Below are 115,343 nucleotides of genomic sequence, written 5' to 3'. Positions count from 1 at the left end.
ACTGCATGTCGATACATTTTTACAGCAGTGTCAAACTTCCATTTCAATGTTGAACGATCCAACATTTGATCAATGGGTGGAAGAAACGAAGGTAACGAAATCATTATGCCACCAAGACTATGCTGCAGGAAACCTTGCAATAGGCAGTGATGGAAACCTCTATGTGTATGATATGGACTCTCTAACAGTTGACCTCCCTATTCGTGATATGAGAAAAATTTTAAACAAGGTGATGAAGAAAGAAACAGCTTGGGATTTGGAACGCATGATCAAGATGATGAAGGCGTATCAAGAGGTTCATCCATTAACGAAAGAGCAGTATCATATCCTTGCTGCAGATATTTTATTTCCGCATTTATTTTATGGACAAGTCACGAAATACTACGATAAAAGAGAAGCGAAATGGACGCTTCAAAAGCATATTTCCCGAATCAAGGACATGGCTGCTACAGAAATAAGTAAAGAAAAAGTTGTCCAAGACTTTCTAACACGATTAGACGAGGTGGTTCAGAATGGATGAGGCGATGAAAAATCTTAATTTAGGAAAGCACTTGATGGCGGTGCATTATCCTTCTCTTGAAGTATTCGATATAGAGGTTATTCAAGACGAACCGATTAAAACGATTTGGAAAGCAGAGACATCGATAGGGACTGTTTGTTTAAAACGGATTAGGAAGTCCATCCCCATTGTGAAATTCACAACTGCAGCGCAAGACTATCTTTATGCTAAAGGCGCCCTCGTTGCGGGTATTATTCCAACGAAGGAAAATGAGCTCTTTTTTGTTCACGAAGGGTATGGCCTAGTGTTATACGAATGGATTGACGGAAGTGACTTGGAAATGGAAGAAGTCGAGGAGCATGCTTTTGCGGGATTACAGGGGCTAGCTCAATTTCATAAAGATACAGTAGGGTTTGTACCGCCTTCCGATTGTCAAACATCCAACCGAATGGGGGTCTGGCCTCATCACTATAACAAAATGCTTGAAGAAATGAAACAATGGAAAATTGAAGCGGAAAAGAAGACAACCCCTTTTGAACAAGCATATGTCAAGCTGGCGGACGAAATGATTCAGCTGGCCGAACAGGCTACTCAGATGTTTCAAAATTCATGTTATTTTGAATGGGTTGATGAAATTGGGGAATATGGTTATATGTGTCATCAAGATTATGGAAAAGGAAATGCCCTTCAAACGGAAAAAGGAGTGTACGTTTTAGATCTTGATAATGTAACGTATGATATTCCATTGCGAGATGTACGCAAACTAATTACGAAACGCATGGAGGAAATTGGGGCTTGGGATGTATCTGAATTAGAACGTTTGGTGAACTCCTATGAATCTATTTTTCCGTTAACGGAAGAGCAAAGAAAGATTCTCTATATTGATATGTTGTATCCTCATCAATTTTACGGTTGTGTAAAAAATCCTTTCAAAAAAGGTAAAGAAGGCGAAGAAAAGAAAATACTAAAAAATTACCGACTTGAAATGGAAAAACTTCCTGCTTTGCGCCAAGTATTGAACATAAATTAATGAACGAGGTGATGATAATGAGGTTAGAAGAAGAGTTTGTAGGCAGACGTTTGCAATATGCAGAATTATTAAAAAGGGTAGCAGCCCAGCTAGAAGAAGATAGCTTTTCAGTGAGAGGCAAAAAAATCGATTTTCCGGATGATGATATGGAGTATAAGATTAGCCATAAATCAGCATTCGGTGAAAATAAGCTCACGATTTCTATTGAATGGATTGATGAGCCAGTTTAAAAGATTTAAATGATTCAAAAGAAAAACAGACCCGAGAGTAAACATCTCAGGTCTGTTTTTCTTTCAATATATTCTCTTTGGCTAGTTGTACGGATATATACCCCATCCTCCCTTAATTATTAGCCGTGTTACATAACAAAGCTTAATTATTTAATAAACTATATCCACGTTTTATTTTACATAAAACTACAAAATTGGATATATACTTTAAATTTATTTGAAAATTCGATATATTTATAAAAGGAAGAAACTAAAATATCTGCAAAAATATTGATATATAAGGGTTTTTAAGGTAATAAATCTTCCAAAAAAAATAATTTATTATAATTTTTAGAAAAAATGGTGACAAACACGGAAAGTGTGTTATATAATACAAACAAGGGAAAGAAAAACTGTATTATAACATGAGGGGAGCTCCGAAGGGATGTGAGGAAGCGATATGGTTACCAAAGTAGAGAGTCTAGAAATTAATGGGGAGATAAAACCTGGTTTTGAGGAAATTCTTACACCAGAAGCTCTACAATTCATTGCAAAAATTGAACGGTATTTTGGTCCAAGAAGAAAAGAACTTTTAGAAAGACGCATGAAAGTTCAGGAAGAAATCAATCAAGGTAAAGTACCTCAATTTCTAGAAGAAACCAAACATATCCGTGAAGATAACTGGACGATTGATCCACTGCCGAAAGATCTTCAAGATCGCCGTGTAGAAATCACTGGACCAGTTGAGCGGAAGATGATAATCGATGCTTTGAACTCAGGTGCTAATCTTTTTATAGCTGATTTTGAAGATGCGAATTCGCCTACATGGTCGAATTGCATTGAAGGCCAAATCAATTTACGAGATGCAGTTCGTCGAACGATCACCTTCAAAAATTCAGATAAAAAGTTATATAAACTAAACGAAAAAACAGCTGTCTTAACAGTAAGACCTAGAGGATGGCATTTAGAAGAGAAGCATGTGCTTTTAAATGGCCAACCGATTTCAGCCAGCCTTTTCGATTTTGGACTCTATTTCTTTCACAATGCAAAAGCATTGATGGAAAAAGGGACAGCACCATACTTTTATCTTCCCAAATTGGAGAATCATCTTGAAGCGAGACTATGGAATGATGTGTTCGTTTATGCACAAAATGATTTAAAAATCCCACAAAGTACAATTAAAGCAACTGTACTAATCGAAACAATTTTAGCCGCTTTTGAAATGGATGAGATTCTATATGAATTGAAAGAACATTCAGCTGGCTTGAATAGTGGGCGATGGGATTACATATTCAGCTTCTTGAAAAAATTCCGTCACTATAATCATGGTATTTTCCCGGATAGGGCACAAGTTACGATGACAGTACCGAATATGAGAGCATATTCCTTGCTCGTAATCCAAACGTGTCACAACCGAAATGCTCCGGCAATCGGTGAAATGGCTGCACAAATTCCAGTGAAAGGTGATGTCGAAAAGAACGATAAAGCTTTTGCTATAGTGCGTGCAGACAAAGAGCGTGAAGCGAGAGATGGGTATGATGGAACATGGGTAGCTCACCCTGGCATGGTCAGTATTGTAAAAGAAGTATTTGACTTGCTTGTTCAAAAGCCCAACCAAATCTATCGTAAACGTGAGGATATACAAATAAAAGCAGAGGACTTATTGGAAGTCCCAACAGGAACGATCACTGAAAGCGGTTTACGTACTAACATTAATGTTGGCATTCAATATATTGCTTCTTGGTTATGCGGTCGAGGAGCGGTTCCTATTCACGATTTAATGGAAGATGCCGCGACAGCAGAAATTTCAAGAGCGCAAGTATGGCAATGGATTCATCATCCAAAGGGAATTCTTGAGGATGGTCGAAACATTACAAGTGAGCTATTCAAATCGATCCAACAAGAAGAGTTAGAAAACATTCAAGCGGAAGTAGGGGAAGAAGCATTCGCAACAGGGAGATTCATCGAAGCCGCCAAGCTGTTTGAAGAATTGAGTTTAGCTGATGACTTTGCCGATTTTTTAACGAATCCGGCATATGAACATCTTTCATAATAGTTAAATAGTTTCATAATTTTATATAAAAATTAGGAGGAATTTAATCATGAGAGAAGAAAGAGCAAAACAATTACAACAAAGCTGGGAAAACGATGCAAGATGGAAAGGGATTACTCGTCCTTATTCTGCTGAAGATGTTATCAAATTAAGAGGATCAATCGATATTGAACATACATTAGCTCGTCGCGGTTCAGAAAAATTATGGAACCTTCTTCATACAGAAGATTACATTAACGCACTTGGTGCACTTACAGGTAACCAAGCAATGCAACAAGTAAAAGCTGGTTTAAAAGCAATCTACTTAAGTGGTTGGCAAGTGGCTGCGGATGCAAACATTGCAGGTCAAATGTACCCTGACCAAAGCTTGTACCCAGCAAACTCTGTACCACAAGTAGTAAAACGTATTAACCAAACATTACAACGTGCTGACCAAATCTCTTACTCTGAAGGAAACACAGACATCGATTGGTTCGCACCAATTGTTGCCGATGCAGAAGCTGGTTTCGGTGGAGCACTTAACGTATTCGAATTAATGAAAGGTATGATTGAAGCAGGTGCTTCAGGCGTTCACTTCGAAGATCAACTTTCTTCTGAGAAAAAATGTGGTCACTTAGGTGGGAAAGTTCTTCTACCAACTCAAACAGCTGTACGTAACTTAGTCTCTGCTCGTTTAGCTGCGGACGTAATGGGTACACCAACACTCTTAATCGCACGTACAGATGCTGACGCTGCAGATTTAATCACAGATAATATTGATCCAGTTGATGCACCATTTATCACTGGTGAGCGTACACCAGAAGGATTCTACCGTACAAAAGCTGGTCTTGATCAAGCGATTGCTCGTGGTCTTGCTTATGCACCATATGCTGACCTTATCTGGTGTGAAACGTCTGAGCCGAACCTTGAAGAAGCTCGTCGCTTTGCCGAGGCAATTCATGAGAAATTCCCTGGTAAACTACTTGCTTACAACTGTTCACCATCATTCAACTGGAAAGCTAAACTTAGCGATGAAGAAATTGCTAGCTACCAAAAAGAAATTGGTAAGTTAGGATATAAATTCCAATTCGTTACACTTGCTGGTTTCCACTCATTAAATCACAGCATGTTCAATCTTGCTTTAGGTTACAAAGAGCGCGGAATGGCTGCTTACTCAGAGCTTCAACAAGCTGAATTCGCAAGTGAAAAAGACGGTTACACAGCAACTCGTCACCAACGTGAAGTTGGAACTGGTTACTTTGATGAAGTAGCACAAGTTGTATCTGGTGGAACGTCTTCTACAACAGCACTTGCTGGTTCAACAGAGGCGGAACAATTTCAAACATCTAATAAATAATTATGAATGGTAATCTTGCCTACTAATTATAGTAGTGAAAAATGAAATACTGTGTCGTGTCTATTACCTTACTCACAAAGGAATAACATGTATTGAAGTAAGGGAGTAACTCTACTTTAGAGTGAACCCCTTACTCTTTTTTTGGTCCGATAATAAATGCCCAAATTTCAGTAAACACGTTGGCCCGCTGCAGGGTGTTAATTATCACAAGGATGATTGGACCGATAATTAATCCCAAAAAGCCAATTAATTTATACCCAATAAATAGAGAAATAAGTGTAGCTAATGGATCAATACCGATGCTTGAAGAAAGAACTTTCGGTTCAATGAGTTGCCGTTGCACAACGACGATGATATACAGGACAGCAAGTCCAATGGCAAAACTAACATCTTCAGTCATTAATTCATAAATCATCCAAGGAATAAAGATAGTCCCCGTTCCTAAATAGGGAATAATGTCAATGAAACCGCAAATTAAGGCGATTGTAATAGAATAGTTTACTCGCATAATTAATAACCCAATTAAAATGGTAATCGTTGTTAAAGAAATCAATGTGCATTGAGCGCGGATAAAGCCAAATAAAGCTCGTTTCAGATCATGGACCACTCTTTTTGCACGAGAAGACACTTTATAAGGCAGAAATTTAGCCGTTAATCCTCCAAGGCGATGCCAATCTTTACTAATGAAAAAAGTAGCCATTAAGGAAAAAATAAGTGCTGTTATTGTATTTGGAAACCACCCAAGAATAGCGGGTATATTTTTTAAAATAAATTGAATAAATTCGCTGACGGCTGTAGTAATAGATTGTCCAATCTGTTGAACATTTTTCATGATTGTATCCTGCTGGGCAACATCTAGTCTGTTAAACAAGGTGGCGGTTTCATTATAAAAAGGAATAATGGTTTGGGCGATGAAGTTTTCGATGAATGTAACAAAGGTTTCAATATGTGTTGGAAGTACACTTGCTAAATAAGTCGTACCAGAGACAATTTCAATAATAAGTAATGTAAGAAGTCCAGCTAAGGCAGAAAAGATAAGCAAAAGAGAGAGTAATACAGCAAGGCTTCTTGGCAATCGTGCCTTTTTCTCAAGAAGGGTAACGAGCGGATTCATAAAGAAGGCCAATATGACGGCGATGATGAATGGGTATGTATAAGTTGATAAATAAAAAAGAGCAGTACAGCCTAAACTAATTAATGCAATGACGAAGAAACATCGAATAAAACGATAAAGATAGACGGAATTCAAAGCTTCTCCCCCTTATAAAATATTTGTATTATATAATTGTAACGATAGGAAGAGGAATTGGAAAGTTTTAACTAAGAAAGTGAGTAGATTTTTCATTTGCTTCATCTAAGAAATCTTTGAAAAATATACTTGTTTTGTTATGTTGAAATAATAAATAATAAGGGTAGCAAGGAGAGAGTGAATGGGTTCGATTGTGTTTTTACTGTTGCTTGGAATCATTGGCTGGCTTGGCAAGAATACATCGCTAATGGTTGCAGCAGGCTTTTTGTTATTGATGAAATTGCTTATGCTTGACACAAAAATATTCCCTTATTTAGAGGGAAAGGGGATTAATCTGGGGGTTACAATCATCACGATTGCCGTATTAGTTCCAATTGCAAGCGGTGCGATTGGCTTTAAGGAATTAGGGGAAGCAATTAAGTCTCCTTATGCTTGGATTGCTCTTATATCTGGAGTCGCTGTTGCTTTAATCGCTAAAAACGGATTAACGTTATTACAGCATGATCCGCATATTACGGCGGCGCTTGTTTTAGGTACAATTCTGGCTGTTGCTTTATTCAAAGGTGTGGCAGTGGGTCCGCTAATAGGAGCTGGAATCGCTTATATATGCATGAAATTGTTCGATTTTATGAACTAATAAAAAATAATGGGGATACTTTAGGAGTATACGGAATTATTGATTTGACTGGCTTTAAACAACGATTTATGAAGCGGGAAAGGAAGAATATAAGTGAGTTTTTCTAATAAAATAATAATTTTTTCACAATTTAAGTGCTTTTCATTCCCAAAAAAGTGATTATTGTTTATAATAAACATGTAACTGCTGAAAAATGATAAATAAGCGTCCGAATCATTTTAATGGGTGCGAAGATTACTTGTAAGCGTTTCAGGCAGTTATTGACTAAGCGCTCGCTAGGAAAAGTAAAACGCATATTTGATTTTTAGAAAACGGTAAGCGAACGATAGGTAGAATACATAGCATAGTCTATCTTTAATGTGAACGCTTTCATGAAGGAAGCGCGGTTTTTTCTAAAAATATATATGATTAGTTATAATACCTAGTTCTTGGAGGCGCTATATTTATACGCAATAAGTAATGGGCATAGGGGAATATTTTTTAAAAAGGAGAGATTTTATATGACAGCAACAAAAGGTCTAGAAGGTATTGTAGCAGCAACTTCATCTGTTAGTTCAATTATCGACGACACATTAACTTACGTAGGTTATAACATTGATGATTTAGCAGAAAACGCAACGTTTGAAGAAGTAATCTACTTATTATGGCATAAAAAATTACCAAATAAAGCTCAATTAGAAGAGTTAACACAACAAATTGCTGATAACGCAGAAGTTCCAGCAGAAGTTCTTAACCACTTCAAATCATACCCAATCGATAAAGTTCACCCAATGGGAGCTCTTCGTACGGCAATCTCTTTACTTGCACTTTATGATGAAGAAGCTGATGTAATGAGCGACGAAGCTAACTATCGTAAAGCAATCCGCATTCAAGCGAAAATCCCAACAGTTGTAACTGCATTCTCACGTGTTCGTAAAGGTTTAGATCCAGTTGCTCCACGTTCTGATTTAAGCTTTGCTGCGAACTTCTTATACATGCTTAGTGGAGAAGAGCCATCTGCAATCGCAGAAGAAGCATTCAACAAAGCATTAGTTTTACATGCTGACCATGAATTAAACGCTTCTACATTCACTGCACGTGTATGTGTAGCTACACTTTCTGATATCTATTCTGGTATCACATCTGCTATTGGAGCTCTTAAAGGACCTCTACACGGTGGAGCAAACGAGCAAGTTATGAAAATGCTTACAGAAATCGGTTCTGTTGAAAACGTTGAGCCTTATATTAACGCAAAATTAGCAAATAAAGAAAAAATCATGGGCTTTGGACACCGTGTATACCGTAAAGGTGACCCACGTGCGCCACACCTTAAAGTAATGTCACAAAAATTAACTGAGCTTACTGGTCAACCAGAATACTACGAAATGTCTGTTAAAATTCATGAATTAGTAACTGGTCAGAAAAATCTACCACCAAACGTAGATTTCTATTCTGCATCTGTATACCACAGCTTAGGTATCGAGCATGACCTATTTACACCAATTTTTGCTGTAAGCCGTACGTCTGGTTGGATTGCTCACATCTTTGAGCAATATGCAAACAACCGCTTAATTCGTCCACGTGCAGAGTACAATGGACCAGGTATGCAAAAATACGTACCAGTTGATGAACGATAAAATTTTTTAATAAAATAAAATTTTTTAAAAAATTTGTTTAATATTTCGACTGATTTGTAGTAAATTAATACATGTGAGTAAAAAAAGGTTAGCTGGCTCGCCAATTTGGAAAGAGCCACTAACCTTTGAATTTGAACCGGAGGTATAGACATGACACAAGGACAAAAAATCACAGTTACAAACGGAGCACTTAACGTACCAAACAACCCAGTAGTACCATTTATCGAAGGTGACGGAATCGGTCCTGATATTTGGGCAGCAGCTGTACGCGTTTTAGACGCAGCAGTAGAAAAAGCATACAATGGCGAAAAGAAAATCGAATGGAAAGAAGTTCTTGCTGGGGAAAAAGCATTCAACCAAACTGGCGAATGGCTTCCACAAGAAACTCTTGATGTAATCAACGAGTATCTAATCGCTATTAAAGGACCTCTTACAACTCCAATTGGTGGCGGAATTCGTTCATTGAACGTTGCATTACGTCAACAATTAGATTTATTCGTATGTCTACGTCCTGTACGTTACTTTGACGGTGTACCTTCACCAGTTAAACGTCCTGAAGACACTGATATGGTTATCTTCCGTGAAAACACAGAAGACATCTATGCTGGTATCGAGTATGCAAATGGTTCTGACGAAGCGAAAAAATTAATCAACTTCTTACAAAACGAATTCGGCGTAAACAAAATTCGTTTCCCAGAAACTTCTGGTATCGGTATTAAACCAATTTCTGAAGAAGGTACAAAACGTCTTGTTCGTGCCGCTCTTAACTATGCAATCAAAGAAGGCCGTAAATCTTTAACTTTAGTTCATAAAGGTAACATCATGAAATTCACAGAAGGCGCATTCAAAAACTACGGTTATGAAGTAGCTGAAACTGAATTCGCTGATCAAGTATTCACTTGGAACCAATATGACAAAATTAAAGAAGCTGAAGGTACAGAAGCTGCAAACAAAGCGCAAGCTGCTGCTGAAGCTGAAGGCAAAATCATCGTAAAAGATTCTATCGCTGATATCTTCTTACAACAAATTTTAACTCGTCCAAAAGAGTTTGATGTAGTAGCTACAATGAACCTTAACGGTGACTACATCTCTGATGCACTAGCTGCACAAGTTGGTGGTATTGGTATCGCTCCAGGAGCTAACATCAACTACGAAACTGGACACGCTATTTTCGAAGCTACTCACGGAACAGCTCCAAAATACGCTGGTCTTGATAAAGTTAACCCATCTTCAGTTCTTCTTTCAGGTGTACTTTTACTTGAACACCTTGGTTGGAATGAAGCAGCGAAAAGCATTACAGCTTCAGTAGAAAAAACAATTGCTTCTAAAGTTGTAACATATGACTTCGCTCGTCTAATGGAAGGCGCTACAGAAGTTAAATGCTCTGAGTTCGCTGACGAATTAATCAAAAATCTTTAATTCTTATTCAGATACATTTTATGAAAAAGCAGCTTATTTATAGCTGCTTTTTTCATTGTATAATCATATATATGGCATTGCTTTATCTGGGAAAATTTTGTATTATTACATATTGAAGGAGGAGAAAAATATGTCTCGTAAAAAAGTCTCAGTTATCGGTGGCGGATTTACTGGTGCTACAACTGCATTTTTATTAGCTCAAAAAGAGCTTGGCGATGTTGTACTAGTGGATATCCCACAAGCTGAAAACCCAACAAAAGGTAAAGCTCTTGATATGTTAGAAGCTAGCCCAGTTCAAGGTTTTGATGCTAAAATCACTGGTACTTCTAACTATGCGGATACTGCTGATTCTGACGTAGTTATCATCACTGCTGGTATCGCTCGTAAACCAGGTATGAGCCGTGACGATTTAGTTCAAACAAACCAAAAAGTGATGAAAGCTGTAACTCAAGAAATCGTCAAATATTCTCCAAATTCTACAATTATCGTATTAACAAACCCAGTTGATGCTATGACTTACACAGTATACAAAGAGTCTGGTTTCCCTAAAAACCGCGTAATCGGACAATCTGGTGTACTTGATACAGCTCGTTTCCGCACATTCGTAGCAGAAGAATTAAACCTATCTGTTAAAGATATCACTGGTTTCGTTCTTGGTGGACATGGAGATACGATGGTACCATTAACTCGTTATTCTTTCGCTGGCGGAATTCCATTAGAAAAATTAATCCCAGCTGACCGTTTAGAAGCAATCGTTGCTCGTACTCGTACTGGTGGTGGAGAAATTGTTGAACTTCTTGGAAACGGATCTGCATACTATGCACCAGCTGCATCGCTGGTAGAAATGACTGAAGCTGTACTTAAAGATCAGCGTCGTGTCCTTCCTTCAATCGCTTACCTTGAAGGTGAATACGGTTATGAAGGTATTTATCTTGGTGTACCAACAATCCTTGGTGCTGGTGGTATCGAACAAATCATCGAGCTTGACTTAACAGCTGATGAAAAAGCAGCACTTGATAAATCTGCTGAAGCAGTAAAAGTTGTAATGAGTGTATTAATATAAGTTTTTTATAATAGAGAAAAAAGGCAATGGATCAAAGTAAGTAGTTCGGATATTGTGGAGAAACAATCAAAATAGCATAGTAAATCGAGTATAAAACCGCAAAAGTTTTCTACTCGATTTTTTTATTGATACATAAGGGTTTATTACGTTTTAACAAGTAAAATAACATTACAATTAGCATTGCTTTTAACAATGTGACAATGGTTGTTGTCACACTTCCATTTCGGTTGTGATTTAGGCTGTTAATTAAGTGTTAAAAGAAAAAAACCAAAAATACAGGTAATTTATGTTAAATTATAAAGAGAATTGATAATAGTATGTTACTTATTTAAGAAAATGGCAGGATTGAGTTTATTTATATATTCTTAGGGGTGATGGTATGGATAATCCTTATAAAATAGCCATTATTGGTGGCACTGGTAAAGTAGGACGTTATATAGCTTCAGAAGCGTTAAAAAATGGCTATCAAGTACGTATGCTTGTTCGAAATCCAAAAAAATTAAAATGTAGCGATGATAATATTGAGGTTGTGACAGGTGATGTAGAAAATATTGATACAATAGTACAACTACTCGAAGGATGTAAAGTCGTTATAAATTGCTTTGGTCAACCTATGAGAGATACACCTATGTATAGCAGAGTTACAAGAGATATACTTAAAGTAATGAAAGAAAAGGGTATCAGGAGATATATTGGAGTTACAGGAGCTTCTCTCAACATCATAGGAGATAAAAAAAGTCCTTTAAATAAGATTGGAGCAAAGATGTTTGAAGTGTTCTTTTCCAAAATGATGAAAGATAAAAAAGAAGAGCTGGATATTCTTTTGGAAAATAAATACCTTGATTGGACACTAATAAGACTTCCTTTTGTAAAAGAGGGTGTTGAAATAAGAGTAGTTAAAGAAAGTCTTACCGATATGCCTGGAACAATGATTTCAAATAAAGAAATAGCAAGTTTTATAATTAGCCAGATTGATAACAAAGAGTATATTCATAAAACGCCTTTTATTGCGATTTAAATATAGAATTATCCTTATGCAACAATAGGGGCTTTAACGCCATAACCTCATTATAAAAAAGAAAGCTCAGGGCATAAAAAAAACTCTGAGCTTTTTGTATGCTATTTACTACGTGAATTAATTTGCGAATTCAACTGTTATTTCTTTTGTTATTTAAAGTTTTCTCCACAAAAACTGAACTACTTAGGCTCAAAGTCATTGCCTTTTTCTATGCTCAAAGAGAATTCAAACGTCTTATGCTTTCGTTCTAGGTCCATTTTCTTTTCTCTTCCATAATTAATATGTGTATAATAAAATGAGAATGAAGGTCATAGGAACAGAATGGATTGTAGGAGGAGAAAATGGCTAAGAGAATTCTTGTTGTGGATGATGAAAAATCAATTGTTACTTTACTTAAATATAATCTAGAGCAAGCGGGTTTCTCCGTAATAACAGCTTTTGATGGGGAAGAAGGACTTCAAACAGTGGTCGAACAGAAACCGGATCTTGTTGTATTAGATTTAATGCTTCCAAAATTGGATGGAATTGAAGTATGTAAGCAACTTCGTCAGTTAAAAGTCAATGTTCCCATTCTAATGCTAACAGCTAAGGATGATGAATTTGATAAAGTGCTTGGACTAGAGCTTGGAGCAGATGATTATTTAACAAAACCTTTTAGTCCGCGGGAAGTGGTGGCACGTATTAAAGCGATTCTCCGACGTGCTCAGCAGCAAGCCCCAATTGCGGAACAAGGGACACAAGAAGATGAGCAACCATCGTTGATTATTGGTGAATTAAAAGTTTATCCAGATCGATACGAAGCTTCATTTAATGATGAGCTACTTGAATTGACACCAAAGGAATTTGAACTGCTCGTATATTTATCAAGAAATAAAGGCAGAGTATTGACAAGAGATCAGTTATTAAGTGCTGTTTGGAATTACGATTTTGTTGGAGATTCGCGTATTGTAGATGTGCATATTAGTCACCTTCGTGAAAAAATCGAAAAGGATACGAGGAAGCCTTTATATATTAAAACAATTCGAGGACATGGATATAAATTAGAGGAGCCTAAACAGGAATAATGACGTATCGTAAAAAGCTTTTTTTTGCGTTAATTACCTTAATCATTGTTGTTTTAATTGCTCTTGGCGTACTGTTAGGGAATTTATTTAAAAATTCTTATGTACAAGCATTTAATGAGCAAATTCAAAAGGAAACAACATTTATCGCGCATTATATTCAAGAACATGGCGGGATTCATTCTTTTTTAGACCGGAATGATACAGTCGATTTAAAGCCGCTTATTGATTCAAATGTTACGATTTTGACCGATGAAGGGGATGTGTTATACGATTCGAATGAAGAGAAAATTGAGCATCCGGATCGCCATGCCAAGGTACTGCAACAAATTATAAAAGCGCAAGGACAAGAAGGCTATGAAGTGCCTGAAGGAAAAGCGGACTTTCATTATTATTGGCAAGTGATTAAGACCGATGATGAAATAGAAGGGTATATCGTACATAGTAGTGAAATTTCCATCATTGAACAAATGAATCAACAAATGTGGCAAATATTAACGATTAGTTTAGGGGCCGCACTTATCATTATTTTGATGCTTGGAAGTATGATTACGAAACGATATGCAAGACCGATTGAAGCAGCAACGATGACAGCTATTGAACTTGCTCAAGGAAATTATCGAGCACGAACGAGTGAGACTTATTCGGCAGAAACGAAAATGCTTATCACGTCCCTAAATATTTTGGCGAAAAATCTTGAAGAAGCACAAATTTCTAGAGAGATGCATCAAGATCGACTAGAAACGTTGATTGAAAACATTGGAAGCGGCGTTATTTTTATTGATAGTAAAAGCTATATTACGCTTATTAATCGTGAATATAAACATTTATTTAATGTCGATCCTATGCACTTTATGTTTCGTTCCTATTATGAAGTCATTGAATTTGAGGAAATTATTTCGATTATAGAAGAAATCTTTCGAACAGAACAAATTATTAAGCGTCAAATGAAGCTGCCGCTCGAATCAGAGCCAAGGCATTTTGAAGTGTATGGTGCTCCAATTATTGGTAATCACGATGAGTGGAATGGGATTTTGCTTATCTTCCATGATATTACTGAATTGAAGCGCTTAGAGCAAATTCGAAAGGATTTTGTAGCCAATGTATCACATGAGTTAAAAACGCCGATTACATCAATTAAAGGGTTTTCTGAAACGCTTCTTGATGGAGCTCTTCATGATGAGGAGACATTGCGCAGCTTCTTAACCATTATTTTAGAAGAAAGTGATCGTCTGCAAGTGCTTATTCAAGAATTACTGAATCTTTCGAAAATGGAGCAGCAAGTATTTGTTTTGAATCGTCAAGATGTTGATTTAATCCCGGTGTTAACAGACATTTCCACGATGTTATCAACAAGATTAGAAGAGAAGCAGCTCACATTAGACATCGTTGGTCCGGATCAAGCGTTCATTGAAGGTGATCTATCACGTATTAAACAAGTATTTATCAACTTAATGAGTAATGCTGTTAATTATACGTTAACTGGTGGAGCTATAAAGGTTTGTGTGAAAGAAGAGAAAGATACAGTCATTGTTGAGATTCAAGATAATGGAATTGGTATCGAATCAAAAGAGCTTCCACGAATTTTTGAACGCTTTTATCGAGTAGATAAAGCAAGAAGTCGAGACTCTGGAGGTACAGGTTTAGGGTTGGCTATTGTGAAGCATATACTAGAAGTGCATCATGGAAAAGTAACGGTTGAAAGTACAGTTGGTGTTGGTACAACATTTACCGTGACGTTATATAAAAAACTGCATGCATAGCAACGTTTGAAGGGTGAAGGCTACTAGGTCTTCACTTTTTTTATGGCTACGCTAAATAATGGAGGAGAGTGGATAAAACTACGCCCTAAGTATCATCTTTTTTGCAGAGTCCTATCCAATGATTGTTATTAAAAATTGGATAAGATAGATTCATTTTTAATATTTTATGAAACTTTATCCATTTCCGGGCGTACATACAGTATATATAGAGAAAAAAAGGAGGGGTTACTATCGCTAGTTTAAAAAGAATATATACGATGACAGGGTTAGCGTTGCTGATTGTAATTCTTGGAATAGTAGGTATATCTACTTGGTATACGGTAGATGAATCTGATCAAGCTGTGATTTTAACATTTGGAAAAGTAGAACAGACCGTAGCCGAACCAGGATTGCATTTTAAACTGCCGTGGCCGATTCAATCGGTGGAAAAGCTGTCAAAGGAGACATTTAGTTTACAATTTGGGTATAAACAGGAAGGCGGGAAAATTTCTGAGTATCCAAATGAAACAAAGATGATTACAGGTGATGAAAATATTGTGCTGGCGGACCTTGTTGTCCAATGGAAAATTACTGATCCACCGAAGTATTTATTCAATGCGAATGACCCTGAAGAAATCTTGTATAATACGACTTCTGCTGCCCTACGAAGCATTATTGGAAGCACAAAAATTGATGATGCCTTAACGTCAGGAAAAGCAGAGATTGAGGCTGATGTGCGTGAATTATTATCGCAATTAATGGGAAAATATGATGTTGGTATTTCTGTTTTAGCTGTGAAGCTTCAAGATGTAGAATTACCGAATGATGATGTTAGAAGTGCTTTTACCGCTGTAACGGATGCACGTGAAACGATGAATACGAAAATTAACGAAGCGAGCAAATACGAGAATAAACGTATGAATGAAGCAGAGGGAGAAAAAGCAGCAATCCTTTCAGCTGCAGAAGGAGATAAAACGAAACGAATAGAAACGGCACGTGGAGATGTTGCAGTTTTTGATAAATTGTATGCCGAATATAAAAGTAATCAGGAAATCACTCGTTCTCGTTTAATTCTTGAAACGCTGGAACAAGTGCTGCCGAATGCTGAAATTTATATTATGAATGATGATGGAAACACGATGAAATACTTACCATTACGTGCGCTGGATTCCAAAGCTGCTGCGACAAAGGAACAGACAGAGGGAGAAACGAAAGAGCAAAAATCAACGAAGGAAGGGGGAGCAGAATAATGAGCCCAAAGATTGTTGATTTAGAAGGTAAACGAAAAGATCATCTTCAGTGGCGCGGCTATGTGAAAGCTGGTATCTTCTTTATTATTTTAATTGCTTTACTTCTGATTTTGCTAACGAATGTGTATATTGTAAAAGAAGGGGAATACAAAGTAGTACGCCAATTTGGAGAAGTCGTCCGCATTGATAAGAGCCCTGGCTTAAAATTTAAAATCCCTTTTATTCAAAGTGTGACAACTTTACCAAAATATCAAATGAATTATGATGTATCTGAAGCTGAAATTAATACAAAAGATAAAAAACGAATGCTCATTGATAACTATGCAGTATGGCGTATTGATGATCCAAAGAAGATGATTACGAATGCTAGAACATTTGAAAATGCGGAAGCAAGGATGGAAGAGTTTATTTATTCTGTTGTTCGCTCTGAGCTTGGTCAATTGAATTATGATGAAATTATTAATGATGAAAAATCTTCAAGAGGAAGTTTGAATGATCGAGTAACAGAAAAAGTGAATGAATTGCTTACCCAAGATAATTATGGAATTCTTGTGACAGATGTTCGTATAAAACGAACGGACTTACCTGCTGAAAATGAAGAGTCTGTGTTTAAGAGAATGATTTCTGAACGAGAATCGAAGGCTCAAGAATATTTATCAAAAGGTGATGCGCAGAAGAATCGAATTATTGCAGATACTGATCGCAAAGTGAAAGAGCTGTTATCCACAGCAGAAGCGGATGCAGAAGTGATTCGAGCGGAGGGAGAAGGAGAAGCTGCTAAGATTTACAATAAATCGTTCTCCAAAGATCCAGAGTTTTATCAATTATATAGAACGCTAGATTCGTATAAAGAAACAATTGGCGAACAGACCGTCATTGTGTTGCCATCTGACTCTCCTTATGCAAGATTGTTGATGGGGAATATGAAGTAAACTATAATAGCCGTCATTTTTCTTTCTCCTTCTTCTCATGGTAGAATAGAGGAAGAAAATGAACGGTTTTATTTAGGAAAAGGGGCGGAACTCCGCATGAGTATGAGGGAGCCCATTATGTTGCGAAATACGTAATGTAGTTTAGGGATGTTAAGCGTGCGTGCTGCGTTCGCGCCGCCTTTGTTTTCTCCTTTATTTTGTATAAGGATGTAGGTGGAGTGGAAACTCTGTTGATTTGTAAGGGCGGAACTCCGCATGAGTATGGGGGGCCTATTATTTTTCGAAATACGTAATGTAGTTTAGGGATGCTGAGAGTGGGCGCTGCGTTCACGCCGCCTTTGTGTTTTGCCTTTTAGTCCCTGGATATAGGAGGAAGAATTGTTTGGATAAAAAGTTAGTATTAATAGATGGAAATAGTATTGCGTACCGGGCTTTTTTTGCTCTCCCCCTTTTGAATAATGACAAAGGGGTATATACGAATGCTGTATACGGCTTTACAATGATGCTGAATCGTATTATTGAGGAAGAGAAGCCGACACATATGCTCGTTGCGTTTGATGCTGGAAAAACAACGTTTCGACATGCGACGTATCAAGAGTATAAAGGAGGCCGCCAAAAAACACCGAATGAATTGTCAGAGCAGTTTCCGTTTATTCGTGAGCTGCTAGATTGTTTTGGAATTAAACGTTATGAGTTAGAAAATTATGAGGCGGATGATATTATTGGAACGCTCTCACAACAAGCAGAACAAGAAGACTTCGAAGTGAAAGTGATTTCAGGAGATAAAGATTTAACACAATTAACGTCTGATAAGACAACCGTTTCGATTACGAAAAAAGGAATTACTGATATCGAAGAATATACGCCGGCGCATGTGCAGGAAAAATACGGGCTTGTGCCCATTCAAATTACTGATTTAAAGGGGCTTATGGGAGATGCTTCAGATAATATTCCCGGCATCCCTGGCGTAGGGGAGAAAACAGCATTAAAGCTGCTGCATCAATTTGAAACAGTGGAAAAGCTTGTTGAATCGGTGGAAGAAGTAAGCGGCCAAAAGCTGAAAGAAAAGATTAATGAGTATAGGGAGTTAGCGTTATTAAGTAAGAAGTTAGCGACGATTTTGCGTACGGCTCCTATTGAAGTAGCCTTAGGTGAAACAGCTTATAATGGGATGGATTACGATAAAGTAATCGCTTTTTATAAAGAGTTAGGTTTTCAAACTTTGCTTGATAAGCTAGATGAGGAAAATGGACAAGACATTGAACAAGAAGAGATTGACGTACAGATAGTTGATGACATTACGGCGGATTTATTTACTGATGAAAATGGCTTATATATTGAAATGTTAGAAGATAATTATCATCATGGAGACATCATTGGAGTTGCGCTAAGCAATGAGCACGGGCATTTTTATTTTAGAGGTGAAAGTGCACTCAGCTCAGCGGCTTTCAAACAATGGGCTGAAGATGAAACGAAGTACAAAACGATATACGATGCGAAAAAAGCTATTGTGGCTCTTCGTCATCGCGGCATTGAATTAAAGGGAATTGACTTTGATGTATTTCTAGCTTCCTATATTTTAAATCCAGCAGAATCGGTTGAAGATGTTGCGGCGATTGTAAAAGTGCAGCAGCAACCACCGCTTGTGAGCGATGAGGTGTTTTATGGAAAAGGGGCGAAGCGTACCGTTCCTGAAGAAGCAAAACTAAGTGAACATCTCGCTCGTAAGGCGAAAGCGCTGTTAGCTTTAAAGGATTCTATGCTTACAAAATTAGAAGAGCATGAACAAGATCGTTTATTTACGGATTTAGAGTTACCGTTGTCCAATATTTTAGCTGATATGGAATGGCAAGGTGTAAAGGTCGATATTGAACGTTTGCAATCGATGGGGCAAGAATTATCTGTACGTTTACGGGCAATCGAAGCGAAAATTTTTGATTTAGCGGGCGAAGCTTTTAATATTAATTCTCCAAAGCAACTTGGTATTATTTTATTTGAAAAGTTAGGCTTGCCTGTTATGAAAAAAACAAAAACAGGCTACTCAACGTCAGCAGAAGTGCTAGAAAAATTAGAAGATAAGCATGAGATTGTAAAGGAAATTCTCCATTATCGTCAGCTTGGCAAGCTTCACTCAACCTATATCGAAGGATTGCTTAAAGTGGTCAATCCGAAAACAGCGAAAGTACATACTCGTTTTAATCAAGCGCTAACACAAACCGGGCGATTAAGTTCTACTGATCCGAACCTCCAAAACATTCCGATTCGCTTAGAAGAAGGACGAAAAATTCGCCAAGCTTTCATTGCTTCCGAACAAGATTGGTTGATTTTTGCGGCGGATTATTCACAAATTGAGCTTCGGGTACTAGCGCATATTGCGAATGATCCAGGCTTAGTTGAAGCGTTTCAGGCGGGGATGGACATTCATACGAAAACGGCAATGGATGTGTTCCATGTATCGGCTGATGAAGTGACATCGAATATGCGTCGTCAAGCGAAGGCTGTAAATTTTGGTATTGTATATGGAATTAGTGATTACGGATTATCTCAAAATCTAGGGATTACTAGGAAAGAAGCGAGTGAGTTTATCGCGAAGTACTTTAAGAGTTTCCCTGGTGTTCAAGATTATATGGATGCGAGTATTCAGGAAGCGCGTCAAAAGGGCTATAGTACGACGCTGTTGCATAGACGACGCTATATTCCGGAAATTACGAGCAGTAACTTTAATATAAGAAGCTTTGCGGAGAGAACAGCAATGAATACACCAATTCAAGGGAGTGCCGCAGATATTATTAAGCTTGCGATGATTAACATGAGTGAGCGTTTAAAGCGAGAAGGTTTGAAAGCACGGATGCTGCTTCAAGTACATGATGAGCTGATTTTTGAAGTTCCACCAGAGGAAATTGACATATTGAAGCAAATTGTACCTGAAGAAATGGAAAATGCTTTTTGCTTAAATGTACCGTTAAAAGTGGACTATAATTTTGGAGCAACGTGGTTCGATGCAAAATAAATGAAGATAGGTGAACATCATGCCAGAACTTCCAGAGGTAGAAACAGTCAGAAGAACGTTGGAACAATTAGTGTTAGGAAAAGAAATTCAAGAAGTATCCGTTTTATGGCCGAAGATTATTAAAAAACCAGAGCCGGTTGAACAATTTTGCGATGCACTTGTTGGACAAACGATTCGTGAAATCGGACGCCGTGGAAAGTTTTTAATTTTTACATTAGATGATTATTCAATGGTCTCGCATTTACGAATGGAAGGGAAATATGGAGTGTATCCGAAACAGGAGCCATATGATAAACATACCCATGTCATTTTTTCCTTTACAGATGGCAGCGAGCTTAGGTATCGTGATGTTCGTAAATTTGGAACGATGCATTTATTTAAAAAAGGAGAAGAGTTTGAGCAAGAACCGCTTTTGAATCTAGGTCCAGAGCCGTTATTAGCAGATTTTACGGTCGAGTACCTACGTCGAGCATTACGGAAAACCAATCGAAAAATTAAACCAGTTTTACTGGATCAACATATTGTTGTTGGTATTGGGAATATTTACGTCGATGAGTCGCTCTTCCGTTCTGGTATCCATCCTGAGCGGGTCGCTTCATCACTTACGGATGCCGAAATTACAAAGCTTTATCAAGAAATTATCGCGACATTATCGGAGGCTGTTGAAAAGGGAGGCAGTACGATTCGTTCTTATATCAATTCACAAGGACAAATCGGTATGTTTCAATTAGAGCTATTTGTTTATGGCCGAAAAGGAGAGAATTGCAAGAGATGTGGCGCACCGCTTGAGAAACTAGTTGTCGGTGGGCGTGGTACACATATTTGTCCATCGTGTCAGGTGCGTCCGTCATAAAGAAGGAAAACGAGTCTACTTCGCTTTTCTTTACACATCGGATAGGCTCTTTCCATATACTGTTTTAGCAACAGAATTGGAGGGAGTCATCATCGATGTGGTTACAGCTTATTATTCTTTCTATCGCATTAAGTATTGATGGGTTCGGAGTGGGAGTCACATTAGGAATGCGCGGTGTGAAAATCCCATTTCGATCGATTATTGTTATTTCGATTTGTTCGGGTATTAGTCTCGGTGTAGCCATGCTGATTGGTGAGTTCATTAGTCAGCTTGTCTCTCCTAGTGCGGCTGAAAAAACAGGTGGTGCTATTTTAATTTTGCTAGGCATTTGGCTTGTTTATCAGTTTTTTAAAAAGGAAAAAGAAATAATAGAAAGTCATTCTAAAGAAAAGATTATTTTTAACTTTGAAATTAAATCGCTTGGTGTCGTAATTAATATTTTACAAAAACCGACGGATGCCGATTTTGATAAATCAGGTACGATTAATGGCGTCGAAGCTCTCGTTCTCGGTGTGGCTCTTTCATTAGATGCTTTTGGTGCGGGAATTGGCGCGGCTATGATTGGTATTTCACCGCTAGTGCTTGCTTTTGCAATTGGAGTCATGAGCTCCATCTTTATTTGGAGTGGGCTTCAAAGCGGCAAATTACTATCAAAAAGCACGCTTGTGCAAAATTTATCTTTTCTTCCAGGGGCATTACTCATTATTATCGGAATATTAAAATTGTAGAATAAATTATAAAGGAGAAGGATATGGATCGAGTTATTGGAATTACCGGGGGCATTGCAAGTGGTAAAAGCAGTGTAAGTACGTATATTAGAGAGTTAGGTTTTGTTGTTGTCGATGCCGATGTGGCAGCTCGTGAAGTAGTCGAGCCTGGTGAAGAAGCTTATCATGACATAGTTAAAGCGTTTGGCGAGGACATTTTGCTGTCGGACGGGGGAATTGATCGTGCCAAATTAGGTACGCTTATTTTTCATGATGAAGATAAAAGACTGCGTTTAAATAGCATTGTCCATCCTGCTGTGAGAAAGAGAATGAAGGAGCAGACAGAAAAAGCTTTTCAAGATGGAGCGGAAACGGTCTTTATGGATATTCCTCTTTTATTTGAAAGCAAGCTGACGTATATGGTGGAAAAGTCTCTGCTCATTTATGTGGATGAAGAGGTACAGCTTCAAAGGTTAATGAAACGCAATGATTTATCGGAAAGTGAAGCACTCGCTCGCATTCATTCCCAGATGCCGTTAGTTGAGAAGAAAGCGTTGGCAGATGCTGTTGTTGATAATAATGGAGAATTAGAAGAAACGAAGCAACAAGTGCTTGCTATCCTAAAGCAGTGGGATATACGATAAAGTATAACGTTTGCTGGCAAGGAAGTTCTTTATCCTTTGTTGCGGGTTTGCTAAACTAATCAAATGGAGTAAAAAGTGAATGAATTTGATTAAAAAGAAGAAACTAACAATGTTTCTTCTTTTTTGATGAATAAATTTAATTTATTATAACATTTTTATAGCACTTTTTGACACAAATATGTTATACTAATTGTATATGAGGTTATAAAAAGTATAACATTAATTTCGGGAGGGTCCAAACAAAATGAATGCAAGAGTAGCGATTAACGGATTTGGGAGAATTGGTAGAATGGTTTTCCGTAAAGCCATATTAGATGAAGGTTTGGACATTGTAGCGATCAATGCCAGTTATCCTGCTGAAACTTTAGCGCATTTACTTAAATACGACACTACACATGGTAAATTCGATGGAGAGATTGTACCAGAAGAAGATGCACTTGTTGTAAATGGACGTCGTGTTCAATTAATAAATAATCGTGATCCAAAGCAATTGCCTTGGAAAGAACTAAACATAGATATTGTAGTTGAAGCAACAGGAAAATTCAATCATCGTGATAAAGCAGCTGCACATCTAGATGCAGGGGCAAAACGAGTTATTTTATCAGCACCTGGTACGAATGAAGATATTACAATTGTTATGGGTGTAAACGAAGAGCAACTAGACATTGATAAACACTTTGTTATTTCAAATGCTTCTTGTACAACAAACTGTTTAGGTCCTGTAGCAAAAGTATTAAATGAAAAATTTGGTATCGATAATGGTTTAATGACAACTGTTCATTCTTATACAAATGACCAAAATAATATCGATAACCCACATAAAGATTTAAGACGTGCCCGTGCTTGTGCAGGAAGCATCATTCCTACAACAACAGGCGCTGCGAAAGCTTTATCTTTAGTATTACCTGAATTAAAAGGAAAACTACATGGTATGGCGTTACGTGTTCCAACACCAAACGTTTCTTTAGTAGACCTTGTTGTAGATTTAAATCGTGATGTAACGGCAGATGAAATTAATGAAGCGTTTAAAGAAGCTTCTCAAAGCGAATTCAAAGGAATTATTGAATACACAACAGAACCGCTTGTATCGGTTGACTTCACAACAAATCCACACTCAGCTATTATCGATGGCTTGTCTACAATGGTTATTAGTGATCGAAAAGTGAAAGTACTTGCTTGGTATGATAACGAGTGGGGCTATTCAAATCGTGTTGTTGATCTTGTTAAATTAGTAGCAGCTAAATTAGAGGAAACTTCCCAAGTACATGCTGGTTAAGGCTTAAGCATGGAGTTTTATGGACCTACTGCAAAATAGCAGTAGGTTTTTTATATTGTTAGCGCTGTTAAATAATATTGTCAAAAATCCGCAATGTTATTTTGCTTGAAATTAACAATAATAATAAATTATTTCTGTTATGTTGAAAATTAAAAGTCGGTTGCAAAAGAAAATCAAACATATACTATGAGTCGTGAGCTTTTTCATAAAAGGCTTACCTAACGACTGCTTAAAGGGTTAGGACCTCTTTGGACTAACTTTCCCCGGTAGTTATTAATGTTCAATTTATAAAATTCCTAAATCTGTTTAAGGGGGAAGCTTAAACATGGAAACAATGGGTAGACATGTTATTTCCGAACTTTGGGGTTGTGACTTTGACAAATTGAATAATATTGAGTTTATTGAAAGAACATTCGTTAATGCCGCTTTAAAATCAGGTGCAGAGATACGTGAGGTAGCTTTTCATAAATTTGCTCCTCAAGGAGTAAGTGGAGTTGTTATTATTTCTGAATCACACTTAACGATTCACAGCTTTCCAGAACACGGATATGCAAGCATCGATGTATACACATGTGGAGATTTAGATCCAAATATTGCGGCAGATTATATTGCTGAAGCATTAAATGCCGAAACGCGTGAAAAGATAGAATTACCACGCGGGATGGGCCCAGTGCACATAAAGGCAACTAAAATAGGTGTATTATAAGGTTTGAACATACAGAGGTGCTGTAGAGCATCTCTTTTTTATAGCTCGGTATGTGTCGTTATTGATTCTAGCCTCGCACAACTGAGCCCTCAACTGTGTGATAAACAATATGGTGTACGAAAGTCTTTTTATGGAGACTCCCCGTTGATTTTGCTTGTACTCTTAGCTTCTTTTAGTTAAGATAATAATAAAAATGGAGTTCTCTCACTGTATATGATGTAGAGAGTAGTACATAAACGGAGCTGATAATAATGAGGTGCCCGTCATGTCAATACAATGGAACAAGAGTGCTCGATTCACGACCTGTGGATGATAGCAGATCCATTAGAAGGCGTCGCGAATGTGAGTCTTGCGGTTTTCGATTTACGACATTTGAAAAAGTAGAGGAAATACCGTTAATTGTCGTTAAAAAAGAAGGTACACGGGAAGAATTCAGTCGTGACAAAATTCTTCGCGGCTTAATTAGAGCTTGTGAAAAGCGTCCAGTCCCATTAAAAGGCTTAGAAGAAATTACGAATTATGTTGAAAAAGAATTGCGTAATAATGGAATTTCTGAAGTAAAAAGCGATCATATTGGTGAAATGGTCATGGATAAGCTAGCGGATGTGGATGAGGTAGCTTACGTGCGATTTGCGTCCGTATACCGTCAATTCAAAGATATTAACGTTTTTATTGATGAATTGAAGGAATTATTAAATAAAGAACGAAAGTAGAGCTAAAGATAAACCTTTGGCTCTTTTTTCGCTCATCTTGTAAAATGTAATGAATACAAAGGAATTCTTTGAAAGGTTTGAATGAAGATGTCGATGCATTGGCAAGAACTGCTTCCCGCAGATCAATATAGGGTATCTTCAGCGGGAATGCTGCACAATTATGATCGGAATGTACTTACTCGCCTTTATCAACCACTTATTGGTCCCATTTGTTTGAGCCTTTATATGAGTTTATGGAGTGAGCTTGAAGAGAATCGACTTTGGGCAGAGCCAACAACTCATTATTCACTTATGAATACGATGGGGCTAAACTTGAGTGACATTTATGAAGCTAGACTCCAGCTCGAAGGAATCGGATTGCTGAGTGTTTATAAGAAGAAAAATGGTGAAACAAAGGAGTTTGTATACGAGTTACATCCACCGCTATCGCCACAGCAATTTTTTACGGACGGTATGTTAAATATTTATTTGTTCAAAAAGATTGGGAAAGGTGCATATAACCGATTGAAGAAGTTCTTTTCGGATGATGTATTGCCTGTGCGAGAGTATGAGAATGTAACAAAAACTTTTGCTGAAGTTTTTGCTTCGGATCATTCTTTATATGTAAGTGATGAGGCAGAAGGTGCGAAAGAGCCGTTGGTTCGTCAACAGTTTATTGATCGACAAGAGGGAACTCTTCCGACAGGGTTTGAGCATCAATTTGATTTTGATTTATTAATGGCAGGTTTGAAATCATCGTTAGTGCCAAGAAAAGCACTAACGCCCCGTATTAAAACAACGATTGCCAAGCTTGCTTTTCTATATGACATTAATCCACTTGAAATGCAGAAGTTAGTGCTTGGAGCCATATCCATTGATGATGAGATTGAGGAAGAACACTTACGTAAATCAGCGCGTGATTGGTATCAAATTGAACGGCATGCTGATATGCCCTCGCTCGTTAGTCGTGTACAGCCAGTCATTTATCGCACTCAAATGGATTCGCCAAGGAATCAAGAGGAGGAGCATATTCAGCGTTTAGAAACAGTCTCCCCGTTGCAACGGCTTAAGCAACTATCGAATGGTGCTGAAATTGTAGAAGCTGATTTAAAAATTGTTGAAGATATTATGCTCAACCAAAATTTAAATCCTGGTGTGGTGAATGTGTTAATTGAATACGTAATGTTGAAAGCAGAAAAGAAATTCACAAAGAATTATGTTGAAAAGATTGCTGGTCATTGGACGCGCATGAATGTTGTCACTGTTAAAGAAGCGATGGAGTTAGCGAGAAAAGAGCATCGTAAATATCAAGGTTGGGCAGATAGCAACAAATCAAGCGCAAAAGGCAGTCGTCAAAAAGCAACGCGTACGGAAATGGTTCCGGCCTGGTTAAATAAAACAGAAGAGAAGCAGACTGAACAAAAGAAAGCGGCAACCGTTTCTGATGAACAGAAAAAAGCGATATGGGAGCAAGTGAAAAAGTTAAATGCAGGAGGTGATCACGCTGATGCAAAAGATTAATTCAGCCTTAAACAAATTGACGAATGGTACAAAGTTTCAGCAGCGTTATGAAGCTTTAAAGCAAGAAGTGATGGAAGATGAACACATTCATGATTTTTTACATGAAAATCGATCCATTATTACAAAAGAAATGTTAGAAAAAAGTGTCGGGAAACTGTATGAATTTTCGACACAAAGCAAGAAATGTGATAAGTGTCCAAGTTTAGATGGTTGTGTGAATATGATGCAAGGATATTATCCAAAGCTTGTGATTCAAGGGAATGCTCTGGATCTTCATTATGAAGTCTGTCCACGGAAAGTAGTAGAAGATGACAAACGAAAACGCGAGAAGTTAATTCGCAGCCTATATGTACCGCGCGATATTCTCGCGGCCAATATTGCCGACTTTTTAGAAAAGGACGTATCGGATGAACGATACGCAATAGTAGGTAAGGTAATGAGTTTTATCAATGATTATATACCAGGTCAAAAGCAAAAAGCACTTTATATTCACGGGAAATTTGGTGTTGGAAAAACCTATTTACTAGGAGCGATAGCGAATCAATTAGCCGAGAAACAAATATCATCGTTAATTGTATATTTTCCCGACTTTTTGCGCGAGCTTAAAGGCTCGATTGGAGATAATACAGTGAATGAAAAGATTGAAATGGTAAAGACGGCTCCTGTACTAATGATTGATGATATAGGCGCTGAATCAATGACGAGCTGGGGTCGAGATGAAGTGCTTGGGCCAATATTGCAATTTAGAATGCTTGAGAATTTGCCGACTTTCTTTACCTCGAATTTTAACTTTGATCAGTTAAAAAATCATTTAACTTTTTCTCAGCGAGGGGAGCGGGAAGAAGTGAAAGCGGCGCGAGTAATGGAACGTCTTCAATATCTGGCAGAACCGATTGAGCTAGAAGGTAAAAATCGAAGACTGTGAGTGGTGACCTGACCTAGTTTCAGGTCACTTTTTCTATTTGATTGGCTATTCTACTTCTAAACAAGTCCTAACCTCCATATATATAAGCATAAAATGTGCGGGTTAGGGGGGACAAAGATTGGTTCTTATTTCATTTCAAAATAATAATGAGGCATTAAAACTATTACAGTTTGTCTCTGCCCATTCTCTAGGGGGAGAGCTGCAACAATATATGATATGTACGCCGGAACAAGGTTTAAAATTAGACTTGGAAGAACGGCCGATTGAAAAGTGGCTAGCGATGCTTACAGATGTTTTTCATAGTTTCCTAGTAGAAGAGAAGCTCCAATCAGTACTTGAACAGGTTATCATTCAAAAGTTTCTATATCGTGAGCGAGATGAAATTGATGGGATTCTACAAATTGCGTCTTCAATTTTTGAAGGAGAGAGAAACACGGCTAGAAAGCCTTTGTTCGGGGAAGAAAAGCAAATCATTAAGGACGGTTTGCAAACGATCTTAACAAGGAAACTGTCCTTTTCGTTTGATTCTTTTATAACCTTTCGTTTAAAGTCCTTTCATCAATCTTTAGAAAAATATGCGATGCTCGCAATTGATGAGTATAAACTTGAACAAGATTATCAGAGCTTTATTGCTACATTGCGGGATTTCTTGCATAAACGTACTCCCAAAATGCCCTATCTTCACCTCGTTTATCAAGACGCTTTTTATTTTTATGATGCTTCTTATCGAAAGCTTGAACGGCTTGAAATTAATGAGTTAGTCGATCGCCATTTGTTGGCGAATAGTTCGATTTATATTGAATCCGTGACGCTCGCTCCGCTTTTATCCATCGCTCCAGAGCGGCTTTATATTTATACGGATGATATGGAACAAGGGCTGATTCAAACGGTAAAGCGAATTTTTGAAGAACGTTCGGTTGTATTGCCGTTGAATGCTTTTTGTATGTATAATGATTAAGAAAAAATCACTTGCATTTCCGAGTAGTACGGATTATAATTTGCTACATACTACTTCAATTAAGTTTTTTAAAAGTTATGATGAGGACATGGGTATTCTAACCCCGATTTTTAGAGAGGGAGGCCTTGGCTGTAAGCTTCCTATTCGGCTAGAACACTTACCACCTTTGAACTTCGGCTCGGAAAGCTATTGTAGCGATTATGAGTTGACGGAAAGCTGCCGTTACCAAGCTTCGAGTGTCATTTTGTCTATTGGCAAAATGAAACGAGGGTGGAACCGCGGGTTATAATTTTGTTTACTAAGCTCGTCCCTGTTTTAGACAGGGGCGGGCTTTTTATATTGTCCAAATACCTTTCCGAAGGGAATAAGACAAATTGAGCACACTACTATAACGTAGTGAAAATGTAGAAGGAGTGAAACTGTATGTCTGAATTAGTAAAAATCTCTTTTCCTGATGGCGCAGTGAAGGAGTTTAATAAAGGCACAACAACAGAAGAGATTGCAGCATCTATTAGTCCTGGTTTAAAAAAGAAATCGATTGCTGGTAAATTTAATGGGGAATTATACGATTTAAAACGTCCTATCTTAGTGGATGGAACAATTGAAATTGTGACACAAGATACAATCGATGCCCTAGAAATTATGCGTCATAGTACAGCTCATTTAATGGCCCAAGCGATTAAACGTTTATATAAAAATGCAAAGTTTGGTGTTGGCCCAGTTATTGAAGGCGGTTTCTACTATGATATCGACCTTGAAGAATCATTAACACCAGAAGACTTACCATTAATTGAAAAAGAAATGAAAAAAATCGTCAACGAAAACTTAGAAATTAATCGTATTGAAGTAAGCCGTGACAAAGCAATTTCTCGTTTTACAGAAATTGGCGACAATTATAAATTAGAGTTAATTGAAGCAATTCCGGCCGATCAACAAGTAACAATTTATGAACAAGGAGAGTTTTTCGACCTTTGTCGCGGGGTTCATGTTCCGTCGACAGGAAAAATTAAAGAATTTAAGCTGTTAAGCATTGCTGGTGCCTACTGGAGAGGCGACAGCAAAAATAAAATGCTGCAACGTATTTATGGAACAGCTTTCTTTAAAAAAGAAGAGTTAGCAGAGCACTTACGCTTGCTTGAGGAAGCAAAAGAGCGTGACCATCGTAAAATCGGAAAAGAATTAAACCTATTTATGAGTTCACAAAAAGTAGGTCAAGGTCTTCCGTTATGGCTTCCAAAAGGGGCAACAATTCGCCGTACAATCGAACGTTATATTGTCGATAAAGAACAGCGTCTAGGTTATGATCACGTGTATACACCAGTTATGGGTAGTGTGGAATTATACAAAACATCTGGTCACTGGGATCATTATCAAGATGGTATGTTCCCTGTGATGGAAATGGATAACGAGCAACTTGTTCTTCGTCCAATGAACTGCCCGCACCATATGATGATTTTCAAAAATGGAATTCATAGTTATCGTCAGCTTCCAGTTCGTATTGCTGAGCTTGGTACAATGCACCGTTATGAAATGTCAGGCGCATTATCGGGCTTGCAGCGTGTGCGTGGAATGACATTAAATGATGCGCATATTTTCGTTCGTCCAGATCAAATTAAAGACGAATTTAAACGCGTAGTCAATTTAATTCTAGAAGTATATAAAGACTTTGATATTAAGGATTATTCATTCCGTCTTTCTTACCGCGACCCAGCAGATACTGAGAAATACTACGATGATGATGCAATGTGGGAAAAAGCACAAGGTATGTTAAAAGAAGCGATGGATGAGCTTGAGCTTGACTACTTTGAAGCTGACGGAGAAGCGGCATTCTACGGTCCAAAACTCGATGTTCAGGTTCGTACTGCACTTGGAAAAGATGAAACATTATCAACTGTTCAATTAGATTTCTTATTACCGGAACGCTTTGACTTAGGTTATGTTGGTGAAGATGGAAAACAGCATCGTCCGGTCGTTATTCACCGTGGTGTAGTATCAACAATGGAACGTTTCGTAGCATTCTTAATTGAAGAATATAAAGGGGCATTCCCAACTTGGTTAGCACCGGTTCAAGCGCAAGTTATTCCAGTTTCACCTGCTGTTCATCTTGATTATGCAAAAGAAGTTCAAGAAAAATTACAAGCAGCTGGCCTTCGCGTTGATTTAGACACTCGTGATGAGAAAATCGGTTACAAAATTCGTGAAGCACAAATGCAAAAAATTCCTTATATGCTCGTTGTTGGAGACAATGAAGTGAAAGAAGGAAGCGTAAATGTTCGTAAATATGGCGAACAAAAATCAGAAACTATTTCGTTTGAAGAATTTTCAGCGCTTATTCAAGCAGAAGTGAATCGTTAATGCAGGAGAAAGGCACAGCAGATGTGCCTTTCTTTTTTTAGCTCTGTTAATGAATATTGTGGATTTATAAAATTTTTGGCTTATTAGTGTTAAATTTCCATTTTTGGGATACTACTGTCCGTTAAGTGTGGGATAAACGACAAGATAATTGAAACAAATCGTTTTATGCTCTAATATGAAGAGAGAATCTTTTGATAAATGGGGTTGTTGCTATGCAAGAAGGGCAAAAAAAGAAATTTATCTTTTTGTTTGGACCGGCTTTTTTAGCTATTGTTATTTTATTAATACTTGATAATTATCGCCAATATGCGATTGTTCCTGTTTTGCTTTTTTGGATTCTCTTTTTTTCGTGGGACGCGTTTGATAAAAGAAAGAAAGAGAAAGAGGATTCAAAATAACTTTCAAAAAATATGTATTGTCAAACGTAAGGAAATTTGATAAGATAATTTTTGTTGAGAATAACCATTTATGTATTTGACAAATCATCTGTGTTTATGATATATTCTCTAAGGTAAATTGAATACGAAATTGAGGAAAGAAGAGGCACCCGCTTCTCACCTGGTTGACGCTTTGTAGTAGTTAACAGGTCATGATTTGATTATTTGGAATTTCTAAATGAGTCTATCTGTGTGGGTGCATTCTGTACCCGCACTTTTTTATTGATTGAGCATAAATGCAAGTGCAAATCATGTAAGCGAGTTGTGAGCGTTGCCGTTTTATCTCTACGTTCGTATTCGCTAAATAACCTTGGAGGTGGCTAACTATTAGTAAAGACGCGATGGTGAACGAAGGCATCCGTGCCCGCGAAGTTCGTCTTATTGACCAAAATGGAGAGCAACTTGGAATTAAAACGAAATTTGAAGCATTGGAAATTGCCGCTCGTGTGAATCTTGATCTAGTTTTAGTTGCTGCAAATGCAAAGCCTCCTGTAGCCCGTATTATGGACTACGGAAAACACCGCTTCGAGCAGCAAAAGAAAGACAAAGAAGCGCGTAAAAATCAAAAAGTGATCAATTTAAAAGAGGTTCGTCTGAGCCCAACAATTGAAGAGCATGACTTTAACACGAAGCTTCGTAATGCTATCAAATTCCTTGAAAAAGGGGATAAAGTAAAAGCTTCTATCCGCTTTAAAGGACGTGCAATCACACATAAAGAAATCGGACAACGCGTATTAGATCGATTTTCTGAAGCGTGTAAAGAAGTGGCTACGATTGAAACACATCCAAAAATGGATGGGCGCAGCATGTTCTTAGTACTAGCACCGAAAAACGAAAAGTAATTGTAATGAGGAGGAATACCTTATGCCTAAAATGAAAACTCACCGCGGATCTGCTAAACGTTTCAAAAAAACTGGATCCGGCAAACTTAAGCGTTCAAAAGCTTATACAAGCCATTTATTTGCTAACAAATCTACTAAAGCGAAACGTAAACTTCGCAAAGCAGGTCTTGTAAGCACTGGTGACTTCAAACGTATTCGTCATATGTTAGACAACATTAAATAAGTTCGATTTATCGAGTCAAATAGGAGGGAAATAACATGCCACGTGTAAAAGGCGGTACTGTTACTCGCAAACGTCGTAAAAAAGTTATAAAATTAGCTAAAGGTTACTATGGTTCTAAACATACTTTATATAAAGTAGCTAACCAACAAGTGATGAAGTCAGGAAACTATGCTTTCCGTGACCGTCGTCAGAAAAAACGTGATTTCCGTAAATTATGGATCACTCGTATCAATGCTGCAGCTCGCATCAACGGTCTTTCTTACAGCCGTTTAATGCACGGTTTAAAGCTTGCTGGTATCGAAGTAAACCGCAAAATGCTTGCTGACCTTGCTATTGCTGATGCACAAGCATTCGCTCAATTAGCAGACGCTGCAAAAGCACAATTAAACAAATAATTTTTTATAAGTCATTCTCTGTAACAGAGAATGGCTTTTTTCATATTTTAAAAGGGGGAGAAGCTTTTGTTTACTATGGTGTACATGATCTTTATTAATATTCTTGCGTTTACAATAATGGGGATAGATAAGAAAAAAGCACGCAATGGGGAATATCGTATTAGTGAAAGAACGTTATGGATAGTAGCTGTTATCGGTGGAGGAACGGGCGCTTATCTAGGTATGAAGCAGTTTCGTCACAAGACAAAGCATGCTTCGTTTAAATGGGGGTTTCCTGTTTTAATGGTGATTCAGCTGGGCTTGCTTGTAACGTATGGAATAGATTAAGTCATACGTAGGCTATAACTTGTATATGCTTGTAAGAACAGCAGCGTGATAGACGGAGGGAGAACATGGATGAGAAATTGGCGATTGTCTTAAGTTATATTCAGTCTGGTAGTGTGTTTATGCCTTTTGTGTTTATTGCTTTTCATGTGCTCCGGCAACTTCTATTCATCCCTGTTATTGTCGTGTGTATTTCAGGTGGTATTTTATTCGGCCCTGTTTTAGGTACAATATATTCTATTATTGGATTAACATTGTCAAACCTTTGCTTTTATTTTATTATTGGAAAATTCCCGAAAACTAGAGATAAGCTGTTGCTTTTAAAAGATAAGCTGTTCGGCAATCACAAGCTGAACAGCTCTCAAATTGCTATACTAAGATTGCTTCCTTTTATTCATTATTATCTTCTCTCATTTTGTTTGATGGAATCGAATAAAGGCATTAAACATTACCTCTACCTATCGTTTTTAACGAACATTCCACTTGCTTTTGTCTACACGGTGTTTGGCCACTCTATAGCTAATTTTAGTTCAACATCTCTTATCATTATGTTAGTAGCGATTACGTTTCTTATATATCTAGTACGAGAAAGGCGAAATGTCGTCCCTTGGAGGGAGTTTTTTCGATATAAGGATAAAGGCTGAAGATTTTGAGGCAAATGGGTAAGACTCTTCATTTTTGATAATCCGTGACGTACCTTTTTCATAATCATAGGCATAGCAAAAAGGCTGCCTAAAAAGTTTAGGGCAGCCTCTTTGTTTTGTTTTATGCTCGATCAAAAAGAGAGTTTCCAGCAATGCCTGGTTTCGTCATTTCGAATGGATTTAAAATTAAGTCTAGTTCTTCTTCTGTTAGTACGTCATACTGCAAGCAAAGCTCCCGAATTGGTTTTCCTGTTAGAATCGCTTCACGAGCAATCCGTGATACGACTTCATAGCCTAGATGTGGATTAACTGCGGTAATAATACCAACGCTATTGTCCACATATTCTTTCATACGTGTTTCGTTTGCTTCAATGGCTGATAAACAGTGATCGGTAAAGGTTCTGAAACCATTATTCATAATACTAATTGATTGTAATAAATTGAATACGAGAACAGGTTCCATAACGTTTAATTCTAACTGTCCTGCTTCTGATGCAAGAGAAATTGTATGGTCGTTCCCGATTACTTGAAACGCAATTTGGTTAATCACTTCGGCCATAACCGGATTCACTTTACCAGGCATAATGGAAGAACCAGGTTGACGTGCAGGTAAGCTAATTTCACCAAGTCCTGCGCGTGGACCGGATGCCATTAAACGTAAATCATTTGCTATTTTGGACATGTTTGTCATACAAATTTTTAGTGCTGCTGATACTTCTGTATAACAATCGGTGTTTTGCGTTCCATCAACGAGATGCTCGGCATGAATAAGTGGCAATCCGCTAATATCAGCTAAATACTTTACAACGTTTTCTATATAGCGAGGGTCTGCATTTAAACCTGTTCCGACAGCAGTTGCCCCCATATTTACTTCATATAAGTTCTCACGTGTTTGACTAATTCGTTTAATATCTCGTGCTATTACGCGGCTATATGCTTCAAATTCCTGTCCCAAACGAATCGGAACAGCATCTTGCAGATGAGTGCGGCCCATTTTAATGATATGATCAAACTCTTGTGCTTTTTTCTTAAATACGACATGCATATCATTCATTGTTTCTAGTAATTTATTTAATAGATTGAGTGTTGCAATATGAATGGCAGTAGGAAATGCATCATTTGTCGATTGTGACATATTTACATGGCTATTCGGACTTAATTCACCGTATTCACCTTTATTATTTCCCATTAGTTCTAGTGCACGGTTGGCAATCACTTCATTGGCATTCATATTTATGGAAGTACCAGCGCCGCCTTGAATAGGATCAACGATAAAGTATTCGTGCCATTTTCCAGATAGGATTTCATCTGCAACTTGAACGATTACATTACCGATGCCTTCGTAAAGGCGCTTTGTATCCATATTCGCCATCGCTGCCGCTTTTTTAACGATTGCTAGTGCATGAATCAATTCTTCATGAATTTTATATCCTGTAATCGGAAAATTCTCCACTGCTCGCAGTGTTTGAATACCATAGTAAACATCCGCAGGAATTTCTTTTTCACCTAGAAAGTCTTTTTCAATTCGATATTTTGTTTTTAACATCGTAGTCCCTAACTTCCTTATATAATTTTTAGATCAATTTAATATCATTTATAGATTGATCTTCTCTATCATAAATGTTTTTATGAAAAATTGCACTAGAAAAGTTTACAATTTTACAATTTTCATAGTTAGTTAAAGAAGAGAACGGGGGGAGATGTAACTTGGTCTTTGTCATTGTTCTTTTAGCTCTACTTTTTCCGTATCATCACGTTTGGGAATCACTTTATTATCGCGGACTTAGCTTCTCATGAATCCATGACCGTTCGAAATACTAAAAGAATTAACCGTTGCCCTTGCCCCTTTTTCATAGCAAACACCCCCCCTGCTTCTTTCATGAATGAAGCAGGGGGGTGTTTCTGTAAAACAATGAATGATTGTAATAAAGTGAAACTTCCATTAGAGGAGGCTTCTTATTTAATGATAAATGTTTGAATTCTTTAAAAGAGGTTATCCAAATATTCAGGACATCCTCTTTTTAATCCCTATTCAAAAATTCCTTTACAGGGCTTTTCCAGTCAATGGAAGAGGCGGGGTATTGTTTTTTTATAGCAGCTTCGATTTTTAAGAAGTCGTCCCGCTTTAGCCCTTTTAGATCGGCTGTATTTTTTGGCCAAATAAAAATGGACACGACTTCAAAGGAACGCTCCGTCGTTCCGAGGTATTTTTCGCCCTCAAATAAGACTCCGTTATATGTTAATAAGAAATTTTTACGAATATTTTTTGGGTCATCGAGAAAATAGAACTTTCCTTGTTCATGGGCTAATTCCAGTTTTCTTCGCGAACTTAACATATATTTAATCGCCGTATATAGTAAAAAGACAATAACTACTAATAAAATAAGACGGAATAATAAGGCCATACAATATCCCCCTTTTTCATAACGTTTCAGTTATATACTATGTACGAACGAATTTTTTAAAAGTTTCACATATTTGCTATAATTTAAGCGATAAAGGTAGAAAGTAGTGATGAGATGAATATTTCCAAATTAATGGACATGCAAGCGGTGCTTGATCAGCATATTGAACGGAAGCATGGGTTAGAAACAGAAGACCTTGTGGAACGAAAAATTTTGGCCCTTTTAGTGGAGTTAGGTGAACTTGCCAATGAAACGCGCTGTTTTAAATTTTGGAGTCTAAGGGGACCTTCTGAGCGAGAAACAATTCTCGGTGAATATGTTGATGGAATTCATTTTCTGCTGTCGCTCGCAAATGGGCTGAGTTTTAAACCGACAGTGCCAGAAATGTTTACATTGGAACAGCGTAATCTGACAGAGCAATTTATTTTATTGTATCGAGAGATTAGTCTGTTTCAGCAACAAGTAACGTTCGAGTCGTTCCAAACGGTATTTACCGAATATATCCGACTAGGGCATATGCTTGGTTTTTCAGCAATCGATGTAGAACAAGCTTATATAACAAAGAATGAAGTGAATCACGAACGGCAGCAGCAGGGCTATTAATTGTCGTGAAGAAATGATTTCTGTATAATTATGGTTACGAAAAGGAGTGATACATAATGACTAAGTTGGATGAAACATTAACGATGCTTAAAGATTTAACCGATGCAAGAGGGATTGCCGGTAATGAATCAGAAGTAAGACAAGTGATGAAACGATATATTGCACCTTACGCCGATGAAATAACGAATGATGGCTTGGGAAGTTTAATCGCCAAAAAAACAGGTGATGCAAATGGACCAAAGATTGTGGTTACAGGACATCTGGATGAAGTAGGATTTATGATTACGCAAATTGACAGTAAAGGCTTTTTGAAATTTCAGCCAGTAGGTGGTTGGTGGAATCAAGTCATGCTGGCACAGCGCGTAACGATTGTGACAAGAAAAGGCGATGTGACAGGTGTAATTGGTTCAAAACCACCTCATATTTTATCACCTGAAGCTCGAAAGAAACCAGTTGAAATTAAGGATATGTTTATTGATATTGGTGCATCCAGCAAAGAAGAAGCGGCAGAATGGGGAGTACGGCCAGGTGATATGGTTGTACCGTATTTCGAATTTACCGTGATGAACAATGAGAAAATGCTGCTGGCCAAGGCTTGGGATAACCGCATTGGCTGTGCCATTGCTATCGATGTGCTCAAACAGTTGAAAGATCAACAGCATCCAAATGTTGTATACGGAATCGGAGCTGTTCAAGAAGAGGTAGGCTTACGCGGTTCGAAAACATCAACATTCCAAGTGCAGCCGGATATAGGCTTTGCTGTTGATGTCGGCATTGCAGGTGACACACCGGGAGTTTCTGAAAAAGAAGCAATGAGCAAAATGGGCGATGGACCGCAAATCGTTTTATATGATGCATCAATGGTTTCACATAAAGGTTTACGTGATTTAGTAACAGATACAGCGGATGAACTAAACATTCCTTATCAATTTGAATCCATTCCAGGTGGTGGGACAGATGCTGGCTCAATTCATGTAACAGCAAAAGGGGTGCCGGCACTTTCAATTGGTATCGCGACACGCTATATCCATTCTCATGCGGCAATGCTTCATCGCGATGATTATGAAAATGCCGTGAAATTAGTCGTGGAAGTGATTAAACGACTCGATCGTGAAACAGTGGACCGGATTACGTACGAGTGAGGTAGATTTTGCAGGTCGTGGAGTCAAACTGGCCGATAAACTTGAGTTTTTATAAAAAAATAACAGCCGATTTGGCTGTTATTTTTTTAACCCATTTTCTAATGCACGAAGCATCTCTTCTTTTTCATTTTGTGAGGAATTTTGCCAAATAACTTCAAACAGTACACCAAGTCCAGGAAGCATTTTTTCCTCGCCATTTGAAATCGCATCGACAATTGTATCTTCAAGCTGCTCTTGTGTATTGCCCGTTACATTGCTGATAATGGCATTACGTAAATTTAAGTTCATAATTATTTCCTCCTATGTCATATAATGCTGAACAACGATAGCATGCCCTTATTTGGGATACATTATGTATGGAAATTGCGTTATAGCTTTTCTAAACGAAAAAACCCACCAAGGGCTTTAGCCCGCCTTTAGGTGTGGGATAATAGTGAGGTCGGTCGGAGATTCTACTCAATAAATTGATGATAACTATTCATTGCTATATAATATATATATAGTAAGGAGGTGGGAAGCGTGTATTTAACACAAAGCAATCAAATTCGAGGACTTTCAAAAGAACAATTTCAACAAATGAGAGAAATGTGTTACTATGCAAAGAATCTGTATAACGTCGGACTATATAACATTCGTCAACATTACTTTGTGGAAAAAACATTCTTGAAATATGAATCAAACTACCATGTTGCTAAAATAAATGAAAACTACAAATTACTCCAAGCGGGTGTTTCTCAACAAATTTTAAAAGTAGTAGACCGTTCTTTTAAGAGTTTTTTTAACTTAATTAATAAAGCAAAGAAAGGAGACTATCGTTTTCAAGATATTAAGATGCCTGGCTATTTGAAAAAGGATGGATTGTTTAATCTCATCTTTTCAACAAATGCTATTAATATTAAAGATGGCTTCTTTCGTGTAGCTGTTTCGAATGCTTACAAGAAATTGCATCCTGAACATAAAGACATACTAATCCCTTTTCCTTCTAGGTTAGAGGGCAAAAAGATTAAAGAAGTTCGGATTGTTCCTCGTAACAACGGACAGTTTTTTCATATTCAATACGTATATGAACAACCCTGTGAAACAGTAGAATTAGATTTTAATAAATCCTTAGCCATTGATATTGGACTAAACAATCTTGCTTCTTGTGTGGATACAAACGGGGCATCCTTTTTAATGGATGGGAAAAAACTTAAATCAATTAACCGTTTGTATAACAAAGAAAAGGCTAGATTGCAGTCTATAGCTATGAAACAGGGGTCAAAATACACTAAGCAAATTGATTCATTGACACTAAAACGAAACAATCAAGTGAATGACTATATCAAAAAAAGTGCAAGAATCATCATTAATCATTGTCTTGAAAATCAAATAGGAAATCTAGTCATTGGCTATAATGCAAATTTCACACGAAACATTAATATTGGGAAAAAGAATAACCAACAGTTTACACAAATTCCATTTGGAAACCTAAGAGAACAGCTTTCTAATCTCTGTGAGCAGTACGGCATCTTCTACAAAGAACAAGAAGAATCCTATACAAGTAAGGCTTCATTCTTTGATAATGATGAACTGCCAAAATGGAATCCAGCAAATGAAACGGAACACACTTTTAGTGGAAAACGTATCAAGCGTGGTTTGTACCGTACATCTACTGGATATGAATTTAATGCCGATATTAACGGTGCGTTAAATATCTTGCGTAAAAGTAACTTGCTGGATTGTACAATCCTACAAGCTAGAGGGAGCTTGGCTCGCCCATCAAGAATAAGGGTTAAATAACCACACTTCTTGTAAAGAATTCCACTCGTTTCACCGCAAGGTGTAGAGCTTGCCCCTTTAGGGGTGGGAGAAGTCAAAATAGGAAAATCAGTGAAATTAAAGGAGCGTTACACGTTGAAATATATTGAATCTGTTAAAAATCCAAAGGTAAAAACATGGAAGAAGCTGTCGACGAAAAAAGAGCGTGATAAATCAGGTCACTATTTAATAGAAGGTTTTCATCTTATTGAGGAAGCATTAAAGGAACAAATTGTTTTAGAGGTTATTGTTAATCAAGATATGGAAATGCCAGCTCAGTTTAAAATAGAACAAACAGACGTTGTATATGTGAAAGAAGATGTGATGAAAGCGATTTGTGATACGGAAACACCACAAGGTATTGCGGCAGTCTGTGAACAACAAACAGTCCATTTTGATGATATTCCATCAGGAAAACTATTATTGTTAGATGCAGTGCAAGACCCAGGCAATTTAGGGACGATGATTCGTACAGCAGATGCAGCGGGAATCGATGCTGTCATTTTAGGAGAAGGCTGTGCCGATGTATATAACCCAAAAGTCGTTCGAGCGACACAAGGAAGCTTATTTCATTTACCTGTGATGAAGGCTAATCTGTCCCAGTTTATTGACCAGCTTCATATGCCTGTGTATGGAACGGCTTTAGAAGGCGGTGTGCCATTTGAACAAGTTGAGAAATCTGAAACCTTTGCCTTACTTGTCGGAAACGAAGGGCAAGGAGTTTCAAAAGAATTGTTAGCGAAAACGACGAAGAACTTGTATATTCCGATTTACGGGAAAAGTGAATCGTTGAATGTTGGGATTGCAGCAGGGATTTTGATGTACTACTTGCGAAAATGAGTTTAAATATACTATAATGAAACAGAATTTCATAAGTAAAGACGATGACGGAGACTAGTAGCTTAAGACATCCATTTTAAGGGAGAAAATGCCGAGACTGAAAGCATTTTTAATGGCGCTGCTTAAAGGAATTCACCTCTTGAGTCGACATTGGGAAGATCCATTGATCCGAAAAATGTTCCGGTGAAGAGCCGTTATTTTTAATGAAGTGAGTGTGGGTGTTTTATATCCATGCTAATAAGGGTGGTACCGCGATACATAAACCTCGTCCCTTTTATGGGATGGGGTTTTTTTGTGTTTATTTATGTTGACAAATAAAGGAGGAATAGATGATGCAGGAACGTTTACAAGAACTGCAAGAAGAAGCGTTGCAAAAAGTGTCAGCCGCATCAAACTTAAAGGAATTAAATGATATTCGTGTGGCTTACTTAGGAAAAAAAGGACCGATTACAGAAGTATTGCGTGGCATGGGTAATTTGTCTGCTGAAGAGCGTCCAAAAATGGGAGCACTTGTGAATGTTGTTCGTGAAGCCATTACTTCAGCAATCGAAGAAAAACAAGCGGTGCTTGAAGCAGAGGCAGTCAATGCTCAATTAGCAGCGGAAACGATTGATATTACGTTACCAGCTCGCCCTGTGAACAAAGGGAATCATCATCCATTAACGCGCATTGTCGAAGAGATTGAAGACGTATTTATCGGAATGGGATATACGGTGGCGGAAGGTCCAGAAGTAGAGAGTGATTATTACAACTTTGAAGCTTTAAACTTGCCGAAAAGCCATCCAGCACGTGATATGCAAGATTCTTTCTATATTACAGATGAAATTTTAGTTCGTACACATACGTCTCCTGTTCAGGCAAGAACGATGGAGAAGCATAAAGGTCAAGGCCCTGTTAAAATTATTTGTCCGGGTAAAGTGTATCGTCGTGATAATGATGATGCGACACATTCTCATCAATTTATGCAAATTGAAGGATTAGTCGTTGATGAAAATATTTCAATGAGTGATTTGAAAGGAACGCTTGAAGTATTTTTGAAAAAAGTATTTGGCCAAGAGCGTGAAATTCGTTTGCGTCCAAGTTTCTTCCCATTCACAGAGCCTTCTGTAGAAGTGGATATTTCTTGTAAAATCTGCAGTGGTAAAGGCTGTAACGTATGTAAGCAAACAGGCTGGATTGAAGTATTAGGCGGTGGAATCGTTCATCCGAACGTACTTGAAATGGCTGGATTTGATTCAAAGAAATACTCAGGATTTGCCTTTGGAATCGGTGTTGAGCGAATTGCGATGTTAAAATACGGTGTGGATGATATTCGCCATTTCTACACAAATGATATGCGTTTCTTAAAGCAATTCCACCATCACGAAGCGTAAAAATTTCTCTGATTTGGCCGGAATCTCACTAATTTTGCTTATAATCTATCCAAATTAGCGATTAATCTCGCCAAATCAATCCATTAAAAGGAGGACCAACGATGTTTGTTTCATATAAATGGCTTCAAGAATATGTAGATCTTTCTGGCATCAGTGCAGCAGAGCTTGCGGATAAAATTACGAAAAGTGGCATTGAGGTTGAAGGAGTAGAAAAGAAAAGTGAAGGCTTAAAAGGGGTTGTTATCGGTCACGTTTTAGAGCGTGAACAACATCCAAATGCCGATAAATTAAATAAATGTTTAGTCGATATCGGGGCGGAAGAGCCTGTCCAAATTATTTGTGGAGCTCCAAACGTTGATAAAGGCCAAAAAGTAGCCGTGGCAACAGTGGGCGCTGTTCTACCAGGTAACTTCAAAATTAAAAAAGCAAAACTTCGCGGAGAAGAATCACACGGAATGATTTGTTCGCTTCAAGAGCTTGGAATTGAATCTAAAATTGTGGCGAAAGAGTATGCTGTTGGGATTTTCAATTTCCCACAAGATGCACAAGTTGGTGAAGATGCATTAGAAGCACTTGGCTTAGACGATGAAATTTTAGAACTAAGCTTAACACCAAACCGTTCAGATGCGTTAAGTATGTTAGGTGTTGCTTACGAAGTTGCTGCTATTCTTGGACGTGATGTGAAATGGCCAACGATTGAAAAAGAAGAAGCTTCTGAAAAAGCATCCGATTATATTTCTGTAAAAGTGGAAGCAACAGAAGATAATCCATTATATATTGCAAAAGTTGTGAAGGATGTAAAAATTGGACCATCTCCATTATGGATGCAAACAAGCTTAATGGCAGCTGGTATTCGTCCGCATAATAACGTTGTGGATATTACAAACTTCGTATTATTAGAATATGGTCAACCGCTTCATGCGTTCGACTACGACCGTCTTGGATCAAAAGAGCTTGTCATTCGTCGTGCGAAGGATGCTGAAAAAATTACAACACTTGATGAAGCAGAACGTACATTAACTCCTGACCATCTTGTCATTACAAACGGTACAGAGCCTGTCGCTATTGCTGGTGTAATGGGTGGAGCGAATTCAGAAGTGAAAAATGATACAACGACAGTCATCATTGAAGCAGCTTATTTTAAAGGCAGCACGGTTCGTAAAGCATCGAAAGATCACGGCTTACGCAGTGAAGCAAGCGCTCGTTTTGAAAAAGGAGTAGATCCAGCTCGCGTTCGTGAAGCAGGAGAGCGTGCAGCACAATTAATGGCGGAATACGCTGGTGGAACGATTCTTGAAGGCAGTGTTGAATACAATGATATGAAGGTTGAACCGGCTGTAATCTCGATTACGCTTAATAAAATTAATGGCTTACTAGGAACAAGCATGAGTGTATCTGAAGTACAAGATATTTTCACTCGCCTGCAATTTGATGTAGCGGTAGAAGGAGAAAACTTCACGGTAACGATTCCAACTCGTCGCGGCGATATTACAATCGAAGCCGATTTAGTAGAAGAAGCAGCTCGCTTGTATGGATACGATAATATTCCGTCTACGCTGCCAACTGGCACGACAACGCCTGGTGCGTTATCAGATTATCAACAAAAACGTCGTAAAGCGCGTCGTACATTAGAAGGCGTTGGCCTTTTCCAAGCGATTACGTATTCGTTAACAAGCACGGAAAAAGCTGCTCAATTCGCTTTAGAAGCACGCGAATCGATTCGTCTAGCAATGCCGATGAGTGAAGAACGCAGCCAATTACGTTTAAGCATTGTACCTCAATTATTAGAAGTCGTGAAATACAATAATGCTCGTCAAATGGATTCAGTTGCGTTATATGAAATTGGTTCTGTTTTCTTAAAACAAGATGGCGAACAGCTTCCGGAAGAAAGAGAACATGTAGCTGCTGCTATCACAGGTTTATGGGAATCCCACTTATGGCAAGGTGAAAAGAAGCCAGTTGATTTCTTTGTCGCAAAAGGAATTTTAGAGGCTTTATTCGATACGTTAGGTGTAGCAAGCCAAATCGAATATCGTCAAGCAGAAGTGAAAAATCTTCATCCAGGACGTACAGCGGAAGTGCTATTAAATGGTGAAGTAATTGGTTTTATCGGTCAAGTGCATCCAACTGTTCAAAAAGAATTGGATATTAAAGAAACCTATGTTTTTGAATTATCATTTAAAGCATTGGCAGAAGCAAAGGTTGCTCCAATCGCTTATGAAACGATCCCGCGTTTCCCATCGATTACACGTGATATCGCACTTGTTGTGGACTCAACGACAAAAGCAGGCGATATTCAAAGCATCATCGTTGAAGCAGGCGGTTCTTTATTAAAAGAGGTGCAAGTATTTGATTTATACGAAGGCGATAAAATGGAAGAAGGCAAAAAATCCATTGCATACTCGTTAAAATACTTCGATCCAGAACGTACATTAACAGATGAAGACATTACAAAAGCTCATGATAAAGTACTTGCGGCGGTAAAAGACCAAGCAGGGGCGGAGTTGCGCGGATAACCTATTAGATTTGGCTGGTAAACAGTCAAATGTACAGGTAAAGACACCCACCATTTTCTGAAATGGTGGGTGTCTTATCGTTAATATTTCTTTTTATACAAATTCTTCGCTTTTTCCGTATTGGCAAAATGAACTTTTGTAAATTCATGCAATGCCTCTGTTCCTTTTTCATAAATTAAACGAGCAGCTGCTTCATCGACTTTAGAACCAGCACCTTTTGGAATGGTAAAGCCTGCTTTTTCACTAAGCTGTTCGAAGCGTCGAATAAAAGCATAGCGAGCTAGAATGGAGGCCGCGGCCACGCTTAGGTGAACGCCTTCTGCTTTTGTGCTTAAATAGGTAGCATCTGCTTGAAATAGTTCTTGTCCTTTTAAATAATTGAAGAATACACCGGGTTCGGCAAACTGGTCGATTAAGACAGCATCAGGCTTTTCAGGCTCAATTTTTGTTAATACATGTTTAATGGCTTGATTATGTAACAGTGCCTTGATTTTACCTTGTGACATGCCTTTTGCTTGAAGTGTATTATATTTTGGATTGTCGCAAGTTAACAGGCTGAATGGGACAACATCTTTAATTAACTTAGCAATCTCGATAATTTGCGGGTCTTTTAAATTTTTGGAATCTTGAACGCCGAGCTCTTTTAACAGAGGTAGCTGTTCTTTCTTTGCATAAACCGCCACAACGGTCATTGGACCAAAGTAATCACCGGTACCAACTTCATCGGAGCCGACGACAGATAGGGTGCCGATGTTAGCCGGTGGCGAATAACGATGTGTTTTTACAGATGGTGTTTTTTTGGCTGATGGGGCTGTGTGAGCGTTTTCTTTCCATTTCGCCGCTTCTTTTTCGGCATTTGCTCCTTGGAATAATACTTTTCCTGATTTATAGGCGGTGATGGCACAATGGGCCGGTCGTGCGCTAAATAAGCTGCCTGGCGGTAATGTATTAACAAGGGAATCTTTATAATGCTCTTTCATTTTGGATATTTGTGATGCATGAACGATTAGGACAACATGGGACATCAAAATCGTCTCCTTTTATTTTATTTTTACAAAATTAGCCATAAATTGACAAGCCTCTCTCTTTCATGACGAAAAATATCATGATATGATAGGGAGTACAGGATTGTTTAGATTGGAGGCATCATTTTGTCAGACGATACACGAAATAGAGTTACAGTAGATATATATGGTCAACCATATACGATCGTCGGTGCCGAAAGCGCAAGTCATATTCGCCAAGTAGCTTCGATGGTTGACGAGAAAATGAGAGAAATTAGTGTGAAAAATCCGAGCCTGGATACGAGTAAACTAGCAGTGCTGACGGCGGTCAATACGATACATGATTACCTCAAAATCCAAGAACAATTGCACCAGCTTCAACTGAAATTACAGAAAGAAAAGGACTGAGTTTATGTTTGATTTGGCAATCTTAGCTATCCTTCTCATCGGATTGTTAATTGGTTTAAGGCGCGGCTTTATATTACAAATCATCCACTTGACCGGCTTTATTGTCGCGTTTATTGTGGCCTATGTATATTATGATGAACTGGCTCCAAAACTGAATTTATGGGTTCCGTTCCCGGCGATGGGCGATTCAAGCACATTAAAGATGTTTTTTGATACAGTCGGTTTAGATACTGCTTATTATAATGCAATTGCTTTTGCTATTATTTTCTTTATTACGAAAATTGTATGGCATATGATTGGGGCGATGCTTGATTTTATTGCACACTTGCCTATTTTAAAACAGCTGAATCGCTGGGGTGGCGGTATATTAGGATTTATGGAAGTCTATTTAATCTTGTTTATTATATTATATATTGTAGCTCTTTTGCCAATGGATGCGGTTCAAGAACCGTTAAATGGCTCATTTCTAGCAGAAGCTATTGTGAGAGATACACCGTTTTTATCTAATCAAGTAGAGAAGCTTTGGTTTTATAATGTACCTTCTTAAGGGTCTGCCTTTCCTTAACGAAATGATAGATTGCTATCTTTTGTGGGGGAAGAGACCCTTTTTAACGTATTAAGAATGCTTGTGCTTTAAAGAAAGAAACGGTATCTTTAAAGAAAACTTGATTCATTAATTTTTTGGCAGGTGAAAAAAATGTCTATTAATAAAAAAGATCTTATTAAATTATTGGAAACGATTGCGATATATATGGAGTTAAAAGGGGATAACCCATTCAAGGTGTCAGCGTTCCGTAAAGCAGCAGCAGCACTTGAAGCAGATGATCGCAGCTTGTCAGCGATTGATGATTTTACAGCGCTTAGTGGGATTGGTAAGGGGACAGCGGCTGTCATTGATGAATTTATCCAAGAAGGCAAATCGACGGTTTTAGAAGAGTTACAAGAGGAGGTGCCAAAAGGGTTAATTCCTCTTTTAAAGCTTCAAGGTCTTGGCGGGAAAAAAATTGCTAAGCTACATAAAGAGCTTCATATCCGTGATATTAACGATTTGAAGTTAGCCTGTGAAGAAGGGAAAGTAAGTGCACTAACGGGTTTTGGCAAAAAAACAGAAGAGAAAATTCTTGCGGCAATTGATGAAGCGGGGGCACGGCCAGAACGATTGCCATTATCATTTATGCTGCCTATTGCCGAGGGAATTGAACGAGCGTTAGCAAATATGAAAGCGGTTATTCGTTCGTCACGGGCAGGAAGTATTCGTCGTATGCGTGAAACGATTAAAGATTTAGATTTTATTCTATCTACTGATGAGCCGGAAATTGTGAAAGAACAGCTTTTAGCATTGCCGCGTATTAAGCAGGTTATTGCCGCGGGTGATACGAAAGTGTCGGTTGTTTTGGATGGTGAATACGATGTATCTGTTGATTTTCGTATTGTAAAAGATGTTGAATTTATTACAACGCTGCATCATTTTACTGGTTCAAAGGATCATAATGTGCGTATGCGTCAGCTTGCGAAAGATCGTGGAGAGAAAATTAGTGAATATGGTGTAGAGAATATAGAAACAGGTGATGTGCTTACATTTGAAACAGAGGAACAATTTTATCAGCATTTCGGCCTGCCGTTTATTTCTCCAGAATTACGGGAGGATGGGACGGAAGTAGATCAATATGACGGACATGAGCCGTTGATTTCACTTGCTGATATTCAAGGTGACCTTCATATGCATACGACATGGAGCGATGGTGCGTATTCAATTGAAGAAATGATTGAAGCTTGCCGTGCCAAAGGCTATCGATATATGGCGATTACTGATCATTCGCAGTATTTAAAGGTAGCTAATGGCTTAACAGCTGAGCGTTTGCGTGAGCAAAAGAAAATCATTCATGAATTAAATGAACAGTATGACGATATGACGATTTTATCAGGCATTGAAATGGATATTTTACCAGATGGAACGCTCGATTTCGATGATGAACTATTAGCGGAGATGGACCTTGTTATTGCTTCAATTCACTCAAGCTTCTCACAACCGCGTGAAGTCATTATGGAGCGTTTGAAAACAGCACTTCATAACCCGCATGTGGATATTATTGCTCACCCGACAGGAAGAATTATTGACAAACGAGCAGGCTATGATGTAGATATTGAAATGCTTATCGAATGGGCACGTGAAACGAATACTGCATTAGAGTTAAATGCAAACCCGCATCGCCTTGATTTAGCAGCACCCTATTTACGAAAAGCCCAAGAAGCGGGTGTACCGATTATCATTAATACGGATGCGCATAATATCGACATGCTTGAACATATGGAAATTGGTGTTTCTGCGGCGAAAAAAGGCTGGCTGAAAAAATCGTCTGTCTTAAATGCTAAGAGTGCTGATGAATTACTTACATTTTTAAATAGAAATAACTAACCTGACAAGGAGGCTTTTTTATCTCCATGCATCAAAAAGCATTGAACACATTAGAATTTACAAAAATTAAAGAACAATTAGTTTCCCATTGTACGTCGTCAATTGGGAAAGACAAGGCAGTACAATTAGCTCCATCTACTGATTTTGATGAAGTTGTTAGATGGCAGGAAGAAACGGATGAAAGTGCAAAAGTGCTCCGTTTGAAAGGAAATGTTCCTTTAGGAGGAATTTTCGATATTCGTCCACATGCAAAGCGGGCACAAATTGGCGGAATGTTATCACCGATTGAACTGATGGAGATTGCAAGTACGATTCGAGCAGGGCGCGTATTAAACCGCTTTTTTGAAGAGATGGCCGAGCAAGAAATTGAGACGGTGCTGTTAACGGAATATATTGAATCACTTCACCCATTGATTGATTTACAACAGGCGATTACGTATGCCATTAGTGAGCATGGCGAGGTGCTTGATTCAGCTAGTGAGCAATTGCGTACGCTTCGCAATCAGCTGCGAACAAATGAAAGCCGCGTACGGGAAAAGTTAGAAAGTATGATTCGTTCTTCCAATGCTTCTAAAATGTTATCGGATGCTATTGTGACGATTCGAAATGATCGCTTTGTTATTCCAGTTAAACAAGAATATCGCAGTCATTATGGTGGCATTATTCATGACCAATCTTCTTCAGGTCAAACATTATTTATTGAACCGCAGGCAATTGTACAGCTGAATAATGCTTTGCAAGAAACAAGAGTGAAAGAGCAGTTAGAAATTGAACGTATTTTAACGGAGCTGTCTGTGAAGGTCGGTGAGTATACGTCTGAATTATTACATAATGTAGCGGTACTGGCTCAGCTCGATTTTGTATTTGCAAAAGCCCGTTATGCGAAAGTGATTAATGGTTCTAAACCACAGCTGAATCAAGAAGGTCGAGTGAAACTATTTAAAGCGAAGCACCCGCTTATTCCGGCTGATGTCGTGGTGGCAAACGATATTTTCTTAGGAGAAGAGTTTACAACAATCGTGATTACCGGTCCGAATACAGGCGGGAAGACCGTCACGTTAAAAACGATTGGACTTTGTACGTTGATGGCGCAAGCTGGATTACAGATTCCAGCTCTTGATGGTTCAGAAGTGGCTGTTTTTTCAGCAGTATATGCTGATATTGGCGATGAACAGTCAATTGAGCAAAGCTTAAGTACATTTTCTTCTCATATGGTCAATATTGTTGAAATTTTGGAGCATGTGGATCATGAAAGTTTAGTTTTATTTGATGAGCTTGGGGCAGGAACTGACCCGCAAGAAGGAGCAGCTTTAGCGATTTCTATTTTAGATGAAGTGTATAAGCGGGGTGCCCGAGTTATTGCGACGACTCATTATCCAGAATTAAAGGCCTATGGTTATGACCGTGAGGGTGTAATTAATGCGAGCGTTGAATTTGATGTGGAGTCATTAAGACCAACGTATAAGCTATTGATTGGTGTACCTGGTCGAAGTAATGCATTTGAAATTTCAAAACGTCTTGGCTTAAACGAGAAAGTCATTAATCATGCGCGAAGTCATATTGGTGAGGAGACGAATCAAGTTGAAACGATGATTGCCTCATTAGAAGCAAGTCGTCGTCAGGCAGAGGAAGAAGAGAAAGAAGCGGCGGATTATTTAAAGCAATCGGAAAAACTGCATCGAGACTTGCAGCAACAAATTGCGGAATATTACAATGAACGCGACAAGCTGATGGAGAAAGCATCAACGGAAGCAGCCGCTATTGTTGAAAATGCAAAAAAAGAAGCAGAAAAGATTATTAGAGATTTACGCAAGCTTCGTTTGGAGAAGCGAGCAGATGTCAAGGAGCATGAATTAATCGATGCAAAGAAACGATTAGAAGAGGCTGCACCTGAGCTGAAAAAATCACCGAAAATGGCAGTATCATCGCAAAAACGGGCATGGCAGCCTGGCGATGAAGTGAAAGTGACAAGCTTCGGGCAAAAAGGCTATTTAATTGAAAAAGCATCGTCTGATGAATGGCATGTACAAATGGGTATTATGAAGATGAAAGTAAAAGAAGCAGACCTTGAATTTATTAAGTCAGCTCAAAAAGAAAAACAAACGAAGCCGCTTACGACAATTAAGGGGAAAGACTACCATGTTAGTCTTGAGCTGGATCTTCGTGGAGAGCGCTATGAAAATGCACTTTCAAGGGTTGAAAAATATATTGATGATGCACTTTTAGCGAGCTATCCAAGAGTGTCCGTCATCCATGGAAAAGGCACGGGAGCTCTGAGACAAGGCGTTCAAGAATATTTGAAAAATCATCGCTCGGTTAAACGGATTCGCTTTGGAGAAGCAGGCGAAGGCGGCAATGGTGTTACGATTGTAGAATTTAAATAAACGGAAACAGACTTAAGAACTTGGTCAGTTACCATGTAGGAGTAGTGGGATATGGATGAGATTTGGGGAAATGAATATGTGTACATTGCTGCTCGCTATAGTGTCGTGATTTTATGCATCATTGTCTTTTTAACCGTTTTTGAGCTTGTAACGAAGTATAAAAATTGGGAAGAAATTAAGCGTGGAAATCTATCTGTGGCTATGGCCACAGGAGGGAAAATTTTAGGGATTTCCAACGTGTTTCGCCAATCCATTTTACAAAATGATTCCTTATTGACGATGATTGGTTGGGGAGTCTATGGTTTTGTTTTTCTTGTAATTGGTTATTTTATTTTTGAATTTATGACACCAGCGTTTAAAATAGATGAAGAAATCCAAAAAGATAATCGGGCGGTTGGCTTTCTATCGATGATGATTTCAATTGGTTTATCTTTTGTCATCGGCTCTGGAATTTCCTGATGCCTCTTGCGAAAGGAAGAAAGCTGTGGAGAAACTAGCGAAAATATTATTAGTTTGCTGTGGACTTTTTATTTTATTAGGTGTTGTTTATTTATTTATGAAAGTGTAAAGGAATACGGATAAAGAAAGGAGAGGTGCATATCATAGTGCCCTCTCTTTTCTTATGATTTCACATGCAATGAGCTAAAACTTAATAGCGTTATTTAAAAATTGTTTTGGACGCTGACCACTCCTAGGACTAAAGTCGCTGAGGTTCTTTCTCACCAATATCCCACTTACCACCTTCCATAAGAAGAGGCAGAGGCGAGACTTGGGTGAGCAACACTTGAGAGAAAAACAGTCTTTCAAGAGGGCAAGGTCGGTGTCAGCGCACCGTAATGGGATTTCTTTTCTCAAAATCTCCAATTGTAAGTAAATGGTAATTGTATTATAATAGAAATGATTAGTAAACTTGGATTAAGGGAGGGGTTAAATGAGCAATAAACCATGGCAACAGATGTATCCAGAGGGGATACCGACGACGTTGATTTATGATGATAAGCCTGTGCAGACATATTTAAAGGAATCTGCTGTGAAACATCCTTATAAAGCATCTATTCATTTTATGGGTAGAGAGCTTACATTTAAGGAAGTGTATGAATCTTCTTTAAAGTTTGCTGCTTATTTGAAAGAATTAGGTCTTGAAAAAGGTGATCGTGTTGCTATTTTATTGCCCAACTGTCCACAGGCTGTTATTTCGTATTTCGGTATTTTGATGGCTGAAGGCGTTGTTGTACAGACTAATCCCACATATACAGAACGAGAGTTAGAGTATCAAATGAAAGATGCAGAAGCGAAAATAATTGTCACGATGGATATTTTGTTTCCGCGTGTTGCAAAGATTGCCCCGAAAACGAATATCCAACATATTATTGTAACCGCTATCAAAGACTACCTTCCTTTTCCAAAAAACCTTATATATCCTTCTATTCAAAAGAAACAATACGGTATCGTTGTAAAAGTAGAGCATGCTGGCAATCATCATTTATTTAAAGAAGTGATGAAGCAGGATGTACCAGAAGAAATATCTAGTTCATGCGATATCGACCATGATGTAGCCCTATTACAATATACAGGGGGGACAACAGGATTTCCAAAGGGAGTTATGCTGACTCATAAAAACTTAATCGCAAATACGAAGATGTGTCAAGCTTGGTTATATAAAAGCAGACCAGGTCAGGAAAAGGTGCTTGGTATTTTGCCGTTTTTTCATGTATATGGCATGACAACTGTATTGCTGCTGTCCGTTTTGGATGGCAATATGATGCTTCTTTTACCGAAATTTGATGTAGAAACGGTGTTAAAAACGATTCATAAGCACAAACCGACAATATTTCCTGGAGCACCGACTATTTATATTGGAATTTTGAATCACCCTGATTTGAAGAAGTATGACCTTTCTTCTATTAAAGCCTGCCTAAGTGGTTCCGCTCCTCTACCTCTAGAAGTACAGGAACAATTTGAACGGGTCACAGGCGGAAAATTAGTAGAAGGATATGGGCTTTCTGAAACGTCTCCTGTCACACATGCTAACTTTATTTGGGATGAACCGCGTGTAAAGGGGAGCATTGGAGTCCCTTGGCCGGATACGGAAGCCGCGATTTTATCGTTAGAAACAGGCGAACCATTAGGGCCGAATGAAATAGGGGAGATTGGTATTAAAGGTCCCCAAGTGATGAAAGGGTATTGGAATCGCCCAGAGGATACGGAAAATACATTCAAAAACGGCTGGCTTTTAACAGGAGATTTAGGCTATATGGACGAACAAGGCTTTTTCTACGTTGTGGAACGTAAAAAAGATACCATTATCGCAGGCGGTTTTAATATTTATCCGAGAGAGATTGAAGAGGTTCTATATGAACATGAAGCGGTGCAGGAAGTAATAGTCGTTGGAATTCCTGATCCATATCGTGGTGAAACGGTCAAAGCTTATGTCGTTTTGAAATCTGGTCATACAGTCACGGAACAGGAGCTTAATGAGTTTGCTAGAAAGCATTTAGCCGCCTATAAAGTTCCGCGCTTATATGAGTTTAGAGAAGAGCTGCCCAAAACAACGATTGGGAAGATTTTACGTCGAGTGCTCATAGAAGAAGAGAAAAAGAAATGGGCTGAAGATGAAAAGAAAGCATAATCGTATTATGCGGAGCGATAATTTTTGGCTCCGTAACTATAATTAGGTTGTACAAGTTATCCTATAAATGGGTTTATTTTGTAAAATTGTTATTGACAGTAATAAAATACCACTTTATTATAGAAACATGAATGATTATTCATTCATGTTTCTGAAAGGAGACAACTAGTGAAAAGTAGTAGGCCAAAGTATATGCAAATTATTGATGCAGCCGTTATTGTTATTGCTCAAAATGGTTACCATCAAGCTCAAGTATCAAAGATTGCTAAGCAAGCGGGAGTAGCAGATGGGACAATCTATCTTTACTTTAAAAATAAAGAAGATATTTTGATTTCATTATTCCGGGAAAAAATGGGTTACTTTGTTGAACAGATTCAAGAAGGTATTAAAGAAAAATCCAGCGCAGTGGATAAATTGTTTGTCTTGATTCAAAAACATTTTCAAATCCTTTCAGAAGACCCGAACTTAGCCATCGTGACTCAATTAGAATTAAGGCAATCTAATAAAGAATTGCGTCATAGGATTAATGATGTGTTAAAAGGATATTTAAGCCTTGTGGATCGAATCGTTATCGAGGGAAAAGAAACGGGAGAATTCAGGTCTACCCTTAATGTCAAGCTCATGAAAAATATGATTTTTGGCACAATGGATGAAGTAGCAACAACTTGGGTGATGAATGACCAAAAATATTCACTAACAGATCTTGTCCCAGAAGTTCATCGATTATTAACAAATGGTTGTAGTTCTAGTAATTAACGATGTTTAGATAAGAGTGACGATATCGTCGCTCTCAACTAAACTCGATAATGAAGCTCATTTTCCGAATGGAAAAGAAGAGTGAATACATATCAAGTGCTTATTGATGACTTGAGAATTCAGCAACCAAGATGGAGGAGAAGAAATGGAGTACTTAAAGCTTGCAGTTGAGGACCATGTTGCTTTTATTACGATTAATAGAGCACCTGCAAATGCACTTTCTACAGGAATGATTAAGGAGATATCCGAAGCCTTAGATGAAATCAGTCAGAATGAAGAAGTGAGAGTTATCTTGCTCCACGGTGAAGGAAGATTCTTTTCAGCAGGAGCAGATATTAAGGAAATTACTGAAATTGAAAATGGTTCCGCATTCTCTGCCTTAGCTGAGAATGGACAAGCAGTATTAGAAAAAATCGAAAAATTCCCAAAGCCGGTCATTGCTGCTATTCACGGAGCTGCATTAGGCGGTGGTCTTGAATTAGCGATGTCTTGTCATATTCGCTTAGTAACAGAACAAGCAAAGCTTGGTTTACCAGAACTGCAATTAGGTTTAATCCCAGGTTTTGCAGGTACACAACGACTTCCACGTTATGTAGGTACAGCCAAAGCTGCGGAAATGTTATTTACAAGTGAACCGATTACAGGAGTTGAAGCTGTCCAATATGGTCTAGCGAACCGAGCTTACTCCGATGAAGAATTACTTCCAAAAGCGAAAGAACTAGCTTTTAAAGTAGCGAAGAAAAGCCCTCTTGCTCTAAAAGCTATTATTGAACAATTAAACTATTTAAAGCATGACTCTTATTACAAAGGTGTGGCAAATGAAGTAGCACAATTTGGAACAATTTTCGAGTCAAACGATGCAAAAGAAGGAATTAGTGCATTCATTGAAAAAAGAGAACCGCTTTTTACGGGTAAATAAGTAAAAAAACGTAAAAAAATATATTTTTTTCTAAAATATTAAAGGAATTTGTTGGATTTTGAAGAATACTTACTATATATGGATTTTGACTTTTCAGAATCTTAGGAATTTAAAACACTCAGGAGGGATTATCGTGAACATTTATGTATTACTGAAAAGAACATTTGATACAGAAGAAAAAATTACGCTTTCTAACGGCAAAATCAATGAAGAGGGCGCTGAATTTATTATTAACCCTTATGATGAGTATGCTGTGGAAGAAGCGATTCAAGTACGAGACGCTCAAGGCGGCGAAGTAACGGTTGTTTCTGTCGGCAACGAAGAAGCTGAAAAACAACTGCGTACGGCTTTAGCAATGGGTGCCGATAAAGCAGTGTTAATTAATATTGAAGATGACGTAGAAAATGTAGATCAATTTACAACAGCGAAAGTATTGGCTCAATACTTAAAAGATCAAGAAGTAGATCTTATTATAGCAGGAAATGTAGCGATTGATGGCGGTTCTGGTCAAGTGGGACCACGTGTTGCAGAACTTCTTAATATTCCTTATGTAACAACGATTACAGATTTAAATATTGCAGGTACAACAGTAAGTGTTACGCGTGATGTAGAAGGGGATTCAGAAACAATTGAAACGACTCTTCCATTGTTAGTAACAGCACAACAAGGTCTAAATGAGCCACGTTATCCTTCTTTACCAGGAATCATGAAAGCGAAGAAAAAGCCGCTTGAAGAATTAGAATTAGATGATTTAGATTTAGAAGAAGATGATGTGGAAGCGAAAACAAAAACAATCGAAATCTTTTTACCACCTACAAAAGAAGCAGGAAAAGTACTAAGTGGTGACATTTCTGCACAAGTTGGTGAACTTGTTCAATTATTACGCAGTGAAGCAAAAGTCATCTAATTATTAGAGATTTTGAAATAAACAGACGAGTGAATAGATAAAAAAGAGCGCAGGAGGTTTTTATAATGGCTAGCAAGTTTCTTGTATTAGGAGAAGTTCGAGACGGTTCACTAAGAAATGTATCATTTGAAGCAATTGGTGCCGCAAAAGTTGCTGCAGACGGCGGAGAAGTAGTTGGTGTGTTAATTGGAGAAAGCGTTCAAGCTTTAGGAGTGGAGTTAATTCAGTATGGTGCAGACCGAGTGGTCGTTGTAGAAGATGCTAAACTAGCTCAATATACTTCTGATGGTTTCTCACAGGCTTTGCTTGCTGTGATTGAAGCAGAAAATCCAGATGGTTTAATTATTGGACATACTTCATTAGGAAAAGATTTAGCACCAAAAATAGCTGGAAAATTAGAAGCAGGCTTAATCTCAGATGTTACAGCTCTTGAAGTAGCAGGCGGAAACACTGTGTTTACTCGCCCGATTTATTCTGGTAAAGCATTTGAGAAGAAAATTGTCACAGGCGGTTTAGTTTTTGCAACGATTCGTCCAAATAACATTGAACCATTACAAAAAGATGAGTCTCGTTCAGGGGATGTTGTTACACTGTCTGCGAATATTACAGACTTACGTACAATTATTAAAGATGTTGTTCGAAAAGCAAGTGAAGGTGTAGATCTTTCAGAAGCAAAAGTTATCATTTCTGGTGGTCGTGGTGTGAAAAGTGCAGAAGGCTTTGAACCATTAAAAGAACTTGCAGAAGTTCTTGGTGCAGCAGTTGGGGCTTCTCGTGGTGCTTGTGATGCAGATTATTGTGATTACTCTTTACAAATTGGACAAACTGGAAAAGTTGTTACACCGGATTTATATATCGCATGTGGGATTTCCGGAGCTATCCAACATTTAGCAGGAATGTCTAACTCAAAAGTAATCGTTGCTATTAATAAAGATCCAGAAGCAAACATCTTCAATGTTGCTGACTACGGTATTGTTGGTGACCTATTTGAAGTCGTTCCACTTTTAACAGAAGAATTTAAGAAGTTAAAAGTAAACGCTTAAATTATAGAAATACAAAAGGTATTCATCGGCTCGTCTGATGAATATCTTTTTGTGTACATATACATAGATAGTTTTGGGGAAATTAGCGATGAAGCAAATTAATAGCACGAACGTAATCATCAATGGTATACTGTTTTTGATTATTTGAGTAAATATGAGGAGGATTTTATAAATGGCTATTGTAAATGCAACTGATCAAACTTTTGCAACTGAAACAAACGAAGGTGTTGTTCTAGTTGATTTTTGGGCTCCGTGGTGCGGACCTTGTAAAATGATTGCTCCTGTTCTTGAAGAGCTTGATAGTGAAATCGCTGGTAAAGCGAAAATCGTTAAAGTGGATGTTGATGAAAACCAAGAAACAGCTGGTAAATTTGGTGTTATGAGTATTCCAACATTAATCGTTCTTAAAGACGGTGAGGCTGTCGATAAAGTAGTTGGTTTCCAACCAAAAGAAGCTTTAGCTGAACTTCTTGCTAAACACGCTTAATGATTGCAAAGAAATCTTCGAGTCTGAGACTTGGAGATTTTTTTTTGCTTTAAGAAAGTTTAATCGTTTTTAAGGATTAAACTATTAAGAAAAGACACTAACTTTCGCTATTACAGGTGATAAGTTTTGTTTTTAGTCTCTCACAATGTAGATGTTATTTTTTAAGATAGGAGTATTTCCTGTATAGTAATAACAAGAAGAAATAATAAGGCGGGGGAGTTCATGAATCAGCAAATCAAGAATAAATTAGCCCTTCTTCCAGATCAACCTGGCTGTTATTTAATGAAGGACCGTCAAGGGACAGTTATTTATGTCGGGAAAGCAAAAGTTCTTAAAAATCGTGTGCGTTCTTATTTTACAGGCTCACATGATGGGAAAACGTTACGACTTGTAAATGAAATTGAAGACTTTGAATACATTGTCACATCCTCCAACATTGAAGCTCTTATTTTAGAGTTGAACTTAATCAAACAATACGATCCAAAATATAATATTATGTTGAAGGATGATAAAACGTATCCATTTATTAAGCTTACAGCAGAGAAGCATCCTCGCCTTCTTATTACAAGGAAAGTGAAAAAAGACAAAGGGAAATATTTTGGTCCGTATCCCAATGTGACTGCTGCTACTGAAACGAAAAAACTGCTTGATCGAATCTATCCGCTTCGTAAATGCGATACGCTGCCGAATCGGGTATGCCTTTATTATCATTTAGGTCAGTGTCTTGCTCCTTGTGTGAAGGAGGTAGAGCAAGCACAATATACGCAAATTGTAGATGAAATCAATCGTTTCTTAAATGGCGGACATGTCGAAATAAAGAAGGCGTTAACAGAGAGCATGCATGCCGCTGCTGAAGAATTAGATTTTGAGCGAGCAAAGGAGTTACGTGACCAAATTGCTCATATTGATGTTACGATGGAAAAGCAAAAGATGATGACGAATGATTTTACAGATCGCGATATTTTTGGGTTTGCCTATGATAAGGGTTGGATGTGTGTGCAGGTGTTTTTTGTACGTCAGGGGAAATTAATTGAACGTGATGTTTCGCTTTTTCCAGCTTATAATGAACCAGAGGAAGAACTGCTTACCTTTTTAGGCCGTTTTTATGAAATGGATCATCACTTAAAGCCGAAGGAAATTTTGATTCCAGAGACAGTTGAGGCAGACCTAGCGGAACGTCTTCTCAATGTGAAAATTATTCAACCAAAACGTGGTCAGAAAAAGGACATGCTTGATTTAGCGAATAAAAATGCTAAATTAGCACTACACGAAAAATTCTCTCTTCTTGAACGAGATGAGGAACGATCCATAAAGGCTGTCGAGAATTTAGGAAAGCAGTTAGGAATTTATACACCTCATCGTATTGAAGCGTTTGATAACTCCAATATTCAAGGAACAAATCCTGTATCTGCACTAGTTGTATTTATAGATGGGAAGCCAGTAAAAAAAGAATACCGCAAATATAAAATTAAAACGGTGCAAGGGCCGGATGATTATGAATCGATGCGGGAAGTTGTACGCAGAAGATATTCACGTGTGTTAAAAGAAGGGCTGCCACTACCGGATTTAATCATTATTGACGGGGGAAAAGGACATGTTGAAGCGGTTAGGGATATTTTGGAGAATGAATTAGGCCTCGATATACCGTTAGCTGGTCTAGTAAAGGATGAGAAGCATCGTACATCTGAATTGATGATAGGGAATCCGCTTGAAATTATTCCACTTGACCGACAGAGTCAGGAGTTTTATTTATTGCAGCGAATTCAAGATGAAGTGCATCGATTTGCGATAACCTTCCATAGGCAACTTCGTGGGAAAAATGCGATTCATTCACAGCTTGACGATATTTCAGGAGTTGGTGAGAAGAGGCGTAAGCAATTGCTTAAATCATTCGGTTCGCTAAAAAAAATAAAAGAAGCCTCTATTGAAGAGCTTGTTCAAGCAGGTATGCCCGAAAAAGTAGCAGAGGCCATCTTCCAAAAATTTCAGAAATGAACTTGATTCACTTTCTCCTCTATGCTATACTCAAGAAGAATTTTGAACATGACAATTAAAGAGTGCTGATAGAGGTGCGAGATTCAAGAGTAGAAACCTAGAGAAGTATGAGCTTCTGTGAAAGGTTTTGAAAGGGGAAATCGCCGAAGGAAAACAAAACTCATACTTTGTTTTTCTGGTTTGACATTGAATAAATGGCAGACTGTCAGGAAGAATTTCCTGGAGAGCTATCTCACTGTATTTGCCGTATTTATAGTATTTTTCGCGGACAAAGCAATGAGATATATCTCGTTGCTTTTTTTGTGCTTGTACATATCAAATTCAGTTTAGTGTAAACAACAGAGAGGATGAATGAATATGCCAATTATTGTACAGAAGTTTGGCGGTACATCCGTCGGAAATGTCACAAAAATTAAAAATGTGGCAAGACGGGTCATGGAAGAAGTAGAGAGAGGGAACGATGTCGTTGTCGTCGTGTCAGCGATGGGCAAAACAACGGATGAATTGGTAACAATGGCAAAGGAAATTACAGATAATCCAAGTAAGCGTGAAATGGATATGCTGCTGTCAACAGGTGAGCAGGTTACGATTTCTTTACTAACAATGGCCTTACTTGAGCAAGGTCAGCAAACGATTTCATTTACAGGGTGGCAAGCAGGAATCCAAACGGAAGCAGTCCATGGCAATGCACGCATTTTACAAATTGATACAAAACGTATGGAAGCGGAATTACAAGCAGGGAAAGTGGTTGTCGTTGCTGGATTCCAAGGGGTAGATGAGGAAGGGAACATTACGACATTAGGGCGCGGAGGTTCAGATACAACAGCTGTTGCACTAGCTGCAGCACTGAAAGCGCAACGCTGTGACATTTATACGGACGTAACCGGCGTATTTACGACGGACCCACGCTATATTAAAGAGGCGAGAAAGCTCTTATCGATTTCATATGATGAAATGTTAGAACTTGCAAATTTAGGAGCTGGCGTACTTCACCCACGTGCGGTAGAGTTTGCCAAAAATTACCACATTCCACTAGAAGTACGTTCTAGTATGGAGAAAGAATCAGGGACGATTATTGAGGAGGAAGCAACAATGGAAGAAAATTTAATTGTAAGAGGTATTGCTTTTGAAGATAAAATTACACGTGTGACGGTGTTTGGTTTACCGCGTACACTTAGCACTTTATCAACCATTTTTACAACGCTTGCAAAGCATCATATTAACGTAGATATCATTATTCAAACAATGACATCTGAAGAGACAACAAATCTTTCGTTTTCAATTAAAAGTGAGGCTCTTCAAGAAGCTCTTCAAGTATTGGAAAGTAATAAACCGAACCTTGAGTTTGAAAGAATCGAAACAGAAGATGGCTTAGCGAAAGTATCAATCGTTGGTTCAGGTATGGTCTCAAACCCTGGAGTCGCAGCTGAAATGTTTGAAGTGATGGCGAACACGGGAATCCAGGTGAAAATGGTTAGTACATCAGAAATTAAAGTGTCAACCGTTATCAATGAAAAGGAAATGGTTAAAGCGGTAGAAGCTCTGCATGTTGCCTTCAACTTAGGTGCCCATTCAAAAACGTTAGCTTAATTAAAGAGGTGTAAAACAGACTTACTTTATCGTAAGTCTGTTTTACAGCACGATTAAAGTGGATCTTTTGGATCCCATTGAACCGTGAAAATGACTCTTTTTGCGCGTTTTTTAATTTCAGCAACTGCTTCACTGCTGCATTTTTTTTGAAGGGCGCTCTGCTCAGCGAGGAATCCAGTTTCTAGTTGGAAATGGCAGTCCGAATAGAGCTCTAGGCGGCGATTGATAATTTCTCCGGTTAAGGTGAGTTCCATTTCATTTTTTGTTTCTTTTTCGATGATTAAATCACCCCAGCCAGCACTTTGAAAAAATGCAACCACTTCACCCATACTACTCAAAGGGAACTTTCTAGCTAACTGTTTCCCAGTCCAATAAAGGATTTGGTAGGAGTCTTGTCCGAGGATATTATCTAAGACAATTTCTCGAATGAGTTCATAGCCAAAAGTAGGAATTTGAAGTTCGTTTATTACAGAGTCTTCTAAAGTTTCTGCGAGATTTTTTTTCATTGTGAATCGCCTCTTTCTGTAAATCTATTATAAACAATTTTCATTTTGATGCTGTACTATTTTTTAAAATATTTTCGGAAATTATTGGAAAATATTAACATACTATTTCATGATATAGATACCTATAATAATAATTTTTGTAAAAATTTAGATAATTTAGAATTTACCTTGGTAGATTATCATGAATTTCTATCGTGAAAAAAAGAAATCTTGTATCCGTTTTCTTGACGCACATACAAGTGAGGAGTAAAATAGTGGTGTCACATAATTGTAAAAAAGTATAGGGAAAATTCTATGCTTGCATTTGTGCGAGGATAAAAGGTAGCCACCAATTTATCTGAGCATGATTTTTCACAAATTAAGGGGGGGCACTTAGTGGCAAAAAATCGTGAGTTTGGAAATCGTAGGCTTCATTCACTTCTTGGGGTAATTCCAATCGGGTTATTCCTCATCTTCCATCTATCAGTGAACTTTATGGCAACAAAAGGAGAGGAAACTTTCAATACTGCGGCTCATGCAATTGAATATGTGCCAATGTTGATAGTGGTAGAATGGGTTGTCATCTATCTACCATTAATTTTTCATGCTGTTTATGGAATCTATATTGCTTTTACAGCTAAAAACAATTTAGGAAGATTCGGGTTCTTCCGTAACTGGATGTTCATGTTACAACGTGTAACTGGAATTATCACTTTAATTTTCCTTGTTTGGCACATTTGGGCAACTCGAATTCAAAAGGCTTTAGGAGCAGAAGTTAACTTTGACATGATGGCTGAAATCTTCTCTAGTCCATTTATGATTGCATTCTACATTGTGGGGGTTATCTCAGCGATTTTCCACTTTGCTAATGGATTATGGTCATTTGCAGTTAGTTGGGGATTAACAATTACACCTAAATCACAAAAAATCATGACTTATGTTACATTAGTAGTATTTGTTGCACTTTCTTACATTGGTGTTAGCGCAATTTTCGCTTTTGTATGATAAGCGAATGAATTAAGAGCAAGAGGATTATAAGGATAATGGAAATAAGGGAGTGACAAGATTGGGTAAAGGTAAAATAGCTATCGTCGGTGGCGGACTAGCAGGTTTAATGGCTGCGATTAAAGCGGCAGAGATGGGGAAACAGGTTGAGTTATTCTCACTAGTTCCTGTAAAACGCTCTCACTCTGTATGTGCCCAAGGCGGTATTAATGGAGCAGTTAATACAAAAGGTGAAGGGGATTCTCCATGGATCCACTTTGATGATACAGTATACGGTGGGGACTTTTTAGCGAACCAACCACCAGTAAAAGCGATGTGTGAAGCAGCACCAGGAATTATCAATATGTTTGACCGTATGGGCGTTATGTTTAACCGTACACCAGAAGGTTTACTTGACTTCCGTCGTTTTGGTGGAACACAACATAGCCGTACAGCATTTGCTGGCGCAACAACTGGTCAACAATTACTTTATGCGATGGACGAGCAAGTACGTCGTTATGAAGTAGAAGGTCTTGTAACGAAATATGAAGGTTGGGAGTTCCTTGGAGCTGTAATCGATGAACAACAAACAGCACGCGGAGTTGTTGCTCAAAACTTAGCTTCTATGGAAATCAAAGCATTCCCTGCTGACGCTGTTATTATGGCGAGCGGTGGACCAGGAATTATCTTTGGTAAATCTACAAACTCCATGATCAACACAGGTTCAGCAGCATCTATCGTATATCAACAAGGTGTTAACTATGCGAACGGTGAGTTCATTCAAATTCACCCAACAGCGATTCCTGGTGATGACAAACTTCGCCTAATGAGTGAATCTGCTCGTGGTGAAGGTGGACGAGTATGGACATATAAAGACGGAAAACCTTGGTACTTCTTAGAAGAAAGATACCCAGCATACGGAAACTTAGTACCTCGTGATATCGCGACTCGTGAAATCTTCGACGTATGTGTAAACGATAAGCTAGGTATCAATGGGGAAAACATGGTTTACCTTGATCTTTCACATAAAGATCCTAAAGAACTTGATATTAAACTTGGTGGTATCATTGAAATTTACGAGAAATTCATGGGTGAAGATCCACGTAAACTTCCAATGAAAATTTTCCCTGCGGTTCACTATTCAATGGGTGGATTATGGGTAGATTATGACCAAATGACAAATATCAAAGGTCTATTTGCTGCTGGTGAGTGTGATTACTCTCAACACGGTGCGAACCGTCTAGGAGCTAACTCTCTTCTATCCGCTATCTATGGTGGATCTGTAGCTGGACCAAATGCAGCTAAATATGTCGAAGGTTTAGAGAAAACAACGGACGCACTTCCTTCTTCATTGTTTGACGGCTATGTAAAACAAGAGCAAGAGAAATGGAATAACGTCATGTCATTAGACGGTGCAGAAAATGCTTATGTTCTTCATAAAGAGCTTGGAGAATGGATGACGAATAACATGACGGTTGTTCGTTACAATGATAAATTGAAAGAAACAGATAACAAAATTCTTGAGTTGATGGAACGCTATAAAAACATCAACATTAACGATACTGCTAAATGGAGCAACCAAGGTGCTGCATTTACTAGACAATTACAAAACATGTTGCAATTAGCTCGTGTTATGACAATTGGTGCCTTAAACCGTAACGAAAGCCGTGGAGCGCACTACAAACCAGAGTTCCCAGAGCGTGATGATGAGAACTTCATGAAAACAACAATGGCTACGTTCAAAGGTCTAGATCAAGCGCCAGCATTCCATTATGAAGATATCGATGTGTCGCTAGTTCCACCTCGTAAACGCGACTACACAACTACACATTAAGAAGGGAGAGAACACCAAATGTCTGAAACTAAAACTGTACGTTTTATCATCACTCGTCAAGATACACCAGATTCAGCTCCTTATGATGAGGAATTTGAATTACCGTATCGTCCTAATATGAACGTAATTTCAGCATTAATGGAAATTCGTCGTAATCCTGTAACAAAAAGCGGTAAACAAACAACTCCAATTGCTTGGGATATGAACTGTTTGGAAGAAGTATGTGGAGCTTGTTCAATGGTTATCAATGGAAAACCAAGACAATCATGTACAGCACTTGTTGATCAATTAGAACAACCTGTTCGTCTTGCACCAATGCGTACTTTCCCAGTTGTTCGTGACCTTCAAGTTGACCGTAGCCGCATGTTCGACAACTTGAAAAAAGTAAAAGCTTGGATTCCAATCGATGGAACGTACAATCTTGGACCAGGTCCTCGTATGCCAGAGCGTAAACGTCAATGGGCTTACGAATTATCTAAATGTATGACTTGTGGTGTATGTCTAGAAGCATGTCCAAATGTGAACGACAGCTCAAACTTTATTGGACCACAACCATTATCACAAGTTCGTTTATTCAACGCTCATCCAACTGGTGCGATGAACAGAGCAGAACGTTTAAATGCAATCATGACAGATGGAGGACTTGCTAACTGCGGTAACTCACAAAACTGCGTACAGTCTTGTCCAAAAGGTATTCCATTAACAACTTCGATTGCAGCTCTTAACCGTGATACTGCAATTCAATCATTCCGTAACTTCTTCGGAAGCGATCAAGTTTAATCAATCGTATGAAAAGAACCTGTATCTTATGATATAGGTTCTTTTTTTTGCGTATTTTCATGCTAGCTCTATGGTGGCAAGGTGAGTGAGGCTGTTTAATGAAATTTAGGTATATTATGTAAAAATCTTTCAATTATATACACTTTGCTTTAAAATGAATGAATAACCATTCATTGAATAAGAGGAGGCAGCATTTTGAGTAGAATCTCATATATTGAAAATTTTGAACAGTGGCAAACTAGTTTTTCCTTTAAGCAAGAGGTAAAGGTTCGTTTTTCGGAAACAGATATGTTCGGTCATCTAAATAATACGATTACATTCACATATTTTGAGGAAGCAAGAATGGAATACTTTAAGCATTTAGGCTTAATGCAAAAATGGTTAGAGGCAAACGATGATGCCATCATTGTTGTGGCTGATTTGCAATGTGATTATCTTCAACAAGTGTTTTTTGATGAACACTTATATGTGCACGTTAAGGCAGCCAAAATCGGTACGTCGTCTGTGGATCTTCATTATATGATTACAAGAGAAGACGGCTCAGTTTGCTATACGGGCAGGGGAGCAATTGTTCAAATTTCGAAAGCTACTGGGAGATCCCTTCCTTGGAGTGAAGAAGTGAAAGCGATATTAGGACAATTTCAAGAAGTAGAGTGAGAATAGTCATATGTAAAATCTCCTAGGAAAAGAATTCTAGGAGATTTTTTTGATTGGATAGTCCTGGTTCGTTGTTGCTGTTTCTGAGAGATGCTTGAAAATTGTTTGAAGTTGTTCCGTTCTTTACTTACAATAAAATATCGTAGGTATTTTAGTATAAGTAAAGAAAAATGTGCTGATATGAAATTTCCAGTATGATGCTAGACTATTATTCTTTTAATAATAAACGAATAGAGACAGGAGAATTTGCATTATCGGATGAAGCATTTGATTTGCATTAGTAATGCTGGAAATGTAGAAGCAGTTAGAAGCATGAGTGTATTTAGGGAAGAGGGAGAGAGCAGTTTTAACCAATTTCTTAATGACTTAGACGATAATCAATGGTTGCTTTATAATATTTCGTATTTTTATATACCGACACTTGATGTCAATACTCTGTTAGAGAATATTGTCTTATTGCTGACATCTTCCAAAGGAATATGGAGTATTATCTTCAATTTTTGGATGCTGTAGCTGATGTTACAAAATCAGCATGATAAGAAGGCTATGCTAATCAATAACGTTATTTAACAGAACCAATAAGAAAAAGGGAGGGAGTATAGTGCCTGAAATAGCATACATAAAGGTTATAAGGAAAAAAGGATTCTACGCAATGTTCCGCAATTTTCAAATACTGTTAAATGGTGAAGTAGCAGGAGAAATAGCTCGTGATCGAGAGGTAGTGTTTGAAGTACCGCCGGGCATCTATACAATTCAAAATAAAATAGATTGGTTAATCACTGATGCTCTAGAGCTAGAAGTAAAAGCTGGTGAAACAGCAACTTTTCAAGTATCAGGGAAGGCGAAGGGTGGATTGAATCAGGAAATATTTATTCAACGGGAAGCGAATGATTGAAATAGAAGGGTGAGTAGCCTTTCAGCATAACTCAAAGATGTACGTGAACATGGTCTTACACAAATGAGCCTAACGTCATTTTGTTATCCACAATTTTAAAAAGGTTAAAAAAGAAAATTTAAATTATATAAGCAAAAGAGTCACTCCCTCACCTTTATCGACATACTATATCGTGACTAAATAGACACCCACTCCGGGTTTTATGCTGGTGAAGGCAAGGAGGGTTACATTAATTGAAGGAGAACGAATTCACTCATAAGCCACTACTCACCAAAAGAGAAAAGGAAGTATTTGAGTTACTAGTACAGGACAAAACAACAAAAGAAATCGCAGGTGAATTGTTTATAAGCGAGAAAACAGTTCGAAATCATATTTCTAATGCGATGCAAAAGCTTGGAGTTAAGGGGCGTTCACAAGCGGTTATAGAACTCCTTCGTATGGGAGAGCTTAAGCTTTAATGTTTTGACTGCATTCTATGTAAATATTCATATAGAAACTTCTCTCCCATTGTGAGCAGCATCAAAGGAAATGTTAAACAATTCATTGTTCAACACCTATGTTGCTGCTCTATTTTTGTCCTATAACTATATAATATTAGGACGCTGCTGATTCTAGGGTTGTTGCGTGTGAAACCTTGGTTTCACACGTCTTATATTTTAAGGGTTAAAAGGTTGTAGTATAAAAAGATATTGATTTTTATAAAGAGGGGAGATAAGTCGTGTTTTTCTAACCAATGGTTGAAATCTCATTCACTTTCATCCAAAATGGGAGTATGATAAGGTTTCAGGAAGCAAATAAGAAGCTAGAGTTATGAAGTAATTTGTTGTTTGATTGACATGCTACTTTCTTTAGTAATATAGACAACGCTTCTTTGAAAGCTGCTTTAACAAAGTTGCACCATGAAATGAAGGAAGAATGAGGCGAGTTTTTTGAAATCAATTGGAATTATAGATTCAGGAGTCGGTGGGTTGACGGTTGTAAAAGAAATTATGCGACAGCTTCCTAACGAACAGATTATCTATTTAGGAGATACGGCTAGATGTCCCTATGGACCAAGATCAAAAGAAGATGTAAAAAAATTCACGTGGCAAATGACCCGTTTTCTATTAAAACACGATATTAAAATGCTAATTATTGCTTGTAATACAGCGACAGCTGCTGTTTTAGAGGATATTCGAGCAGAGCTGGCAATTCCTGTGCTAGGGGTTATTCATCCTGGAGCAAGGGCAGCAATCAAAGTATCCGATACGTTACATATTGGTGTAATCGGCACGATTGGAACGGTAAAAAGTCATGCGTATGATGAAGCGCTTGCTTCTATTAATGATCATGTGAAAGTGACAAGTTTAGCCTGTCCAAAATTTGTTCCAATCGTTGAAAGCGGTGAGTTTGAGGGAGAGATTGTGGACAGGGTTGTCGCAGAAACATTAAAGCCTTTAAAGAAAACAAAGATTGATACGTTAATTCTTGGTTGTACGCATTACCCATTGCTTGGTCCAGTTATTTCCCGCTATATGGGAGGTCGTGTACAGGTGATTTCCTCAGGGGATGAAACGGCCCGTGAAGCAAGTGTAATCTTGGACTATTATCGATTAATGAATCGAAGTAAAGTGCGTCCTATCCATCGTTTTTTCACGACAGGATCTAAAGATATCTTTAGTGAAATTGCTTCAAAATGGCTTAATCGTGATATTGAAACGGTTGAAACCATTAAAATTGATTCTTTATAGGACTTCCATTTGGAGGTCTTTTTTTAGTTTTTCTATAAGATTCCTATTATTATGGACTATATAATTTACTCTCGCTTCTTTCAATAAAAGGTCTAAAATCTTAGAGGGCTCGTATAAATAGTAGTACAAACTGTCCTAGGAGTGATTTTATGTCCAAAATAAGAAAAATAACAGTAGTGACAACGCTTTTAGCCTCTTCTGTTTGGCTTGCTGGCTGCGGCCTATTTGGTGGGGAAGAGAAAAAACAAATTGATCCTCCTACAGATGTTTCCTTAGTAGATGAGCAGCCGGCTCTTGAGGAGACGAATGGTAATAGTCAAAGCGGGGAAGGAAAAGAGGAAGCAGTTAAGAATACAATTAAGAGGGAGCTTTATTTAATTGATAAAGATGGTTACGTTGTCCCGCAAACGATTGAACTACCGAAATCTGAAGGAGCAGCAAAACAGGCTTTGGAATATTTAGTCGAGAAAGGCCCTGTGACAGATATGCTGCCAAATGGTTTCCGAGCGGTTCTCCCTGCGGATACACAGGTAGATGTAGATATTAAAGACGGTGTCGCCATTGCCGACTTCTCAAAAGAGTTTAAAAATTACCAAAAAGAAGATGAGTTAAAGATTTTACAAGCTATTACTTGGACACTGACTCAATTCGAATCCATTGAGAAAGTGCAGTTGCGCTTAAACGGTGAGGAATTAACAGAAATGCCCGTAGGAGGCACACCGATTCATGAAGAATTATCACGTGCGTCAGGGATTAACCTAGATACAAGTGATGTTGTTGATATTACGAATACAAAAGCATTAACCGTTTATTATGTAGGGGGAGAACCAGGCAATTATTATTATGTCCCGGTTACACGTCGAGTAAGTGAAAATACGGAAGATAATATTACGGCTGCTATTTCTGAATTAGCGAAGGGACCTGCGATGTCGTCTAAGCTTCAAACTGAATTTGTTCCAGATATCGCTTTGGTTGATAAGCCAGTTCTTGAGGATGGCAAAGTGACGTTGAATTTTAATGAGTCTATTTTAAATAGCTTTAAAGAGAAGGAGAAGAAAGTGTCACAATCGTTGCTAAATGCACTTGTTTTATCTTTAACTGAACAAAAAGGCATCGAAAGTGTAGAAATACAGGTGAATGGAAAAGCGGACGTAGTCAATGAAGAAGGGAAAAAGTTATCAGAGCCAGTCGTTCGTCCGGATCAAGTGAATACAGGAAGTTTCTAATGTTGAAAATGGAGGTTAGCGATACGCTGCCTCTTTATTTTTTATTCAATCGAGCCATTTATGTTAGACTGTGGGTATACATAGTATATAGTTAAATCAAGCTTTGTCATACGATTTTTACTTTATTCGTGTGAAAATGCGGTTTTACATGCCTTTCAGCCTTGCTGAAAGGTTAAATGAGCCTAAAATGAAAGCTATTTAACAGAGAGCTTAAATAAAAGGAGATGCCTCTTGTGAAGACTGTTATTATTGCTACGAAAAATGAAGGAAAAGCGAAAGAGTTCGAAAGTTTATTTCAAGCAAAAGGATATAAAGTAAAAACGCTTCTTGATGTACCTCATTCACCTGATGTAGAAGAAACAGGGACAACCTTTGAGGAGAATGCTATTTTAAAAGCAGAGGCCATTGCTAAGGAATATAATCAAGTCGTTGTCGCTGATGATTCTGGATTAATCGTTGATGCATTAGATGGACGCCCAGGTGTTTATTCTGCGCGTTATGCAGGAGAAGAAAAAAATGATGAAGCGAACACCAACAAAGTGCTGCGTGAATTGGCAGGTGTACCAACGGAAAAGAGGACAGCGAGATTTTATTGTGCTCTAGCGGTCGCTTCTCCAAATCAAGAAACGATTACGGTATCGGGAACAATTGAAGGAATTATTACAGAGCAACCTGTAGGTGACAACGGTTTTGGTTATGATCCAATTTTTCTTGTAGAGGAATTAGGAAAAACAACAGCCGAACTGACAAAAGAAGAAAAAAATAAAATTAGCCATCGTGCTACTGCTTTAAAAGCACTTGGAGATAAGTTAGATGCATTTTTAAAGGAAGAAGGAAAGTAAGATGAAAGTGCTTGTTATGAGTGACAGTCATGGCTTAACAGATGAAATCAGTATAATCACAGAACGACATAAACATGAAATAGTATCGATGATTCACTGTGGCGATTCTGAACTTATGAAGGAAGACCCCCTTATGATGGAGTGGACAGCGGTGCGAGGTAATTGTGACCGCGATATGACGTATCCCAATGATATTGTCGAAGAAATAGCAGGTCAAAAGTTTTTGATTACACATGGACATTTATATAATGTGAAAATGACGCTTCTTAGTATTTCCTATAGAAGCGAGGAAACAGATGCGAAGATTATTTGCTTTGGTCATTCGCATACAGCCGGCTCTGAATTAATTGATGGTAGGCTGTATGTTAATCCTGGCAGCATTCGTCAACCGCGCGGCCGAAGGGAGAAGACGTATGCCATCCTCGATATTATAGATCAGCAAGTGACCGTGACTTTTTATGATATTAAAGGAAAAGTAGTTGAAGAATTAAATAATACTTATCAAATCGGCTAAAATTAGATATAATGAATAGGCAGGTATTTCTTCCTGTCTATCCTATATGTCCCAGTAGCTCAGCAGGATAGAGCAACGGCCTTCTAAGCCGTCGGTCGGGAGTTCGAATCTCTCCTGGGACGCTAGTTAGTCATGAGAAAGCGCTGATATACGGTCGTATATTAGCTTTTTTATTTGATGTGTGAACGATGATTGAATAAGGTATTTCTTTAAAGTATTTTTTGAAAAAAGGTTGACTTTCTATAAAGATAGAAATATAATAATAAATGTCTTAAAGAAAATTTATTATGTCCCAGTAGCTCAGCAGGATAGAGCAACGGCCTTCTAAGCCGTCGGTCGGGAGTTCGAATCTCTCCTGGGACGCTAGCTAGTCATGAAAAAAGCTGATACACTTCTGTGTACCAGCTTTTTTATTTTTGTTTTTGAATAAGAAGGGGAATCTGAAAAATCATTTATAACGATTTTTTAGATTTAATTCTGCTGGCTGAACGTTGAAAATGGATTCCGTTATTTGAATTGTCGGCTTAAATGATGTATGATATTTCCATGTTTTAGAAAAATAGGAGGGAAGAACATGGCAAATATTGAGCATGGCGAAAATCGCTTTTTTATTGAAACAGAGGGTGAGAAATTAGCGGAGATTACGTATGTGCATTCAGGAGATAAGCAAATTACAGTGGATCATACATACGTTTCTGAGAAGCTGCGTGGACAAAAAATTGGTAACCAACTCGTTGAAAAAGTTGTTGAATTTGCTCGTCAAGAAAATCTTAAGATTGTGCCAGAGTGTTCCTTTGTTGTAAGAGAGTTTGAAAAAAATAAAGAATATCAAGATATAGTTGCTAAGTAATGGCGAAAAATTGAGAGCGAAACAGTTCAATCTGTTTCGCTCTCAGTTTTTTAAGGAGCTCTTTGAACAAAGACATATGTTGTTCTGGATTTTTTAGTAATTTTATTCCAAAAAAATAATAAATTAGTAGTTGATGAGCTGGTTGGAAAATAATATGGAATAAATTGTTTATGTACTAAGAATCGCATTTTTTAATTAGTTTTTTTTTATAAAATAAAATTTTTGTAGGAAAATAAGATAATAACGCGGATGTAAGCGTATACAAAAAAGTGACGAATTAGAATTATCAAACAATTCTTAAAAAACCTGTTGACTCCTTCTTAAAATCAGCGTATTATTACGACAAATACAACATAACGAATTTTAAAAAAACTTTGAAAATATAAATTATGTGTAAAACATTGAAGAGGATAAGTAGTCCTTCGTTAGACAGTCACAGAGAGCCGGTATTTGCTGAGAGCCGGTATTGTCCCGAGAGATGAACTCACCTTGGAGTTTCAGTTTGAACGGTCAACTAGTAGAACTGAACGGGTGCAAAACCAGCACCCGTTATCAAAACAAGAAAGTGCGTACAGAAAGTTTTGTACGAAAAAGGGTGGTACCGTGGATAGGCCAAATAGCCTCTTTCACCCCTTTGGTTTGCTATATGCAAGCGAATTGGGATGGAAGAGGCTTTTTTATATTCAGAAATAGCTGAAATATTAAAATATTTAAAAGGAAAATGGAGGGGACTATTCGTATGACGCAGAAGACTGCAGCAGCTGGCAGGAAGAGTGAGCAAGTAAAGTACACTGGTGCTGAATTTTTAACAGAAGCATTGAAAAGGGAAAATGTAGATGTTATTTTCGGCTATCCTGGCGGTGCCGCATTACCAATTTACGATAAACTATATAATTCAGGTTTGTTCCATGTTTTAACAAGGCATGAGCAAGGTGCCATTCATGCAGCGGAAGGGTATGCAAGAATTACAGGCAAACCGGGAGTAGTAATCGTAACATCAGGGCCTGGTGCAACGAATATTGTAACAGGTTTAGCGGATGCTATGATTGATTCTTTACCGTTAGTTGTTTTTACAGGGCAAGTGGCTACTGGATTAATTGGTTCAGATGCGTTCCAAGAGGCAGATATTCTTGGAATTACGACTCCGATTACCAAACATAATTATCAAGTGAGAGATCCTAAAGATTTTCCACGGATTATTAAAGAAGCTTTTTATATCGCATCAACTGGCCGTCCAGGTCCTGTATTAATTGATATTCCGAAAGATATGGCAATTGGAGAAGCGATTTCACACTTAGACCCTGAAATGGATCTTCCAGGTTATCAGCCAACAACGAAACCGAATTATTTGCAAATTCGCAAGTTAGTTGAGGCTGTGAGCGGTGCTAAAAAGCCGGTCATTCTTGCAGGAGCGGGTGTTCTTCATTCGAAAGCAGCTGATCAATTATTAGAATATGCAGAACAACAAGGTCTTCCAATTGTTCATACTTTACTTGGACTTGGCGGATTCCCGGCAAATCATGCACAATACGTCGGGCTTGCCGGCATGCACGGATGTTATGCAGCTAATATGGCTTTATCAGAATGTGATTTACTCGTCAATATCGGCGCTCGATTTGACGATCGCTTAACAGGTAAACTTTCAGACTTTGCACCGAATGCGACCGTTGCTCATATTGATATTGACCCAGCTGAAATTGGGAAAAACGTTCCAACAAAAATCCCAGTTGTTGGTGATGCAAAAGAAGCATTGGCAGAGTTAATTGCTCAAAATGGTAAAAAACCTGAAATTACTGAGTGGATGAATCAACTTGTTAAGTGGAATAAAGAATTCCCATTGCGCTATACATCATCTGATGAATATTTAATGCCGCAACGAGTGATTGAACTTCTTCATGAAAAAACAAATGGAGAAGCTATCGTTACAACGGATGTCGGTCAACATCAAATGTGGGCAGCGCAATACTATCGCTTTAATAAACCGAATTCATGGGTTACTTCCGGCGGACTTGGCACAATGGGCTTTGGTTTACCTGCAGCACTTGGTGCACAGCTTGCAAATCCTGAGGCTACCGTGCTTTCCATTTCAGGTGATGGTGGTTTCCAAATGTGCAGTCAAGAATTAGGCGTGATTGCGGAAAGAAACTTACCAGTCAAAATCATCATTCTTAATAATGGAGTTTTAGGAATGGTTAGACAATGGCAAGAGCTTTTCTACGAGAAACGTTATTCACAAAGTGTATTCCAATCACAGCCTGATTTTGTGAAATTAGCGGATGCTTATGGTATTCCTGGCTTTTCAGTAAGTACGGAAGAAGAAGCAAGTGCGCGCATTGAGGAAGCGTTGGCAATCGACGGCCCTGTATTAATCGATTTCCGTGTCAAACCAGAAGAAAATGTGTATCCGATGGTAGCAGCAGGAAAAGCTCTCCATGAAATGGAAGGAGTGTAATCATGAAAGGAATTCTTACTCTTACTGTAAACAATAGGCCAGGGGTTCTTAATCGGATTACGAACCTGTTTACAAAAAGAAATTACAACATTGAAAGCATCACGGTTGGTTCTTCTGAGCAAGAAGGGATTTCAAGAATCACCGTCGTTGTTCAAGTAGATGATGAAACAGTTATCGAACAAATGACAAAACAGCTTCATAAACAAATCGATGTATTAAAAGTAAATGATATTAGTAATCAAGCAATCGTTGCGCGCGAATTGGCACTGATTAAAGTTCAAGTGACAAGTCAAACGCGAGCTGAAATATATGCTGTTATTGAACCTTTCCGTGCTTCTGTTATTGATGTGAGTAAAGATAGCTTAACGGTTCAAATTACAGGTGAATCTGATAAGATTGAAGCTTTTATTGAACTAATTAAGCCATACGGCATTAAAGAGTTAGCTCGAACAGGAACAGCTGCTTTCCCACGCGGAATGCAGTTAGCCAATAGCAAAAGCAGCAAGGCCCAAACGATTGTTTAATTTAATAAATTTAATAAATGAATCAACTAAAAAACTAACTTTAGAAAAGAAAAGGGAGATGTATTAATTATGGCAAAAGTATATTATAACGCAGAGGCAAACGAAAATTTCTTCAATGGTAAAAAAGTAGCGATCGTTGGTTACGGTTCACAAGGACACGCGCATGCACAAAACCTTCGCGAGAGCGGTGTAGACGTAATTATCGGAATCCGTCCAGGAAAATCTGCTGAAAAAGCAAAAGAAGATGGTTTCCAAGTATTTTCAGTTAAAGAAGCAGCTGAGCAAGCAGACGTAATCATGAACTTACTTCCAGATGAAACTCAACCAAAAGTATACCAAGAGGAAATCCAACCTGCTCTAACTGCTGGTAAAGCTCTAATGTTCGCACACGGATTCAATGTTCACTTCAGCCAAATCGTTCCACCAGCTGACGTAGACGTATTATTAGTAGCACCAAAAGGTCCAGGACATCTTGTACGCCGTACATACACTGAAGGCGCAGGTGTTCCAGCTCTATTCGCAATCTACCAAGACGTAACAGGTACAGCGAAAGAATTAGCACTTGCTTATGCTCGCGGCATCGGTTCTTTACGTGCAGGTGGTCTTGAAACAACATTTAAAGAAGAAACAGAAACAGATTTATTCGGAGAGCAAGCAGTTCTTTGCGGTGGCTTAACTTCTCTTGTAAAAGCTGGTTTCGAAACATTAACAGAAGCTGGGTACCAACCAGAAGTTGCTTACTTCGAATGTTTACATGAATTAAAATTAATCATCGACCTTATGTATGAAGGCGGAATGGAAAACATGCGTTACTCAATCTCTGATACAGCACAATGGGGAGACTTCGTTTCTGGACCACGCGTTGTAACAGAAGCTTCTAAACAAGCGATGAAAGCTGTATTAAAAGATATCCAAGATGGTGAATTTGCAAAAGGTTGGATCTTAGAAAACCAAGCTAACCGTCCAGTATTCAATGCAATCAACCGTCAAGAGAATGAACATCCAATCGAAGTAGTAGGTCGTGAACTACGTAAAATGATGCCATTTGTTAAACCACAACAACAGGAGAAAGAAGTGGTAGCTGTTGCGAAAAATTAATATTTTTGACACAACATTACGTGATGGCGAACAGTCAGCGGGTGTCAATTTGAATTTTTCCGAAAAAATCGAGATCGCTTATCAACTTGAACGTTTAGGTGTAGACATTATGGAGGCGGGCTTTCCAGCCGCTTCCAAAGGTGACTTTAATTCCGTTCAAGAGATCGCGCGCCGCATTAAAAACAGCTCTGTTACAGGGCTGGCGCGTGCGGTCAAAGGCGATATTGACGCTGCTTGGGATGCTTTAAAGGATGGAGCACAACCTCGTTTGCATACATTCATCGCGACTTCCCCAATCCATCGCGAGTACAAGTTGAAAATGACAAAGGAACAAGTCGTTGAGCGCGCTGTAGCGATGGTTAAATATGCTTCAGAACGTTTCCCAATCGTGCAATGGTCAGCTGAAGATGCGAGCCGCACAGAGTTAGATTATTTAGCTGAAATTGTTGAAGCGGTAATCCAAGCGGGTGCAAAAGTTATTAATATTCCAGATACAGTAGGTTATGCAACACCGATTGAATATGGTAACATTTTCCGTTACTTATGCGAACATGTTCCTTCTATTGATAAAGTGAGCCTATCTTCTCACTGCCATGACGATCTAGGAATGGCGACAGCCAACTCTCTAGCGGCAATTGAAGGCGGCGCAACACAAGTAGAAGGTACGATTAATGGAATTGGTGAACGTGCTGGTAACGCAGCTCTTGAAGAAGTAGCTGTCGCGCTTCGTATCCGCCAAGACTATTATCAAGCACAAACGCGTTTAACGCTTAATGAAATTAAAAGAACGAGTGATCTAGTAAGCCGTTTAACAGCAATGACGGTTCCGCCAAATAAGGCAGTCATCGGTGCAAACGCTTATGCACATGAATCTGGTATTCATCAAGATGGCGTCTTGAAGGAAAAAACAACATATGAAATCATTTCTCCAGAACTTGTTGGTGTGTCCTCGAACTCGCTTGTTTTAGGTAAACACTCTGGTCGACATGCTTTTAAAGAACGATTACAAGAGTTGAACTTCCAAGTAAGTGAAGAAGAAATGAATCGTCTATTCGTTCAATTCAAAGAGCTAGCGGATAAGAAGAAACAAATGACAGATGAAGACTTAGTTGCTCTTGTTTTAGAGGAAAAAGCAACGGCCAGCATCGCTTATGATTTAGTATCTATGCAAATTTCACACGGCACAAATCAAATTCCAACAGCTACAGTTACCTTGAAAAAAGGTGAGGAAGAAACAATCCAAGAAGCTGCAACGGGAGCCGGTAGTGTTGAAGCTCTTTATAATACACTTGAAAGATGCCTAGGCGGCGAAATTGAGTTAGAAGATTATCGAATTCAATCCGTTGGCGGTGGTATGGATGCGTTAGCACAAGTATATGTAAAGATGAACTACCAAGGTGTTGAAACAAGTGGCCGCGGTTTAGATCAGGACGTATTAGAAGCGTCTGCTAAAGCATATTTAAACGCGGTGAATCGTGTGATTATTATGAAAGAATTAGAAGAAAAAGTACCGAATTAATAAGAAAAGCGGAACCGGCTCGTTCAGCTCGCAAAGCAGATAGGAATTGAACCAAAAGGCGCTCTTTGCCTTTTAGGGGCAATTATCTTCTGCACAGCGAGCTAGCCGGTGTAGCTAGATAATAAGAAAAGCGGAACCGGCTCGTTCAGTTAGCCGGTGCAGCTAAACAAGATAAACAAAGCGCAAGCGCCCTTCATTATGTACGAGTGCTTGCCTATTCAATGGAAGAAATATTTCAATGGTTTTAGGAAGGGGAGTTTTCGATGAAAGGGAATATAGCTGTGTTGCCAGGCGATGGCATTGGAAAAGAAGTAACAAAAGGAGCTGTAGAAATACTCGAAGTTGTTGCTCAAAAATTTGGACACGAATTTGAATTTCAATACGGTGAAATTGGTGGCGGAGCGATAGATAATACAGGATCACCTCTACCAGATGAGACAGTCGAAATTTGCCGGAAAAGTGACGCTGTATTATTAGGGGCAGTTGGTGGACCGAAATGGGATAACCATCCTGTCGATATCCGCCCAGAACGCGGTCTATTAAAAATTCGTAAAGAGCTTAATCTATATGCGAATCTTCGACCAATCAGCTATTATTCGAGTTTATCGGAAGCTTCTCCTCTTAAAAAAGAATTAATTGAAGGTGCCGATTTTGTTATCGTTCGTGAATTAACGGGCGGCCTATACTTTGGGAAACCAAGTGAACGAGTGACACGAGAAGGTAAAGATGCTGTAGTCGATACGCTTTTCTATACAAAAGAAGAAATGCACCGCATTATTAAACTAGCTTTTGAATTAGCTAGCAATAGAACAAAGAAAGTAACATCGGTTGATAAAGCGAATGTATTAGAATCAAGCAGAATGTGGCGTGAAACAGCTGAGGAAATTGCGAAAGAATATCCAGATGTAACGTTAGAGCATATGCTTGTGGACAATGCAGCGATGCAACTTATTCGTAACCCAAAACAATTTGATGTTGTCGTAACAGAAAACTTATTCGGCGACATTTTAAGTGATGAAGCATCCGTTCTTACTGGATCGCTAGGAATGCTTCCATCGGCTTCTATTTCAACGAATGGACCAAATCTGTACGAACCAATTCATGGTTCAGCTCCTGATATTGCAGGGCAGAATTTAGCGAATCCGATTGCGACAATCTTATCTGCCGCATCGTTGTTACGTTTATCATTTGGTCTAGAAGCTGAAGCAACTGCGGTGGAACAAGCGGTTGAAGCAGTGCTTGAAAAAGGTTTTAGAACAGGTGATATTGCAGATGAGCAATCAACGAAATTATCGACGAGTGAAATGGTTGCTGAAATTAAAACAGTTCTGTTAAACCAAGAGGCGAATTCTAACGTTACAGGAGCACGTGTATAACAGCTGTTTTTAGACACGGCCTTTTCAGTAGGTCGTGTTTTTTAAAAGATTAAGAAGTATAAAGATTTCGAGATGTTTCGGTGTTCAGTGAAAGCGCATAGCCTGTCGAGTTGCAGTTTGCTCAGGCGATTAAGTTAAAAAATCGACTTCATCTTCTAGCTCTCCAGCGCTTGTGCTTTTCTTAAAGAATCTAAAATGATTGAGGTGGAACAAGATGGGAAAGTCCATTATTGAAAAAATATGGGAGCGTCACATTGTAGCAGCTGAGGAGAATAAACCAGATTTATTATATATCGACCTACAATTTATTCACGAAGTAACATCGCCACAAGCCTTTGAAGGGCTTAGATTAAAGGGACGTAAAGTAAGAAGACCGGATCGTACATTTGCGACGATGGATCACAATGTTCCAACAATTAATCGTTATTTCATTCAAGATGAAATTGCTCAAAAGCAATTGTCTGCTCTTGAAGAAAATTGTAAAGAGTTTGGGATTCGTCTAGCGGATTTGGACAGCCCTGAACAAGGGATTGTTCACGTTATTGGACCAGAATTAGGTCTTACACAACCTGGTATGACCATCGTATGTGGTGATAGCCATACGTCTACTCACGGCGCATTCGGTTCGATTGCATTTGGAATTGGAACGAGTGAAGTAGAGCACGTATTAGCGACACAAACATTATGGCAAACGAAGCCAAAGACGTTAAAGCTTGAAGTAAATGGTCAGTTAGGTAAAGGTGTTAATGCAAAGGATGTTATTTTATATATTATTTCTAAATTTGGTGTAGATTTTGGAACAGGTTATATTATCGAGTATTGTGGCGAAGTATTCGAGAATATGTCGATGGAAGAGAGAATGACGGTATGTAATATGTCGATTGAAGGCGGAGCAAGAGCTGGTTTAGTAGCTCCTGATGAAACGACGTTCTCTTACATGAAAGGCAGAAAATATGCACCAAAAGGCGAAGAATTTGATCGTGCGGTAGAAGATTGGAAGTCATTAGCTAGTGATGAAGATGCTGTATATGACCGCGAAATTGTGTTAGATGGCAGCGCTATTCCACCGATGGTTAGCTGGGGGACAAACCCTGGAATGGCAAGCGGTGTAGATGCAATGATTCCGAGTGAATCAGATGGAACGTTTGATCCTGTAGAGTTGAAAAATGCACTTCAATATATGGGACTTAAAGAAGGTCAAGCAATTACAGATATCCAAGTACAGCATGTGTTTATCGGCTCATGCACAAACTCTCGTATTGAGGATTTACGCCAAGCTGCGTCTATGCTTGAAGGTCAAAAGGTTCATCAAGGTGTTCGTGCTATGGTTGTACCTGGTTCACAAAATGTGAAAAAACAAGCTGAAGAAGAAGGGTTAGATCAGATTTTCAAAGCAGCTGGCTTTGAATGGCGTGATTCTGGCTGCAGTATGTGCTTAGGTATGAATCCAGACGGGGTACCAGCTGGAGAGCATTGTGCTTCTACTTCCAACCGGAATTTTGAAGGTCGTCAAGGAGCAGGCGCACGTACGCACTTAGTTAGCCCCGCGATGGCTGTAGCAGCGGCTATTACTGGAAAGTTTGTTGATATTAGAACATGGGAAGCTCCAACTGTAGGAGCTCATTAAATATTAATATATAAATGGAGGTGCCGAAGATGGAACCGATTAAGGTTTTTACAGGAAAAGCAGCGGTTATGGACCGTAAAAATGTAGATACAGATCAAATTATTCCAAAGCAATTTTTAAAACGAATTGAGCGTAGCGGATTTGGTCAATTTTTATTTTTTAACTGGCGTTTTGATGAAGAAGGAAATGATCGTGCAGATTTTGAACTAAATCAAGAGCAAAATAAAGGTGCGTCTATTTTAATTGCAGGTGAAAACTTCGGTTGCGGCTCTTCTCGTGAGCATGCACCATGGGCTTTACTTGATTATGGTTTTAATATTGTAATTGCTCCTTCTTTTGCTGATATTTTTAGAAACAATTGCATGAAGAATGGGATTGTTCCGATTGTTTTAACAGAAGAGCAAGTAGCTGAATTAATGAAAAAAGGTGTAGAATCTGGTTATGAATTAACTATTGATCTTCCAAACCAAAAGCTTTTTGATCAATCAGGGTTTGAAGCTGAATTTGAATTCCATCCATACTGGAAGGAAATGCTTATTAATGGATGGGATGAAATTTCCATTACTGAGCAATACGAAGAACAAATTAAAAGCTATGAGCAACAAAAAATGCCAATCTCTTCTATTTAATTTAGAAGAGACATTGAGCGGAAAATTCTATCCCGTATGGTCTTGATTTCTTTGAGCCATACGGGATTTTTTTTGAAAATCGTTTCATTCCATGCTACACTGATGTTCAAAAATGAACGGTGAGGCGGAATGGTTAATGAATGAGAGAAAAGATGGAAATAATGTGGTCCTGTTTCCTAATTTACATCATCGCTTAGTTATGAAGGGGACGGAGGCGCTAGAAAATAAACAGTATAAGCAGGCAGCCGAATTATTTGGCCAAGCGAGGGAATTAGATCAGGAACACGCTGAAGGAAATGTAGGGTTGCTCGTTTCGTTAGTCGAGCTCCAAGATTATAAAGAAGCTAAACAATTATGTAAGGAATTATTGCATCAAGGGATTGGTGACTATTTTCAAATTACGAATATGTACTTGATGGTGCTTGTGCAATTAGGGGAGCATGAGGAGATCGTGGAGATGATTGAGCTATTGTTTCAAGAGCATCAAATCCCATTTGATAAAATGGAACAGTTTGAGCAGATGATTTCCTTCAGTAAACGGGCATTAGAAGAAAGAGAGATAGAAGCGGAGCAGCATGAAAGTCAATTACAGCAACAGCTTCAACAAGAGCCTTTGTTTAATGGGAAAAATGAACAACAATTACTTAATACAATTAATATGCTTTCACAGATGAATGTACGTCCGTTTATCGATGATATTCAACAATTTATGCAAGAGGAAGCGAATCATCCTTTTTTTAAAACGATGCTGTTGAATATATTAAAAGAGCAAGACTATACACAAGCCGTGGAAGTAAGGAAGTTTTCACAAGTCTCTTCTTTGATTCCAGCTCATTTACCGAATTTGCAAGAGTATCCTTTTTTTAAAGAAGTATGGGCTTTGGCAGAACAAAAATTGGCACAAAGAAATCCGAGCTTGCTGGAGATGGTCCATAGTTTACTAGAAAGGCACTGCTTCCTGTTATATCCATTTGAACTTGAACAAGATGGTGCGACCATCGCAGCAGCTTACCATGCTTTAGCAGAGCAATATATGACAGGGCAAGATTTCTGTGAGCGAGTTGCCCTTATTTATGAAACAGAAGAACAAGTTGTAAGAGAATGTTTGGACTACATAAAAGAAATTGAAGGAATTTCTTATCCCATTATTTAACCTATTGCTGTTGAAAGAAGAGGAAGCTGTGGTATAATGTAGTGGTTGTACTATACGCTCGTACAAAAAAACGGGAATATCCAAATGATTTGGGTATATTTAAGGGATGACTTGTTAAGAATTGCAAAGCAGATTCATCCATGCTTATTCTTGACGTATATAGATTTTTGGAGGGAAACACATGTCTGTTAAATGGGAAAAGCAAGAAGGAAACGTTGGAGTTTTAACGGTTGAAGTAGACGTAGAAACAGTAAACGCTGGTTTAGACAAAGCGTTCAAAAAAGTAGTAAAGCAAGTAAACGTACCTGGCTTCCGTAAAGGGAAAATGCCTCGTCCATTATTTGAAAAGAAATTCGGTGTAGAATCTTTATACCAAGATGCTCTTGACGAAATTCTTCCAGAAGCTTATGCAAATGCTGTCGAAGAAGCAGGAATTTCACCTGTAGATCGTCCAGAAATCGACATTGAGAAAATGGAAAAAGGTGAAAACCTTATTTTCACAGCTACTGTAACAGTAAAACCTGAAGTAAAATTAGGTAACTATAAAGGACTTGAAGTAGAAAAGTTTGATACAACAGTTACAGATGAAGATGTAGAAGCTGAATTGAAAAAGCAACAAGAGCGTCAAGCTGAGCTAGTTGTGAAAGAAGAAGGCGCAGCAGTTGCAGGTGATACAGTTGTAATTGACTTCGAAGGATTCGTTGATGGTGAAGCATTCGAAGGTGGAAAAGGTGAAAACTATTCTTTAGAGCTTGGTTCTAACTCTTTCATCCCAGGATTCGAAGATCAACTAATCGGTCTTGAAGCAGGTGCTGAGAAAGACGTTGAAGTAACATTCCCAGAAGAGTACCACGCTGCAGAGCTTGCTGGTAAACCAGCTGTATTCAAAGTAAAAGTTCACGAAATCAAAGCGAAACAACTTCCTGAATTAGACGATGAATTCGCGAAAGATGTTGATGATGAAGTAGAAACTATTGCAGAACTTAAAGAAAAAACAAAAGCTAAATTAGAGCATGACAAAAAGCATGAAGAAGAACACTTCATCCAAAATGCTGTAATTGGTCAAGCGGTTGAAGGTGCTCAAATCGATCTTCCTGAAGTAATGGTTTCTAACGAAGTAGATCGCATGATGCAAGATTTTGCTGGACGCTTACAACAACAAGGATTGAACTTAGAATTGTACTTCCAATTCTCTGGTCAAGACGAAGCGGCGTTAAAAGGCCAAATGAAAGAAGAAGCAGAAGGTCAAGTTCGTACAAGTTTAGTGCTTGAAGCAATTGCTGAAGTTGAAAAACTTGAAGCGACAGAAGAAGACGTAGAAGCTGAATTAGCTAAAATGGCTTCAATGTACAATATGGAAGTAGACGCAATCAAAAAAGCTCTTGGTAACTTAGATGCGATTAAAGGCGATCTACAAATTAAAAAAGCTATTGATTTCTTAGTTGAAAACAGCAAAACAGTTGAAGCTAAATAATAGCAGCTTTAAAAAAATATAGTTTTCTTAAAGAAACAAGGCGCGAGCATTTCGTGCCTTGTTTTATACATATCTTGATTTTTTATCATTTATAGAACACTTCTTGATTGCTTTTTTTTAGAATTCGGTGTAGATTAATTCTAATAACACATATACATATTTATACAGTAAATCCTTTTTTTTAAAATTGGTAAGTTAGGGCATACTAAAGAAAGTAACATACATAGTAAAAAGAGCAGTGCTTTGTGTATCGGACAACCTACTATCGTGTAAGCATTTTTGTTACCAAACTTTCAAGAACGTGTTACAATGCAATTCATACTATTTAATTGCAATGAAAGTGCTTATTTAGGCGTTTCTTATGAAGAAAGAAACATGCCTTTAAGATGAATAGAGTAGGAATAGTATTCAAGAGGGGTGAACGTTCATGTTTAAATTTAATGATGAAAAGGGACAATTAAAATGTTCTTTTTGTGGGAAAACTCAAGAACAAGTTCGTAAGCTGGTAGCCGGTCCAGGTGTATATATTTGTGATGAATGTATTGAACTTTGTACAGAGATCGTGGAAGAGGAGCTAGGTACTGAAGAAGAAGTAGAATTCCGCGATGTTCCAAAACCAAAAGAGATTTGCAATATTCTTGATGAATATGTCATCGGACAAGAACAAGCGAAGAAGTCTTTAGCGGTTGCTGTATATAATCACTACAAACGAATTAATTCTAATAGTAAAGTAGATGATGTAGAGCTTTCAAAAAGTAATATCGCGCTTATTGGACCAACTGGTAGTGGGAAAACATTACTTGCTCAAACTTTAGCGCGTTTACTAAACGTTCCTTTTGCTATTGCTGATGCGACGTCTCTAACAGAGGCTGGTTACGTTGGGGAAGATGTTGAAAATATTTTATTGAAACTAATCCAAGCAGCAGATTATGACGTTGAGAAAGCAGAAAAAGGAATTATCTACATCGATGAAATCGATAAAGTAGCTCGTAAATCTGAAAACCCATCGATTACACGTGATGTTTCAGGTGAAGGGGTTCAGCAAGCACTATTAAAAATTCTTGAAGGAACTGTAGCAAGCGTTCCCCCACAAGGTGGACGTAAGCACCCTCATCAAGAATTTATTCAAATTGATACTACAAATATTTTGTTTGTTTGTGGTGGAGCTTTCGATGGAATCGAACCGATTATCAAACGTCGTCTAGGTCAAAAAGTAATTGGTTTTGGTGCAGAGACGAAAAAAGATGAAGTAGCAGAAAAAGAGCTGCTTTCAAAAGTTCTTCCTGAAGACTTACTTCGTTTCGGTTTAATTCCAGAGTTTATCGGTCGTCTTCCAGTTATTGCGACGTTAGAGCAATTGGATGAGGCGGCACTTATTGAAATTTTAACAAAACCGAAAAATGCATTAGTGAAACAATATCAAAAGTTATTAGAACTTGACGATATTGAATTGGAATTCGAACCGGAAGCACTAAATGAAATTGCTAAAAAAGCAATTGAACGTAAAACAGGTGCCCGTGGATTACGTTCCATCATCGAAGGGATTATCCTTGATGTAATGTTCGATCTTCCTTCACGTGATGATGTATCTAAATGTATTATTACAGCAGGGGCGATTACAGAAAAAGAATCTCCGAAATTGGTTCTGAAAGATGGTACAACAATTCAAGGCCAATCTGCTTAATATGTTTCTTTAAAAAGAGATGAGCTGGACAGATGTTTCTGTCTAGGCTCGTCTCTTTTGTTTTTAATGAAATAACCAGTCCCTCTGTAAGACAACCAAATTTTTCATGAAGAAAACTATGAATGATTTCAACTTGTGATAGGAGATACTACCATATAAGACAAACATGGTGAGCGCAGGAGGGAAAATGATGAGCTGGACAGGATTGGCATTGTTTATTCAACTGTTTTTTGGTGTAATCATTGGGCTATATTTCTTGAATTTATTAAAAGGACAGCGTACACAAAAGGTGTCGATTGATCGTGATTCTAAAAAAGAAATGGATCAATTGCGTTCAATGAGAGCGATTCAATTAACAGAGCCATTAGCAGAAAAGGTGAGACCGCAGTCATTTGATGACATTGTTGGACAGGAAGATGGAATTAAATCGTTAAGAGCAGCATTATGCGGACCAAATCCACAGCATGTTATTATTTATGGGCCACCTGGTGTAGGGAAGACCGCAGCTGCACGGCTTGTACTAGAAGAAGCGAAAAAAAATGGGAAATCACCGTTTAGAAAGTCAGCGGTATTTGTTGAATTAGATGCAACAACAGCTCGTTTTGATGAACGAGGTATTGCTGATCCACTGATTGGGTCTGTCCATGACCCGATTTATCAAGGAGCAGGGGCGATGGGCCAGGCTGGTATTCCGCAACCGAAGCAGGGGGCAGTAACAAATGCGCATGGAGGAGTGTTATTTATTGATGAAATTGGGGAGCTTCACTCGATTCAAATGAACAAGTTGTTAAAAGTGTTAGAGGATCGGAAAGTATTTTTAGAAAGCGCATATTATCAAGAAGATAATACAAATATTCCTACTCATATTCATGATATTTTTAAAAATGGTTTACCTGCTGATTTCCGGTTGGTTGGAGCAACAACTCGAACGCCAAATGAGATTCCTCCCGCTATTCGTTCTAGATGCATGGAAGTGTTTTTTCGCGAACTCGAACGCGATGAAATTATAGAGGTTGTTAAAAAAGCAACCGACCGAGTAAACGTGACCATCAGTGAGAAAGGTTTACAAATGATTGCGGAGTACGCTCGTAATGGTCGTGAAGCGGTAAATATGGTGCAAACGCTTGCGAGTATTTCCATTAATGAAAATCGGTCTTATATTAAAGAGGAAGATATTGATTGGATGGCTCATAGCAGCCAGTTAACGCAGCGGATGGATCGAAAAATTGATTCAAAGCCGCAAGTTGGGTTTGTCAATGGGTTGGCTGTATATGGAGCAAATAGCGGAGCGTTGCTTGAAATTGAAGTGACGGTAATGCCGGCGATGAGTGAAAAAGGAGCCATTACCATAACAGGAATTGTCGAAGAGGAAAGCATTGGGGGCAATGGAAAATCGATTCGACGTAAAAGTATGGCCAAGGGGTCAATTGAAAATGTAATTACAGTATTACGCTCAATGGGTGTTCCAGCTGATCAATTTGATATTCATGTGAATTTTCCTGGCGGTACTCCTGTAGATGGACCATCTGCAGGGATTGCTATGGCGACGGGAATTTATTCAGCCATTTATAAAATTCCTGTCGATCATACGGTGGCCATGACAGGCGAAATAGGCATTCATGGTGGTGTAAGACCAATTGGTGGCGTGATTCCGAAAATTAAAGCGGCTCAATTAGCCGGAGCGAAAACGGTCATTATTCCAGCTGATAATATGCAGCCGCTTCTAAAGGAAATTAAAGATATTGAGATTGTACCTGTTACTAAAGTCCAGGAAGTGTTCGAACGATCTCTGAAAAAAGACGTGATACCTGATCAATTACTTTCTACATTGAACTTAAGTAAAAAGGAAAGTGTATAAAGAGAATGCCCCGGTTTTATAGTACCGGGGTTTGTTATAGGTATAATGTTTTTCATTTTTGTAATTAAACGTGCTTTTTTCACCTTTTTTGGGGATAATAAAAAGAGCGTATCTAGTGGTAAACTAAACAAGAAATAGACACTTTTACACAAATAGGATAGAATTGTGAAAAGGTTAGAAACATACAACGATGATGCGAAATTTTGATGGAGGTGTCAGGCAATGGCTGATAAAGAAATCATCGTCCCCCTCCTGCCGCTTAGAGGCTTGCTTGTTTATCCTACGATGGTTCTACATTTGGATGTCGGTCGGGATAAATCAATACAAGCTCTTGAGAAAGCAATGGTGGAAGATCATCTCATTTTTTTAACAACGCAGCAAGACGTCACACTTGATGAACCGGGTGAAGAGGATTTATACCCAATAGGTACATTGACGAAGGTAAAACAAATGCTGAAGCTTCCAAATGGAACGATCCGTGTATTGGTAGAAGGATTAAATCGAGCAGAAGTCAGTGTATTTTATGATTATGAGACACACTATGGTGCCAAGATTAAAATATATGAAGATGATGAAGAGAAAGATGCGGAACATCAGGCTTTAATGCGTACGTTGCTTGATTACTTTGAACAATACATAAAAATGTCAAAGAAGATTACAAGTGAAACATTCTCTTCTACTGCAGATATCGAAGAACCAGGAAGGCTTGCTGATATTATTGCATCACATCTTCCGTTAAAATTAAAAGATAAACAAGAAATTCTTGAAACGACCAATGTGAAGGAACGTTTAAGTCGTGTAATTGAAATGATTCACAATGAAAAAGAAGTGCTTCATTTAGAGAAGAAAATCGGCCAACGAGTTAAGCGTTCGATGGAACGTACGCAAAAGGAATATTATCTTCGTGAGCAAATGAAAGCCATTCAAAAAGAACTGGGCGACAAAGAAGGTAAAGGCGGTGAAGTGGCTAAACTCACAGAGAAAATTGAAGCCGCTGGCATGCCTGAGCAGGTGAAAACAACAGCTTTAAAAGAACTTGATCGTTATGAGAAGGTTCCTGCTAGTTCTGCGGAAAGCTCGGTCATTCGTAATTATCTTGACTGGTTAGTTGCGCTTCCTTGGTCTGAAAGTACAAAAGACGATTTAAATATTTTGAAGGCCGAAAAGGTTTTAAACAAAGACCATTACGGATTGGAAAAAGTAAAGGAACGGGTGTTAGAATACTTAGCTGTTCAACAGTTAACTCATTCATTAAAAGGCCCTATCCTCTGTTTAGCAGGCCCTCCTGGAGTTGGGAAAACAAGCTTGGCTAGATCTATTGCGACTTCGCTAAATCGTAATTTTGTGCGCATTTCTTTAGGGGGCGTTCGCGATGAGTCTGAGATTCGCGGTCATCGCCGAACCTATGTAGGTGCGATGCCGGGTCGAATTATTCAAGGAATGAAAAAGGCAGGTACGATTAATCCAGTCTTTTTATTAGATGAAATTGATAAGATGTCTAATGATTTCCGCGGTGATCCATCTGCTGCGTTACTTGAAGTGTTAGATCCAGAGCAAAATCATAACTTTAGTGATCATTATATAGAAGAACCATATAATCTATCTGATGTCATGTTTATTGCGACAGCTAATGATTTGTCAACGATTCCAGGTCCGCTTCGTGATCGGATGGAGATTATTACAATTGCCGGGTATACGGAAATTGAGAAGCTGCATATTGCGAGAGATCATTTGTTAGTTCGACAGCTAGAAAACCATGGTTTGCAAAAAAATCAACTTCAAGTTCGAGAAGATGCGTTAATCAAAATTATTCGTTATTATACAAGAGAAGCCGGTGTGCGTAGTCTAGAACGTCAACTGGCAAGCGTTTGTCGAAAAACAGCAAAAATTATTGTTTCGGGTGAGAGGAAGCGGGTCATTGTTTCCGAGAAAAATGTAGAAGAATTTTTAGGGAAAACCATTTTCCATTATGGGCAAGCGGAAGAGGAAGATCAAATTGGTGTGGCGACGGGTCTGGCGTATACAGCAGTCGGCGGCGATACGCTGCAAATTGAAGTCTCGTTATCTCCAGGTAAAGGCAAGCTTGTCTTAACTGGAAAACTAGGTGATGTGATGAAAGAATCTGCGCAAGCTGCATTCAGTTTTGTCCGTGCCAAATCAGAAGAGCTTCATATTGATCCGGACTTCAATGAAAAGTACGATATTCATATTCATGTTCCTGAGGGAGCGGTTCCAAAAGATGGACCATCGGCAGGAATTACGATGGCGACAGCGCTTATTTCTGCGTTGACCAATCGCCCGATTAGAAAAGAGGTAGGCATGACAGGGGAAATTACATTACGTGGACGAGTGCTTCCAATCGGCGGCTTAAAAGAAAAATCATTAGCGGCCCACCGAGCAGGCATTACGAAAATTATTCTTCCACAAGATAATGAAAAAGATATTGATGATATTCCAGAAAGTGTTCGAAATGATTTGCAATTTGTCCTTGTTTCGCATGTCGATCAAGTATTAGAACATGCGTTGGCAGGTGACATTCAATGAAAGTAACAAGTGCGGATATTGTGATTAGTGCTGTTAAACCTGACCAATATCCAAGTGAACCGATTCCCGAATTTGCATTAGCAGGTCGTTCAAATGTGGGGAAATCTAGTTTTATTAATAAAATGATTAATCGTAAAAATTTAGCGCGTACATCCTCTAAACCTGGAAAAACGCAAACGTTAAACTTTTACCTAATTAACGATGCCTTGCATTTTGTTGATGTACCGGGGTATGGATATGCTAAAGTGTCCAAATCGGAGCGAGCGGCGTGGGGGAAAATGATTGAAACATATTTTACTTCCCGTGAACAATTACGTGCTGCTATTTTGATTGTTGATTTACGTCATCCGCCAACGAAGGATGATATTTCGATGTATGAGTTTTTAAAGCACTATGAACTACCATGTATCGTTATTGCGACAAAAGCGGATAAGATTCCAAAAGGAAAATGGCAAAAGCATTTGAAAGTAACGCGCGAAACACTTGGACTTGCAAAAGAGGATGAGCTAATGCTCTTTTCTAGTGAGACAGGTGAAGGCAAAGAAAAAATTTGGGGTCTATTAAAGAAATATATGTAAGAAAAGGAACTCGTCTATACGGCGAGTTTTTTATTTGGCTTTGTTATAAGGTTTTGGTGAGTTTTGGTTTATTTGATATGAGACCCAATCTCGTCATAAAATAAGGTTAAATGGGTCATTATACGTAATAAAGTTGCTCTGCCAAACTTGTTTACTTGAAGTTAGGATTTAATTTTGTTATGGTACATTTGTAGAGGATATTCTAGATTATAATAATTATTTATTTCATGAACTGTTCATATTTCATTAGGTTCGGACTTTTTATACATGCTATAATAGATTAAGTCATAATACATTTAATTTTGGGGGTGCAAACGACATATGCATATTATAGCGGTTGGTGTTAACTATAAAACAGCCCCTGTTGAAATTCGCGAAAAATTATCATTTAATGAAGCGGAACTTGCTCAGGCAATGGAAGCTCTTAAAAATAAAAAAAGTATATTAGAGAATGTTATTATTTCTACTTGTAATCGTACAGAAATTTATGTCATTGGTGATCAGCTTCATACAAGCAGATATTATGTGAAGGAATTTCTTTCGGAGTGGTTCGGAATTGATAAGGAAGAGTTCTCTAAATATCTGTTTTTTTATGAAGGCGATGGGGCTGTTGAACATTTATTTCAAGTAACATGCGGCTTGAATTCTATGGTTCTTGGTGAAACACAAATTTTAGGACAAGTACGTTCAAGCTATATGCTGGCGCAAGAGCAACAGACAATTGGAACGGTTTCAAATCATTTATTTAAGCAAGCGCTAACATTAGCGAAAAAAGCGCATGCTGAAACAGAGATTAATACAAATGCTGTATCTGTTAGCTATGCGGCAGTGGAACTAGCTAAGAAAATCTTTGGCAGTTTAAAAGGGAAAAACGTATTAATTCTTGGTGCAGGAAAAATGGGTGAGCTTGCGATTCAAAACTTGCACAGCAATGGTGCTGACAGTGTTACCGTTATTAATCGTACGTTTGAAAAAGCCGTTAATTTAGCGGACCGTTTTAATGGAACACCAAAGAAACTGGAAGAATTACAATGTGCATTAGTAGAAGCGGATATTTTGATTACGTCAACAGGAGCGAAAGATTTTGTTGTGACACAAGAAATGATGTCAGCTGTAAATAAAGTGCGTAAAGGTCGTCCGGTTTTCATGGTTGACATTGCGGTTCCGCGTGATTTAGATCCAGCATTGGCAGAGCTTGAGAACGTGTTCTTATATGATATTGACGATTTAGAAGATATTGTTCAAGCTAATTTAGCAGAGAGAAAATTAGCGGCTGAAAAAATTGAATTAATGGTTGAAGCAGAAATCGTTGAATTTAATCAATGGTTAAATATGCTTGGTGTTGTCCCGGTTATCTCTGCTTTACGAGAAAAAGCATTAGGAATTCAAGCAGAAACAATGGTCAGCCTAGAAAGAAAACTTCCGCATTTAAGTGAACGTGATCGAAAAGTGCTGAACAAGCATACGAAAAGCATTATTAATCAAATGTTGAAAGATCCGATTTTGTATGCAAAAGAACTCGCTGATGAGCCAAATTCGAAAGAAGCATTGAATAATTTTGTGAAAATCTTCCGCTTAGAGGAATTGATTGAAGAACAATTGATGGCTGCTGACGAGCAAGAACAAGCAACAACAAAAGCAGCGGTCTTGAATCCGATTCCTGTTAGAGTTAATTGAGGGCACTATGGAATTGTTAATGACAAGATTGCACGAAGCAACCGTATTATTGTATGCGCTCAGCGTGCTTTTATATTTTATTGACTTTCTTCATAATAACCGGAGGGCAAATAAAGTGGCCTTCTGGTTGCTTTCGATTGTTTGGGTACTTCAAACAATTTTTTTATGCCTATATGTAGTCAAAACAGGGAGGTTTCCTGTCTTAACCATCTTTGAAGGGCTATATTTCTATGCCTGGGTGTTGATTACGTTATCGCTTATCATCAATCGATTGCTGCGTGTGGATTTTATCGTGTTCTTTACGAATGTACTTGGGTTTATGGTCATGGCGATTCATACATTTGCTCCTGTTCAAATCGAGTCTGAAGTACTAGCTCAACAGCTTGTATCTGAGTTATTGATGATACATATTACATTAGCCTTCTTATCGTATGGAGCATTTACGCTCTCTTGTGTATTTTCGATTCTTTATCTCATTCAATATGATTTATTAAAGCGGAAAAAATGGGGAAAACGTTTAATTCGGCTAGGAGATTTAACACAGCTTGAACAAATGAGCTATATTTTAGCTGTTATTGGGGTACCGCTCTTAATGTTTTCACTTATTTTAGGCATTCAATGGGCGTATATCAAAGTTCCAGACTTATCTTTGCTGGACTTCAAAATTATTGGTTCTTTCGTTGTGTTAATTGGTTATAGCGTATATTTATATATAAAAATTAGAAAACAGATGTATGGAAGAATGTTGGCTTTTTTAAATATTGGTATTTTTATGATTGTTTTAATTAACTTTTTCCTGTTTGGAAGTCTTTCAACATTCCATTTTTGGAATACCTAGGAGGAAACAATGAGAAAAATTATTGTCGGTTCAAGACGTAGTAAATTAGCTTTAACCCAAACTAATTGGGTCATTAATCAATTAAAAGCACTTGGAGTTCCTTATGAATTCGAAGTGAAGGAAATTGTAACAAAGGGCGACAAAATTTTAGATGTTACACTTTCGAAAGTCGGCGGTAAAGGCTTGTTTGTAAAAGAAATTGAACAAGCGATGCTCGATAAAGAAATTGATATGGCCGTACATAGTATGAAGGATATGCCTGCTGTCCTTCCAGAGGGCTTAACAATTGGCTGCATTCCTCCGCGTGAAGATCATCGTGATGCATTCATTTCGAAGAATCATATTAAATTAGCGGACTTAAAGCCAGGTGCTATCGTTGGAACAAGCAGCTTGCGTCGAAGTGCACAAATTTTAGCCCAAAGACCGGATCTTGAAATTAAATGGATTCGCGGCAATATTGATACGCGCTTAGAGAAGTTGAATACAGAAGACTATGATGCCATTATTTTAGCTGCTGCAGGTCTTGCCCGAATGGGTTGGAAACAAGACGTGGTGACAGAGTTTTTAGATGATACGTTATGTGTGCCGGCTGTGGGGCAAGGTGCTTTATCGATTGAATGTCGTGCAGATGATACAGAGCTGCTTGCAGAGTTAGCGAAATTCACATGTGAGAATACAAAAAAAGCGGTTGAAGCAGAGCGATCCTTTTTAGATGAAATGGAAGGCGGCTGCCAAGTGCCGATTGCTGGACTTGCCGTGGCAAAAGAGGATGGCGAAGTGGAGTTAACCGCATTAGTGGCTTCTCCAGATGGAAAAACGATATATAAAGAAGTTGTAGCGGGAATGAACCCACTAGCAGTTGGTCAAGATGCAGCCAAGCTTATTAGTGAAAAAGGCGGCAAACAATTGATTGATTCTGTCAAAAAGGAGCTTAATCAGTAATGACTAAGCTTCCTCTCCATGATTATCGGATTTTAATCACTAGAGGACAAGGACAGGTGGCTCATTTCAAGGCTATGATTGAGCAATATGGCGGCACTCCGATTACGGTGCCGCTACTTGACTTTCGTCTGCCTGACAGTCATGAAGCGATTAAAGCGACTCTTTCCCATTTATCAGACTACGATTGGCTGGTCTTAACAAGTCAAAATGGGGTTCGTTTCTTTTTTGAATTAGCAGGGGAGTATGCCAAGTCTCAGTCGCTGCCTAAAATTGCGGTCATCGGTACAAAAACAGCAGAAGCCTTGCAGCATTATGGTTATCATGCTGATTTTATCCCGAATGAGTTTGTGGCTGAAGGGTTTGTGGCTGAATTTATACCGCAGCTTTCTCCTCGTTCCCGTGTTTTAGTGGCCAAAGGAAACTTAGCACGAACTATTATTAGTGGAGCAATTGAAGAGATTGGGGCTGCGTGCGACGAACTCGATGTGTATGAAACGGTGTTGCCTGAAGCGAGTAAGCAAAAGCTTGTAGAAGTGATTACAACAGAAGAAGTGGAGGTCATTACGTTTACGAGCTCATCAACCGTTCATCATTTTATGCAAATTGTGGCACAATATGAGTTGCACCGATACTTAGAAAGTCTTATCATTGCATGTATCGGACCTATTGCCAAGAAAACCGCTCTACACTATGGGTTAGAGGTGGATATTTGTCCGAATGTATATACAACAGAAGCAATGATACAAGACTTAGTTGCATATACAAAAGCTAAAGGAGGAAAGAGCAAATGAAAGATTTATTTTTCAGACGCCATCGCCGATTACGTTCTAGTGCTAATATGAGAGCGTTAGTACGCGAAACATATTTACATAAAGAGGATCTAATTTACCCGATTTTTATTATTGATGGGGAAAATGTGAAAAATGAAATTGGTTCTATGCCAGGTATTTATCAACTGTCCCTCGATAACCTTATGGAAGAGATGACAGAAGTCGCGAACTTGGGTATTAAATCCGTTATTCTATTCGGGGTTCCTTTCGAGCACGATAAGGACGAGCATGGCACAGGAGCGTTCCACCATAACGGACTTGTGCAAGAAGCAACGCGCTTTATTAAAAAACACTTCCCAGGCATCCTTGTTATTGCTGATACATGCCTTTGTGAATATACAAGCCATGGACACTGTGGAGTTGTAGAAGGAGGTACCATTTTAAATGATGCTTCACTTGACTTGCTTGCTAAAACAGCGATTAGTCAAGCGGAGGCAGGTGCGGATATCATTGCCCCTTCGAACATGATGGATGGATTTGTCGCAGCGATTCGAGCTGGTTTAGATGAAGCCGGCTATGAAGATATTCCGATTATGTCGTATGCGGTAAAATATGCTTCTGCTTTTTACGGTCCATTCCGTGATGCAGCGAATGGCGCACCGCAATTTGGTGACCGTAAAACGTATCAAATGGATCCGGCGAATCGTTTGGAAGCGTTCCGCGAAGCTGAAAGTGATGTCGAAGAAGGCGCTGACTTTTTAATTGTTAAACCAGCTCTTTCTTATCTGGACATTATGCGTGACGTGAAGAATAACTTCAACCTTCCTGTTGTAGCGTACAATGTAAGCGGAGAATATTCAATGATTAAAGCAGCTGCAAATAATGGCTGGATTGATGAAAAAGCGATTGTTATGGAAACGCTATTAAGCATGAAACGTGCTGGAGCAGATTTAATTATTACATATGCATCTAAGGACGTGGCTCGTTGGTTAGATGAAGAAGGAAAAGAGGTCTGATTATGCGTTCATATGAAAAATCAAAACAGGCATTTGCTGAAGCTGTTCATTTAATGCCAGGGGGCGTAAATAGCCCGGTACGTGCCTTTAAATCCGTTGATATGGATCCAATTTTTATGGAGCGCGGAAAAGGCTCAAAAATGTACGACATTGATGGCAATGAATATATCGATTATGTTCTATCTTGGGGCCCCTTGATTCTTGGCCATTCGAATGAGCGTGTTGTTGAAGCGTTAAAAAAAGTGGCGGAGTCAGGAACAAGCTTTGGAACGTCTACATTAATCGAAAACGAATTAGCGAAGCTTGTCATTGAACGTGTTCCATCCATTGAGATGATTCGTATGGTGTCATCGGGTACGGAAGCGACGATGAGCGCTCTTCGTGTTGCTCGTGGTTATACCGGGCGTAATAAAATCTTAAAATTTGAAGGGTGTTACCATGGACATGGTGATTCTTTATTAATCAAAGCAGGATCTGGTGTTGCGACGCTTGGTTTACCAGATAGCCCAGGTGTACCAGTAGGAACGGCTCAAAATACGATTACCGTACCGTACAATGATTTAGCCGCTGTAAAGTATGCGTTTGAGCAATTTGGTGAAGATATCGCTTGTATTATTGCTGAACCAGTAGCAGGAAATATGGGGGTTGTCCCACCGCAGCCTGGCTTCTTAGAAGGTTTACGTGAAGTGACGGAACAGTATGGTGCCCTATTAATTTTTGATGAAGTCATGACGGGCTTCCGTGTCGGGTATAACTGTGCACAAGGATATTTTGGTGTTACACCAGATTTAACATGTCTTGGTAAAGTAATCGGCGGCGGTCTTCCTGTCGGTGCTTTCGGCGGAAAGCGTGAAATTATGGAGAAGGTCGCTCCAAGCGGCAGCATCTATCAAGCGGGTACGTTATCAGGGAATCCACTTGCAATGACAGCTGGTTTTGAAACATTAAGCCAGTTAACGCCAGAGGTGTATGCAGAATTTAAACGTAAAGGCGATATATTGGAAAAAGGCATTGGGGAGGCGGCGAAGAAATATGGTATTCCGCATACATTTAATCGTGCAGGTTCCATGATCGGTGTGTTCTTTACGAATGAAGATGTTATTAATTTTGAAACAGCGAAAACATCAGATCTTACATTCTTTGCAAGCTATTTCCGTGAAATGGCGAATCAAGGTGTGTATTTGCCGCCATCGCAATTTGAAGGATTGTTCCTGTCGACAGCACATAGTGATGAAGATCTTGAAAAAACGATTGCTGCGGCAGAGCATGCTTTTTCAACATTAGCAAAGTAATTTTAAAAAACGTTTGGATGCATCATCCAAGCGTTTTTTTTTACTTAACACCGGCAAAAAAGGTTATAATTTCCGTAACTATTTAATCTAGGGGTGAAGGTTTTGCAAAGGATGAAAATATTAATTGTGGAGGATGCAGAAACGCTTCGAAATGAATTACAAGAGTTCCTCTCTAACTATGGATATGAAGTCGAGGCACCGGATGACTTTCAAAATATTATGCAATATGCGATGCAGGAGGATGTACATTTAATTTTGTTAGATATTAATTTGCCAATTTATGATGGCTATTATATTTGTCGGGAAATACGCAAGACTTCAGAAGTACCGATTATTATTGTAACAAGTCGAGATAATGAAATGGATGAGCTGATGAGCATAAATCTTGGAGCAGATGACTTTATTGCAAAGCCGTATAATACGCAAATTTTACTTGCTCGGATTGAAAATGTGCTAAAAAGAACGTATGCACATCAACAATCATCTATTCTACTATATAAATCCCTCAAGCTTGATTTATCGAATGGTACAATTTCATATCAACATCAACAAGAAGAGCTGACGAAAAATGAAATCAAAATTCTGCACTGTTTAATGAAGAATAAAGGCAAGATTGTATCGCGCGACGAGATGATGGAGTATTTATGGTCGTCGGATTTATTTATTGATGACAATACGCTCTCCGTTAACATTACACGGCTTCGAAAAAAAATTGAAGCAATTGGGATGGCCAATCCCATTGAAACGAGACGCGGTCTTGGGTATATCCTAGCATGAAACTGCAACCATATATAAAGGAAAGAGCGGTATTTTTATCGATGAATATCTTTTTATTTGTTCTTGTTGCGCTCTTTCTTTGGTTAATTAATGTACAGGCTGTCGTTATGATAATCGTCTTTGTTTGCTGGTTTGGGCCGTTGCTTTTATCTTATGGATTAGAATTTTTAAAAAGAAAAAATTTCTATGATGAATTGCTTCAAAACTTTGAGGCATTAGATCAAAAGTATTTACTCCCTGAAATCATTGAAGAACCAAACTTTCTTGAAGGGCAAATTTTATATGACATTATGAAAACAACCGATAAACAAATGCATGAGCACGTCAAGAAATATAAAGATATGCAGGCGGAGTATCGTGACTATATCGAGGCGTGGGTGCATGAAGTAAAGACACCGATTGCTTCAAGTAAGTTGATGTTTGAGAATCATAAAAATGAAGTAACGAAAGGGATTATGGAAGAATTAGAGAAAATTGAAGGATATGTCGAGCAAGCGCTGTATTATGCTCGCAGCAGCAGCGCAAGTAAGGATTATATTGTCAAAGAATTTTCGTTGCAAGCTTGTATTTCGAAGGTGTTAAAAAAGAATGCTAAAGCATTTATTCATAAAAAAATTCAACTGCAATTAACTGAAATGGACGAGGTTGTTTATAGCGATGAAAAGTGGATTGAATTTATCCTTCATCAAATTATCGTCAATAGTATTAATTACTGTGACAATAAAATTAGTCTATACACAAGAAAAAATGAACATAGTCTTACCTTACATATTGTCGATGATGGAATCGGCATCGATGAGAAAGATATCGGCCGCGTATTTGATAAAGGCTTTACGGGTGAAAATGGTCGACAATATCGCCGCTCAACGGGGATGGGGCTTTATATTTGTAAATTGTTAGCTGATAAATTGCATTTAGGGGTGACGATTCAGTCTACGAAAGGTGAAGGAACAGAAGTCCAGATTATTTTTCCAAAAAGCAAGGTTGTTTTACTGGAGTCTTGATAAAAGGCTCTTTTTTGTGTGAAAAACGAATCTTACAGAATAGTAAGATTGTTGAAAGTTAATTCGATATGTAGTGACTGCGCAGTGAGATACACTAAAGCCATGAAGGGAGACTGATAAAGGTGAGTAAGGTATTAAAAGTAGATCATATTGAAAAATATTTTGGAAATAAAGGAAATACCACAAAGGCCATTGATCACATTAGTTTTGAAGTGAAGCGGGGAGAATTTGTCGGCATTATGGGTCCATCCGGAAGCGGGAAGACGACCTTATTAAATTGTATTTCGACGATAGATTCGGTAACAACAGGAAAAATTTTAATTAATGAGCAAGACATTACGAAGTTAAAAACAGGCAAGCTAGATCAATTTCGTCGTGATGAGCTCGGTTTTATTTTTCAGGATTTTAACTTATTAGATACGCTAACGGCGTTTGAAAATATTGCAATTGCCCTAACTATTCAGGGTCGAAAACCAGCTGATATTACAGTGTTAGTTAAAGAAGTAGCAGAAAAGCTTGAAATTACCCAAGTTCTTGATAAATTTCCCTATCAAATGTCGGGCGGACAAAAGCAGCGGGTAGCGGCGGCACGTGCGATTGTGACAGACCCTACATTGATTTTAGCCGATGAACCAACAGGAGCACTCGATTCGAAGTCTTCACGCTTATTACTTGATTCATTTGAAAAGCTGAATGAAGAATTACAGGCAACCATTTTGATGGTGACGCACGATGCTTTTACAGCAAGCTATGCAAAGCGAATTTTATTTATTAAAGATGGCCAGATTTTTAATGAATTAATTCGCGGGAAGGATACAAGAAAAGAATTCTTTAATCGGATTATTGAAGTTGTAACGCTTCTTGGAGGTGATACGAATAATGTACTTTAAGCTGTCAGCTCGCAATGTTAAAAGAAGCTTTAAAGATTACTTTATTTACTTTTTAACGCTAACATTTGCAGTTTGTATTTTTTATAGTTTTAACTCTTTATCAGCTTCAGAAGCGATGACGACATTAAACGCTAGTCAAACGGAAATGATTAAGGCATTCACGATGCTATTATCTGGTGTTTCTGTATTCGTATCGGTTGTGCTTGGCTTTTTAATTATGTATGCCAATAATTTTTTAATCAGGAGACGAAAAAAAGAACTTGGTTTGTATATGACGCTCGGAATGAGCAAATATAAAATCTCGCACATTATCGTTGTGGAAACATTTTTTGTAGGAATCATCTCGCTTGCTGTTGGTTTACTGCTAGGTATTCTCGTTTCTCAAGGATTAGTAGCTTTAACTGTGTCGATGTTTAAAGCAAATATTGAACAATTTACATTTGTCTTTTCAAGTGATGCGATGTTGAAGACCATATTGTATTTCGGAATGATTTTTTTAATGGTAATGATCTTCAATAGTGTCGTTATTTCCAGGTACAAACTTATTGACTTATTAACAGCGGCGAAGAAAAATCAAAGCTTAAAGATTCGGAAAACATCAACTTCCATTGTGCTATTTGTTTTCTCAATTATTCTTCTTGCTACAGCGTATGCGGTCATTATGAAGTATGGTCTGTTTGAAAACGCTATTGTGTGGACGTGTGTTGGTTTAGGTGCCCTTGGGACATTTCTCTTTTTTATGTCCTTATCTGGATTTGCGTTGAATATGATTCAGAAAAACAAAAATGTGTACTATAAAGATGTGAATATGTTCGTGCTGCGTCAAATTAATAGTAAAGTGAATACAACCTTCATTTCAATGACGATTATTTGTTTAATGCTCTTTTTTACAATCGGGGTATTCTCGACAGGCTTTAGCTTTAAAGCTTCGATGGAGAAGAATGTTGAAAAAATGACACCGTATGATGCTAGCTTATATACGAAGGTAGATGAAGACGCGAAAGTACAACATATTAATGATGCGGTGAAGAATGTAAATATTGATTTAGACAAATATAAAGAACATCATAGCTTTACAGTTTATAAAGCGGAGAAAAGTGTAAAAGACTTATTAGCTCCTTATCAAGGTGATGCCGTGAAGTTTGCTGATAGTAATTTACCAGTTATTAAAAGGTCTGATTTTGAACGAATAGAAGCGATGCAAGGGGCTAAATCCATAGATTTCAACGATGAAGAAGTCGTGTTACTCTCTAATTTTGAAGTATTTCAGGATGTCTTTGACCGTTTCACTGAAGATCATAAAACATTAGAAGTGAATGGAAAGGAATATGATATCGCTCATCAAAAGGTTCATTCATTTGCTTATAAAACAGAGTTTAATTCAGAAGGGGTCATAACAGCTGTATTGCCTGATGAAGCGGTGGAAGGGATGAAGCCATTTCTTTCCATCGTTAATATTAATTACGATGATAACCAAAAAGAACATGATGAAACCTTATATAAAGTGTTAGATGAATCGGATGCTTTATGGGGAACTACTAAAACCATTATTCTTGATTCTAGTGTCGGCTCTTCCACGATGATTGTATTTGTCGGAATTTATCTTGGGATTGTCTTCTTGATTTCAAGTGCAGCTGTGCTTGCGTTGCAGCAATTATCAGAGGCGAGTGATAATATTGCTCGTTATACGGTTTTGAAGAAGATTGGTGTCACAAGGAAAGGAATTGATAAAGCAATTTTTGGGCAAGTATTTATTTACTTTATGATGCCATTAGCTTTAGCTATTGTGCATTCAATTTTCGGTATCCAAGTAGTGAACAAAGCTATTATGGTAGCGGGAAGTACAAGTGTACTCGTTCCGTCTCTAATTACAGCATTAATCATCGTTATCGTATATGGCGGTTATTTCTTTGCAACATATACGGGGTATAAGAGTATTGTCAAATAATCGGGTATAGGAGATTGTCTAAAAATCTCCTAAAATAAAGGCAGCGATAAGAGTACAATGAACGGCCCCATTCCTTTACTGAATTTTGAGAAGTTGTCCTTTAACACACTTTGAGAACGGCAAAAAAGTAATTATATAAGGAGAATGATTGTTCAACTGAATGAGGAGGCTATCCCAAACGCCATTTTTTATGATTTTTGGGATAGCCTCTTCTTCTGTCATGAACGGATACGCTCGATTTCTGAGATTTGTGCTCGACTTTTGGCATATATGACCGATTTACATAACGTTTGACATAACTTTCTTTCTGCTTTCATAGATTGATAATGGTATGAGAAGTGAAAGGAGGAAATGCTTTGACCGAAGAGAATCAATCGTATTTACGATTTTCGTTAGAAGAATCGGTTTGGTTTCAGAAGGGACAGGAAGTAGCGGAGTTATACTCCATTTCATTGGATCCCAACGTGACGATTCAAGAAGATGAACATTATGTGTATATGAGAGGAACGCTTGATTTAAGCGGTGAATATAAGGACAGCGGAGAACAAGTAGACGGTGATGCTCATACGTTTTTACCGCGATCTGTTCAAACGGTGGAGAGACATCCAAATGGAATTAGTGAGTTTATCCATCGCTTTCCTGTTGATATTACAATTCCGAGTACACGTATTACCTCATTAGATGATATTGAAGTGACGATTCAAACGTTTGATTATACGTTACCTGAGCGGAATTGTCTTAAACTTCAAGCAGATTTAATCATCAGTGGGATTTATCGTGAAACATATGTCGAGCCGGAACTTGAGGACTATCAAGTGTGGGATGATGATGAAAGTCCAGTTGCGACGGATGAGCGACAAGAATTGGATGAAGAAATAGAAGATGAAGTAGTAGAAGTGGAGTTAGTGGACATCAGGCAAGAAGAAATAGCCGAAGTGGAAGAATTTGTTGAGGCTGAAGAGTTTGCTGATGACAGGGCGGATTCTGTGGAGAGTCCAGTTTCACAAATAGAAGAAGAATCTCCTGTTTCATATACGGCAGCAACACCACCGCTTCCAGATTTTCAACCGACATTTCGTCAGGAAGAACAACAAGAGGGAGAGTTATACGAACCTTTTATTGTGGAGGCGAAACGAACGCCAGATGTAGAAGAAGAGAGGGTAGCCCCTCTGTTTATTAGTAAACAGCCGGATATCCCTGTATTCGACTTTTCTGTACCAAAGTTTCAAGAAAGAGAGGAAGAACAAGAGGTCGAGCCGGTGCTTGAAAGGAAAGTGGAAGAAGAGCAGAAAGTAGAGCCGGTGCTTGGAAGAAAAGTAGAAGAACAAAAAGCAGAACCAGTCCTTGAAAGAAAAGTAGAAGAACAAAAGGCGGAGCCGGTGCTTGAAAGAAAAGTAGAAGAACAAAAGGCGGAGCCGGTGCTTGAAAGAAAAGTAGAAGAACAAAAGGCGGAGCCGGTGCTTGAAAGAAAAGTAGAAGAACAAAAGGCGGAGCCAGTGCTTGAAAGAAAAGTAGAAGAACAAAAGGCGGAGCCGGTGCTCGAAAGAAAAGTAGAAGAACAAAAGGCGGAGCCGGTGCTTGAAAGAAAAGTAGAAGAACAAAAGGCGGAGCCGGTGCTTGAAAGGAAAGTAGAAGAACAAAAAGCGGAGCCGGTGCTTGAAAGAAAAGTAGAAGAACAAAAAGCGGAGCCAGTGCTTGAAAGAAAAGTGGAAGAACAAAAGGCGGAGCCGGTGCTTGAAAGAAAAGTGGAAGAACAAAAGGCGGAGCCGGTGCTTGAAAGAAAAGTAGAAGAACAAAAGGCGGAGCCGGTGCTTGAAAGAAAAGTAGAAGAACAAAAAGCAGAACCAGTGCTTGAAAGGAAAGTAGAAGAAGAACAAAAGGTGGAGCCGGTCCTTGAACAAGAAGTAAAAGAGGAGCTGGAAAAGGTTAACTTACTGCATTTAGTGAAAAAGAGAGAGGCACCTCCTGTTATCGTTCAACAAGATAAGCGAGAGCCACAGCAAGAAGAGGAGAAAAAAGTGGAGAAGTCTGAGCAAAAAGCGAGGACCAATGAATCTCAACCTCTTTCGATTATGGACTTTTTCAGTAGAAAGCAAGAAGAAGAACATGTAAAAGTAAAGGTTTGTATTGTGCAACAGGGAGAAACGATTGATGACCTGGCAGAGCGTTATTCAGTCAATCCGCAAACATTGCTTCAAAGCAATGAGTTAGAACCGAATCAAGATATTTATGAAGGGCAAGTCTTGTATATTCCGAGATCCGCCTCGTATAAAAACTAATTATTACGCTAGAACAGTGAGCAGTGAAGCTGCTTGCTGTTTTTTCTACAGGAAAGAAACAAACCTTCATCCCTTACTGATGGTTAGCCATGTTCTACGGTCACTAAGATCTCGTGCTTCGCTTCAATCAAGTGCCTGTACGAACCTAATTGGTTGAAAATTGAAAAGGTACGTTTCACTTTATCTCACCAATTGTATCTTTACTACAAAAGTGAGGCAACTGTTCATATAAGATGAAATGCGGCGTGGCTCAGTTTGCCATAGAGTATGACAGCTTATGACCTCGAGGGGCTAGGAGGCGCAACTAGATGAGGGCAGTTGTACCATCTCTGAAAAACTTGAGGTCTTACTGCCCGTTAAATGCCGGATAAAATTTCAATATGTTCTACTGTCTAGCTCCAGGTGCCTTACGCTTTTCTTAGGAAAGTGAGTGATGTTATGACGGAGAATGCACATGCTGAAACGATAGCGGTTTTGCAACAATATGCACTTCGCATTCAATATATTGAAGACTTTGGACGTGTAAAGAAAATTTATAGTGACCGAGGTGTATTTGCTTTAAAATCGATTTCGCCTCATGTCGGCATTGATTTTATCCGTAATGTTCAAACGTTGTATCAGCGTGGCTATAATAGAATTGTGCCAATCTATCAGTCAAAAGATGGGCGTTATGCGGTTCTTCATCATAATAAACTTTATTATTTAATGCCGTGGTTGGAAACTTTAGAAAGCGGAGAACGAGATGTACGACATAAGCAAATGTTTCGAGAGCTGGCACGCATGCACAGCCTTTCTATTAAAGAGATTGAAGTAGATAAGGAGGATAGGGAGGCGCATTATGAACGTACGCTTCATGCATGGGAAGCGCAGCAAGAGTTTCTAGATGAATGGATTGTAAGCTGTGAGAAGAAATGGTATATGTCACCGATGGAAATGCTGTTTTGTGTCTATTACAGCGACCTTTCCCAGGCGTTGACATATTCAATTAAGAAGTTTAAGGAGTGGTTTGAACAAACGAAGGAAGAAGAGAAGGTTCGCACGGTTGTAACACATGGAAAAGTGTCATTGAAGCATTTTGTTAGTGATAATCGGGGGTATGGTTATTTTATCAATTTTGAAAACTCACGGGTAGCGCCGCCGCATTTCGATATACTTCCTTTTCTTGTAAGGTCGATGAAAACATTTCCGATTCAATGCGATGATTGTGTGGATTGGCTATATAATTATATTCGCTATTTTCCGTTAAAAGAGGATGAAATGTTATTGATGCAAAGCTATCTTGCTTATCCGGGATCAGCTCTGGATGCGGTTAAAAATTACGTGGAACGAAAGGGGAATAAAACGGAACTAGATTCAGTAAAGGAACTTCAACGTCAATATTGGTTTTTAAAGAATGTTGAATATGTTGTCATGAAGATAGAAGAAATCGAGAATCAAAAGAAGGCGGCTGCTAAAGAAGCACAGTCACCTCAAAGTTAGCTCAAAAAACATGTTTGGAGTCAACCATTCATGTTTTTTTGTGCTGTCATCAATTTACATAGAAGAACGCAGCGAGAAAAATAAACAAGGCCAGCAATAGAATATCGATGAATGTCGGAAAAATAAGCGTTCGAATCGCTTGAAAGATTGTAAATGGGACAATAAATTGCTGTACGACAACACTCGCTTTTTTGGTCCAAGGAGGGAGATTGTTTGGGTTAAATTTCTTTTGTCGTTTCATCATTATGTCATCCTTTATATCGTCTTGCTTCATCATATGGGGAAGTGTGGAGAAACGTGAAGAGGCTGTCACGGATAGATGCTTCTTGTATAGAATAATAAAAAAACGGAAAGAATGATTGACGATATCCTTTGTTTTTATGTACTATAGATTATGTGTTTAAAAAATACATATTGCGTAAAGCGAAGATCGGAAATAGTATGATGAATGGCGCTTTTCAGAGAGGAAACTATAAGCTGGGAGGTTTCTAAGTAAGCAGCATCAGAAGTCGTCCGTGAGCAATTTTCGTGAACAACTGCAGTAGCGAAAATCGGTAAACAACCGTTATTTTATTTGAGAGCCGGAAAAGGTTTATTTGCTTTTTCGGAAAAAAGGTGGCACCGCGAACAACTTCCTTCGTCCTTTTGTGATGATGGGAGTTTTTTTGTGGAAAAGGGGCAGAACTTCGCAGAAAATATACGTAACTCTGAAGTGTGAGAAATAAGTTATTTCGCTAGGGTCTTATATGACTGCGTGCTACGTTCGAGCTGCTTTTGTTCTGTGCTATCATTTTAGTAATCATGATAAGGGATTATATAGGAGGGACTTATGATGGAAGAAAATCAAATTTCAATGCCGACGAAATACGATCCACAGTCGATTGAGAAAGGTCGTTATCAGTGGTGGTTAGAAGGAAAGTTTTTTGAAACAACAGGCGATGATCAAAAGGAGCCATATACAATCGTTATTCCACCGCCAAACGTAACAGGTAAGCTTCACTTAGGTCATGCTTGGGATACGACGCTGCAAGATATTTTAACGCGTATGAAAAGAATGCAAGGTTATGACGTGCTTTGGCTGCCAGGTATGGACCATGCTGGGATTGCTACTCAAGCAAAAGTAGAGCAAAAGCTGCGTGAAGAAGGCGTTAGTCGTTATGATTTAGGACGCGAGAAATTCGTTGAAGAAACGTGGAAATGGAAAGAAGAATATGCGGGTCATATTCGTGCGCAATGGGCGAAGCTAGGTCTTGGTCTTGATTATACACGTGAACGTTTTACTTTAGATGAAGGGTTATCAAAAGCCGTTCGTGAAGTATTCGTAAAATTATATGAAAAAGATTTAATTTACCGCGGGGAATATATTATTAACTGGGATCCAGTGACGAAAACAGCTTTATCTGACATTGAGGTTATTCATAAAGATGTTCAAGGTGCTTTCTATCATATGAAGTACCCATTAGCAGATGGCTCAGGTTATATTGAGGTAGCTACAACTCGTCCAGAAACGATGTTGGGTGACTCAGGGGTAGCTGTTCATCCTGAAGATGAGCGCTATAAACACTTAATTGGCAAAACGGTTATTCTTCCAATTGTAGGTCGTGAAATTCCGATTGTTGGTGATGATTATGTAGATATGGAGTTCGGTTCAGGTGCGGTTAAAATGACGCCAGCGCATGATCCTAACGATTTCGAGGTTGGAAACCGTCATAACTTAGAACGCATTCTTGTGATGAACGAAGATGGAACAATGAACGGCCGTGCAGGTAAATATGAAGGAATGGACCGTTTCGAATGCCGTAAGCAAATTGTGAAAGATTTACAAGATGCAGGTGTATTATTCAAAATTGAAGATCATATGCATTCAGTTGGACATTCTGAGCGCAGCGGTGCAGTAGTTGAACCATATTTATCTACACAATGGTTTGTTAAAATGCAACCACTTGCTGATGCAGCAATCGAATTGCAACAACAAGGTGATGACAAAAAAGTTCATTTCACACCAGATCGTTTCGAAAAAACATACTTACGCTGGATGGAGAATATCCACGATTGGTGTATTTCTCGTCAACTTTGGTGGGGACATCGTATTCCAGCTTGGTACCATAAAGAAACAGGTGAAGTGTATGTTGGTACAGAAGCACCTGCTGATAGCGAAAACTGGGAACAAGATAAAGATGTATTGGATACATGGTTTAGTTCAGCATTATGGCCATTCTCAACGATGGGCTGGCCGGATGCCGATGCAGCGGACTTTAAACGTTATTACTCAACGGATGCGCTTGTAACAGGTTATGATATCATCTTCTTCTGGGTGTCACGAATGATTTTCCAAGCGATTGAATTCACAGGTGAACGTCCATTTGAAAATGTCTTAATTCATGGTCTTGTTCGTGACGAGCAAGGACGTAAAATGAGTAAATCTCTAGGTAACGGTGTCGATCCAATGGATGTTATTGATAAATATGGAGCTGACTCATTACGTTACTTCTTATCAACAGGAAGCTCTCCAGGCCAAGACCTTCGTTACAGTAACGAAAAAGTAGAGTCTGTATGGAACTTCTCGAATAAAATTTGGAATGCATCTCGTTTCGCCTTAATGAACATGAACGGCTTAACGTATGATGAAATTGATTTAAGCGGTGAAAAATCCGTAGCAGATAAATGGATTTTAACTCGCTTAAATGAAACGATTGAAACAGTTACACGTCTTGCAGATAAATATGAGTTCGGTGAAGTAGGGCGCGCGCTATATAACTTCATCTGGGATGATTTCTGTGATTGGTATATTGAAATGGCGAAGCTTCCATTGTACGGTGAAGACGAAGCAGCGAAGAAAACAACGCGCTCCATTCTTGCTTATGTGTTAGATAACACAATGCGCTTATTACATCCATTCATGCCATTTATTACGGAAGAAATTTGGCAAAACCTACCGCACCAAGGAGAGTCCATTACAGTGGCTGCTTGGCCAATGGTAAATCCTGCATTAACAGACACGGATGCAGCTGAAGAAATGAAACTTCTTGTTGAAATCATTCGCGCAGTACGTAATATCCGTGCTGAAGTGAATACACCGATGAGCAAGAAAGTAAACTTAATTTTAAAAGCGAAAGATGCGAATATTTCAGCAATCTTAGAGAAAAATGCGAGCTACATTGAGCGTTTCTGTAACCCGGAAGCATTAACAATTGGTGTCGAAGTAGAAGAGCCAGCTCAAGCGATGACAGCTGTTGTAACAGGAGTTGAGCTTATTTTACCGCTTCAAGGCTTAATCAACATCGATGAAGAAGTAAAACGTCTAGAAAAAGAACTGGATAAGCTGAACAAAGAAGTAGAACGCGTTCAGAAGAAACTAGGAAATGAAGGCTTTGTGAAGAAAGCGCCAGAGAAAGTAATTGAGGAAGAACGTGCAAAAGAAAAAGATTACGTTGAAAAGCGTGATGCTGTGATTCATCGAATTAATGAATTGAAACAATTATAAAAAAAGGAAGAACGAGTGGATGTGTGAAGGCTCGTTCTTCCTTTTTTTTGTGCGGGGGTACGGAGAGTCAAGCGGGGAAAAGGGGGTGCGAAAATGTGACCAATTATTTTGGCTAGTAACGATAGATGAACTTTTTATGTAAAGAAATGTTACCTATCAATCGATGTTATTAAATATAACATCTATAAAAAGAGTATAATTTGGAAGAGGGGATTTTGCAATATTTTGTTATATTATGTAACAAAATGTTCAATTTTTTAAAAGTGTTAAAAAACAGGAGTGTTGCGTAAAAAAATTAAAAAAGCGAGTGCGACAATGGCACTCACTCTAGTGTTTAAGCGAAATGAGACTGGATAAATTGTAAATATTCTCGGACAATATTGATGTCACTTAACGCACTTAACGTTCGACTCCCTACGACATCTTCAATTTCGTTAAACAAAAATCGACATTTTTCATCAAAAATAAAATCAATGCCGACCATACCAAAATCAAAGGCATCAATGATTGTTTGGATAAGTGCAGTTTCTTCATCGGACAATTCGTACAGGGAAGCTGTGCCTCCAAGGGTATAATTGGCTTTAAAATTTGAGCTGGATTCTCGTAACACAGCAGCAACGATTTTTTTTCCGACAACAAAAACGCGTACATCTTTTCCAAAAACGCCGGGTTTTTGAATCAACCAATCGCCTCCTGATGGCAATGATGTTAATTGGTTCGCATTTTCAATTAAATAGACACTCTTTCCGCCGCGTCCATGCACTTCCTTTGCGATGAAAGGGAAGGGAAAGTGTGCTTGAACAGAATCTTGGCAGTAAACGGTGTCTGCCATAGGGATGCCAAGTGAGCTAAGGAATTGATGAGTCTTTGCTTTGTTGTTTGCTATTTCGGACACGAAAGAAGAATTAAAACAAACGGTGCCAAGCATTTCTAATTGCTTGGTGAAAAATGAATCAATGGTTCTAATGATTGCATAGGCAGGCGGTGCAACAGGTTCGTTTCGAAAATCAACAAATAGGTTGTGCTGACGATGACCGATTTGTAGGTCTTCACGATAATGAAATTGTAGCTCCATGTTCAGTTCTTTTGCTTCTGCTAACATCCACTCTATATACGCTTTATTTTTCTTTGCATCCTCGCGGTTATAAATTAACCATCCGATTTTCTTCATTGGTTAGACGTCCTTTGTATCATATAATCAAACATAGCATCGGCAATATTAATACCGGTGCATTCATAAATATTCAGCAAATGCGAATTGGAATTTACTTCGCAAAGAAGAGGTCCGTCTTCGCCGTATAATAAATCAACACCGGCAAAATCAACGTCTAGAATGCGAGCGGCTGTAATAGCAAGTTCCGCTTCCGCTTCGGTTGGCGTATAAGGGGCACTTTGACCGCCGTTTGTCATATTGGCCCGGAAATCATGCTTCGATGTTCGTTTCATCGCGGCTACGACTTTGTTTCCGACAACATTGATTCGAATATCGCGACCTCGACTGTTTTCGATGAATTCTTGTAAAATAAAAGGTTTATGTTTTAATTTTTTTATAAGCTCTATTAATTCGCTCTCTGTCTCGATTAAGTATACTTGCTGCCCAAAAGAGCCATAGGCTTCTTTGATGACAAGCGGGTAACCGAGCGCTTGTCCGATGTTGATAAAGGCGTCAAAGTGTTGGCGCTTAATTCCTTCATATGTAAAGGGTGGGAAAAATGTTTTTGGCATCGGAATAGCATGATTGGCTAACGCTTGATGGGTTTTTGCTTTACTATCGCAAATATCGATTGCTTCACTTCTATTATATACAGGAAGGCCGAGCAGCTCTAACTGACGTGCTAAGTGAATGTCTTTATCGAGAAAAAGGACGAAATCAGGCAGTGAATTCCTGTTATGTATGAGTGCAGCTGCGCTGTTTTCAAGGCTGACGATTAGCTCGCTGTTTCGCACAATAGATGCGGCAATCCCTTTTTTTTCAGCGGCTTCCTTGACGAATAGAGCCAAATCGGAAAATTTCTCGTGCTGTAAATAGCCATTGACAACAATCCAGCAGGAGAGAGTCGATGAATTCATCTAAAATAACTCCTTTCATATAGGGAAATGAATGATATATTATAATTTGGGAGGCGTAGACCACATGCTAACAACAATAAACGAAATCAATCAATTTTTTGAACATAGATCGGTCCGGTTAGGAATGAACTTTGGACTTTCAAGGATGGAACAGCTATTAGCGAAGCTTGGTAATCCTCATAAAGAGCTGAAATACATTCATCTTGCTGGTTCAAATGGAAAAGGCTCCACCTTACATTATATAAAAGAAATGATGATTGCAGAAGGATATACAATTGCTTCCTTTACTTCGCCTTATTTGGAGAAAATGAATGAACAATTGAAGATTAATGATGAGATGATTCAAGATGAAGATTTTGTTGCTGTGTTTCAGCTGCTTTGGCCCGTTATTCAAGAAATGGATGAAGCGGGAAATGGCCCAACGCAATTTGAAATTTTAACTGCGATGGCATTTTGTTATTTTAAGAATTGTAAAGTAGACATTGTTCTCTTAGAAGCTGGTCTTGGAGGGAGATTGGATTCTACGAATGTCATCGAGCCGCTTCTTTCTATTATTACATCTATTTCACTTGAACATACGAACATTCTAGGGAACACTCTTGCTGAAATTGCTTCCGAAAAGGCAGGGATTATTAAAAAGGGTGCTCCTATTGTTAGTGGAGTGACGGAAGAGGAACCAGCACAAGTCATTCAGCAAAAAGCACAATCTCTTAAAGCGCCTTATTTTCAATTAACAAAAGATATCGTCATTCGAAATTTAGAGCAAAGGGAAGCCGTTCAAAGCTTTACCTTTGCTTTCCGAGATACAGTGCTTGAACAGCTTGAATTGCAAATGCTTGGTCGTCATCAAGTCGATAATGCAGCATTGGCGGTTGCTGCAGTTGTTCTGTTACAAGACTCCTTTACTGTTTCTGAAGAAAGCATTCGGAAAGGATTGCGTGAGGCGAAATGGAACGGACGGTTTGAAAAAATTCAGGACAAGCCGACCATTATCTTAGATGGAGCTCATAATCCGGCGGGTATTGGTGTATTGATTCAAACATTAAAGGAGCGATATCCAAAGCAAAACTATCGCTTTGTTTTTTCAGCTTTAAGGGATAAAAATTATTCAGAAATGATTCGATTAGTAGATGATGTTGCTTCGGATATTTTCTTTACGGAATTTACACATGAGCGGGCAGAGAAAGCGACTGTTCTTTATGAAACAAGCGACGCTAAACAGAAACATATCGATTTTAACTGGCAAACGTGCCTCACACACGCTCTAGCAGCGGAAGAAGATGAGATTGTTGTCGTTACAGGTTCGCTTTATTTTCTTTCTTTAGTGAGAGGGTATATGAAAGAACATAAGGATAAAGTATGATAGGAATATAGTTGCATAAGCGAGGTGAAGCAGATTGGTTCTCATTTTTTCCGTAATCATTGCTATACTTTTTTTAGCATTACTATTCATTTTTCTTCCTTTGAACTTAACATTAAAAGGGAAAGTCATTCTCTTTTTAGCTAGTGTTTGTACAAGTCTTCTCGGTTTGGCCATGATGAATCAAGTTTCGATTTGGGGAGCGATTGCTGTCCAACTGTTTTTTGCCATTGTTCTAGCTTATTTGATAACAAAACGGCTTGCGCTTTTTCAAGAAAATGAAGATGAGTCCAATTTTCGGGAGAAAGAACTACAGCCATTGTTTCGTTATGAAGAGCTCTTGGAAAAAGCAAATCTGTCAAATACAGTGGATCAATATGGGTCTCCTTCTTTTATAAAAAAAGATTCGTTGTCCTCTCCACATTTTGAAGCTGAAACATCGAATAATAATCTTTCTGATATAGGATATGGAACGCCTGAAGAACCGGAGTTTATAGATTTGGAAGCGCAAATGGCTCAGGAAAAAGAAGAAAGTCAAAGGCAGCTTGAACTAGAAGAGGTTGCGTTTATGGTGGAGGACGAGCTCGAGCTCATAGATAGAGAAGGAAGAGTAGCGGAGGAAAAGGAAGAAGACCGAAGTCAGTTTGTACTAGAAGAGACTGCGGCTACTTTGGAAGATGAGCTGGATTTTATCGATATGAAAGCAAGAATGCTAGAAGAACAGGAAGAAGACGAGAAACAAACGTCATTTGAAATAGTAGATGAATCGAATGATTTCATAAAAATAAGAATGAAAATGTTTGAAGAACTCGATGAGATACAAGAGTTGTCAGATGATGGGCGAAAAAACGAAGAAATTGAGATAGAAGAAAAACAAACGATTGCAGATTCTGCAGAGAAGGATGAAGATACATCTCCGAGTACAAACCTTCATTCATTTGAGGATTTAGAAGAATCGTATTTGAAAAATAAACAGAAGAAAGACAGGGAGACGGTGTAAGTGAAGAAGGGGTATGTACGAACTTTAATTCTCTTAATAAGCAGTACTTTGTTTATCACCTGTTTCTCTCAAGCTGCGGTATTTGCTTATGAAAAAGTCTTTCCGCCGGGCCGGATTTTTGCTAATGGGACAGTGGTTGGACCGATTGATGTAGGAAATCTTTCCGAGGATGAAGCGTTATCTAAGATATCAGAAGCTATAGAAATTTGGCAGAATAAACAAGAGATAACGGTATCATTTTCGAATCAAGAAAGAACGATTCCAGCGATAGACATGACGTTTCTTTTGCAGGAGTCAATACGGTCGGCAGAAGATGGAGCAACGAATCCGTTATATGCGAATATTTCAAAAGAAACGGTTCGGAGTGTATTGGTTGAAATGGCAGGCGGGGAGTTTGTTTCCAACCTGGATGTTACAAAGCTTAAATCCGAAATAGAACGAAAAGCAGGATTATTAGGCAAGGATGGAAAGGAAATTGTGGCGATAGAGTTTCTGCGTGATAATCTAGAAACGAAAGTGTTATCTCGTGCTGAAATGAACGTAACCGATGCAGAAGATGTAGCTTCTTTTGTGAAGCAGCATGCAACGTTTACAATCCCTGCTTTTCAGACTGTAGCCTTTATGAAAGATGTGATGGCAAACGACCACACATTTTCGGAGGCCTTTTTAACGGAAGCGGCATCGACTTTTTATAAAGCGAGTTTAGCGACCAATTTGCAAATTATTGAAAGACATAGAAGTGTAGAGTTTCCGAGTGATGCAGAAGCGGGATATGAAGCGAAAGTTAACCAAAGTGATTTGGATTTTATTGTGAACAATCCAAATGATACGGAATTAACTGTAACGTTTAAATCGAAACAACAAGGCGTGTTAGTCGCTGAAATAAGCGGCTATCCGAACGGGAAAAAATATGTAGTTCGACAAGAAAATCCGAAAACATATCCATTTAAAACAATTGTTCGATACACATCTGACCCATCCAAGCCAGCAGCCTCACCAGGAAAACAAGGTTACTCTGTCTCTGTTTATCGAGATATCTATGATAGTTCTGGAGAGGTTAGCGACTACAAGCTCATGGCCAAAGACTTTTACTTGCCGATCAATGAAGTAGTTGTGAAGGAAACGAAGGAAGAAGAAGTACCGGAAGAGGTCACGGAAGAACCGGCAGTGGATAATGAGGAGCGAGCGAAGGATGCAGACGAAGAAACGAATGTGGATCAAGAAGTAAAAGAGGAAAGTCCTGAGGCAAATGAAGAAGAAACAGATGTGAAGAAATAGAGTAGAAGGAAACCGGCTGGTGTGGATCAGCCGGTTTTGATTAGGTGTTAGAAATATATTTTTAACCTTAAAAAATTACATTCCAACTAATTAATATTTAAGTTAATCGTTATTGTATGCTGAGATGAAAGTGTTTTAGAGTATTCCTTTGTTAAGGAGGCGGTGACTGTATAAACGACTTTGATAGTATTCGTATTTTCTAGACTTATAGCATTAATAACAATTTTGAATCGCTCACTATCTTCTTCTAATTCTTTTTCTAGTATAGAATTTGTCTCATACTTAATTAGTGTATCTAAGGCTGTTTCAAACCTAAGCTGATATTCGTAGGGAATATTGGGGTTAGAAGGTGCAGGATCAGAATTTAGCCACGCTACTATACTTGCGTTTGCTTGTTTATTTGCCTCCTTTACTGCCGTCTCCGTGTAAGTTACTCCCATTTCTGATAATCGATTTAATTGTATATTTTCTTCTGTTTTTTTATTCTGACTAGCACTGTTTAAAACACTGCTAATCAAAGTTAATGAAAAGATAAAAATTAATGTAATCGTTAGTAGTACAAGCACTAATGTGTAGCCTGCTTCATTTTTTTCTTTCATGTAGTTATTCTCCTAATTGTCGGAATCTAGTTCTACATATCCATATACGGCTGTTAGTTCTTTGTTGTCTTCTGAATGGATGGTTATAGAAATAGGAAGTAAACCTAATGAGCTTTCTTCTGTGGTTTCAGGTAAAGGTGTCATAGTTGAAAGGTAGGTTTTATTGTTTAACTCAATAGGTGAGCGAGTATATGTATCTTCTGGAATGCTATTAGGATCTTCACAATTTTCCATTTTACAATAAGTTTCCATGCTGTTAGTTACGTCATGAAGCTCCTTCTCAGCCAGGTTGATTGCTGTTAATTTATCCTCTGCTTTCACAGAAAAAGTCATTGAATTAGAGAAGAAAGATAAGAACACGGTTAACACAATGCCGAGAATCGTAATAGATGCTAGCACTTCTATAAGAGTGAAACCGTTATTATTTTTAAAATTGTTCACGAATTTCTACCACCTAGTGTCTTTTTAATAAGTATATATCAAACTA

The 115,343-nt window shown here is 38.4% G+C and carries 102 protein-coding genes, 2 tRNA genes, 1 riboswitch and 4 other annotated features (1 of these 109 cut by a window edge); of the genes, 93 read left to right on the top strand and 11 right to left on the bottom strand.

What is annotated here, in order from left to right; genetic code table 11:
• The 5 genes from BAOM_RS18905 to aceA form a co-directional block, all read left to right on the top strand.
• Nucleotides 1-520, top strand: partial view of a CotS family spore coat protein gene (locus tag BAOM_RS18905; protein ID WP_127761619.1) — the 3' portion only. Its footprint begins 527 nt before the window's first position; only the last 520 of its 1,047 coding nucleotides appear in the window; its start codon lies off the left edge, out of view; its stop codon occupies nucleotides 518-520.
• Entirely contained in the window at nucleotides 513-1,529 is a 1,017-nt protein-coding gene (locus BAOM_RS18900) for a CotS family spore coat protein (protein WP_127761618.1), read from the top strand. Before BAOM_RS18905 ends, BAOM_RS18900 begins: the two co-directional genes overlap by 8 nt.
• Before the next feature lie 17 nt (nucleotides 1,530-1,546).
• On the top strand, nucleotides 1,547-1,759 hold the full coding sequence (locus BAOM_RS18895; protein ID WP_127761617.1) for a hypothetical protein: 213 nt from the start codon (nucleotides 1,547-1,549) through the stop codon (nucleotides 1,757-1,759).
• Nucleotides 1,760-2,198: 439 nt separating this feature from the next.
• Nucleotides 2,199-3,791, top strand: a complete 1,593-nt coding sequence (aceB, locus tag BAOM_RS18890) for a malate synthase A (protein WP_127761616.1) — start codon at nucleotides 2,199-2,201, stop codon at nucleotides 3,789-3,791.
• A gap of 49 nt (nucleotides 3,792-3,840) precedes the next feature.
• The gene (gene aceA, locus BAOM_RS18885) at nucleotides 3,841-5,127 is read left to right on the top strand and encodes an isocitrate lyase (protein ID WP_127761615.1); all 1,287 of its coding nucleotides are present in this window, start codon (nucleotides 3,841-3,843) and stop codon (nucleotides 5,125-5,127) included.
• Between the two features lie 130 nt (nucleotides 5,128-5,257).
• Here the strand turns inward: aceA and ytvI are convergent, their stop codons facing one another.
• Nucleotides 5,258-6,376, bottom strand: coding sequence for a sporulation integral membrane protein YtvI (ytvI, locus tag BAOM_RS18880; protein ID WP_127761614.1), 1,119 nt, complete (start codon nucleotides 6,374-6,376; stop codon nucleotides 5,258-5,260).
• Between the two features lie 181 nt (nucleotides 6,377-6,557).
• Here ytvI and BAOM_RS18875 point away from each other — a divergent pair, with 181 nt between their 5' ends.
• From BAOM_RS18875 to BAOM_RS18750, 26 genes are all read left to right on the top strand, one after another.
• Complete coding sequence (locus tag BAOM_RS18875) at nucleotides 6,558-7,013, top strand: DUF441 domain-containing protein (protein WP_127761613.1); 456 nt, start codon at nucleotides 6,558-6,560, stop codon at nucleotides 7,011-7,013.
• 500 nt (nucleotides 7,014-7,513) lie between these two features.
• The gene (citZ, locus tag BAOM_RS18870) at nucleotides 7,514-8,629 is read left to right on the top strand and encodes a citrate synthase (RefSeq protein WP_127761612.1); all 1,116 of its coding nucleotides are present in this window, start codon (nucleotides 7,514-7,516) and stop codon (nucleotides 8,627-8,629) included.
• A gap of 150 nt (nucleotides 8,630-8,779) precedes the next feature.
• A complete protein-coding gene (icd, locus tag BAOM_RS18865; RefSeq protein WP_127761611.1) occupies nucleotides 8,780-10,048 on the top strand; it encodes an NADP-dependent isocitrate dehydrogenase in 1,269 nt (422 codons plus the stop codon).
• 130 nt (nucleotides 10,049-10,178) lie between these two features.
• Nucleotides 10,179-11,111, top strand: a complete 933-nt coding sequence (gene mdh / locus BAOM_RS18860; RefSeq protein WP_127761610.1) for a malate dehydrogenase — start codon at nucleotides 10,179-10,181, stop codon at nucleotides 11,109-11,111.
• A gap of 379 nt (nucleotides 11,112-11,490) precedes the next feature.
• Nucleotides 11,491-12,129, top strand: a complete 639-nt coding sequence (locus tag BAOM_RS18855) for an SDR family oxidoreductase (protein WP_127761609.1) — start codon at nucleotides 11,491-11,493, stop codon at nucleotides 12,127-12,129.
• A 341-nt stretch (nucleotides 12,130-12,470) separates the two neighbouring features.
• Nucleotides 12,471-13,193, top strand: a complete 723-nt coding sequence (locus tag BAOM_RS18850) for a response regulator transcription factor (RefSeq protein WP_127761608.1) — start codon at nucleotides 12,471-12,473, stop codon at nucleotides 13,191-13,193.
• On the top strand, nucleotides 13,193-14,953 hold the full coding sequence (gene pnpS / locus BAOM_RS18845) for a two-component system histidine kinase PnpS (protein WP_306821274.1): 1,761 nt from the start codon (nucleotides 13,193-13,195) through the stop codon (nucleotides 14,951-14,953). Before BAOM_RS18850 ends, pnpS begins: the two co-directional genes overlap by 1 nt.
• A 257-nt stretch (nucleotides 14,954-15,210) precedes the next feature.
• Nucleotides 15,211-16,182 carry an FtsH protease activity modulator HflK gene (gene hflK, locus BAOM_RS18840; protein ID WP_180319797.1) on the top strand — a complete coding sequence of 324 codons (972 nt, stop codon included), beginning with the start codon at nucleotides 15,211-15,213 and terminating at the stop codon, nucleotides 16,180-16,182.
• Entirely contained in the window at nucleotides 16,182-17,114 is a 933-nt protein-coding gene (gene hflC / locus BAOM_RS18835) for a protease modulator HflC (protein WP_127761605.1), read from the top strand. Before hflK ends, hflC begins: the two co-directional genes overlap by 1 nt.
• A gap of 382 nt (nucleotides 17,115-17,496) precedes the next feature.
• A complete protein-coding gene (gene polA, locus BAOM_RS18830; RefSeq protein WP_127761604.1) occupies nucleotides 17,497-20,124 on the top strand; it encodes a DNA polymerase I in 2,628 nt (875 codons plus the stop codon).
• 19 nt (nucleotides 20,125-20,143) lie between these two features.
• Nucleotides 20,144-20,977: a DNA-formamidopyrimidine glycosylase gene (mutM, locus tag BAOM_RS18825; protein WP_127761603.1), complete on the top strand. Its 834-nt coding sequence runs from the start codon at nucleotides 20,144-20,146 to the stop codon at nucleotides 20,975-20,977.
• 95 nt (nucleotides 20,978-21,072) lie between these two features.
• Nucleotides 21,073-21,705 carry a sporulation membrane protein YtaF gene (ytaF, locus tag BAOM_RS18820; RefSeq protein ID WP_127761602.1) on the top strand — a complete coding sequence of 211 codons (633 nt, stop codon included), beginning with the start codon at nucleotides 21,073-21,075 and terminating at the stop codon, nucleotides 21,703-21,705.
• Between the two features lie 23 nt (nucleotides 21,706-21,728).
• Nucleotides 21,729-22,328 carry a dephospho-CoA kinase gene (coaE, locus tag BAOM_RS18815; protein ID WP_127761601.1) on the top strand — a complete coding sequence of 200 codons (600 nt, stop codon included), beginning with the start codon at nucleotides 21,729-21,731 and terminating at the stop codon, nucleotides 22,326-22,328.
• Between the two features lie 244 nt (nucleotides 22,329-22,572).
• Nucleotides 22,573-23,604: a glyceraldehyde-3-phosphate dehydrogenase gene (locus BAOM_RS18810; RefSeq protein WP_127761600.1), complete on the top strand. Its 1,032-nt coding sequence runs from the start codon at nucleotides 22,573-22,575 to the stop codon at nucleotides 23,602-23,604.
• Between the two features lie 325 nt (nucleotides 23,605-23,929).
• On the top strand, nucleotides 23,930-24,310 hold the full coding sequence (gene speD, locus BAOM_RS18805) for an adenosylmethionine decarboxylase (protein WP_127761599.1): 381 nt from the start codon (nucleotides 23,930-23,932) through the stop codon (nucleotides 24,308-24,310).
• A gap of 251 nt (nucleotides 24,311-24,561) precedes the next feature.
• Nucleotides 24,562-25,023, top strand: a complete 462-nt coding sequence (gene nrdR / locus BAOM_RS18800) for a transcriptional regulator NrdR (RefSeq protein ID WP_127761598.1) — start codon at nucleotides 24,562-24,564, stop codon at nucleotides 25,021-25,023.
• Nucleotides 25,024-25,110: 87 nt separating this feature from the next.
• Nucleotides 25,111-26,523 (top strand): replication initiation and membrane attachment family protein, encoded by a 1,413-nt coding sequence (locus tag BAOM_RS18795; RefSeq protein ID WP_127761597.1) that lies wholly within the window; start codon nucleotides 25,111-25,113, stop codon nucleotides 26,521-26,523.
• Complete coding sequence (gene dnaI, locus BAOM_RS18790) at nucleotides 26,510-27,448, top strand: primosomal protein DnaI (protein ID WP_127761596.1); 939 nt, start codon at nucleotides 26,510-26,512, stop codon at nucleotides 27,446-27,448. Before BAOM_RS18795 ends, dnaI begins: the two co-directional genes overlap by 14 nt.
• Nucleotides 27,449-27,566: 118 nt before the next feature.
• Complete coding sequence (ytxC, locus tag BAOM_RS18785) at nucleotides 27,567-28,406, top strand: sporulation protein YtxC (RefSeq protein WP_127761595.1); 840 nt, start codon at nucleotides 27,567-27,569, stop codon at nucleotides 28,404-28,406.
• A gap of 423 nt (nucleotides 28,407-28,829) precedes the next feature.
• Nucleotides 28,830-30,761 carry a threonine--tRNA ligase gene (gene thrS, locus BAOM_RS18780; protein WP_127761594.1) on the top strand — a complete coding sequence of 644 codons (1,932 nt, stop codon included), beginning with the start codon at nucleotides 28,830-28,832 and terminating at the stop codon, nucleotides 30,759-30,761.
• A 212-nt stretch (nucleotides 30,762-30,973) separates the two neighbouring features.
• On the top strand, nucleotides 30,974-31,159 hold the full coding sequence (locus BAOM_RS18775; RefSeq protein WP_127761593.1) for a hypothetical protein: 186 nt from the start codon (nucleotides 30,974-30,976) through the stop codon (nucleotides 31,157-31,159).
• Between the two features lie 131 nt (nucleotides 31,160-31,290).
• Nucleotides 31,291-31,425: a sequence feature (ribosomal protein L20 leader region), on the top strand.
• A gap of 114 nt (nucleotides 31,426-31,539) precedes the next feature.
• Nucleotides 31,540-32,040 carry a translation initiation factor IF-3 gene (gene infC, locus BAOM_RS18770; RefSeq protein WP_127761592.1) on the top strand — a complete coding sequence of 167 codons (501 nt, stop codon included), beginning with the start codon at nucleotides 31,540-31,542 and terminating at the stop codon, nucleotides 32,038-32,040.
• 22 nt (nucleotides 32,041-32,062) lie between these two features.
• A complete protein-coding gene (gene rpmI / locus BAOM_RS18765; protein ID WP_119116810.1) occupies nucleotides 32,063-32,263 on the top strand; it encodes a 50S ribosomal protein L35 in 201 nt (66 codons plus the stop codon).
• 35 nt (nucleotides 32,264-32,298) lie between these two features.
• Nucleotides 32,299-32,658 (top strand): 50S ribosomal protein L20, encoded by a 360-nt coding sequence (gene rplT, locus BAOM_RS18760; RefSeq protein ID WP_119116809.1) that lies wholly within the window; start codon nucleotides 32,299-32,301, stop codon nucleotides 32,656-32,658.
• Nucleotides 32,659-32,724: 66 nt separating this feature from the next.
• The gene (locus BAOM_RS18755) at nucleotides 32,725-32,985 is read left to right on the top strand and encodes a DUF1294 domain-containing protein (RefSeq protein ID WP_373995308.1); all 261 of its coding nucleotides are present in this window, start codon (nucleotides 32,725-32,727) and stop codon (nucleotides 32,983-32,985) included.
• A gap of 65 nt (nucleotides 32,986-33,050) precedes the next feature.
• Complete coding sequence (locus BAOM_RS18750; RefSeq protein ID WP_127761591.1) at nucleotides 33,051-33,626, top strand: TVP38/TMEM64 family protein; 576 nt, start codon at nucleotides 33,051-33,053, stop codon at nucleotides 33,624-33,626.
• A gap of 121 nt (nucleotides 33,627-33,747) precedes the next feature.
• Here BAOM_RS18750 and aspA read toward each other — a convergent pair whose 3' ends face one another.
• Both aspA and BAOM_RS18740 read right to left on the bottom strand, forming a co-directional pair.
• Nucleotides 33,748-35,172 (bottom strand): aspartate ammonia-lyase, encoded by a 1,425-nt coding sequence (gene aspA, locus BAOM_RS18745; protein ID WP_127761590.1) that lies wholly within the window; start codon nucleotides 35,170-35,172, stop codon nucleotides 33,748-33,750.
• A 475-nt stretch (nucleotides 35,173-35,647) separates the two neighbouring features.
• Entirely contained in the window at nucleotides 35,648-36,031 is a 384-nt protein-coding gene (locus tag BAOM_RS18740; protein ID WP_127761589.1) for a sigma-w pathway protein ysdB, read from the bottom strand.
• 114 nt (nucleotides 36,032-36,145) lie between these two features.
• On the opposite strand from BAOM_RS18740, the gene BAOM_RS18735 reads away from it, so the two are divergent.
• Together BAOM_RS18735 and BAOM_RS18730 are read left to right on the top strand one after the other, a co-directional pair.
• Nucleotides 36,146-36,634, top strand: coding sequence for a dUTP diphosphatase (locus tag BAOM_RS18735; protein WP_127761588.1), 489 nt, complete (start codon nucleotides 36,146-36,148; stop codon nucleotides 36,632-36,634).
• 56 nt (nucleotides 36,635-36,690) lie between these two features.
• A complete protein-coding gene (locus BAOM_RS18730) occupies nucleotides 36,691-37,776 on the top strand; it encodes a M42 family metallopeptidase (protein ID WP_127761587.1) in 1,086 nt (361 codons plus the stop codon).
• Nucleotides 37,777-37,854: 78 nt separating this feature from the next.
• On the opposite strand, the gene sspI is transcribed toward BAOM_RS18730, so the two are convergent.
• Nucleotides 37,855-38,064, bottom strand: a complete 210-nt coding sequence (sspI, locus tag BAOM_RS18725; protein ID WP_127761586.1) for a small acid-soluble spore protein SspI — start codon at nucleotides 38,062-38,064, stop codon at nucleotides 37,855-37,857.
• Between the two features lie 231 nt (nucleotides 38,065-38,295).
• Between sspI and BAOM_RS18720 the strand changes: the two genes are divergently transcribed.
• The 4 genes from BAOM_RS18720 (at nucleotide 38,296) to pheT (ending at nucleotide 44,302) form a co-directional block, all read left to right on the top strand.
• Nucleotides 38,296-39,555, top strand: coding sequence for an RNA-guided endonuclease InsQ/TnpB family protein (locus BAOM_RS18720; protein ID WP_127761585.1), 1,260 nt, complete (start codon nucleotides 38,296-38,298; stop codon nucleotides 39,553-39,555).
• 114 nt (nucleotides 39,556-39,669) lie between these two features.
• Nucleotides 39,670-40,413 (top strand): TrmH family RNA methyltransferase, encoded by a 744-nt coding sequence (locus BAOM_RS18715; RefSeq protein WP_127761584.1) that lies wholly within the window; start codon nucleotides 39,670-39,672, stop codon nucleotides 40,411-40,413.
• Between the two features lie 35 nt (nucleotides 40,414-40,448).
• Nucleotides 40,449-40,689: a binding site (T-box leader), on the top strand.
• 56 nt (nucleotides 40,690-40,745) lie between these two features.
• Complete coding sequence (gene pheS / locus BAOM_RS18710) at nucleotides 40,746-41,786, top strand: phenylalanine--tRNA ligase subunit alpha (RefSeq protein ID WP_127762639.1); 1,041 nt, start codon at nucleotides 40,746-40,748, stop codon at nucleotides 41,784-41,786.
• A 101-nt stretch (nucleotides 41,787-41,887) separates the two neighbouring features.
• Nucleotides 41,888-44,302, top strand: coding sequence for a phenylalanine--tRNA ligase subunit beta (gene pheT, locus BAOM_RS18705; protein ID WP_127761583.1), 2,415 nt, complete (start codon nucleotides 41,888-41,890; stop codon nucleotides 44,300-44,302).
• Nucleotides 44,303-44,382: 80 nt separating this feature from the next.
• Here pheT and rnhC read toward each other — a convergent pair whose 3' ends face one another.
• Nucleotides 44,383-45,327: a ribonuclease HIII gene (gene rnhC / locus BAOM_RS18700; protein WP_252282604.1), complete on the bottom strand. Its 945-nt coding sequence runs from the start codon at nucleotides 45,325-45,327 to the stop codon at nucleotides 44,383-44,385.
• A gap of 126 nt (nucleotides 45,328-45,453) precedes the next feature.
• On the opposite strand from rnhC, the gene zapA reads away from it, so the two are divergent.
• From zapA to BAOM_RS18635, 13 genes are all read left to right on the top strand, one after another.
• The gene (zapA, locus tag BAOM_RS18695; RefSeq protein ID WP_127761581.1) at nucleotides 45,454-45,714 is read left to right on the top strand and encodes a cell division protein ZapA; all 261 of its coding nucleotides are present in this window, start codon (nucleotides 45,454-45,456) and stop codon (nucleotides 45,712-45,714) included.
• 4 nt (nucleotides 45,715-45,718) lie between these two features.
• Nucleotides 45,719-46,261 (top strand): CvpA family protein, encoded by a 543-nt coding sequence (locus tag BAOM_RS18690; protein WP_127761580.1) that lies wholly within the window; start codon nucleotides 45,719-45,721, stop codon nucleotides 46,259-46,261.
• Nucleotides 46,262-46,411: 150 nt separating this feature from the next.
• On the top strand, nucleotides 46,412-48,130 hold the full coding sequence (gene polX, locus BAOM_RS18685) for a DNA polymerase/3'-5' exonuclease PolX (RefSeq protein WP_127761579.1): 1,719 nt from the start codon (nucleotides 46,412-46,414) through the stop codon (nucleotides 48,128-48,130).
• Between the two features lie 26 nt (nucleotides 48,131-48,156).
• Nucleotides 48,157-50,514, top strand: coding sequence for an endonuclease MutS2 (locus BAOM_RS18680; RefSeq protein WP_127761578.1), 2,358 nt, complete (start codon nucleotides 48,157-48,159; stop codon nucleotides 50,512-50,514).
• A 51-nt stretch (nucleotides 50,515-50,565) separates the two neighbouring features.
• A complete protein-coding gene (locus tag BAOM_RS18675) occupies nucleotides 50,566-50,973 on the top strand; it encodes a DUF350 domain-containing protein (protein WP_127761577.1) in 408 nt (135 codons plus the stop codon).
• Between the two features lie 472 nt (nucleotides 50,974-51,445).
• Nucleotides 51,446-53,143 (top strand): AMP-binding protein, encoded by a 1,698-nt coding sequence (locus BAOM_RS18670; protein ID WP_127761576.1) that lies wholly within the window; start codon nucleotides 51,446-51,448, stop codon nucleotides 53,141-53,143.
• A 168-nt stretch (nucleotides 53,144-53,311) separates the two neighbouring features.
• Entirely contained in the window at nucleotides 53,312-53,899 is a 588-nt protein-coding gene (locus tag BAOM_RS18665) for a fatty acid metabolism transcriptional regulator FadR (RefSeq protein WP_127761575.1), read from the top strand.
• Nucleotides 53,900-54,044: 145 nt separating this feature from the next.
• On the top strand, nucleotides 54,045-54,818 hold the full coding sequence (locus BAOM_RS18660) for an enoyl-CoA hydratase (protein ID WP_127761574.1): 774 nt from the start codon (nucleotides 54,045-54,047) through the stop codon (nucleotides 54,816-54,818).
• Nucleotides 54,819-54,951: 133 nt separating this feature from the next.
• Nucleotides 54,952-55,725, top strand: a complete 774-nt coding sequence (locus BAOM_RS18655) for an electron transfer flavoprotein subunit beta/FixA family protein (protein ID WP_127761573.1) — start codon at nucleotides 54,952-54,954, stop codon at nucleotides 55,723-55,725.
• A gap of 65 nt (nucleotides 55,726-55,790) precedes the next feature.
• Complete coding sequence (locus tag BAOM_RS18650) at nucleotides 55,791-56,768, top strand: electron transfer flavoprotein subunit alpha/FixB family protein (RefSeq protein ID WP_127761572.1); 978 nt, start codon at nucleotides 55,791-55,793, stop codon at nucleotides 56,766-56,768.
• A gap of 172 nt (nucleotides 56,769-56,940) precedes the next feature.
• Nucleotides 56,941-57,255, top strand: coding sequence for a thioredoxin (gene trxA, locus BAOM_RS18645; RefSeq protein ID WP_127761571.1), 315 nt, complete (start codon nucleotides 56,941-56,943; stop codon nucleotides 57,253-57,255).
• A gap of 222 nt (nucleotides 57,256-57,477) precedes the next feature.
• The gene (gene uvrC, locus BAOM_RS18640; protein ID WP_127761570.1) at nucleotides 57,478-59,250 is read left to right on the top strand and encodes an excinuclease ABC subunit UvrC; all 1,773 of its coding nucleotides are present in this window, start codon (nucleotides 57,478-57,480) and stop codon (nucleotides 59,248-59,250) included.
• A gap of 61 nt (nucleotides 59,251-59,311) precedes the next feature.
• A riboswitch (Lysine riboswitch) is annotated at nucleotides 59,312-59,488 on the top strand.
• A 119-nt stretch (nucleotides 59,489-59,607) separates the two neighbouring features.
• Nucleotides 59,608-60,840, top strand: a complete 1,233-nt coding sequence (locus BAOM_RS18635) for an aspartate kinase (protein WP_127761569.1) — start codon at nucleotides 59,608-59,610, stop codon at nucleotides 60,838-60,840.
• Between the two features lie 53 nt (nucleotides 60,841-60,893).
• Here the strand turns inward: BAOM_RS18635 and BAOM_RS18630 are convergent, their stop codons facing one another.
• Nucleotides 60,894-61,346: a YslB family protein gene (locus tag BAOM_RS18630; RefSeq protein WP_127761568.1), complete on the bottom strand. Its 453-nt coding sequence runs from the start codon at nucleotides 61,344-61,346 to the stop codon at nucleotides 60,894-60,896.
• Between the two features lie 375 nt (nucleotides 61,347-61,721).
• Here BAOM_RS18630 and BAOM_RS18625 point away from each other — a divergent pair, with 375 nt between their 5' ends.
• The 39 genes from BAOM_RS18625 (at nucleotide 61,722) to ysxE (ending at nucleotide 105,065) form a co-directional block, all read left to right on the top strand.
• Entirely contained in the window at nucleotides 61,722-62,330 is a 609-nt protein-coding gene (locus tag BAOM_RS18625; RefSeq protein WP_127761567.1) for a succinate dehydrogenase cytochrome b558 subunit, read from the top strand.
• Between the two features lie 61 nt (nucleotides 62,331-62,391).
• Complete coding sequence (sdhA, locus tag BAOM_RS18620) at nucleotides 62,392-64,143, top strand: succinate dehydrogenase flavoprotein subunit (RefSeq protein ID WP_127761566.1); 1,752 nt, start codon at nucleotides 62,392-62,394, stop codon at nucleotides 64,141-64,143.
• A gap of 18 nt (nucleotides 64,144-64,161) precedes the next feature.
• The gene (gene sdhB / locus BAOM_RS18615; RefSeq protein ID WP_127761565.1) at nucleotides 64,162-64,923 is read left to right on the top strand and encodes a succinate dehydrogenase iron-sulfur subunit; all 762 of its coding nucleotides are present in this window, start codon (nucleotides 64,162-64,164) and stop codon (nucleotides 64,921-64,923) included.
• A gap of 195 nt (nucleotides 64,924-65,118) precedes the next feature.
• A complete protein-coding gene (locus tag BAOM_RS18610; protein ID WP_127761564.1) occupies nucleotides 65,119-65,580 on the top strand; it encodes an acyl-CoA thioesterase in 462 nt (153 codons plus the stop codon).
• A gap of 258 nt (nucleotides 65,581-65,838) precedes the next feature.
• Entirely contained in the window at nucleotides 65,839-66,093 is a 255-nt protein-coding gene (locus tag BAOM_RS18605) for a hypothetical protein (protein WP_127761563.1), read from the top strand.
• 88 nt (nucleotides 66,094-66,181) lie between these two features.
• Nucleotides 66,182-66,475, top strand: coding sequence for a hypothetical protein (locus BAOM_RS18600; RefSeq protein WP_127761562.1), 294 nt, complete (start codon nucleotides 66,182-66,184; stop codon nucleotides 66,473-66,475).
• A 233-nt stretch (nucleotides 66,476-66,708) separates the two neighbouring features.
• Nucleotides 66,709-66,933, top strand: a complete 225-nt coding sequence (locus BAOM_RS18595; RefSeq protein ID WP_028392149.1) for a helix-turn-helix domain-containing protein — start codon at nucleotides 66,709-66,711, stop codon at nucleotides 66,931-66,933.
• 471 nt (nucleotides 66,934-67,404) lie between these two features.
• The gene (gene racE / locus BAOM_RS18590) at nucleotides 67,405-68,205 is read left to right on the top strand and encodes a glutamate racemase (protein ID WP_127761561.1); all 801 of its coding nucleotides are present in this window, start codon (nucleotides 67,405-67,407) and stop codon (nucleotides 68,203-68,205) included.
• Nucleotides 68,206-68,354: 149 nt separating this feature from the next.
• A complete protein-coding gene (locus BAOM_RS18585) occupies nucleotides 68,355-69,431 on the top strand; it encodes a GerMN domain-containing protein (protein WP_127761560.1) in 1,077 nt (358 codons plus the stop codon).
• Between the two features lie 233 nt (nucleotides 69,432-69,664).
• Nucleotides 69,665-70,273 carry an XTP/dITP diphosphatase gene (locus tag BAOM_RS18580; protein WP_127761559.1) on the top strand — a complete coding sequence of 203 codons (609 nt, stop codon included), beginning with the start codon at nucleotides 69,665-69,667 and terminating at the stop codon, nucleotides 70,271-70,273.
• 1 nt (nucleotide 70,274) lies between these two features.
• The gene (locus BAOM_RS18575; RefSeq protein ID WP_127761558.1) at nucleotides 70,275-70,787 is read left to right on the top strand and encodes a metallophosphoesterase family protein; all 513 of its coding nucleotides are present in this window, start codon (nucleotides 70,275-70,277) and stop codon (nucleotides 70,785-70,787) included.
• A gap of 48 nt (nucleotides 70,788-70,835) precedes the next feature.
• Nucleotides 70,836-70,909, top strand: a tRNA-Arg gene (locus BAOM_RS18570).
• A 167-nt stretch (nucleotides 70,910-71,076) separates the two neighbouring features.
• Nucleotides 71,077-71,150: transfer RNA gene (locus tag BAOM_RS18565), tRNA-Arg, on the top strand.
• Nucleotides 71,151-71,361: 211 nt separating this feature from the next.
• A complete protein-coding gene (locus BAOM_RS18560; protein WP_127761557.1) occupies nucleotides 71,362-71,637 on the top strand; it encodes a GNAT family N-acetyltransferase in 276 nt (91 codons plus the stop codon).
• Nucleotides 71,638-72,029: 392 nt separating this feature from the next.
• Nucleotides 72,030-72,274, top strand: a binding site (T-box leader).
• 102 nt (nucleotides 72,275-72,376) lie between these two features.
• Nucleotides 72,377-74,089: an acetolactate synthase large subunit gene (gene ilvB, locus BAOM_RS18555; protein ID WP_127761556.1), complete on the top strand. Its 1,713-nt coding sequence runs from the start codon at nucleotides 72,377-72,379 to the stop codon at nucleotides 74,087-74,089.
• A 2-nt stretch (nucleotides 74,090-74,091) separates the two neighbouring features.
• Nucleotides 74,092-74,613 (top strand): acetolactate synthase small subunit, encoded by a 522-nt coding sequence (gene ilvN / locus BAOM_RS18550; RefSeq protein WP_127761555.1) that lies wholly within the window; start codon nucleotides 74,092-74,094, stop codon nucleotides 74,611-74,613.
• Between the two features lie 69 nt (nucleotides 74,614-74,682).
• Nucleotides 74,683-75,711 (top strand): ketol-acid reductoisomerase, encoded by a 1,029-nt coding sequence (gene ilvC, locus BAOM_RS18545; protein WP_127761554.1) that lies wholly within the window; start codon nucleotides 74,683-74,685, stop codon nucleotides 75,709-75,711.
• Nucleotides 75,698-77,230 carry a 2-isopropylmalate synthase gene (locus BAOM_RS18540; RefSeq protein WP_127761553.1) on the top strand — a complete coding sequence of 511 codons (1,533 nt, stop codon included), beginning with the start codon at nucleotides 75,698-75,700 and terminating at the stop codon, nucleotides 77,228-77,230. Before ilvC ends, BAOM_RS18540 begins: the two co-directional genes overlap by 14 nt.
• Before the next feature lie 263 nt (nucleotides 77,231-77,493).
• Complete coding sequence (leuB, locus tag BAOM_RS18535) at nucleotides 77,494-78,606, top strand: 3-isopropylmalate dehydrogenase (protein WP_127761552.1); 1,113 nt, start codon at nucleotides 77,494-77,496, stop codon at nucleotides 78,604-78,606.
• A 214-nt stretch (nucleotides 78,607-78,820) separates the two neighbouring features.
• Nucleotides 78,821-80,233 (top strand): 3-isopropylmalate dehydratase large subunit, encoded by a 1,413-nt coding sequence (gene leuC / locus BAOM_RS18530; protein ID WP_127761551.1) that lies wholly within the window; start codon nucleotides 78,821-78,823, stop codon nucleotides 80,231-80,233.
• A gap of 29 nt (nucleotides 80,234-80,262) precedes the next feature.
• Nucleotides 80,263-80,862 (top strand): 3-isopropylmalate dehydratase small subunit, encoded by a 600-nt coding sequence (gene leuD / locus BAOM_RS18525; RefSeq protein ID WP_127761550.1) that lies wholly within the window; start codon nucleotides 80,263-80,265, stop codon nucleotides 80,860-80,862.
• Between the two features lie 136 nt (nucleotides 80,863-80,998).
• Nucleotides 80,999-82,015 (top strand): tetratricopeptide repeat protein, encoded by a 1,017-nt coding sequence (locus BAOM_RS18520; RefSeq protein ID WP_164853289.1) that lies wholly within the window; start codon nucleotides 80,999-81,001, stop codon nucleotides 82,013-82,015.
• A gap of 181 nt (nucleotides 82,016-82,196) precedes the next feature.
• A complete protein-coding gene (gene tig, locus BAOM_RS18515) occupies nucleotides 82,197-83,489 on the top strand; it encodes a trigger factor (RefSeq protein WP_127761548.1) in 1,293 nt (430 codons plus the stop codon).
• 427 nt (nucleotides 83,490-83,916) lie between these two features.
• The gene (gene clpX / locus BAOM_RS18510) at nucleotides 83,917-85,173 is read left to right on the top strand and encodes an ATP-dependent protease ATP-binding subunit ClpX (RefSeq protein WP_127761547.1); all 1,257 of its coding nucleotides are present in this window, start codon (nucleotides 83,917-83,919) and stop codon (nucleotides 85,171-85,173) included.
• A gap of 190 nt (nucleotides 85,174-85,363) precedes the next feature.
• Complete coding sequence (gene lonB / locus BAOM_RS18505) at nucleotides 85,364-87,031, top strand: ATP-dependent protease LonB (RefSeq protein WP_127762638.1); 1,668 nt, start codon at nucleotides 85,364-85,366, stop codon at nucleotides 87,029-87,031.
• Nucleotides 87,032-87,253: 222 nt separating this feature from the next.
• A complete protein-coding gene (gene lon, locus BAOM_RS18500) occupies nucleotides 87,254-89,575 on the top strand; it encodes an endopeptidase La (RefSeq protein WP_127761546.1) in 2,322 nt (773 codons plus the stop codon).
• A complete protein-coding gene (gene yihA / locus BAOM_RS18495; protein ID WP_127761545.1) occupies nucleotides 89,572-90,153 on the top strand; it encodes a ribosome biogenesis GTP-binding protein YihA/YsxC in 582 nt (193 codons plus the stop codon). Before lon ends, yihA begins: the two co-directional genes overlap by 4 nt.
• Nucleotides 90,154-90,474: 321 nt before the next feature.
• Nucleotides 90,475-91,830, top strand: a complete 1,356-nt coding sequence (gene hemA / locus BAOM_RS18490) for a glutamyl-tRNA reductase (protein WP_127761544.1) — start codon at nucleotides 90,475-90,477, stop codon at nucleotides 91,828-91,830.
• A 7-nt stretch (nucleotides 91,831-91,837) separates the two neighbouring features.
• The gene (locus tag BAOM_RS18485; RefSeq protein ID WP_127761543.1) at nucleotides 91,838-92,668 is read left to right on the top strand and encodes a cytochrome C assembly family protein; all 831 of its coding nucleotides are present in this window, start codon (nucleotides 91,838-91,840) and stop codon (nucleotides 92,666-92,668) included.
• Nucleotides 92,669-92,677: 9 nt separating this feature from the next.
• Nucleotides 92,678-93,610 (top strand): hydroxymethylbilane synthase, encoded by a 933-nt coding sequence (hemC, locus tag BAOM_RS18480; RefSeq protein WP_127761542.1) that lies wholly within the window; start codon nucleotides 92,678-92,680, stop codon nucleotides 93,608-93,610.
• Nucleotides 93,610-94,401 (top strand): uroporphyrinogen-III synthase, encoded by a 792-nt coding sequence (locus BAOM_RS18475; protein WP_127761541.1) that lies wholly within the window; start codon nucleotides 93,610-93,612, stop codon nucleotides 94,399-94,401. The genes hemC and BAOM_RS18475 overlap by 1 nt, the downstream gene beginning before the upstream one ends.
• A complete protein-coding gene (hemB, locus tag BAOM_RS18470) occupies nucleotides 94,398-95,396 on the top strand; it encodes a porphobilinogen synthase (protein WP_127761540.1) in 999 nt (332 codons plus the stop codon). Before BAOM_RS18475 ends, hemB begins: the two co-directional genes overlap by 4 nt.
• A 2-nt stretch (nucleotides 95,397-95,398) precedes the next feature.
• Nucleotides 95,399-96,688 carry a glutamate-1-semialdehyde 2,1-aminomutase gene (gene hemL / locus BAOM_RS18465; RefSeq protein ID WP_127761539.1) on the top strand — a complete coding sequence of 430 codons (1,290 nt, stop codon included), beginning with the start codon at nucleotides 95,399-95,401 and terminating at the stop codon, nucleotides 96,686-96,688.
• A 111-nt stretch (nucleotides 96,689-96,799) separates the two neighbouring features.
• A complete protein-coding gene (locus BAOM_RS18460; protein ID WP_127762637.1) occupies nucleotides 96,800-97,465 on the top strand; it encodes a response regulator transcription factor in 666 nt (221 codons plus the stop codon).
• A complete protein-coding gene (locus BAOM_RS18455) occupies nucleotides 97,462-98,469 on the top strand; it encodes a sensor histidine kinase (protein WP_127761538.1) in 1,008 nt (335 codons plus the stop codon). Before BAOM_RS18460 ends, BAOM_RS18455 begins: the two co-directional genes overlap by 4 nt.
• Nucleotides 98,470-98,591: 122 nt before the next feature.
• Complete coding sequence (locus tag BAOM_RS18450; RefSeq protein ID WP_127761537.1) at nucleotides 98,592-99,359, top strand: ABC transporter ATP-binding protein; 768 nt, start codon at nucleotides 98,592-98,594, stop codon at nucleotides 99,357-99,359.
• The gene (locus BAOM_RS18445; RefSeq protein ID WP_127761536.1) at nucleotides 99,349-101,307 is read left to right on the top strand and encodes an FtsX-like permease family protein; all 1,959 of its coding nucleotides are present in this window, start codon (nucleotides 99,349-99,351) and stop codon (nucleotides 101,305-101,307) included. The genes BAOM_RS18450 and BAOM_RS18445 overlap by 11 nt, the downstream gene beginning before the upstream one ends.
• Nucleotides 101,308-101,663: 356 nt before the next feature.
• The gene (locus tag BAOM_RS18440; RefSeq protein ID WP_127761535.1) at nucleotides 101,664-103,586 is read left to right on the top strand and encodes a LysM peptidoglycan-binding domain-containing protein; all 1,923 of its coding nucleotides are present in this window, start codon (nucleotides 101,664-101,666) and stop codon (nucleotides 103,584-103,586) included.
• A gap of 438 nt (nucleotides 103,587-104,024) precedes the next feature.
• Entirely contained in the window at nucleotides 104,025-105,065 is a 1,041-nt protein-coding gene (gene ysxE / locus BAOM_RS18435; protein WP_127761534.1) for a spore coat protein YsxE, read from the top strand.
• Between the two features lie 49 nt (nucleotides 105,066-105,114).
• Here ysxE and BAOM_RS18430 read toward each other — a convergent pair whose 3' ends face one another.
• The gene (locus BAOM_RS18430) at nucleotides 105,115-105,309 is read right to left on the bottom strand and encodes a hypothetical protein (RefSeq protein ID WP_373995307.1); all 195 of its coding nucleotides are present in this window, start codon (nucleotides 105,307-105,309) and stop codon (nucleotides 105,115-105,117) included.
• A 173-nt stretch (nucleotides 105,310-105,482) separates the two neighbouring features.
• Nucleotides 105,483-105,713: a binding site (T-box leader), on the top strand.
• A 184-nt stretch (nucleotides 105,714-105,897) separates the two neighbouring features.
• On the opposite strand from BAOM_RS18430, the gene BAOM_RS18425 reads away from it, so the two are divergent.
• The gene (locus tag BAOM_RS18425; protein ID WP_127762635.1) at nucleotides 105,898-108,549 is read left to right on the top strand and encodes a valine--tRNA ligase; all 2,652 of its coding nucleotides are present in this window, start codon (nucleotides 105,898-105,900) and stop codon (nucleotides 108,547-108,549) included.
• Nucleotides 108,550-108,883: 334 nt separating this feature from the next.
• Here the strand turns inward: BAOM_RS18425 and BAOM_RS18420 are convergent, their stop codons facing one another.
• Together BAOM_RS18420 and BAOM_RS18415 are read right to left on the bottom strand one after the other, a co-directional pair.
• Nucleotides 108,884-109,720, bottom strand: coding sequence for an ATP-grasp domain-containing protein (locus BAOM_RS18420; protein ID WP_127761533.1), 837 nt, complete (start codon nucleotides 109,718-109,720; stop codon nucleotides 108,884-108,886).
• Complete coding sequence (locus tag BAOM_RS18415) at nucleotides 109,717-110,619, bottom strand: ATP-grasp domain-containing protein (protein ID WP_127761532.1); 903 nt, start codon at nucleotides 110,617-110,619, stop codon at nucleotides 109,717-109,719. Before BAOM_RS18415 ends, BAOM_RS18420 begins: the two co-directional genes overlap by 4 nt.
• A gap of 64 nt (nucleotides 110,620-110,683) precedes the next feature.
• Between BAOM_RS18415 and BAOM_RS18410 the strand changes: the two genes are divergently transcribed.
• Genes BAOM_RS18410 through BAOM_RS18400 form a run of 3 tightly spaced genes read left to right on the top strand, consistent with a single transcriptional unit; the run spans nucleotide 110,684 to nucleotide 114,257 of the window.
• On the top strand, nucleotides 110,684-111,982 hold the full coding sequence (locus tag BAOM_RS18410) for a bifunctional folylpolyglutamate synthase/dihydrofolate synthase (RefSeq protein WP_164853288.1): 1,299 nt from the start codon (nucleotides 110,684-110,686) through the stop codon (nucleotides 111,980-111,982).
• Between the two features lie 34 nt (nucleotides 111,983-112,016).
• The gene (locus BAOM_RS18405; protein WP_127761530.1) at nucleotides 112,017-112,979 is read left to right on the top strand and encodes a hypothetical protein; all 963 of its coding nucleotides are present in this window, start codon (nucleotides 112,017-112,019) and stop codon (nucleotides 112,977-112,979) included.
• Complete coding sequence (locus BAOM_RS18400) at nucleotides 112,980-114,257, top strand: VanW family protein (RefSeq protein ID WP_127761529.1); 1,278 nt, start codon at nucleotides 112,980-112,982, stop codon at nucleotides 114,255-114,257. It begins immediately after the preceding gene.
• A gap of 86 nt (nucleotides 114,258-114,343) precedes the next feature.
• Here the strand turns inward: BAOM_RS18400 and BAOM_RS18395 are convergent, their stop codons facing one another.
• Both BAOM_RS18395 and BAOM_RS18390 read right to left on the bottom strand, forming a co-directional pair.
• Nucleotides 114,344-114,856 carry a hypothetical protein gene (locus BAOM_RS18395; RefSeq protein WP_127761528.1) on the bottom strand — a complete coding sequence of 171 codons (513 nt, stop codon included), beginning with the start codon at nucleotides 114,854-114,856 and terminating at the stop codon, nucleotides 114,344-114,346.
• 12 nt (nucleotides 114,857-114,868) lie between these two features.
• Nucleotides 114,869-115,297, bottom strand: coding sequence for a type II secretion system protein (locus BAOM_RS18390; protein ID WP_127761527.1), 429 nt, complete (start codon nucleotides 115,295-115,297; stop codon nucleotides 114,869-114,871).
• Nucleotides 115,298-115,343 lie beyond the last annotated feature (46 nt).

This window comes from Peribacillus asahii, assembly GCF_004006295.1.
In the GTDB taxonomy this organism is placed as follows: Bacteria; Bacillota; Bacilli; order Bacillales; family DSM-1321; genus Peribacillus; species Peribacillus asahii_A.
This window is presented reverse-complemented; position numbering and strand designations above follow the sequence as displayed.

Excerpts from the sequence above, each read along its gene's own strand:
- BAOM_RS18900 (WP_127761618.1), top strand. The coding sequence starts at position 513 with ATGGATGAGGCGATGAAAAATCTTAATTTAGGAAAGCACTTGATGGCG.
- BAOM_RS18895 (WP_127761617.1), top strand. The coding sequence starts at position 1,547 with ATGAGGTTAGAAGAAGAGTTTGTAGGCAGACGTTTGCAATATGCAGAA.
- aceB (WP_127761616.1), top strand. The coding sequence starts at position 2,199 with ATGGTTACCAAAGTAGAGAGTCTAGAAATTAATGGGGAGATAAAACCT.
- aceA (WP_127761615.1), top strand. The coding sequence starts at position 3,841 with ATGAGAGAAGAAAGAGCAAAACAATTACAACAAAGCTGGGAAAACGAT.
- BAOM_RS18875 (WP_127761613.1), top strand. The coding sequence starts at position 6,558 with ATGGGTTCGATTGTGTTTTTACTGTTGCTTGGAATCATTGGCTGGCTT.
- citZ (WP_127761612.1), top strand. The coding sequence starts at position 7,514 with ATGACAGCAACAAAAGGTCTAGAAGGTATTGTAGCAGCAACTTCATCT.
- icd (WP_127761611.1), top strand. The coding sequence starts at position 8,780 with ATGACACAAGGACAAAAAATCACAGTTACAAACGGAGCACTTAACGTA.
- mdh (WP_127761610.1), top strand. The coding sequence starts at position 10,179 with ATGTCTCGTAAAAAAGTCTCAGTTATCGGTGGCGGATTTACTGGTGCT.
- BAOM_RS18855 (WP_127761609.1), top strand. The coding sequence starts at position 11,491 with ATGGATAATCCTTATAAAATAGCCATTATTGGTGGCACTGGTAAAGTA.
- BAOM_RS18850 (WP_127761608.1), top strand. The coding sequence starts at position 12,471 with ATGGCTAAGAGAATTCTTGTTGTGGATGATGAAAAATCAATTGTTACT.
- pnpS (WP_306821274.1), top strand. The coding sequence starts at position 13,193 with ATGACGTATCGTAAAAAGCTTTTTTTTGCGTTAATTACCTTAATCATT.
- hflK (WP_180319797.1), top strand. The coding sequence starts at position 15,211 with ATGACAGGGTTAGCGTTGCTGATTGTAATTCTTGGAATAGTAGGTATA.
- hflC (WP_127761605.1), top strand. The coding sequence starts at position 16,182 with ATGAGCCCAAAGATTGTTGATTTAGAAGGTAAACGAAAAGATCATCTT.
- mutM (WP_127761603.1), top strand. The coding sequence starts at position 20,144 with ATGCCAGAACTTCCAGAGGTAGAAACAGTCAGAAGAACGTTGGAACAA.
- ytaF (WP_127761602.1), top strand. The coding sequence starts at position 21,073 with ATGTGGTTACAGCTTATTATTCTTTCTATCGCATTAAGTATTGATGGG.
- coaE (WP_127761601.1), top strand. The coding sequence starts at position 21,729 with ATGGATCGAGTTATTGGAATTACCGGGGGCATTGCAAGTGGTAAAAGC.
- BAOM_RS18810 (WP_127761600.1), top strand. The coding sequence starts at position 22,573 with ATGAATGCAAGAGTAGCGATTAACGGATTTGGGAGAATTGGTAGAATG.
- speD (WP_127761599.1), top strand. The coding sequence starts at position 23,930 with ATGGAAACAATGGGTAGACATGTTATTTCCGAACTTTGGGGTTGTGAC.
- nrdR (WP_127761598.1), top strand. The coding sequence starts at position 24,562 with ATGAGGTGCCCGTCATGTCAATACAATGGAACAAGAGTGCTCGATTCA.
- BAOM_RS18795 (WP_127761597.1), top strand. The coding sequence starts at position 25,111 with ATGTCGATGCATTGGCAAGAACTGCTTCCCGCAGATCAATATAGGGTA.
- dnaI (WP_127761596.1), top strand. The coding sequence starts at position 26,510 with ATGCAAAAGATTAATTCAGCCTTAAACAAATTGACGAATGGTACAAAG.
- thrS (WP_127761594.1), top strand. The coding sequence starts at position 28,830 with ATGTCTGAATTAGTAAAAATCTCTTTTCCTGATGGCGCAGTGAAGGAG.
- BAOM_RS18775 (WP_127761593.1), top strand. The coding sequence starts at position 30,974 with ATGCAAGAAGGGCAAAAAAAGAAATTTATCTTTTTGTTTGGACCGGCT.
- infC (WP_127761592.1), top strand. The coding sequence starts at position 31,540 with ATGGTGAACGAAGGCATCCGTGCCCGCGAAGTTCGTCTTATTGACCAA.
- rpmI (WP_119116810.1), top strand. The coding sequence starts at position 32,063 with ATGCCTAAAATGAAAACTCACCGCGGATCTGCTAAACGTTTCAAAAAA.
- rplT (WP_119116809.1), top strand. The coding sequence starts at position 32,299 with ATGCCACGTGTAAAAGGCGGTACTGTTACTCGCAAACGTCGTAAAAAA.
- BAOM_RS18750 (WP_127761591.1), top strand. The coding sequence starts at position 33,051 with ATGGATGAGAAATTGGCGATTGTCTTAAGTTATATTCAGTCTGGTAGT.
- aspA (WP_127761590.1), bottom strand. The coding sequence starts at position 35,172 with ATGTTAAAAACAAAATATCGAATTGAAAAAGACTTTCTAGGTGAAAAA.
- BAOM_RS18740 (WP_127761589.1), bottom strand. The coding sequence starts at position 36,031 with ATGGCCTTATTATTCCGTCTTATTTTATTAGTAGTTATTGTCTTTTTA.
- BAOM_RS18735 (WP_127761588.1), top strand. The coding sequence starts at position 36,146 with ATGAATATTTCCAAATTAATGGACATGCAAGCGGTGCTTGATCAGCAT.
- BAOM_RS18730 (WP_127761587.1), top strand. The coding sequence starts at position 36,691 with ATGACTAAGTTGGATGAAACATTAACGATGCTTAAAGATTTAACCGAT.
- sspI (WP_127761586.1), bottom strand. The coding sequence starts at position 38,064 with ATGAACTTAAATTTACGTAATGCCATTATCAGCAATGTAACGGGCAAT.
- pheS (WP_127762639.1), top strand. The coding sequence starts at position 40,746 with ATGCAGGAACGTTTACAAGAACTGCAAGAAGAAGCGTTGCAAAAAGTG.
- pheT (WP_127761583.1), top strand. The coding sequence starts at position 41,888 with ATGTTTGTTTCATATAAATGGCTTCAAGAATATGTAGATCTTTCTGGC.
- rnhC (WP_252282604.1), bottom strand. The coding sequence starts at position 45,327 with ATGTCCCATGTTGTCCTAATCGTTCATGCATCACAAATATCCAAAATG.
- BAOM_RS18690 (WP_127761580.1), top strand. The coding sequence starts at position 45,719 with ATGTTTGATTTGGCAATCTTAGCTATCCTTCTCATCGGATTGTTAATT.
- polX (WP_127761579.1), top strand. The coding sequence starts at position 46,412 with ATGTCTATTAATAAAAAAGATCTTATTAAATTATTGGAAACGATTGCG.
- BAOM_RS18680 (WP_127761578.1), top strand. The coding sequence starts at position 48,157 with ATGCATCAAAAAGCATTGAACACATTAGAATTTACAAAAATTAAAGAA.
- BAOM_RS18675 (WP_127761577.1), top strand. The coding sequence starts at position 50,566 with ATGGATGAGATTTGGGGAAATGAATATGTGTACATTGCTGCTCGCTAT.
- BAOM_RS18670 (WP_127761576.1), top strand. The coding sequence starts at position 51,446 with ATGAGCAATAAACCATGGCAACAGATGTATCCAGAGGGGATACCGACG.
- BAOM_RS18660 (WP_127761574.1), top strand. The coding sequence starts at position 54,045 with ATGGAGTACTTAAAGCTTGCAGTTGAGGACCATGTTGCTTTTATTACG.
- BAOM_RS18650 (WP_127761572.1), top strand. The coding sequence starts at position 55,791 with ATGGCTAGCAAGTTTCTTGTATTAGGAGAAGTTCGAGACGGTTCACTA.
- trxA (WP_127761571.1), top strand. The coding sequence starts at position 56,941 with ATGGCTATTGTAAATGCAACTGATCAAACTTTTGCAACTGAAACAAAC.
- uvrC (WP_127761570.1), top strand. The coding sequence starts at position 57,478 with ATGAATCAGCAAATCAAGAATAAATTAGCCCTTCTTCCAGATCAACCT.
- BAOM_RS18635 (WP_127761569.1), top strand. The coding sequence starts at position 59,608 with ATGCCAATTATTGTACAGAAGTTTGGCGGTACATCCGTCGGAAATGTC.
- BAOM_RS18630 (WP_127761568.1), bottom strand. The coding sequence starts at position 61,346 with ATGAAAAAAAATCTCGCAGAAACTTTAGAAGACTCTGTAATAAACGAA.
- sdhB (WP_127761565.1), top strand. The coding sequence starts at position 64,162 with ATGTCTGAAACTAAAACTGTACGTTTTATCATCACTCGTCAAGATACA.
- BAOM_RS18605 (WP_127761563.1), top strand. The coding sequence starts at position 65,839 with ATGAAGCATTTGATTTGCATTAGTAATGCTGGAAATGTAGAAGCAGTT.
- BAOM_RS18585 (WP_127761560.1), top strand. The coding sequence starts at position 68,355 with ATGTCCAAAATAAGAAAAATAACAGTAGTGACAACGCTTTTAGCCTCT.
- BAOM_RS18575 (WP_127761558.1), top strand. The coding sequence starts at position 70,275 with ATGAAAGTGCTTGTTATGAGTGACAGTCATGGCTTAACAGATGAAATC.
- BAOM_RS18560 (WP_127761557.1), top strand. The coding sequence starts at position 71,362 with ATGGCAAATATTGAGCATGGCGAAAATCGCTTTTTTATTGAAACAGAG.
- ilvB (WP_127761556.1), top strand. The coding sequence starts at position 72,377 with ATGACGCAGAAGACTGCAGCAGCTGGCAGGAAGAGTGAGCAAGTAAAG.
- ilvN (WP_127761555.1), top strand. The coding sequence starts at position 74,092 with ATGAAAGGAATTCTTACTCTTACTGTAAACAATAGGCCAGGGGTTCTT.
- ilvC (WP_127761554.1), top strand. The coding sequence starts at position 74,683 with ATGGCAAAAGTATATTATAACGCAGAGGCAAACGAAAATTTCTTCAAT.
- leuB (WP_127761552.1), top strand. The coding sequence starts at position 77,494 with ATGAAAGGGAATATAGCTGTGTTGCCAGGCGATGGCATTGGAAAAGAA.
- leuC (WP_127761551.1), top strand. The coding sequence starts at position 78,821 with ATGGGAAAGTCCATTATTGAAAAAATATGGGAGCGTCACATTGTAGCA.
- leuD (WP_127761550.1), top strand. The coding sequence starts at position 80,263 with ATGGAACCGATTAAGGTTTTTACAGGAAAAGCAGCGGTTATGGACCGT.
- BAOM_RS18520 (WP_164853289.1), top strand. The coding sequence starts at position 80,999 with ATGAATGAGAGAAAAGATGGAAATAATGTGGTCCTGTTTCCTAATTTA.
- tig (WP_127761548.1), top strand. The coding sequence starts at position 82,197 with ATGTCTGTTAAATGGGAAAAGCAAGAAGGAAACGTTGGAGTTTTAACG.
- clpX (WP_127761547.1), top strand. The coding sequence starts at position 83,917 with ATGTTTAAATTTAATGATGAAAAGGGACAATTAAAATGTTCTTTTTGT.
- lonB (WP_127762638.1), top strand. The coding sequence starts at position 85,364 with ATGAGCTGGACAGGATTGGCATTGTTTATTCAACTGTTTTTTGGTGTA.
- lon (WP_127761546.1), top strand. The coding sequence starts at position 87,254 with ATGGCTGATAAAGAAATCATCGTCCCCCTCCTGCCGCTTAGAGGCTTG.
- yihA (WP_127761545.1), top strand. The coding sequence starts at position 89,572 with ATGAAAGTAACAAGTGCGGATATTGTGATTAGTGCTGTTAAACCTGAC.
- hemA (WP_127761544.1), top strand. The coding sequence starts at position 90,475 with ATGCATATTATAGCGGTTGGTGTTAACTATAAAACAGCCCCTGTTGAA.
- BAOM_RS18485 (WP_127761543.1), top strand. The coding sequence starts at position 91,838 with ATGGAATTGTTAATGACAAGATTGCACGAAGCAACCGTATTATTGTAT.
- hemC (WP_127761542.1), top strand. The coding sequence starts at position 92,678 with ATGAGAAAAATTATTGTCGGTTCAAGACGTAGTAAATTAGCTTTAACC.
- BAOM_RS18475 (WP_127761541.1), top strand. The coding sequence starts at position 93,610 with ATGACTAAGCTTCCTCTCCATGATTATCGGATTTTAATCACTAGAGGA.
- hemB (WP_127761540.1), top strand. The coding sequence starts at position 94,398 with ATGAAAGATTTATTTTTCAGACGCCATCGCCGATTACGTTCTAGTGCT.
- hemL (WP_127761539.1), top strand. The coding sequence starts at position 95,399 with ATGCGTTCATATGAAAAATCAAAACAGGCATTTGCTGAAGCTGTTCAT.
- BAOM_RS18460 (WP_127762637.1), top strand. The coding sequence starts at position 96,800 with ATGAAAATATTAATTGTGGAGGATGCAGAAACGCTTCGAAATGAATTA.
- BAOM_RS18455 (WP_127761538.1), top strand. The coding sequence starts at position 97,462 with ATGAAACTGCAACCATATATAAAGGAAAGAGCGGTATTTTTATCGATG.
- BAOM_RS18445 (WP_127761536.1), top strand. The coding sequence starts at position 99,349 with ATGTACTTTAAGCTGTCAGCTCGCAATGTTAAAAGAAGCTTTAAAGAT.
- ysxE (WP_127761534.1), top strand. The coding sequence starts at position 104,025 with ATGACGGAGAATGCACATGCTGAAACGATAGCGGTTTTGCAACAATAT.
- BAOM_RS18430 (WP_373995307.1), bottom strand. The coding sequence starts at position 105,309 with ATGATGAAACGACAAAAGAAATTTAACCCAAACAATCTCCCTCCTTGG.
- BAOM_RS18425 (WP_127762635.1), top strand. The coding sequence starts at position 105,898 with ATGGAAGAAAATCAAATTTCAATGCCGACGAAATACGATCCACAGTCG.
- BAOM_RS18420 (WP_127761533.1), bottom strand. The coding sequence starts at position 109,720 with ATGAAGAAAATCGGATGGTTAATTTATAACCGCGAGGATGCAAAGAAA.
- BAOM_RS18415 (WP_127761532.1), bottom strand. The coding sequence starts at position 110,619 with ATGAATTCATCGACTCTCTCCTGCTGGATTGTTGTCAATGGCTATTTA.
- BAOM_RS18410 (WP_164853288.1), top strand. The coding sequence starts at position 110,684 with ATGCTAACAACAATAAACGAAATCAATCAATTTTTTGAACATAGATCG.
- BAOM_RS18395 (WP_127761528.1), bottom strand. The coding sequence starts at position 114,856 with ATGAAAGAAAAAAATGAAGCAGGCTACACATTAGTGCTTGTACTACTA.